At 71.1% G+C, this 114,593-nt stretch carries 98 protein-coding genes, 2 pseudogenes and 1 riboswitch (2 of these 101 cut by a window edge); of the genes and pseudogenes, 49 read left to right on the top strand and 51 right to left on the bottom strand.

What is annotated here, in order from left to right; all coding sequences use genetic code 11:
• Positions 1–1,557, top strand: partial view of a molybdopterin-containing oxidoreductase family protein gene (locus BXA11_RS26340; RefSeq protein WP_076438769.1) — the 3' portion only. The gene continues 495 nt to the left of window position 1, outside the view; 1,557 of the gene's 2,052 nt are visible here — the last part of the coding sequence; the start codon falls outside the window, past its left edge; the stop codon is at positions 1,555–1,557.
• Here the strand turns inward: BXA11_RS26340 and BXA11_RS26335 are convergent.
• Positions 1,525–1,974 carry a GNAT family N-acetyltransferase gene (locus tag BXA11_RS26335; RefSeq protein ID WP_030508834.1) on the bottom strand — a complete coding sequence of 150 codons (450 nt, stop codon included), beginning with the start codon at positions 1,972–1,974 and terminating at the stop codon, positions 1,525–1,527. The two genes, BXA11_RS26340 and BXA11_RS26335, sit on opposite strands and share 33 nt — an antisense overlap.
• A gap of 86 nt (positions 1,975–2,060) precedes the next feature.
• On the opposite strand from BXA11_RS26335, the gene BXA11_RS26330 reads away from it, so the two are divergent.
• Positions 2,061–2,510: a hypothetical protein gene (locus tag BXA11_RS26330; RefSeq protein ID WP_030508833.1), complete on the top strand. Its 450-nt coding sequence runs from the start codon at positions 2,061–2,063 to the stop codon at positions 2,508–2,510.
• Between the two features lie 3 nt (positions 2,511–2,513).
• Here the strand turns inward: BXA11_RS26330 and BXA11_RS26325 are convergent, their stop codons facing one another.
• Together BXA11_RS26325 and BXA11_RS26320 are read right to left on the bottom strand one after the other, a co-directional pair.
• Entirely contained in the window at positions 2,514–2,891 is a 378-nt protein-coding gene (locus tag BXA11_RS26325) for a VOC family protein (protein ID WP_076438767.1), read from the bottom strand.
• A gap of 41 nt (positions 2,892–2,932) precedes the next feature.
• Complete coding sequence (locus tag BXA11_RS26320) at positions 2,933–3,178, bottom strand: CBU_0592 family membrane protein (protein WP_076438766.1); 246 nt, start codon at positions 3,176–3,178, stop codon at positions 2,933–2,935.
• A 5-nt stretch (positions 3,179–3,183) separates the two neighbouring features.
• A riboswitch (guanidine-III (ykkC-III) riboswitch) is annotated at positions 3,184–3,255 on the bottom strand.
• 147 nt (positions 3,256–3,402) lie between these two features.
• On the opposite strand from BXA11_RS26320, the gene BXA11_RS26315 reads away from it, so the two are divergent.
• Positions 3,403–5,226, top strand: coding sequence for an acyl-CoA dehydrogenase (locus tag BXA11_RS26315; protein WP_076438764.1), 1,824 nt, complete (start codon positions 3,403–3,405; stop codon positions 5,224–5,226).
• 60 nt (positions 5,227–5,286) lie between these two features.
• On the opposite strand, the gene BXA11_RS26310 is transcribed toward BXA11_RS26315, so the two are convergent.
• Together BXA11_RS26310 and BXA11_RS26305 are read right to left on the bottom strand one after the other, a co-directional pair.
• Positions 5,287–6,792 carry a sodium:solute symporter family protein gene (locus BXA11_RS26310; protein WP_076438762.1) on the bottom strand — a complete coding sequence of 502 codons (1,506 nt, stop codon included), beginning with the start codon at positions 6,790–6,792 and terminating at the stop codon, positions 5,287–5,289.
• A gap of 412 nt (positions 6,793–7,204) precedes the next feature.
• Complete coding sequence (locus tag BXA11_RS26305; RefSeq protein ID WP_076438760.1) at positions 7,205–8,368, bottom strand: MFS transporter; 1,164 nt, start codon at positions 8,366–8,368, stop codon at positions 7,205–7,207.
• Between the two features lie 133 nt (positions 8,369–8,501).
• Between BXA11_RS26305 and BXA11_RS26300 the strand changes: the two genes are divergently transcribed.
• Complete coding sequence (locus BXA11_RS26300; RefSeq protein ID WP_076438759.1) at positions 8,502–8,960, top strand: MarR family winged helix-turn-helix transcriptional regulator; 459 nt, start codon at positions 8,502–8,504, stop codon at positions 8,958–8,960.
• A gap of 25 nt (positions 8,961–8,985) precedes the next feature.
• Here the strand turns inward: BXA11_RS26300 and BXA11_RS26295 are convergent, their stop codons facing one another.
• Positions 8,986–9,279 carry a Dabb family protein gene (locus BXA11_RS26295; RefSeq protein ID WP_076438757.1) on the bottom strand — a complete coding sequence of 98 codons (294 nt, stop codon included), beginning with the start codon at positions 9,277–9,279 and terminating at the stop codon, positions 8,986–8,988.
• Positions 9,280–9,429: 150 nt separating this feature from the next.
• Positions 9,430–10,161: a GbsR/MarR family transcriptional regulator gene (locus BXA11_RS26290; protein WP_076438755.1), complete on the bottom strand. Its 732-nt coding sequence runs from the start codon at positions 10,159–10,161 to the stop codon at positions 9,430–9,432.
• 309 nt (positions 10,162–10,470) lie between these two features.
• Between BXA11_RS26290 and BXA11_RS26285 the strand changes: the two genes are divergently transcribed.
• Complete coding sequence (locus BXA11_RS26285) at positions 10,471–11,700, top strand: serine hydrolase domain-containing protein (protein ID WP_076438753.1); 1,230 nt, start codon at positions 10,471–10,473, stop codon at positions 11,698–11,700.
• 135 nt (positions 11,701–11,835) lie between these two features.
• Positions 11,836–12,243 carry a hypothetical protein gene (locus tag BXA11_RS26280; RefSeq protein ID WP_076438751.1) on the top strand — a complete coding sequence of 136 codons (408 nt, stop codon included), beginning with the start codon at positions 11,836–11,838 and terminating at the stop codon, positions 12,241–12,243.
• A gap of 93 nt (positions 12,244–12,336) precedes the next feature.
• Here the strand turns inward: BXA11_RS26280 and BXA11_RS26275 are convergent, their stop codons facing one another.
• From BXA11_RS26275 to pdhA, 5 genes are all read right to left on the bottom strand, one after another.
• A complete protein-coding gene (locus BXA11_RS26275) occupies positions 12,337–13,056 on the bottom strand; it encodes a hypothetical protein (protein ID WP_076438749.1) in 720 nt (239 codons plus the stop codon).
• Positions 13,053–13,298 carry a hypothetical protein gene (locus BXA11_RS26270; protein ID WP_076438747.1) on the bottom strand — a complete coding sequence of 82 codons (246 nt, stop codon included), beginning with the start codon at positions 13,296–13,298 and terminating at the stop codon, positions 13,053–13,055. The genes BXA11_RS26275 and BXA11_RS26270 overlap by 4 nt, the downstream gene beginning before the upstream one ends.
• Positions 13,299–13,369: 71 nt before the next feature.
• Complete coding sequence (locus tag BXA11_RS26265) at positions 13,370–14,779, bottom strand: dihydrolipoamide acetyltransferase family protein (RefSeq protein ID WP_076438745.1); 1,410 nt, start codon at positions 14,777–14,779, stop codon at positions 13,370–13,372.
• Between the two features lie 15 nt (positions 14,780–14,794).
• Positions 14,795–15,769, bottom strand: coding sequence for an alpha-ketoacid dehydrogenase subunit beta (locus BXA11_RS26260; protein WP_030508819.1), 975 nt, complete (start codon positions 15,767–15,769; stop codon positions 14,795–14,797).
• Entirely contained in the window at positions 15,766–16,857 is a 1,092-nt protein-coding gene (gene pdhA, locus BXA11_RS26255) for a pyruvate dehydrogenase (acetyl-transferring) E1 component subunit alpha (RefSeq protein WP_076438743.1), read from the bottom strand. The genes BXA11_RS26260 and pdhA overlap by 4 nt, the downstream gene beginning before the upstream one ends.
• Positions 16,858–17,194: 337 nt before the next feature.
• On the opposite strand from pdhA, the gene purS reads away from it, so the two are divergent.
• The 4 genes from purS to purL all read left to right on the top strand — a co-directional run bounded on the left by purS (position 17,195) and on the right by purL (position 21,183).
• Positions 17,195–17,440, top strand: coding sequence for a phosphoribosylformylglycinamidine synthase subunit PurS (purS, locus tag BXA11_RS26250; RefSeq protein ID WP_030508817.1), 246 nt, complete (start codon positions 17,195–17,197; stop codon positions 17,438–17,440).
• 174 nt (positions 17,441–17,614) lie between these two features.
• A complete protein-coding gene (locus BXA11_RS26245) occupies positions 17,615–18,064 on the top strand; it encodes an ATP-binding protein (RefSeq protein ID WP_076438741.1) in 450 nt (149 codons plus the stop codon).
• 183 nt (positions 18,065–18,247) lie between these two features.
• A complete protein-coding gene (gene purQ, locus BXA11_RS26240) occupies positions 18,248–18,931 on the top strand; it encodes a phosphoribosylformylglycinamidine synthase subunit PurQ (protein WP_030508815.1) in 684 nt (227 codons plus the stop codon).
• The gene (gene purL / locus BXA11_RS26235; RefSeq protein ID WP_076438739.1) at positions 18,928–21,183 is read left to right on the top strand and encodes a phosphoribosylformylglycinamidine synthase subunit PurL; all 2,256 of its coding nucleotides are present in this window, start codon (positions 18,928–18,930) and stop codon (positions 21,181–21,183) included. Before purQ ends, purL begins: the two co-directional genes overlap by 4 nt.
• 313 nt (positions 21,184–21,496) lie before the next feature.
• Here purL and BXA11_RS26230 read toward each other — a convergent pair whose 3' ends face one another.
• Together BXA11_RS26230 and BXA11_RS43315 are read right to left on the bottom strand one after the other, a co-directional pair.
• Positions 21,497–21,943 carry an alpha/beta fold hydrolase gene (locus tag BXA11_RS26230; RefSeq protein ID WP_076438737.1) on the bottom strand — a complete coding sequence of 149 codons (447 nt, stop codon included), beginning with the start codon at positions 21,941–21,943 and terminating at the stop codon, positions 21,497–21,499.
• Positions 21,907–22,056, bottom strand: coding sequence for a hypothetical protein (locus BXA11_RS43315; RefSeq protein ID WP_159454844.1), 150 nt, complete (start codon positions 22,054–22,056; stop codon positions 21,907–21,909). Before BXA11_RS43315 ends, BXA11_RS26230 begins: the two co-directional genes overlap by 37 nt.
• 29 nt (positions 22,057–22,085) lie before the next feature.
• Between BXA11_RS43315 and BXA11_RS26225 the strand changes: the two genes are divergently transcribed.
• Positions 22,086–23,105 (top strand): aminotransferase class V-fold PLP-dependent enzyme, encoded by a 1,020-nt coding sequence (locus tag BXA11_RS26225; RefSeq protein ID WP_076438735.1) that lies wholly within the window; start codon positions 22,086–22,088, stop codon positions 23,103–23,105.
• Positions 23,106–23,260: 155 nt separating this feature from the next.
• Here the strand turns inward: BXA11_RS26225 and BXA11_RS26220 are convergent, their stop codons facing one another.
• A complete protein-coding gene (locus BXA11_RS26220; protein ID WP_083744589.1) occupies positions 23,261–25,369 on the bottom strand; it encodes a M6 family metalloprotease domain-containing protein in 2,109 nt (702 codons plus the stop codon).
• 108 nt (positions 25,370–25,477) lie between these two features.
• Between BXA11_RS26220 and BXA11_RS26215 the strand changes: the two genes are divergently transcribed.
• Positions 25,478–26,650 (top strand): PucR family transcriptional regulator, encoded by a 1,173-nt coding sequence (locus tag BXA11_RS26215; protein WP_143734523.1) that lies wholly within the window; start codon positions 25,478–25,480, stop codon positions 26,648–26,650.
• 55 nt (positions 26,651–26,705) lie between these two features.
• On the opposite strand, the gene BXA11_RS26210 is transcribed toward BXA11_RS26215, so the two are convergent.
• The 3 genes from BXA11_RS26210 to BXA11_RS26200 all read right to left on the bottom strand — a co-directional run bounded on the left by BXA11_RS26210 (position 26,706) and on the right by BXA11_RS26200 (position 29,435).
• Positions 26,706–27,365 carry a class I SAM-dependent methyltransferase gene (locus tag BXA11_RS26210; RefSeq protein ID WP_076438731.1) on the bottom strand — a complete coding sequence of 220 codons (660 nt, stop codon included), beginning with the start codon at positions 27,363–27,365 and terminating at the stop codon, positions 26,706–26,708.
• Between the two features lie 176 nt (positions 27,366–27,541).
• Positions 27,542–28,315: a collagen-like domain-containing protein gene (locus BXA11_RS26205; RefSeq protein WP_076438729.1), complete on the bottom strand. Its 774-nt coding sequence runs from the start codon at positions 28,313–28,315 to the stop codon at positions 27,542–27,544.
• Positions 28,316–28,739: 424 nt separating this feature from the next.
• Positions 28,740–29,435: a TetR family transcriptional regulator gene (locus tag BXA11_RS26200; protein WP_030508809.1), complete on the bottom strand. Its 696-nt coding sequence runs from the start codon at positions 29,433–29,435 to the stop codon at positions 28,740–28,742.
• Between the two features lie 109 nt (positions 29,436–29,544).
• Here BXA11_RS26200 and BXA11_RS26195 point away from each other — a divergent pair, with 109 nt between their 5' ends.
• Positions 29,545–30,966, top strand: a complete 1,422-nt coding sequence (locus BXA11_RS26195) for an MFS transporter (RefSeq protein ID WP_076438727.1) — start codon at positions 29,545–29,547, stop codon at positions 30,964–30,966.
• A 14-nt stretch (positions 30,967–30,980) separates the two neighbouring features.
• Here the strand turns inward: BXA11_RS26195 and BXA11_RS26190 are convergent, their stop codons facing one another.
• The gene (locus tag BXA11_RS26190) at positions 30,981–31,916 is read right to left on the bottom strand and encodes an Lrp/AsnC family transcriptional regulator (RefSeq protein WP_204053708.1); all 936 of its coding nucleotides are present in this window, start codon (positions 31,914–31,916) and stop codon (positions 30,981–30,983) included.
• A gap of 96 nt (positions 31,917–32,012) precedes the next feature.
• On the opposite strand from BXA11_RS26190, the gene BXA11_RS26185 reads away from it, so the two are divergent.
• From BXA11_RS26185 to BXA11_RS26175, 3 genes are all read left to right on the top strand, one after another.
• A complete protein-coding gene (locus BXA11_RS26185) occupies positions 32,013–32,540 on the top strand; it encodes an SDR family oxidoreductase (protein ID WP_076438723.1) in 528 nt (175 codons plus the stop codon).
• Positions 32,537–33,583, top strand: coding sequence for an FAD-dependent oxidoreductase (locus BXA11_RS26180; protein ID WP_204053709.1), 1,047 nt, complete (start codon positions 32,537–32,539; stop codon positions 33,581–33,583). The genes BXA11_RS26185 and BXA11_RS26180 overlap by 4 nt, the downstream gene beginning before the upstream one ends.
• 66 nt (positions 33,584–33,649) lie before the next feature.
• Positions 33,650–34,090, top strand: coding sequence for a sterol carrier family protein (locus tag BXA11_RS26175; RefSeq protein WP_143734522.1), 441 nt, complete (start codon positions 33,650–33,652; stop codon positions 34,088–34,090).
• Between the two features lie 12 nt (positions 34,091–34,102).
• Here the strand turns inward: BXA11_RS26175 and BXA11_RS43310 are convergent, their stop codons facing one another.
• The gene (locus BXA11_RS43310; protein ID WP_159454843.1) at positions 34,103–34,690 is read right to left on the bottom strand and encodes a DUF4190 domain-containing protein; all 588 of its coding nucleotides are present in this window, start codon (positions 34,688–34,690) and stop codon (positions 34,103–34,105) included.
• A gap of 181 nt (positions 34,691–34,871) precedes the next feature.
• On the opposite strand from BXA11_RS43310, the gene purF reads away from it, so the two are divergent.
• Positions 34,872–36,308, top strand: coding sequence for an amidophosphoribosyltransferase (purF, locus tag BXA11_RS26165; RefSeq protein ID WP_030508801.1), 1,437 nt, complete (start codon positions 34,872–34,874; stop codon positions 36,306–36,308).
• The gene (purM, locus tag BXA11_RS26160) at positions 36,305–37,333 is read left to right on the top strand and encodes a phosphoribosylformylglycinamidine cyclo-ligase (protein ID WP_076438715.1); all 1,029 of its coding nucleotides are present in this window, start codon (positions 36,305–36,307) and stop codon (positions 37,331–37,333) included. The genes purF and purM overlap by 4 nt, the downstream gene beginning before the upstream one ends.
• A 512-nt stretch (positions 37,334–37,845) precedes the next feature.
• On the opposite strand, the gene BXA11_RS26155 is transcribed toward purM, so the two are convergent.
• Both BXA11_RS26155 and BXA11_RS26150 read right to left on the bottom strand, forming a co-directional pair.
• Positions 37,846–38,076 (bottom strand): DUF3073 domain-containing protein, encoded by a 231-nt coding sequence (locus BXA11_RS26155; RefSeq protein ID WP_030508799.1) that lies wholly within the window; start codon positions 38,074–38,076, stop codon positions 37,846–37,848.
• A gap of 151 nt (positions 38,077–38,227) precedes the next feature.
• Positions 38,228–39,346 (bottom strand): Leu/Phe/Val dehydrogenase, encoded by a 1,119-nt coding sequence (locus BXA11_RS26150; RefSeq protein ID WP_275409711.1) that lies wholly within the window; start codon positions 39,344–39,346, stop codon positions 38,228–38,230.
• A gap of 134 nt (positions 39,347–39,480) precedes the next feature.
• Between BXA11_RS26150 and BXA11_RS26145 the strand changes: the two genes are divergently transcribed.
• Both BXA11_RS26145 and bldC read left to right on the top strand, forming a co-directional pair.
• The gene (locus BXA11_RS26145) at positions 39,481–40,347 is read left to right on the top strand and encodes a DUF8083 family protein (protein WP_030508797.1); all 867 of its coding nucleotides are present in this window, start codon (positions 39,481–39,483) and stop codon (positions 40,345–40,347) included.
• A gap of 420 nt (positions 40,348–40,767) precedes the next feature.
• The gene (bldC, locus tag BXA11_RS26140) at positions 40,768–40,971 is read left to right on the top strand and encodes a developmental transcriptional regulator BldC (protein WP_013133571.1); all 204 of its coding nucleotides are present in this window, start codon (positions 40,768–40,770) and stop codon (positions 40,969–40,971) included.
• A 244-nt stretch (positions 40,972–41,215) separates the two neighbouring features.
• On the opposite strand, the gene BXA11_RS26135 is transcribed toward bldC, so the two are convergent.
• Positions 41,216–41,938 carry a TetR/AcrR family transcriptional regulator gene (locus BXA11_RS26135; protein ID WP_239105031.1) on the bottom strand — a complete coding sequence of 241 codons (723 nt, stop codon included), beginning with the start codon at positions 41,936–41,938 and terminating at the stop codon, positions 41,216–41,218.
• Between the two features lie 221 nt (positions 41,939–42,159).
• Between BXA11_RS26135 and BXA11_RS26130 the strand changes: the two genes are divergently transcribed.
• From BXA11_RS26130 to BXA11_RS26115, 4 genes are all read left to right on the top strand, one after another.
• Positions 42,160–43,263, top strand: coding sequence for a LacI family DNA-binding transcriptional regulator (locus BXA11_RS26130; protein ID WP_036407037.1), 1,104 nt, complete (start codon positions 42,160–42,162; stop codon positions 43,261–43,263).
• A 114-nt stretch (positions 43,264–43,377) separates the two neighbouring features.
• Positions 43,378–43,644 carry a hypothetical protein gene (locus tag BXA11_RS26125; protein WP_076438711.1) on the top strand — a complete coding sequence of 89 codons (267 nt, stop codon included), beginning with the start codon at positions 43,378–43,380 and terminating at the stop codon, positions 43,642–43,644.
• 66 nt (positions 43,645–43,710) lie between these two features.
• A complete protein-coding gene (locus BXA11_RS26120; protein ID WP_076438709.1) occupies positions 43,711–44,598 on the top strand; it encodes an N-acetylmuramoyl-L-alanine amidase in 888 nt (295 codons plus the stop codon).
• 107 nt (positions 44,599–44,705) lie between these two features.
• Entirely contained in the window at positions 44,706–46,346 is a 1,641-nt protein-coding gene (locus BXA11_RS26115; protein WP_076438707.1) for a beta-N-acetylhexosaminidase, read from the top strand.
• Positions 46,347–46,468: 122 nt separating this feature from the next.
• On the opposite strand, the gene BXA11_RS26110 is transcribed toward BXA11_RS26115, so the two are convergent.
• Positions 46,469–47,308, bottom strand: a complete 840-nt coding sequence (locus BXA11_RS26110) for an IS5 family transposase (RefSeq protein ID WP_076438807.1) — start codon at positions 47,306–47,308, stop codon at positions 46,469–46,471.
• A 477-nt stretch (positions 47,309–47,785) separates the two neighbouring features.
• Between BXA11_RS26110 and BXA11_RS26105 the strand changes: the two genes are divergently transcribed.
• Positions 47,786–48,301: a GNAT family N-acetyltransferase gene (locus BXA11_RS26105; protein ID WP_076438704.1), complete on the top strand. Its 516-nt coding sequence runs from the start codon at positions 47,786–47,788 to the stop codon at positions 48,299–48,301.
• 24 nt (positions 48,302–48,325) lie between these two features.
• Here BXA11_RS26105 and BXA11_RS26100 read toward each other — a convergent pair whose 3' ends face one another.
• The 4 genes and pseudogenes from BXA11_RS26100 to BXA11_RS26090 all read right to left on the bottom strand — a co-directional run bounded on the left by BXA11_RS26100 (position 48,326) and on the right by BXA11_RS26090 (position 50,992).
• Positions 48,326–49,015: an IS5 family transposase gene (locus BXA11_RS26100; protein WP_204053710.1), complete on the bottom strand. Its 690-nt coding sequence runs from the start codon at positions 49,013–49,015 to the stop codon at positions 48,326–48,328.
• Between the two features lie 35 nt (positions 49,016–49,050).
• Positions 49,051–49,167: pseudogene (locus tag BXA11_RS45805) on the bottom strand (transposase); the annotation flags it as partial.
• A gap of 55 nt (positions 49,168–49,222) precedes the next feature.
• Positions 49,223–50,332: a DUF4037 domain-containing protein gene (locus tag BXA11_RS26095; RefSeq protein ID WP_076438702.1), complete on the bottom strand. Its 1,110-nt coding sequence runs from the start codon at positions 50,330–50,332 to the stop codon at positions 49,223–49,225.
• Positions 50,333–50,521: 189 nt separating this feature from the next.
• Positions 50,522–50,992, bottom strand: a complete 471-nt coding sequence (locus BXA11_RS26090; protein ID WP_030508790.1) for a hypothetical protein — start codon at positions 50,990–50,992, stop codon at positions 50,522–50,524.
• 126 nt (positions 50,993–51,118) lie between these two features.
• Here BXA11_RS26090 and BXA11_RS26085 point away from each other — a divergent pair, with 126 nt between their 5' ends.
• A complete protein-coding gene (locus BXA11_RS26085; protein WP_076438699.1) occupies positions 51,119–51,982 on the top strand; it encodes a pentapeptide repeat-containing protein in 864 nt (287 codons plus the stop codon).
• On the opposite strand, the gene BXA11_RS26080 is transcribed toward BXA11_RS26085, so the two are convergent.
• The 7 genes from BXA11_RS26080 to BXA11_RS26050 form a co-directional block, all read right to left on the bottom strand.
• Entirely contained in the window at positions 51,948–52,340 is a 393-nt protein-coding gene (locus tag BXA11_RS26080; RefSeq protein WP_030508788.1) for a hypothetical protein, read from the bottom strand. The two genes, BXA11_RS26085 and BXA11_RS26080, sit on opposite strands and share 35 nt — an antisense overlap.
• Positions 52,341–52,382: 42 nt before the next feature.
• A complete protein-coding gene (locus BXA11_RS26075) occupies positions 52,383–52,580 on the bottom strand; it encodes a heavy-metal-associated domain-containing protein (RefSeq protein WP_076438697.1) in 198 nt (65 codons plus the stop codon).
• A 29-nt stretch (positions 52,581–52,609) separates the two neighbouring features.
• Complete coding sequence (locus BXA11_RS26070; RefSeq protein ID WP_030508786.1) at positions 52,610–53,662, bottom strand: quinone-dependent dihydroorotate dehydrogenase; 1,053 nt, start codon at positions 53,660–53,662, stop codon at positions 52,610–52,612.
• Between the two features lie 65 nt (positions 53,663–53,727).
• Positions 53,728–54,093: an STAS domain-containing protein gene (locus tag BXA11_RS26065; RefSeq protein ID WP_076438695.1), complete on the bottom strand. Its 366-nt coding sequence runs from the start codon at positions 54,091–54,093 to the stop codon at positions 53,728–53,730.
• Positions 54,065–54,793 (bottom strand): GAF and ANTAR domain-containing protein, encoded by a 729-nt coding sequence (locus tag BXA11_RS26060; RefSeq protein WP_076438693.1) that lies wholly within the window; start codon positions 54,791–54,793, stop codon positions 54,065–54,067. The genes BXA11_RS26065 and BXA11_RS26060 overlap by 29 nt, the downstream gene beginning before the upstream one ends.
• 66 nt (positions 54,794–54,859) lie before the next feature.
• Positions 54,860–55,333 carry a GAF domain-containing protein gene (locus BXA11_RS26055; protein ID WP_076438691.1) on the bottom strand — a complete coding sequence of 158 codons (474 nt, stop codon included), beginning with the start codon at positions 55,331–55,333 and terminating at the stop codon, positions 54,860–54,862.
• A gap of 269 nt (positions 55,334–55,602) precedes the next feature.
• Positions 55,603–56,175, bottom strand: coding sequence for a COG4315 family predicted lipoprotein (locus BXA11_RS26050; protein WP_076438689.1), 573 nt, complete (start codon positions 56,173–56,175; stop codon positions 55,603–55,605).
• Between the two features lie 378 nt (positions 56,176–56,553).
• Between BXA11_RS26050 and BXA11_RS26045 the strand changes: the two genes are divergently transcribed.
• Both BXA11_RS26045 and BXA11_RS26040 read left to right on the top strand, forming a co-directional pair.
• Positions 56,554–57,477, top strand: a complete 924-nt coding sequence (locus BXA11_RS26045; RefSeq protein ID WP_076438686.1) for a TIGR03620 family F420-dependent LLM class oxidoreductase — start codon at positions 56,554–56,556, stop codon at positions 57,475–57,477.
• Positions 57,478–57,481: 4 nt separating this feature from the next.
• Positions 57,482–57,739, top strand: coding sequence for a hypothetical protein (locus tag BXA11_RS26040; protein ID WP_076438683.1), 258 nt, complete (start codon positions 57,482–57,484; stop codon positions 57,737–57,739).
• A gap of 26 nt (positions 57,740–57,765) precedes the next feature.
• Here the strand turns inward: BXA11_RS26040 and BXA11_RS26035 are convergent, their stop codons facing one another.
• Positions 57,766–58,164: an SRPBCC family protein gene (locus tag BXA11_RS26035; protein WP_030508779.1), complete on the bottom strand. Its 399-nt coding sequence runs from the start codon at positions 58,162–58,164 to the stop codon at positions 57,766–57,768.
• A 128-nt stretch (positions 58,165–58,292) separates the two neighbouring features.
• Here BXA11_RS26035 and lpdA point away from each other — a divergent pair, with 128 nt between their 5' ends.
• The 3 genes from lpdA (at position 58,293) to BXA11_RS26020 (ending at position 61,579) form a co-directional block, all read left to right on the top strand.
• Entirely contained in the window at positions 58,293–59,693 is a 1,401-nt protein-coding gene (gene lpdA / locus BXA11_RS26030; protein ID WP_030508778.1) for a dihydrolipoyl dehydrogenase, read from the top strand.
• A gap of 404 nt (positions 59,694–60,097) precedes the next feature.
• On the top strand, positions 60,098–60,655 hold the full coding sequence (locus BXA11_RS44020; RefSeq protein ID WP_204053711.1) for a Rossmann-fold NAD(P)-binding domain-containing protein: 558 nt from the start codon (positions 60,098–60,100) through the stop codon (positions 60,653–60,655).
• A gap of 78 nt (positions 60,656–60,733) precedes the next feature.
• Positions 60,734–61,579, top strand: a complete 846-nt coding sequence (locus BXA11_RS26020; RefSeq protein ID WP_076438678.1) for an HD domain-containing protein — start codon at positions 60,734–60,736, stop codon at positions 61,577–61,579.
• 896 nt (positions 61,580–62,475) lie between these two features.
• Here BXA11_RS26020 and BXA11_RS26015 read toward each other — a convergent pair.
• Positions 62,476–63,936: a hypothetical protein gene (locus BXA11_RS26015; RefSeq protein ID WP_076438676.1), complete on the bottom strand. Its 1,461-nt coding sequence runs from the start codon at positions 63,934–63,936 to the stop codon at positions 62,476–62,478.
• 199 nt (positions 63,937–64,135) lie between these two features.
• The gene (locus BXA11_RS26010) at positions 64,136–65,197 is read right to left on the bottom strand and encodes a helix-turn-helix transcriptional regulator (RefSeq protein WP_083744595.1); all 1,062 of its coding nucleotides are present in this window, start codon (positions 65,195–65,197) and stop codon (positions 64,136–64,138) included.
• Between the two features lie 64 nt (positions 65,198–65,261).
• Between BXA11_RS26010 and BXA11_RS26005 the strand changes: the two genes are divergently transcribed.
• Positions 65,262–65,741, top strand: coding sequence for a hypothetical protein (locus BXA11_RS26005; RefSeq protein ID WP_076438672.1), 480 nt, complete (start codon positions 65,262–65,264; stop codon positions 65,739–65,741).
• A 117-nt stretch (positions 65,742–65,858) separates the two neighbouring features.
• Positions 65,859–67,931, top strand: a complete 2,073-nt coding sequence (locus BXA11_RS26000) for a cellulose binding domain-containing protein (RefSeq protein WP_076438670.1) — start codon at positions 65,859–65,861, stop codon at positions 67,929–67,931.
• Between the two features lie 208 nt (positions 67,932–68,139).
• Here the strand turns inward: BXA11_RS26000 and BXA11_RS25995 are convergent, their stop codons facing one another.
• Positions 68,140–71,811 (bottom strand): hydantoinase B/oxoprolinase family protein, encoded by a 3,672-nt coding sequence (locus BXA11_RS25995; RefSeq protein WP_076438805.1) that lies wholly within the window; start codon positions 71,809–71,811, stop codon positions 68,140–68,142.
• 155 nt (positions 71,812–71,966) lie between these two features.
• Between BXA11_RS25995 and BXA11_RS25990 the strand changes: the two genes are divergently transcribed.
• Both BXA11_RS25990 and BXA11_RS25985 read left to right on the top strand, forming a co-directional pair.
• Positions 71,967–73,325, top strand: a complete 1,359-nt coding sequence (locus BXA11_RS25990; protein ID WP_076438803.1) for an MFS transporter — start codon at positions 71,967–71,969, stop codon at positions 73,323–73,325.
• A gap of 265 nt (positions 73,326–73,590) precedes the next feature.
• Entirely contained in the window at positions 73,591–75,006 is a 1,416-nt protein-coding gene (locus tag BXA11_RS25985) for a hypothetical protein (RefSeq protein WP_143734519.1), read from the top strand.
• A 94-nt stretch (positions 75,007–75,100) separates the two neighbouring features.
• Here the strand turns inward: BXA11_RS25985 and ltrA are convergent, their stop codons facing one another.
• Positions 75,101–76,375, bottom strand: a complete 1,275-nt coding sequence (gene ltrA, locus BXA11_RS25980; RefSeq protein ID WP_204053713.1) for a group II intron reverse transcriptase/maturase — start codon at positions 76,373–76,375, stop codon at positions 75,101–75,103.
• Positions 76,376–77,109: 734 nt separating this feature from the next.
• Between ltrA and BXA11_RS25975 the strand changes: the two genes are divergently transcribed.
• Positions 77,110–77,538 (top strand): SRPBCC family protein, encoded by a 429-nt coding sequence (locus tag BXA11_RS25975; RefSeq protein ID WP_076438666.1) that lies wholly within the window; start codon positions 77,110–77,112, stop codon positions 77,536–77,538.
• A gap of 64 nt (positions 77,539–77,602) precedes the next feature.
• On the opposite strand, the gene BXA11_RS25970 is transcribed toward BXA11_RS25975, so the two are convergent.
• The 6 genes and pseudogenes from BXA11_RS25970 to BXA11_RS25950 all read right to left on the bottom strand — a co-directional run bounded on the left by BXA11_RS25970 (position 77,603) and on the right by BXA11_RS25950 (position 86,519).
• Positions 77,603–79,528, bottom strand: a complete 1,926-nt coding sequence (locus tag BXA11_RS25970) for an adenylyl cyclase (RefSeq protein WP_076438664.1) — start codon at positions 79,526–79,528, stop codon at positions 77,603–77,605.
• 253 nt (positions 79,529–79,781) lie between these two features.
• Complete coding sequence (locus tag BXA11_RS25965; protein ID WP_030508768.1) at positions 79,782–80,723, bottom strand: pseudouridine-5'-phosphate glycosidase; 942 nt, start codon at positions 80,721–80,723, stop codon at positions 79,782–79,784.
• 9 nt (positions 80,724–80,732) lie between these two features.
• The gene (locus tag BXA11_RS45800; RefSeq protein WP_425293413.1) at positions 80,733–82,019 is read right to left on the bottom strand and encodes a thioesterase domain-containing protein; all 1,287 of its coding nucleotides are present in this window, start codon (positions 82,017–82,019) and stop codon (positions 80,733–80,735) included.
• 1,515 nt (positions 82,020–83,534) lie between these two features.
• Positions 83,535–84,866: pseudogene (locus tag BXA11_RS45795) on the bottom strand (non-ribosomal peptide synthetase); the annotation flags it as partial.
• A 268-nt stretch (positions 84,867–85,134) separates the two neighbouring features.
• A complete protein-coding gene (gene upp, locus BXA11_RS25955) occupies positions 85,135–85,830 on the bottom strand; it encodes a uracil phosphoribosyltransferase (protein WP_204053714.1) in 696 nt (231 codons plus the stop codon).
• Positions 85,827–86,519: a phosphoribosylanthranilate isomerase gene (locus BXA11_RS25950; RefSeq protein ID WP_030508765.1), complete on the bottom strand. Its 693-nt coding sequence runs from the start codon at positions 86,517–86,519 to the stop codon at positions 85,827–85,829. Before BXA11_RS25950 ends, upp begins: the two co-directional genes overlap by 4 nt.
• Positions 86,520–87,260: 741 nt before the next feature.
• Here BXA11_RS25950 and BXA11_RS25945 point away from each other — a divergent pair.
• Complete coding sequence (locus tag BXA11_RS25945) at positions 87,261–88,451, top strand: MFS transporter (RefSeq protein ID WP_030508764.1); 1,191 nt, start codon at positions 87,261–87,263, stop codon at positions 88,449–88,451.
• Here the strand turns inward: BXA11_RS25945 and BXA11_RS25940 are convergent.
• On the bottom strand, positions 88,448–88,939 hold the full coding sequence (locus BXA11_RS25940) for a MarR family winged helix-turn-helix transcriptional regulator (protein WP_076438661.1): 492 nt from the start codon (positions 88,937–88,939) through the stop codon (positions 88,448–88,450). The genes BXA11_RS25945 and BXA11_RS25940 overlap by 4 nt on opposite strands.
• Positions 88,940–88,990: 51 nt before the next feature.
• Between BXA11_RS25940 and BXA11_RS25935 the strand changes: the two genes are divergently transcribed.
• The 3 genes from BXA11_RS25935 to BXA11_RS25925 all read left to right on the top strand — a co-directional run bounded on the left by BXA11_RS25935 (position 88,991) and on the right by BXA11_RS25925 (position 91,906).
• On the top strand, positions 88,991–89,623 hold the full coding sequence (locus tag BXA11_RS25935; protein ID WP_076438659.1) for an NAD(P)-dependent oxidoreductase: 633 nt from the start codon (positions 88,991–88,993) through the stop codon (positions 89,621–89,623).
• Between the two features lie 95 nt (positions 89,624–89,718).
• Positions 89,719–91,188 carry a tetratricopeptide repeat protein gene (locus tag BXA11_RS25930; protein WP_076438657.1) on the top strand — a complete coding sequence of 490 codons (1,470 nt, stop codon included), beginning with the start codon at positions 89,719–89,721 and terminating at the stop codon, positions 91,186–91,188.
• A 91-nt stretch (positions 91,189–91,279) separates the two neighbouring features.
• A complete protein-coding gene (locus BXA11_RS25925) occupies positions 91,280–91,906 on the top strand; it encodes a class I SAM-dependent methyltransferase (protein ID WP_030508760.1) in 627 nt (208 codons plus the stop codon).
• 24 nt (positions 91,907–91,930) lie between these two features.
• Here the strand turns inward: BXA11_RS25925 and BXA11_RS25920 are convergent, their stop codons facing one another.
• Positions 91,931–92,602 carry a type 1 periplasmic-binding domain-containing protein gene (locus tag BXA11_RS25920; RefSeq protein WP_076438655.1) on the bottom strand — a complete coding sequence of 224 codons (672 nt, stop codon included), beginning with the start codon at positions 92,600–92,602 and terminating at the stop codon, positions 91,931–91,933.
• A 174-nt stretch (positions 92,603–92,776) separates the two neighbouring features.
• Between BXA11_RS25920 and BXA11_RS25915 the strand changes: the two genes are divergently transcribed.
• The 3 genes from BXA11_RS25915 (at position 92,777) to BXA11_RS25905 (ending at position 96,910) form a co-directional block, all read left to right on the top strand.
• Entirely contained in the window at positions 92,777–94,009 is a 1,233-nt protein-coding gene (locus tag BXA11_RS25915) for a HupE/UreJ family protein (protein WP_076438653.1), read from the top strand.
• Between the two features lie 133 nt (positions 94,010–94,142).
• Entirely contained in the window at positions 94,143–95,741 is a 1,599-nt protein-coding gene (locus BXA11_RS25910) for a purple acid phosphatase family protein (RefSeq protein WP_083744585.1), read from the top strand.
• A gap of 137 nt (positions 95,742–95,878) precedes the next feature.
• Positions 95,879–96,910 (top strand): COG1470 family protein, encoded by a 1,032-nt coding sequence (locus BXA11_RS25905; RefSeq protein ID WP_083744584.1) that lies wholly within the window; start codon positions 95,879–95,881, stop codon positions 96,908–96,910.
• 57 nt (positions 96,911–96,967) lie between these two features.
• Here BXA11_RS25905 and BXA11_RS25900 read toward each other — a convergent pair whose 3' ends face one another.
• Positions 96,968–99,085 (bottom strand): prolyl oligopeptidase family serine peptidase, encoded by a 2,118-nt coding sequence (locus BXA11_RS25900; protein WP_159454842.1) that lies wholly within the window; start codon positions 99,083–99,085, stop codon positions 96,968–96,970.
• 551 nt (positions 99,086–99,636) lie between these two features.
• On the opposite strand from BXA11_RS25900, the gene BXA11_RS25895 reads away from it, so the two are divergent.
• Positions 99,637–100,545 (top strand): RNA polymerase sigma-70 factor, encoded by a 909-nt coding sequence (locus BXA11_RS25895; RefSeq protein WP_076438649.1) that lies wholly within the window; start codon positions 99,637–99,639, stop codon positions 100,543–100,545.
• A gap of 43 nt (positions 100,546–100,588) precedes the next feature.
• On the opposite strand, the gene BXA11_RS25890 is transcribed toward BXA11_RS25895, so the two are convergent.
• Positions 100,589–101,518, bottom strand: a complete 930-nt coding sequence (locus tag BXA11_RS25890; RefSeq protein WP_308441057.1) for an SDR family oxidoreductase — start codon at positions 101,516–101,518, stop codon at positions 100,589–100,591.
• 215 nt (positions 101,519–101,733) lie between these two features.
• Here BXA11_RS25890 and BXA11_RS25885 point away from each other — a divergent pair, with 215 nt between their 5' ends.
• From BXA11_RS25885 to BXA11_RS25865, 5 genes are all read left to right on the top strand, one after another.
• Positions 101,734–109,554 carry a type I polyketide synthase gene (locus BXA11_RS25885; protein WP_208865578.1) on the top strand — a complete coding sequence of 2,607 codons (7,821 nt, stop codon included), beginning with the start codon at positions 101,734–101,736 and terminating at the stop codon, positions 109,552–109,554.
• A gap of 231 nt (positions 109,555–109,785) precedes the next feature.
• Positions 109,786–110,802 (top strand): 3-oxoacyl-ACP synthase III family protein, encoded by a 1,017-nt coding sequence (locus BXA11_RS25880; protein ID WP_076438647.1) that lies wholly within the window; start codon positions 109,786–109,788, stop codon positions 110,800–110,802.
• 4 nt (positions 110,803–110,806) lie between these two features.
• Positions 110,807–112,561, top strand: coding sequence for a fatty acid CoA ligase family protein (locus BXA11_RS25875; RefSeq protein ID WP_204053715.1), 1,755 nt, complete (start codon positions 110,807–110,809; stop codon positions 112,559–112,561).
• On the top strand, positions 112,558–113,550 hold the full coding sequence (locus BXA11_RS25870; protein ID WP_076438788.1) for an NAD-dependent epimerase/dehydratase family protein: 993 nt from the start codon (positions 112,558–112,560) through the stop codon (positions 113,548–113,550). The genes BXA11_RS25875 and BXA11_RS25870 overlap by 4 nt, the downstream gene beginning before the upstream one ends.
• On the top strand, positions 113,547–114,473 hold the full coding sequence (locus BXA11_RS25865) for an alpha/beta fold hydrolase (protein ID WP_076438645.1): 927 nt from the start codon (positions 113,547–113,549) through the stop codon (positions 114,471–114,473). Before BXA11_RS25870 ends, BXA11_RS25865 begins: the two co-directional genes overlap by 4 nt.
• 13 nt (positions 114,474–114,486) lie before the next feature.
• On the opposite strand, the gene BXA11_RS25860 is transcribed toward BXA11_RS25865, so the two are convergent.
• Positions 114,487–114,593, bottom strand: the 3' portion of a protein-coding gene (locus BXA11_RS25860) for an EF-hand domain-containing protein (protein WP_204053716.1). It continues 421 nt past the right edge of the window; the window shows 107 of its 528 coding nt (coding positions 422–528); the start codon falls outside the window, past its right edge — the gene reads right to left on this strand; it ends in the stop codon at positions 114,487–114,489.

The following is a 114,593-nucleotide window of genomic DNA, read 5'->3' as shown; positions in this document are numbered from 1 at the left end:
TTCGCCCTGTCGCGGCTCATCCTGTTGTGGGGCACCAACACGCTGACCAGCGGCCACCACCTGTGGAAGTTCGTCCAGGACGCCCGCGCCGCCGGGGCGTACGTCGTCGCGATCGACCCCATCCGCACGCGTACGGCCGACCAGGCGGACGAGCACCTGCCGATCCGGCCGGGCACCGACGCCGCGCTCGCCCTCGGCCTGCTGCACGTCGTGCTGGAGGAGGGCGCCGAGGACCGCGCGTACATCGAGGAGCACACGACCGGCTGGGACGAGTTCGAAGCCGAGATCCGCAGGCATCCGCCGGCGCTGGTGGCGGAGATCACCGGCCTGCCCGAGGAGCGGATCCGCGCCCTCGGCGTACGGCTCGCGCACACCCGCCCGACCGGCATCCGCGCCACGATGGGCATCCAGCGGCACGCGGGCGGCGGGGCCGCGATGCGGGTGATCGCCTGCATTCCCGGCGTCACCGGCGACTGGCGCCACCCGGGCGGCGGCGTGGCCTACTCCACCTCGGGATACGCGCCCACGGGCCCCGACCCGCGCGACGATCTGCTCCCCCATCCCGTACGTACGCTCACGATGACCCGGCTGGCCGACGGGCTCGACGAGTCGGTCAAGTGCCTGTGGGTCTACGCGGCCAACCCCCTCGGCTCCACCTCCGACCAGAACCGGATCAGGGCGGCGCTGGCGCGGGAGGACCTGTTCACGGTGGTGATGGAGCAGTTCCCGACCGACACCGTCGACTACGCCGACTACGTGCTGCCCGCCACCATGCAGATCGAGCACCTGGACGTGCACCACGGCTACGGTCACATGTACATGGTGTGGAACGAGCCCGCCGTCGAGCCGCCGGGCGAGTGCCTGTCGACGACCGAGACGTTCCGCCGGCTGGCCCGCAAGATGGGCCTGACCGAGCCGTCTCTGTACGACAGCGACCTCGACCTGGCCGAGCAGACGCTCGCCCAGGTGGGGATCTCCGTGGAGGAGTGCCGCAAGCAGGGGTGGGCGCGTCTGCGGGTGGCCGACCCGTTCGTGCCGTTCGCGGAGGGCTTCCCGACGCCGAGCGGACGGCTGGAGTTCGTCTCCGCGAAGGCCGAGGCCGCCGGGCTGCCGCGCGTGGCGGGCTACGTCCCCTCGTTCACCGCCCGTACGGCTCCCGCCGACCGGCCGCACCCGCTCGTCATGATCACCCCGGCCGCGCACACGTTCCTGAACACGCAGTTCGCCAACAACCCGGAGCTGCGCAAGCGCTCGAAGGGCCCGCGGGTGATGGTCAACCCGGCCGACGCCGCGTCCCGGGGCCTCGTGGACGGCCAGGCCGCCCGGGTCTTCAACGGCAACGGCGAGTTCAGGGCGTACGTGGAGGTCAGCGATCGGGTGGCGCAGGGGGTGGTGGCGGCGCCGAAGGGCCACTGGCCGAAGCTGTCGGCGGGCGCCAACCCCAACGCGCTGGTGGACGAGCGGGACGCCGACATGGGCCGGGGCCCGGTCTACCACGACAACTTCGTCGACGTCGCCCCGCTCTCAAGCGAGGAGCAGTTTGAACCCCTCGTGTGAGGCGGCGAAGCCGAGCGAGCCGTAGAAGCGGTGGGCCTCGGTGCGGGCCTTGTCGGAGGTGAGCTGCACCAGCGCGCAGCCGCGCTCCCGGGCCCGCTCGACCGCCCACCGCATCATCTCCCGGCCGATCCCCCGGTTGCGGTGGGGCACGGCGACCCTGACCGCCTCGATCAGCGCGCGCTCGCCGCCACGCCGCGACAGTCCGGGAATGTAGGTGATCTGCATGGTCCCGACCACCTCGCCGTCCGACTCGACGACGATCAGCTCGTTGCGCGGGTCGGTGTCCACCGCCTCGAAGGCGGCGTAGTAGTCCGGCTCCCCCGAAGACGGGCGGGCGGCGGTGATCGGGTCCTCGTTGATCAGGTTGACGATGACGGGGACGTCCTCACGCCGGGCCGTACGGAATCGCAGATCCATGCCGGGGAGCCTAACCGGGGGGTGTCAGGGGCGGCTCAGGGACTTCCCCGATGCCGATGAAACGCCCGAAAGGGCACGCTGTAGTCATGAACGAACTGACCCGCATGGACGAGATGTCCTTGGCCGGCGCGGCCCTGCGCGGCGCGCCCTGGCGAGCCGCGGCGACGTCCGGTGGGGCGGTCGCGGCCACGAGCTTCATCCTGGGCGTCATCCTGCCCGGCCCGGCCGACCTGACGTGGGCCCTGTGCGCGGGGATCACCGTGTTCGCCCTCGTCGCGGCGATCGGCGCGATCTCCAAGCCGGACACCGGCGACCGGGTGACCCGGCAGGCCCGTCTGTGGGCGCTGCGCCACCCCTGGCGCTTCTCGCTCTACCCGGGCCTCGGCGCGGCGGCCCTCATGTATCCCGTGCAGCTGGTGATCGACCGCGAGGGCCTCTTCGGCGCGGCCTTCGACGCGCTGTGGGGCGGCGCGCTCGTGCTGCTGATCACCGCCGTCCTCACGTTCTCGATGCGGGGCCGGGCCAAGGGCGCCTGACCCTCAGTCCTCTCGCTCCGCCGCGCTGCGGCAGACGCAGAACTCGTTGCCCTCGGGGTCGAGCAGAGTGACCCATCCGGCGCCGTCCGGCGTCCGATGGTCCTCGTACGGCTTGGCCCCGAGCGCGAGCAGCCGCTCCACCTCCTGGTCGCGGGTGCCGTCCCCGGTGGGCCTCATGTCGAGGTGCAGGCGGTTCTTGACCGTCTTGCCGTCGGGCACCCGGATGAAAAGCAGGTGCGGAGGGCCGCTCGGCCGGTCCAGCATGACCTCGTCGTCCTCCGGCTCGGAGTCGACGAGCGGCCAGCCCAGGGCCTCGCTCCACCACTGGGCCAGCTCGTACGGCCGGGCGCTGTCGATCGTCATCGTGTGGATCTCAATCATGCGCCCACCCAATCCCGACACCGGCAAAGGTGTCAAGCGGGTTACGTCGCCGCCCGTCGCGGTCGCAGCTCCCTGGCGAGGCTGACCGCGGACACCAGGGCCCAGACCCCCTCCAGCAGCAGGAATCCCCAGTCGTCGCCCGCGTACGCGAGCCACGCGAGCACCGCGGAGCCGACGAGATTGAGCACGAGGTAGATCTTCGAGCGGTTGTCGAGGACGTTCATCTGGGAGAGCAGGAACGCGCCGAGGATGAGAACGGCGCCGGCGATCTGCAGAACTTGGTCCATGTCCTTCCGCCCACCGTCTTCGCTGGGCCGGGTACGGCGGGCACCTCGTCCGGGGAGGCCGCGGATCGCGGCCTTCTCACAACGGGACCATACCTGTTGTGCGTCACCAAACCGTGCGATCTGTGGCGCAGACCATGGATACCACCGGTTACTCGCGGGTAGCATTCGTTTAGAGTTACCGACCAGTACGTTACCCCCGGGTTCGGTTCTAGGAGCGCACACAGATGGGTCACTACAAGAGCAACGTCCGCGACCTGGAGTTCAACCTCTTCGAGGTGTTCGGCCGCGGGGAGATCCTCGGCACCGGCCCGTTCGCCGAGGTCGACGAGGACACCGCGCGAAGCGTGCTGGACGAGGTCAACCGGCTGGCCACCGGCCCCCTCGCCGCCTCGTTCGAGGACGCCGACCGCCACCCGCCCGTCTTCGACCCCGCCACCCACAGCGTGACCATGCCGGAGAGCTTCAAGCGCTCCTACCAGGCGTGGGTGGACGCCGAGTGGTGGCGCCTGGAGCTGCAGCCGGAGCTCGGCGGCACGCCCGCCCCGCGCAGCCTGGTGTGGGCCATGGCCGAGATGGTGCTCGGCGCCAACCCCGCCGTGTGGATGTTCGCCTGCGGCCCGGCCTTCGCCCGCCTGCTTTTCGAGCTCGGCACCCCCGAGCAGAAGCGGTTCGCCGAGCTGGCCGTCGAGCGGCACTGGGGCGCGACCATGGTGCTGACCGAGCCCGACGCCGGCTCCGACGTGGGCGCGGGCCGTACGAAGGCGATCAGGCAGCCCGACGGCACCTGGCACATCGAGGGCGTCAAGCGCTTCATCACCAGCGCCGAGCACGACATGGCCGAGAACATCTTCCATCTCGTGCTGGCCCGGCCCGAGGGCGCCAGGCCCGGCACCAAGGGGCTGTCGATGTTCCTCGTGCCGAAGTATCTGGTGGACCTGGAGACCGGCGAGCTGGGCGAGCGCAACGGCGTCTACGTCACCAACGTCGAGAAGAAGATGGGCCTGAAGGTCTCCACGACCTGCGAGCTCACGCTCGGCGAGAAGCACCCCGCCATCGGGTACCTGGTCGGCGACGCGCACGACGGCATCCGGCAGATGTTCATGGTGATCGAGAACGCCCGCATGATGGTGGGCGCCAAGGCCATCGCCACGCTGTCCACCGGCTACCTCAACGCGCTGGACTTCGCGAAGAACCGCGTCCAGGGCGCCGACCTCACGCGCTCGGGCGACAAGACCGCCCCGCGCGTCACGATCACCCACCACCCCGACGTACGCCGCGAGCTCATGCTGCAGAAGTCGTACGCCGAGGCCATGCGGGCGCTGGTCATCTACACGGCGACGATCCAGGACCAGATCCAGATCGCCGAGTTCGAGGGCCGCCGCGACGAGGCCGCCGAGGCGCTCAACGACCTGCTGCTCCCGCTGGTCAAGGGCGTCGGCTCCGAGCGGTCGTACGAGCTGCTGGCCCGCTCGCTGCAGACGCTCGGCGGCTCGGGCTTCCTGCAGGACTACCCGATCGAGCAGTACATCCGCGACTCGAAGATCGACTCGCTGTACGAGGGCACGACCGCGATCCAGGGCCAGGACCTCTTCTTCCGCAAGGTGCTCAAGAACCAGGGCGCGGCGCTGGGTTCGCTGCTCGGCGAGATCAAGGCGTTCGCCGCCTCCCAGGCGGGCAACGGACGGCTGAAGGTCGAGCGCGGCCTGCTCGACGAGGCGGCCGACGAGGTGAAGGCGATGGCCGACACGATGGCCGGTTGGGCGATCGCCTCCATGGAGACGCCGCAGGAGGTCTACAAGGTCGGCCTCAACACCACCCGGTTCCTCATGGGGCTGGGCGACCTGGTGCTGGGCTGGCTGCTGCTGCGCCAGGCCGAGATCGCGCTGAACGCCCTGTCCGCCTCGGAGGAGGACAAGGCGTTCTACACGGGCAAGGTGGCCGCGGCCTCGTTCTTCGTGCAGACCGTGCTCCCCCGTCTGGCCGCCGAGCGCCGCGTGCTCGCCGCCACCGGCCAGGACCTCATGGAACTCCCCGAAGACTCCTTCTAACCCCGGCCGTGATCTTGGAGTTTGTCGCAGCGACAGGCTTATGTGCGACAAACTACAAGATCACGCGGGGAGGGGGTTGGGGGTGGTGTGGTCGTCGGTGTTGACGGTCTGGAGGAGTTCCTCGCGCTCGGGGGTGTTCTCGGGGCGAATGAAGCCGATGATCGTGAAAAGCACCAGCGAGGTGGCCACCGGCGCGGCCGTCGCCACGGCGGTCGAGACGTCGCTCATGCCGTAGTTGGTGAGCCAGAAGACGAACAGGCCTGCCGCCCATGAGATCAGCGCGGCCGTCGGGCCGGACCTGCGGAACAGCGGCAGCATCCCGAGCAGCAGCGGGATCGAGATCGGGCCGATGAGCCCGGCCACCCACTTGATGACGACCGTGATGATGTCCTTCAGCACCGGGCTGTTGACCTGGGTGGCCACGGCCATCGACAGCGCGATGAAGGCCACCGTGGTGACCCGGGCCGCGACCAGGGCGGCCCTGGTGTCCCAGGCCCGCGCCGCCCGGGACAGCACAGGGAGCACGTCGCGGGTGAAGACCGAGGCGATCGCGTTGGCGTCGGAGGAGGCCATCGCCATCGTGTGCGAGAAGAAGCCGGCGATCACCAGGCCGAGCAGCCCGTGCGGGATGAGCTGGGTGGTCAGCAGCGCGTACGAGTCGCTCGCGTCCGGCTTGGTCGCGTGGACCAGCAGCGGCGCGGCCCACATCGGGAAGAACAGCAGCAGCGGCCAGACCGCCCACAGCACGGCCGACAGCCGCGCGCCGCGGGCCGCCTGCGCCGCGGTCGGCGCGGCCATGTAGCGCTGCGCCTGGTTCCACATGCCGCCGTTGTACTCGAACGTCTTGATGAACAGGAACGCGAGCAGGAACGTCATCGTGTAGGGGCCGTTGAGCGGATTCGCGTGATCGGGCGGCAGCCGGTCCCACATGTCCCCCACGGCGCCGATGCCGCCGAGCTTGGCGAGGACGGCGAAGAGCATCACGACGCCGGCGAGGAGCTGGATGACGAACTGCCCGAAGTCGGTGAGCGCGTCGGCCCACAGGCCGCCGACCGTGCAGTAGACGGCGGTGACGACGCCGGTGATCAGGATGCCCTGGTTGAGCGACAGGCCGGTGAACGTCGACAGCAGCGTGGCGATCGCGGCCCACTTCGCGCCGACGTCCACGATCTTCAGCAGGCCGCCCGACCAGGCGAGCGCCTGCTGGGTCGGCACGTTGTAGCGCTTGGCGAGGAACTCCAGCGGCGAGCTGACCCTGAGCTTCGACCGGATCCGGTTCAGCCTCGGCGCGAACAGCACCGAGCCGATCGCGATGCCGATCGCGATCGGGAAGGCCCAGGTGACGTACGAGGTGGCGCCGTAGAGGTAGGCGATCCCGGCGTACCCGGTGAACATGACGGCGCTGTAGCCGGACATGTGGTGCGAGATGCCGGCCAGCCACCAGGGCATCTTGCCCCCGGCGGTGAAGAAGTCGCTGATGTTGCCGATACGCCGGTGCGAGTAGACGCCGATTGCCACCATGACGACGAAATAGGCGCCCAGAACGCACCAGTCCAATGGGTTCACGCGCGTCGTACCTCCGGGTGAACGGCGGCACCCGGACCGACAACCGCCTGGCCTCGTTACGATGCGCCCGCCCCCCGCCCGGCGTCAATGGCGGTGTCGCAGGTCACGGGCGTACGCGAGAGCGGGCCGGCCTCGTGACGCAGGTCACAGGCTGTTCATGTTCATGAACCAGCTTCGTGTATCTGAATCGTTATCAGGAATGGCCTTGATCTCGCACTGGGTGGAGGGTGAAAGTGTGCGGCGAAATGAGATTCCAGCAAGCGGCACAGAACGGACCCGTCACCGCCTGGCACCGGTGATCGTCCGGCAGGGGACGTGCGCGATTGGAGAGGAGGACGAGGGGCGCCGCCCGCCCCTCACATGAATACGCCCACCCCTCACATGAACACGCCCGGGCGCACGGGAGAGCGGGTCAGACGGCCGCGACCACAGCGGAGCGCCGTTCGAGTGCGGCCGAGAAGACGGCCAGTACGAGCGCGGAGGCGGCGAGCAGGGCGCCCACCCAGTTGGGCGCGGTGTAGCCCAGGCCCGCCGCGATGACGAGGCCGCCGAGCCAGGAGCTCAGGGCGTTGCCGAGGTTGAAGGCGCCGATGTTGACCGCCGAGGCCAGCGTCGGCGCACCGTGGGCGAGATCGAGCACGCGCTTCTGCAGCGGCGGCACGGTGGCGAAGCCGAGCGCCCCCACCAGGGCGACGGTCACCGGGGCGAGGATCTTGCTGTGCGCGGTCAGGGTGAAGGCGGCGAGGACGACCGCGAGGGCGCCCAGCGAGACGTACAGCATCGGCATCAGCGCGCGGTCGGCGAACTTTCCCCCGACGAGGTTGCCGGCCACCATGCCGAGACCGAAGAGGACCAGCAGCCAGGTCACCGCGCCTTCGGGGTAGCCCGCGACCCGGACCATCATCGGCGCGATGTACGTGATGGCCGCGAAGACGCCGCCGAACCCGAGCACGGTCATGCCCATCGCGAGCAACACCTGGACGTCGCGGAGTGCGGCCACTTCATGACGCAGGCGTACGCCCTCGGGCCGCGGCATCTCGGGCACGAGCACGGCGATGCCGATCAGGCCGACGACGCCGAGCCCGGCGACGATGGCGAAGGTCGTCCGCCATCCGGCGACCTGGCCGACCAGGGTGCCCAGGGGGACGCCGACGACGTTGGCCACGGTCAGACCGGTGAACATCAGGGCGATCGCACCGGCCCTCCGGTGCGGGGCGACCAGTTCCGCCGCGACCACGGAGCCGATGCCGAAGAACGCACCGTGCGCGAGCGAGGCGATCACCCGGCCGGCCAGCATCGCCCCGAAGCCCGGCGCGAGGGCCGAGAGCAGGTTGCCCGCGACGAACAGCGCCATCAGCAGCATCAGCACGCGCTTGCGGGACATGGCCGTCCCCAGCACGGTCATCGGCGGGGCGCCGACCACCACGCCCAGGGCGTAGCCGGTGACGAGCAGGCCGACGGTCGGAATGGAGACGCCGAGGTCGGACGCCACCTGCGGGAGCAACCCCGTGATCACGAACTCGGTGGTCCCGATCCCGAAGGCCCCGATGGCGAGGGCTACGAGTGCGAGCGGCATGAACGTCCCCCAACGATTGCACGAGCGATTAACACGCGCCGACAATAGTTGCAGGCGCTTGATACTTGCAAGCGCGGGCTATTGCAGGGGTGCAGTATCCTCGACGGAGTCGCACGCGAACGGAGGAGAGTCGATGACGGCCACGGACCCCGCCCTCACCGCTCTCGCGCAGGGCTGGTGCGCCCTCTCCCTGTTGCACGAGAAGATCGAGGCGCACATCGAGCGCGCCCTGCAGAGCGAGCACGGCCTGAGCGTGCGGGAGTACTCCTTGCTGGAGACGCTCAGCCGGCAGCACGACGGCCCCGGCGGCCACCTGCAGATGAAGCAGGTCGCCGACGCCGTGGTGCTCAGCCAGAGCGCGACGACGCGCCTGGTGACCCGGCTCGAAGAGCGGGGACTGCTCACCCGCTACCTGTGTCCCACCGACCGCCGCGGGATCTACACCGACGTCAGCCCCGCGGGCCTGGCGCTGCTCGCCGAGGCCCGGCCCACGAACGACGCCGCCCTGCGGGAAGCCCTCGACCAGGCGGCCCGGAACCCCCGGCTCGCCCCTCTGGTCGAAGCGGTCGAATCACTGCACGTGCAGGGCTGAGCCCCGACGCCCGCCGGAGGCGAGCCTAGAGGACGTACTGCACGGCCGCGCGGGCGGCGAGGATCGGCGCGATGCACTCGTCGACCACCGCCAGGTGGACCGGGTGGTCACGGTAGACGACGTAGTCCTCGGGGGAGTCGAAATCGGCGACCACGGCGAAGGAGTAGTTGTCCTCGTTGACGCCCGCGTCGTGACCGATCCGGTAGGAGCGCACCTCGGGGATGGCATCCGGCAGCCCGCTCAGCCGCCTTGCCACCTCGGCCCGCTGCTCCTCGGTGGCGTCCTCGGTCCACTGCAGCAGCACGACGTGGCGGAACATGCACTCCCCCTGGGATGAGACGCACGCGGCCGGACGGCCGCCTTCACGGCGCTCATCCTCTCATCATCGATGACGGAGGCGTAGGCGCGGTGGGTGTTCGGGGTGGCCGGCCGGGCGATCGGCCCGGCCGGCCGTCAGCCGGAGCCCGCGTCAATCGCCGGGCGGGGGGACCGATCGACGAGCGCTCCGGCCCTGCCATTGCTCCACGACCTGCCGGAACGCCGCGCTCACGAGAGACAGAAGTTCGGCGGAGGACTCGAAGCGGGCGCCCGCCGGGGTCGCCGCTCCGAGGACCTCGGCTCCGCGCTGCGATGCGGCCACCAGGGCGTCGTTCATCTGCATGGACGCGAGCATGGACCGGATCCAGATCTCGTCGTCGATGACATAGCGTTCGCGCCGCGCACCGGGGACCCGTTCCCGCCTGAGCATGCCCTGCTGTTCGAGGAAGGCGATGGCGTGCGAGATCGAGGCAGGGCTGACGTGGAGCCGCTGGACCAGGTCGGCGGCGGTGAGTGCCCCGGAGTCCGTGACGTACAGGCAGACCAGCACCCTGGCCTCCATCCGGGGCAGCCCCTGCTGCACGAGGATGGCGATGAAGGACTCGGTGAAGTCCTGCACCGCCTGGGGGTCACGCCCATGGCCGCCGTCGGACACCGGCGGCGCCGGAGGCCGAGCCTGCTTGTGCCGCCGCGCCCGGTGCCGGGTGGCCTCGTGCGCCCGGTCGGCTCCGTAGTCGTCGGGTCCGCCGTTGCGGGTGACCTCCCGCATGATCGTCGAGGCGGGCCGTCCCAGGCGCCGGCCGATCTCGGCGTATCCGAGCCCCTCGGCCAGCCCCTCAGCGATCTGCTGACGGTCCTCGTTGGTGAGTCTGCCTCCGGGCATCGGCGCTCGTCCCCTGTCTCCCGACACGCGTGGAGCTCGGCGCTCGCACGCTGCACAGTATGCATTCACTCGCAGTCCATTGCAATGCGCATCTGATCACCCATTGCATTCAGCTTCATTTTAATTGCAAAGAACTCCCGTACTCCTCCGTCTACAAGGGATGAAAGGTCGTCTTTGCTTGTTGACCGTTTTATGAATGCAATGTAGTGTCGCAGACGTTCAGAGATTCCCGAACACACGTGAGTGCCGATGGCACCGCGGAGGGAGTCCCGGCGAAAGCCGATCGATCACTGTGTGAGGAGATTGACGATGAGAACCGGAGACAGCGGCTTCTCCGCGACCGGGCTGCGCAGGGTGCGCGAGGTGCTGACGCGATATGTCGACTCGGGGCGGATTCCCGGTCTTGTCGCCCTGGTCAGCCGGAGCGGCCGGACACATGTGGAAGCGATCGGGACGATGCGTCATGACGGCGGCGCGCCGATGCGCCGGGACACGATCTTCCGGATGGCCTCGACGTCCAAGCCGGTCTCGGTGGCGGCGGCAATGGTCCTGCTGGACGAGTGCAGGCTGCGACTGGACGACCTGGTGGACCCGTGGATGCCGGAACTGGCCGGCCGCCGGGTGTTGAAGCGGATCGACGGTCCGCTGGACGACACCGTGCCGGCGCGGCGGCCGATCACCGTGCGGGACGTGCTGACCTCCACCTTCGGACTCGGCATGGACATGACCTCGCTGGGCACCCCGATCATGAACGCGGTCTTCGAGCAGGGGCTCACGCCCAACCTGCCGGTGCCGATGCCCGAGCAGGACGAGTGGATGCGCCGCCTCGGCGAGCTCCCGCTGATGTACCAGCCCGGAGAGCGCTGGCAGTACCACATCAGCAGCGACCTGCTCGGCGTGCTGGTGTCCAGGGTCACCGGCCAGTCGTTCGAGGAGTTCCTGCGCGAGCGCATCTTCGATCCGCTGGGGATGACCGACACCGGTTTCCACGTGCCCGCCGACAAGATCGACAGGCTGCCGACCCTCTACGCCCCCGACCCGCAGACCGGCGAGTTCCTCGTGTGGGACGAGGCCAAGGGCGGACGGTGGAGCGAGCCTCCGGCGTTCCAGGGCGGGGGCGGCGGGCTGGTCTCCACCGTCGACGACTACCACGCCTACTTCCGCATGCTGCTCAACGGCGGGACGCACCAGGGGAAGCGCATCTTGTCCCGGCCCGCCGTCGAACTGATGACCACCAACCGCCTCACGCCCGAGCAGAACGCCGCCCGCACCGCCATGGCCGTCGACAACGTCCACATCTCGCACGGCCAAGGACAGCACGGCGGCTGGGGCTTCGGGATGGCGGTGCGCACCTACCGCGGCGACTACGCCCCCGTCGGCCAGTTCGGCTGGGACGGCGGAAGCGGCGCCGCGGCCTACGCCGACCCGGCCAACCAGCTCACCGGACTCCTGCTCACCCAGGTCGGCGCGTCCACCCCGGACTCGATGCAGCTCATCCACGACTTCTGGACCACGCTCTACCAGGCGATCGACGACTGACACCGGGCCCGCGTCGCGGCAGACCCGCCCTCAGCCCAGCCCCCTCAGCCCCCTCGGCCCCGCCCCGAGCCCTCTCCCGGGCACCGGCGGGACCCCTTCCCCATCCGTGCACCAGATGTAAAGGACCACACGACCATGTCCGTCACCCTCACCGACCAGGACAAGATCACCCTGCGGACCGCCGCCTACGGCGCCGTCTCGCTGCTGGCCGCCGCCGGCGCCACCGGCTCGCCCCACAAGGTCGCCACCCAGGGCTCCATCGCCCTTGCCTCGGCGACCGGCCTCGTCGGGCACGTGCTCGCCGACAAGTCGACGGGCATGGACCTGAGCGGCAAGTCCGTCGCCGAACTCGCCGACCGTGTGCTGCCGGCCCTGACGGCATCCGTGCACCTGCTCAAGCGGCAGGCGCCGGCCGAGGCCGACAACTTCCGCAGCACCGTCCTCGTCGCCGTCGAAGCGGCCGCCCGGGCCCAGAAGGGCGAGCCCGGCCCCACCATGGCCGACATGGCCCGCAAGATCACCAAAGCTCTCGACGCCGCCTGACGGGAGGTCCCGGGGTCTCCCCGGACCCGGGACGCGGCGACGGCCGGCCCGCCGATGCCCGGCGCCTGGCCGTCGCCCGCCTCCGTCAGGTCCTCACAGCCAGTGCCACTCGATGGAGGCCCGCCTGCGCCGGTCGGCGAGCCACTCGCCGAAGGCGGTCTCCCCCGCCGCGGCCAGCGTCTCCGGGTCGTCCCGCCCCGCCCGGCGCTCCAGCACGATCCCGGTCAGATAGCCGTCGCCGTACGTCACCGGGCCGACCAGCGTGTCGTGCGCGGCGCGGCGCAGGGGCGCGGGCAGGTCCCTGGCCCACCGCTCGCCGACGGTCACCACGGCCTCCCCGCAGGCCACCAGGCCGCCCCCGCGCAGCGACTCCCCGTTCACCGGCTGCGAGCCGATCACCCACAGCGCGCGTACGCGGTCGAAGTCGCCGCGGCGGGCCGCGAGGTGACCCGGCGCGAGCTCGGCCTCCTTGCGCCGCCGGAAGCGCCGCCGCCGCGCGATCCCGGCCATGAACGCCTCGAACTGCTCGCCCGACAGCGACATCTCCGCCAGCCAGGCCAGCGTGGAGGCGCGGTCACGCAGGCCGTGGCCCGCACGGAACTCCTCGGTGGCGGCCCGGATGTCGGCGTCGCCGAGGGGCTCGCCGTCCTCCAGCGTCTCGTTCATCAGCAGGCACTGCTCGACGATCTCGTCGTGGACGTCGCGATCGCCGTACGGCCGCCTGGGCAGCAGCATGAGCGCCTCGGCGAGGCGCAGGCGCACGCGGTCGACCGTGAGGACCGCGGCGGACGCCGTCACCGGCACGGCGGTCATGCCGCCGGCCAGGCGGCGACGGCTTCTCTGACCGGCGGCCCGGCGCGCTTCTCCACCGGCGTCGGCGCGCCGTCCGGATCGATCTCCAGGGGGAGGTGCTCGCCTCCGGAGGCCGCGGTCACCCGTGACCTGGCGGCGGACTCACCACTGCCGCACCAGGTCACGGGCACGCCCCAGTGCTCGATCTCCGGGAGGACACGGCACACGGTGGTGTCCTCCCGGTCGCTCAGTATGAGGATCACAGGCGAACGGTAGGAATCCGAGCTTGCGCCTCACTGGTTCGGATCTTGCATCCGACTTGAGCGGTCCCCGCTCAGCTCCAGGCCAGCATGCGAAGGGGGTCCTCCAGCATGGCGCCGACGTCACGCAGGACGTACGAACCGAGCTCGCCGTCGACCACGCGGTGGTCGAACGACAGCGCCAGCGTGGTGACCTTGCGGACCGCCAGCTGCCCGTCGACCACCCAGGGCATGTCCCTGATCTGGCCCACGGCGAGGATCGCCACCTCTCCCGGGTTGAGGATCGGCGTGCCGGCGTCGACGCCGAAGACGCCGACGTTCGTGATCGTGATCGTGCCGCCGCTCAGCTCGGCGGGCTGGCACTTGCCGGCCCGCGCCCGCTCGGTGAGCTCGCCCAGGGCCAGGGCGAGCTCGGGCAGCGACATCGCGTCGGCGTCCTTGACGTTCGGCACGATCAGCCCGCGATCGGTGGCTGCGGCGATGCCGAGGTTCACGTAGTGCTTGACCACGATCTCCTCACCGGTCCACGTGGCGTTGGCCAACGGGTGCCGCTTCACCGCGGTGATCAGGGCCTTCGCCACGAGGAGCAGCGGCGAGACCTTGACCTCGGCGAACTCGGGCAGCGTACGCAGCCGCCGGACCGCCTCCATCGTCTCGGTGACGTCGATTTGCAGCCACTCGGTCACGTGCGGGGCCGAGAACGCGCTGGCCACCATCGCCTGGGCGGTCGCCTTCCTGACCCCCCTGACCGGGATGTGCTCCTCCCGCACCCCGGCCTCCCACCGCGAGGCGGCGGCAACGGGGGCGGGCGCCGCCAGGGCGGCCTCCACGTCAGCCCGGGTGATCGACCCCTGGGGGCCGGTCCCCGTGAGGGTGGTCAGGTCGACGCCGAGGTCCTTGGCGAGCTTGCGGACCGGCGGCTTGGCCAGGACTCGCGCCCGTACGGGCGCCGCGGAGCCGTTGCCCTGCACTGGACCGGCGGCACCTCGCGCCGGAGCGGGGGGAACCGGCGCGACCGGCGGGGCGGACACGACCGGCGCCGCGGCCGGAGCGGACGTGGCCGGAGCGGGAGCGGCGGGCTTGCGGGGGCGGCGGCGGGTGGCGCTCGTCTTGACGCCGTACCCGACCAGCACCGGCTGGCGCTCCTCCTTCGCCGGAGCGGCGTTCCGCACGTCCGGCACCATGTCGTCCGCCAGCGCCTTGCGGCCCGCGTCCGCACCGTCACCGCCTGCGCCGTGACCGCCCTCGCCGTCCTCGACCGAGATGATCGGCGCGCCGACGTCCACGGTCTGGCCCTCGCTGACCATCAGGGCGGAGACCGTGCCCTCGTACGGACAGGGCAGCTCGACGACGGCCTTGGCCGTCTCGATCTCCACGATCGTCTGGTTGATCTTCACCGAGTCGCCCGGGGCGACGTGCCACTTGACGATCTCGGCCTCGGTCAGCCCCTCGCCCACGTCGGGGAGCCTGAACTCACGGAGCATCAGAAGTCCCTCCCCTCAGTACGCGAACGAGCGGTCAACGGCGTCGAGCACGCGGTCGAGGTCGGGCAGATAGTGGTCCTCCAGGCGCGACGGCGGGTAGGGCGTGGAGAACCCGCCGACCCGCAGCACCGGCGCCTCCAGGCTGTAGAAGCAGCGCTCGGTGATGCGCGCCGCCAGCTCGGCCCCGAAGCCGGTGAAGACGGGGGCCTCGTGGGCGACGACGCACCGTCCGGTCCGCGTCACGGACTCGGTCAGGACGTCCACGTCGAGGGGGTTGAGCGAGCGGAGGTCGATGACCTCGATGCTTCGCCCGTCCTCCTCCGCCGCCGCGGCGGCCTCCAAGCAGGTCTTCACCATCGGCCCGTACGCGACCAGCGTGATGTCGCGGCCCTGCCGTACGGTGCGGGCGCGGTCGAGAGACAGGCCGGGGGCGGCGAGGTCGACGTCGGCCTTGTCCCAGTAACGGCGCTTGGGCTCGAAGAAGATGATCGGGTCGTCGCAGCGGACGGCGTCCTGGATCATCGTGTACGCGTCCGCCGGGTTCGAGCACGCGACCACCCGCAGGCCCGCGGTGTGGGTGAAGTACGCCTCGGGCGACTCCGAGTGGTGCTCGACCGCCCCGATGCCGCCGCCGCAGGGGATGCGCACGACGACCGGCAGCTTCAGCGTGCCGAGCGACCGCAGCGGCATCTTGGCGAGCTGCGTGATGATCTGGTCGGCGGCCGGGAACACGAACCCGTCGAACTGGATCTCGCAGACCGGCCGGTAGCCGCGCAGGGCCAGGCCGATCGCCGTCCCGATGATGCCCGACTCGGCGAGCGGCGTGTCGATCACGCGGTCCTCGCCGAAGTCCTTCTGCAGGCCGTCGGTGACGCGGAAGACGCCGCCGAGCTTGCCGACGTCCTCTCCCATCACGAGCACCTTGGGGTCGTCCTCCATCGAACGGCGGAGGCCCTCGTTCAACGCCTTGGCGAGTGTCAGTGTGGTCATCGTTCGAACCCCGCCAGGTAGGTCAGGTACTGCTCGCGTTCCTCGTCGAGGAGTGGGTGGGCGCCGGCGTACACGTGATCAAAGATAGCCCCAGGTGGCGGGTCGGGCAGCGCCAGGCACCGGCTTCGCACGTCCTTGCCGAGCGCGTCGGCCTCGGCGTCGATCTTCTCGAAGAACTCCTGGTCGGCGAGCTGGTTCTTGAACAGGTAGGCCTTGACCCGCTCGATGGGGTCCTTCAGCTTCCACGCCTCCAGCTCGTCGGCGAGGCGGTAGCGGGTGGGGTCGTCGGAGGTGGTGTGCGCGCCCATCCGGTAGGTGAAGGCCTCGATCATCGTCGGCCCCTGCCCCTCGCGGGCGTTCTGGAGCGCCCGGCGGGTCACGGCGAGGCAGGCGAACACGTCGTTGCCGTCGACCCGGATGCCGGGGAAGCCGAAGCCGGACGCCCTCTTGTAGAGCGGGATCTTCGACTGCTTCTCCAGCGGCTCGGAGATGGCCCACTGGTTGTTCTGGCAGAAGAACACGACGGGGGCGTTGAACACCGAGGCCCAGATGAAGGACTCGTTCACGTCGCCCTGGGAGGTCGCGCCGTCGCCGAAGTAGACGATCGTGGCCGCCTCGGCGCCGTCGCGCTGGATGCCCATGGCATAGCCGACCGCGTGCAGGGCCTGGGAGCCGATGACGATCGTGTAGAGGTGGAAGTTGTGCTCGGCCGGGTCCCACCCGCCGTTGCTCACGCCGCGGAAGAGGCCGAGCAGCTTGACCGGGTCGACGTCGCGGCACCAGGCCACGCCGTGCTCCCGGTAGGTGGGAAAGGCCATGTCGGCGTCCGTGAGCGCCCGGCCCGAGCCGATCTGCGCCGCCTCCTGACCGAGCAGGGACGCCCAGATGCCGAGCTCGCCCTGCCGCTGGAGCGCGACGGCCTCCAGATCGATGCGGCGGACGAGGACCAGGTCACGGTAGAGGGAGCGGACCTCCTCCGCGGTCAGCTCGATGTCGTAGTCGGGATGCTCGACCCGCTCCCCTTCGGGGGTGAGCAGTTGGACGAGCTCCGGGGGTGCGTCTACACCACGAGGGGCGTCGGCTGTCACGTGCCACTCCTGTGCGTGTCGGGCCCCCGCGGGTGGGGTCACCCCCGCAGGAAGGCCGGGTCGTCTGGCGTACGGTCGTTGGGGTGGACGACCGGGCGCATATGTGGACATCGTGGCAGAACTCACACCCCTTAGCGCAAGCCCCGGCCCGCCCGTCCACACTTCTCCGATTCCCGGACTGCGGAACGCCACACCCGCGCCGGACCGCCGGGCGACGTCAACGGGAGACGCGTCGGGGGCGAGCCGGCAGGGCGGCACTAGGCTTGACCCCAAACGGACCCCCGAACGGGCCGACCTTCCCGAATCGGCGGGCCCTCACTCGAATTGGAGGAACATCGTGGCGCGCGTCATCGTCGACGTCATGCTCAAGCCGGAGATCCTCGACCCGCAGGGCCAGGCGATCGCGCGGGCGCTGCCGCGACTCGGCTTCTCCGGCGTCTCCGAGGTGCGGCAGGGCAAGCGGTTCGAGGTGGAGCTGGACGGCCCGGCCGACGAGGCCGCGCTTTCGGATGTCCGGAAGATGGCCGAAACCCTGCTCGCGAACACCGTCATCGAGGACTTCTCGATCCGGGTCGAAGGGTGAAGTGACACATTTCACATACCTATTTCCGCGGCGTGTCCACCCCTAATCAGGCATCGGTCCGTCTCGAACCCACCTATCCAGTGCGTGCTGAATAACGGGAACGTGATTTTGCGGTTAGCCCTGATTCATCGGGGAAGCCTACCTTGGTGACCTTCGACGCCGGGGAGGGGTCCGGTGGACATTGAGTTCTCATTGGCGATGCCACGGGACGCGATCGGCATCCCGATGGTTCGCCGAGTGGTGGGAGACGCGCTGCGGTCTCTCGGGGTGACCGAGGAGTGCGTGTCCGACATACTCCTGGCCACGTCCGAGGCGTGCGCCAACGCGGTACGGCACGGTGGTCCCGCCAACCGCTACGAGGTCATGGCCACCATAGGCAACGGCCGCTGCGAGTTGCGCGTCGCCGACGGAGGCGAGGGGCTGCACATGATCCCCCGCCAGTACCCGCCGGCCGAGACCGAGAACGGCCGGGGCATCCTGATCATGCGCGCCGTCGTGGACGACCTCTCGTTCGACATCACGCCCGGGCGCGGCACGACCGTGCGCCTGTGCAAGGAACTCGACTGGGACGAAGACGCCATCGCCCACCACCTCACTCTCGACCGTCACCTCGCCGGGGTCTGAGGACCCCGGCTCCGCCCCACCCCGGGCCCGGGAAAGCCCGGCGTGACGCGTGATCCGAAGTGACCTCCGCGGGGGGAGCCGATTTGGCGGCTCCGATACCCTGAGGTGTACCGCCACAGACCGCCGTCCGGCCAGATGACGGTGGCGTACGGCTTGGTGGGGACCCTTGGAGGGAAAACTGTCATGAGCGCTGCCCGGGTGGGCGTCGTCACCTTCCCCGGAACACTCGACGACCAGGACGCCGCGCGAGCCGTACGGCTGGCCGGAGCGGAGGCGGTGCCCCTGTGGCACGCCGATCACGACCTCAAGGGAGTCGACGCCGTCTTCCTGCCCGGCGGGTTCTCCTACGGCGACTATCTTCGCTGCGGGGCGATCTCCCGGTTCTCCCCTCTCATGACCGAGCTCATCCCGGCCGCCCAGGCCGGGCTGCCCGTGCTCGGCACCTGCAACGGCTTCCAGATCCTCTGCGAGGCGCACCTGCTGCCGGGCGCGCTGACCCGCAACGAGGGTCTCCACTACATCTGCCGTGACCAGCGCATCCGCGTGGAGAGCACGCGTACGGCGTGGACGGCGGACTTCACCGACGGCCAGGAGATCGTGCTGCCGATCAAGCACGGCGAGGGCCGTTACGTGGCCGACGCGGACACGCTGGCGGCGCTGGAGGGCGAGGGCCGGGTGGTCTTCCGCTATGCGGGCGGCAACCCGAACGGCTCGCTCAACGACATCGCCGGGATCACCAACGAGGCCGGGAACATCGTCGGCCTGATGCCCCACCCCGAGCACGCGGTCGAGGAGCTGACCGGCGCGCCGAGCGTGGACGGCCGCCACTTCTTCACCTCGATCCTCAAGAGGCTGGTGAACGCATGAGCACCGATTCGGTCAGGCGGGCGCTGGAGACTCCGGCCGAGCGCCAGCCGTACGCCGAGCTGGGCATGAAGGACGACGAGTACCAGCGCGTACGCGACATCCTCGGCCGCCGGCCGACCAGCTCCGAGCTGGCGATCTACTCGGTCATGTGGAGCGAGCACTGCTCCTACAAGTCGTCCAAGGTGCACCTGCGGCAGTTCGGGACCAAGGCGCCCAAGTCGGAGGCCCTGCTCGTCGGCATGGGCGAGAACGCCGGCGTGGTCGACATCGGCGACGGCTGGGCCGCCACCTTCAAGATCGAGTCGCACAACCACCCGTCGTACGTCGAGCCGCACCAGGGCGCCGCGACCGGTGTCGGCGGCATCGTGCGCGACATCATGTCGATGGGCGCCCGGCCTGTCGCGGTCATGGACTCGCTGCGCTTCGGCGGGGCCGACCAGCCCGACACGCGCCGTGTGCTGCCCGGGGTCGTCGAGGGCATCAGCCACTACGGCAACTGCCTCGGCCTGCCGAACATCGGCGGCGAGGTCGCGTTCGACCCCTGCTACATCGGCAACCCGCTGGTCAACGCCCTGTGCGTCGGCCTGCTGCGCAAGGACCAGATCAAGCTGGCCACCGCGCCCGGCCCCGGCAACAAGGTCGTGCTGTTCGGCGCCAGGACCGGCGCGGACGGCATCGGCGGCGCGTCCGTGCTGGCGTCGGCCACCTTCGAGGACGAGTCGCAGGCCAAGCGGCCCGCCGTGCAGGTCGGCGACCCGTTCATGGAGAAGCTGCTGATCGAGTGCTGCCTTGAGCTGTACCAGGCGGACGTGGTCGTCGGCATCCAGGACCTCGGCGCGGCCGGGGTGTCCTGCGCCACGACCGAGCTGGCCGCCAAGGGCACCGGCGGCATGGAGGTGAACCTCAACCTCGTCCCGCTGCGCGACCCCACGCTGCTGCCTGAGGAGATCCTCATGAGCGAGTCGCAGGAGCGCATGATGGCGGTCGTCACGCCCGACGACATCCCGGCCTTCATGGCGATCTGCGACAAGTGGGACGTGCCGGCGACCGTGATCGGCGAGGTCACCGACACCGGCAGGCTCGTCATGACGTGGGACGGCGACGTCATCGTCGACATCCCGCCCGGCACGGCCGCCGACGAGGGCCCGGTCTACGAGCGCCCGTTCCACGAGCCCGCCGGGCAGGCGGCCCTCAACGCCGACGGCCCCGAGCGCCTGCCGAGGCCCGAGGACCTGCGGGAGACCCTGCTCACGCTGCTCGGCTCGCCCAACGTCGGGTCGAAGGAGTGGGTGACCTCCCAGTACGACCGGTACGTCCGGGGCAACACGGTCCTGGCCCAGCCCGCCGACTCCGGCATGCTGCGCATCTCCGAGGTCATGCCGGGCGCGCAGGAGACCACGCGAGGCATCGCGCTCGCGACCGACGGCAACGGCCGCTACGCGAAGCTCGATCCGTACACGGGGGCCCAGCTCGCGCTGGCGGAGGCGTACCGCAACGTGGCGGTGACCGGCGCCAAGCCGCTCGCCGTCACCAACTGCCTCAACTTCGGCTCGCCCGAGGACCCCGAGGTCATGTGGCAGTTCTCCGAGGCCGTACGCGGGCTCGCCGACGCCTGCCGGACCCTGGGTGTGCCGGTGACCGGCGGCAACGTGTCGTTCTACAACCAGACGGGCTCGACCGCGATCAACCCGACGCCGGTCGTCGGGGTGCTCGGCGTGATCGACGACGTGGCCCAGCGGGTCAGGTCCGGCTTCACGGCTCCGGGCCTGCGGGTCCTCCTGCTGGGCGAGACCCGCGAGGAGTTCGGCGGCTCGGAGTGGGCGCACGTCGCCCACGGGCACCTGGGCGGGCTGCCGCCGCAGGCGGACCTGGAGGCCGAGCGCTCCCTTGCCGCGGTGCTGACCGAGGCGGCGGCCCGCGGGCTGCTTGAGGGCTCGCACGACCTGTCCGACGGCGGTCTCGCCGTCGCCCTGGCGGAGTCGTGCCTGGCCCAGGGCGTCGGCTGCGCGGTGACCCTGCCGGGCGAGGACGCCTTCGTCGAGCTGTTCAGCGAGTCGGCCGCGCGGGCGCTGGTGTGCGTGCGGCCCGAGGCGTTCGACGCCTTCGCCGACCTGTGCGTGCGCCACGACGTTCCCTGCTCCGGGCTGGGCCTCACCGGTGGTTCCGCGCTCACGGTCGAGGGCGTCCTCGACGTCCCGGTGGAGGAGCTTCGCGAGGTCCACTCGTCCGCGCTCCCGCGCGTCTTCGGCTGATTCTGATCAAGTGAAGGCCCTTCCGGAACGGATCGTCCGTCGTCCGGAAGGGCCTTTGCCTGTCACGGTCGCGTGAGCACGGCCAACGCCTACTTCCGCAGCGTCCGTCGCTCCGCCTGACCGGCCCGGCCTTCGGGTTCGGCGGCGTGCCCGGGCCCGGTGGCGAGGCTCGCCAGCAGGCGCAGGGAAGTGGCGGCTTGTTGGCTCGCGCCTGGCTCTGTCAGACCCAGGCAGGAGCAGCCCCGGTCGAACAGAGCTCTGGCCGCCCTCCGCCCCGGCCCGCACGATGGACCGGTAGCCCAGGCGCGGACGATCACACGAGCAGGAATCCCGCGGCTGCGCGGTAAAGTGCGCGACGGCCGGACTCCAGATGCATGAGGTGACCTCCCTCACTGATCTTGACGTCCTGCCGCAGCGGCGATGACGTGATCGCGGCGAACAGGCCGCGGGCATCCTCGTCCGTGCACATCGAGTCCCACTCACCCCGGACGATGCAGGTCGGCGCCTCGATCAGACCCGGCTCGTAGGGCGGATCGCCCGACCACGCGGCGAGCATGTCGGCCCGTGGCCCGCTGGGAGTACGCACACTCGGCGTGCTGCCCCCGCCGGAGACCGGGTCGGTCGCCAGCCATTCCGACGCCCACTGGTCGAACTGCGGGGTCAGCACGGGCGGGTGCCCGTCCGGGACGTCGCTGACGAAGCGGGAGTGCTGCTCGGCGACGGTCAGGGGAAACCAGCGATCGTGGTGTCGTGCCCGCACGAGCGGCGGGATCGCGCCGAGTCGCCGACGCGTGCCGAGCGGTGCGGGCGGGCGGGCGGGTACGGCAGGTTCTCCAGTTCGCCGTCGGCCATCACCGGCGGCGAGCCCTGCACGAGCCAAGATCAGAGCTAGCCTTACCAGGATGAAACTTGACGAGGCGGTACGTCTGTGGGACCCGGAGCCGGGATGGCTGAACACCGCGAGCTACGGCATACCGCCCGAGCCGGCCTTCGAGGCGCTACAGAGCGCGCTGGCCGAGTGGCGTCGCGGGGCCAACGGCTGGGACAAGTGGGACCGGTCCACCAATCGCGCGCGCGCCGCGTTCGCCCGGCTGGTCGGCGTCGAGGCCGCCGACGTGGCTGTGGGCGCCTCCGCGTCGCAGGTGCTGGCCCCGGTCGCGGCCTCGCTGCCGCCAGGTTCGCGTGTCGTCGTCCCCGACATCGAGCAGACGTCGAACCTGTTCCCCTGGCTCGCGCACGATCTCGACGTACGTACGGTGCCGCCCGCGGACCTGCCCGGAGCGATCGACGAACGCACGGACGCGGTCGCCTTCAGCCTGGTCCAGTCGGCGACGGGTGAGGTCGCGGCCGCAGACGAGGTCGTCGCGGCGGCGCGGACGCACGGCGCGCTCATCGTCGCCGACGCCACCCAGGCGGTCGGCTGGATGCCGGTCGAGGCGACGCCCTTCGACGTCCTCGCCGTCTCGGCGTACAAGTGGCTGATGTGCCCGCGCGGCACCGCCTTCTGCTACGTGAGCCCGGCCGTGCGCGACCGCATCCGGCCGATCGCCGCCAACTGGTACGCCGGCGACGGCGACGCGTCGTACGGCCCGCCCCTGCGGCTGGCGAAGGACGCCCGGCGATTCGACATCGCCGCCCCCTGGTTCTCCTACGTCGCGGCCGCCCCCACGCTGGAGCTGCTCCTGGAGATCGGCATCGGTCCGATCAACGACCACGACGTACGGCTGGCCAACCGGTTCCGGACCGGCCTCGGCATGCCGCCCGGCGACAGCGCGATCGTCACCGTCACCCGCCCGGGCGCGGCCCAGCGGCTCGCGGAGGCCGGCATCCGCGCATCCGTCCGCAACGGCGCGGCACGCCTCGCCTTCCACCTCTACACGACGGAGGCCGACGTGGACACCGCCGTCGCGGCGCTGATCTGAGCCTGACGATCCAATGCACCCCGGCCATCGGAGTGACCGGCCGGTGCACGGCGGCGCCGAACCCTCCGGCGCACCCCGGACCGGTGGTCGCGGCGCCGGCACAGGGCGCCGCCGACACGGCGGGAGGGGTGGCCGGGAGGGCGGGCGCGGTCACCCTAGAGACCGTTGACGCGGCAGGTGGCGGTCATCGTCGTGGACGGGTCGCTCTCGGAGGTGGCCGTGAGCTTCACCGTGGCGTGACGGCTGCCGCCCGCGGTCTGCTGAGCGAAGACGGTGACGGTCTCCTTGTCACCGAAGTCGACGGTCGCGAGGGCGTTGGGCGTGATCGTCGTCCAGCCGCTCCCCTCGACCTCGGCCTTCAGCCGGTAGACGTCGCTGTTCAGGTACGCGCTGACGTCCTCGGGGTGCTGTCCCTGCGCGGGCGCCGCCTTACCCGTGTTGAACAGCGGGAAGCTGCACATCGACACGCCCTTCTCGGCGCCGGGGACGCCGGCGCCCGGCAGCAGTTTCACGCCCCGCTTCTGCGGGCCCGCGCCGTCGAGGGACTTGATCGCCACCGTGTACGACAGGATGCCCTTGGCGTCGCGCTGCACGTCCGTGACGTAGAAGTGCAGGCGGTTGGCCTGGTCCACGTACTCGTACTGGCTGCCCGAGTCGGTGCCGGCGTGGAAGAGGGCGTCGGCGAGCTGCCGGTAGTCGCCGACCGTGATCGGGACCTCGGTGCCGTCGGGCAGCACGTAGTCGGTCATGTTGATGTCCTGCGGGTTGGCGTCGATCACCCACTCGAACGGCGCCCGGTCCTGGTTCTTGGTCTTGGCCAGGAGCACTCCGGAGTCGGGGGTGAAGGAGTCGCTGCCGATCCGGTCGACGACCTCCACGGTGTAGTTGTCGTAGCCGCCGCCGTCGCAGAGCGGGTCGGTGCGCTGGCTGCACGCCCCGGTGGACTTGTCGCCGGTGTCGAAGGAGACGTTGACGCCCGTCAGGCCGTTCTTGCCCGGCTGGATCTCGCGCGCGGTCACCTTGGCGACGACCATGCCGGAGTCGCGGAGCGCCTCACGCGACAGGCGCAGGACGTTCTGCTCGTCCACCATGTTCAGCTTGATCTTGTTGCGCAGCATGTGCTGGGCGCCCATCGACGCGCCCGCCGTCGGCGGGATCAGCCAGCGGCTGTGCGGGCCGCCGGGGCCGTTGAAGCTGCCGCGGCTGAGCATCTCCCAGATGCCGGTGTACGCCCGGACCGGCGGGTTGCCGTACGGGTTGTTGTAGTTGTCCAGGACGCCCAGGATGTGGCTGAACTCGTGGGCGAAGACCCCCTGGCCGGAGCTCTCGGCCTGGACGGAGTCGACGCCGATGTTCGCGTTGGGCCAGAACGTCGAGCCGGCGGCCCAGGACGTCCAGTCCACGTAGCGGGTCTTGGACCAGTTGGGCAGGTTCGGGTCCGGCGGCCCGAAGTCGTCGGTGACGTCCTCCTTGGTGGGGAACTTCATCATGCCGAACTCCTGCCAGGTCGACGACTCGTCCTGGCCGGCGCTCAGGTAGAAGACGAAGTCGAACTGGGAGGCGACGTCCTGGCCGACGTCGGCGACCCAGGCGGCCTTGCCGTCCGTGCGCAGGTTCCTGTTGCAGTTGTCCCCCGCCGGGCAGGCGTCACGCTGGTACTCCATCGCGTACTCGTGCGACTTGCCCGGCATGGTGTAGGGGCCGAACGCGGTGAGGTCGACGCCGTACCGGCCGCCGGAGTCCTCCATCCAGTACTCGTGCAGGGTGTGGCCCTGGTTGAGCTGGCCGGGGGTGTTGAGGAAGTCCTGGTAGAACTTGGCGACCTTGTCACGGGGGATGTCGTGGGCCTGGGAGCTGGGGTTGCCGAACACGGTCGAGTTCTGCGGCTGGGTGACCACGAACGGCTGGTTGGGGTAGTCCAGCAGCACGAGCGCGCCCTTGAAGGTGCGCGCCGAGCCCTTCACGGCGGGGTTCGCCCAGTCGGTGCCCGGGATCTTCTTGTAGTCCGTCCACGTCATGTGGTCGGGGTTCTTCCAGTTCTGCGGGTCGATCGGCGCGACGACCCGCGACGCGCGGCCGCGCAGGGCCTGCGCCTCGTCCGGCTGGTCGCGCTGCCAGGGCTGGGTCTGGGGCCAATGGTCACGACGCCAGGGAAGATCGGGGTCTCCGCCGGGGGCCGCGGAGGCGGGCGCCGCCGTCAGCGCGAGCGGGGCGAGCGCGAGGGCCGCCACTATGCCCGGGAACAGTGTTTTTGAGAGTTTCACGAATTATGACGCTATAGAGACTATTGACGTAGATCATCGGTCACTTGTAGGGAAGACCAGCGGGGCCTTCTCCTACAGATGCCGAAGCGCCCAGGTGGAGGCCGAGTGGTGGATCTGCAGCGAGTCGTGGACGACCTCGCCCTTCGCCTGGAAAGACCGCTGCTGCTGGAAGACGGCCGCCAGCGCGTCGTCGCCTACAGCGAGCAGGACGGGCAGATGGACGACGTCCGCCGCCACTCGATCCTCCGCCGACACACCACCCCCGACGTACGCGCCTTCCTGCGCGCCACGGGCATCCATGAGGCGACCACGCCCTTGCGCACGCCCGGCGCCCCGGAGCTGGGGCTGCTGCCCCGGGTCTGCGTTCCCGTGCGGCACGACGGCCTGCCGCTCGGCTTCCTCTGGTTCATCGACGCGGCCCCGGCCATGACCGAGCCGGAGATCGCGGTCGCGGCGGAGGTCGCGCCCACCCTCGCCATGACCCTGTTCCACGAGAGCATGGCCTCCGAGCTCGCCTCGCGCCGCGAGCTGGAGGCCGTGACCGGCCTGCTGCTTCGCGAGCCCGACGCAGACAGGACCCTGATCGAGGCGGGCGCGTTCCCGCACAATCAGCCCGTGACCGTGGCGGTCGCCCGACCCGTCCACGGCGGTGCCGACGAGACCCTGCGGCTGACGCTGGAGCGCGGGCTGCTGGCCCTGCGGCGGCGCCTGGCCCGGCATCATCCCCTGCACCTGGTGCGCTACGGCCACGCCGTGCTGCTCACCGCGGGCACCCGCGCCTTTCCCGAGGAGATGCACGCGGCCCTCGGGACGCCGGTCCTGGTCGGGATCGGCTCGCCACGGCCCTCGCTCTCCCTCGCGGCCGAGTCGTACGAGGAGGCGTTGCACGCCGCCGAGGTCGTCGCGAACGTGCCGGAGTTCGGGCCCTCGGCGGAGTGGGACCGCCTCGGCGTCTACCGAATGCTGTCCGGAGTGCCGCACGGCAACCTCCATCCGGGGCTGGCACGGCTGCTGGACGAGGCCCAGCACCGGCCGCTGCTGGAGACCCTGGAGATCTACCTCGACCTCGCCGGCAACGCCCAGGCCGTCTCCCGCCGCCTGCGCCTGCACCGTACGTCGCTCTACTACCGCCTTCGCCGCGTCGAGGAACTCGCGGAGACCGATCTCAGGGACGGCGAGGAGCGGCTGAGCCTGCATCTCAGCCTCAAGCTCGCCCGTCTCTCCGGCCGCTACCGCCCGTCCCCTCTCCCCGTCGAGATCGAGACAACCGGTCAGTGCTAACCCGGTGAAGGTCCCATGCGGTCTCCCGGTGGCCACCCCGCATCTTCCGGTCCTGTCACCGCGGAGGCGCTGGTTTTCGGGCGACGAGGTACGCCTGAGGGGTTCGCTCGAACTCGCGGCGCTCGGTCTTCAGCCGCGCGACCACCGGCAGTCCCGCCTCGGCCAGCATCGTCGCCGCGTGGTCCGGCGACAGGCGGTGGAAGTCGAGCGCGACCTGATGACCGAACACCTCGGCCGCGTGGAAGGGCTCGTCGCCGACCTGGAAGGCGAGCAGCAGATGCCCGCCCGGCGCCAGCACCCGGTGGAACTCGGCCAGCGCCGCCGGCTGCCGCTCCGGTGGGGTGTGGATGATCGAATACCACGCGACCACGCCGCCGAGGGCCTCGTCGGCGATGTCCAGAGCCGCCATCGCCCCCTCCTCGAACCGCAGGTCCGGATGCTCGCGCCGAGCCACCGCGATCATGCCAGGCGACAGGTCGACGCCGAAGACGTCCAGGCCGAGCGCGTGCAGGTGCGCCGTGATCCGGCCGGGCCCGCAGCCGATGTCGGCCACCGGCCCGGGAACGCCCGACGCCCGCACGATCTCGGCGTACGCGGCGAGCATCGCGCGCTCGAACGGTTCCTCGTCCAGCCGGCGGCGAAGGCGATCGGCGTAGTCCGCGGCGACGGCGTCGTAGGCCGTCCGGGCGACCCGCAGGTAGGAGGGCTCGGTCATGACCGAGCACCCTAGCGCCGAAGACCGACAGCACCGAAGACCGACGAAGGCCCTTCCGGTAACCCCTCCGGAAGGGCCTTCGCAGTGCCGTACGCCAACGCCTCGTCGCGTACGGCAAGCAGGGGCGGTGCGTCCGGTGGAGCCCCCACGGACTCCGCCGGAACGCTCCGGCGGACTTACGAGATCTTCGTGCAGACGGCGTAGACGAGGCCGTTGCTGCCGCTCCCACCGCCGGCGCCCGCCAGCTCGACGGTCCAGCCGTTGCCGCTCATGTAGCTGCCCGTGACGGTCCTGCTCGAGCTGGTCTTGAAGCCGCCGCCGGTGACCCTCTCGTCGCTCGCGCAGGACGCGGTCGCGCTGTTCCCGGAGATGGTCTGGCTCGACATCCGGGAGCTCAGAACGGGCGCGTCCCCTCCGCTGCCGCCCTGACCCTTGAGCCACTTGAGGAAGTCGGCCTCGTCCTTGGAGGTGCAGGCGCGCCCCTTCCAGATGTCGCAGGCGCTCTTGCCGTTGTCGCCGGCCTCGCCCTTGAGGCCCCGGTCGCCCTGCTCGCCGGGCAGGCCGCGCGGACCGGTGTCACCCTTGGCGCCCGCGGGGCCGGCCGGACCGCGCTCCCCCTGCGGACCGGTGAGACCGCGGTCGCCCTTGTCCCCCTTCAGTCCCTGCGGACCGGCGGGGCCGCGCTCTCCGTCCTTGCCGGGAGCGCCGTCCTTGCCGTCCTTGCCCGGGGCGCCGGTCTCGCCCTTCAGGCCCTGCGGGCCGGCGGGACCGCGCTCCCCCTGCGGACCACGCAGACCCTGCGGGCCACGGAAACCGCGCGGGCCCTGGGCTCCGGTGTCGCCCTTCGGGCCGGTGCCGCCGATCCCCACCGGACCCTGCGGACCGGTCCTGTTCCACGACACCTTCGTCTCGGTCGCCTTACACGTCGCCGTGGCATTCACCAGACGCATATACCGCGTGCTCTTGTTCACACACGCGTACAGCGGCGCGTCACTCGCCGACGAAGCGGTGGCCGCACCACCCAAAACCAGGACCGATCCAGCCAGAGCACCAGCCGTCATCAGGCCGATGGTGCGTCCGCCCGGCAACTTGATAGCCACGGGAGTTCCCTCTCTGAAGCTCACGAAGGGCGCGTAATACAGAAGTTACGCACGTTATTCACGCGTCGAGGGATATGGAGGTTGTCATGCCAAACATCACGTATACGCATCTCCGCTATCCGTAAGCCCCAGCGGTCAAGAACGTTCCAAACCGGCTCGGCACCACGCCGGCGAGCGGTCTGCTCCGTCACCGCGCTCGGCCCTCATCGGGCTGCAATCTCCCGCCGGGGATGGTCGCGCTCGTCTGGGGCGCGACCGTCGGGTTCCGCGCCACCTACTCCGCGTCGGTCTGTGTCGCGCCGCTCGGCGTCCTCTTCGCGGCCACCGCCTCCACCCCGGACATCAGGAGATCCAGGCCGAAGGCGTAGTAGGCGTCGAGGTCCGGCTCCTCCTCCATCGCCTTGGCGTATTCGACGATCCGGGGGAACTCGTCGGCGGGGAGCCGTTCCAGGGTCAGCCGCCTCTGCCGGCGCAACTCGGCCGCCTCCGCCGGACTGGACGCGCCGGGGCAGCCGGGCTCGTTGTCGACCAGGGCCATGGCGCCGTGCAGCAGGTAGGTGGAGACGGCGTACCCCTCGCGCAGCGTGAAACCCCCCTGGGAGAGCAGGTCGAGCGCGGTGTCGGTCGCGCGGTTGAAGCTCGACAGCTCCTGCTTCTCGACCATCGCGAACAGCCCCGGCATGTACCGGTGCCGCCGCATCACCCCGATCAGCGCCTCGACCATCACCCGCAGCCGCGCGTTCCACGGCGCGGCCGGGTCGAACTCGGGAGTGACCGTGGCGAGCAGGTGGTCGGCGAGGCAGACGAACAACTGGTCCTTGTTCTTGACGTGCCAGTAGAGAGCCATCGGCGTCACCCCGAGCTCATGGGCGAGCCGCCGCACCGTGACCGACTCCAGGCTCTCGGCGTCGGCCAGCTCAAGGGCCTTCTCGATCAGACTCAGACGGCTCAGCCGCTCCGCGTTCGCCATGGCCCGCAGCCTCCCTACCTCCTCGGCACTTGACAACTATACGCCGTACAAGGTCTCCTATGCACCGTACATGTACGCCGTACATGTACTGCGTACAAGAGGAGGACACATGTCCGGACGATGGTGGGCGCTGGTCGCGGTGTCGCTCGCGACCTTCATGACCTACCTGGACAACAACGTGGTCAACGTGGCGCTGCCGACGATCCAGCGGGACCTGGCGCTGACGATCTCCGGGCTGGAGTGGATCGTGAGCGCGTACATCCTGGTGTTCGCGGGCCTGCTGCTCGCCGGCGGACGCCTGGCGGACGTCTTCGGCCCCCGGACGGCGTTCTTCGGCGGCCTGGCGGTCTTCACGCTCGCGTCGGTGGCGGCGGGCCTCGCGGGAAGCCAGGAGACGCTGATCGCGGCGCGGGCGGTGCAGGGGCTCGGCGCGGCGATGGTGACGCCGTCGACGCTGGCCTTGCTGCCGCGGATCTTCCCCGATCCGCGCGAGCGGGCGACGGCCGTCGGCATCTGGAGCGCGGTCGGCGCTCTGGCCCTCGCGATCGGTCCGCTCACGGGCGGATTCCTCAGCGAGAACGCCGACTGGGGCTGGATCTTCCTGATCAACCTGCCGATCGGCGTGGTCGCGGCCGCGATCGGCCTGCGTTCGATCAGGGTCGAGCGGGCCGCGTCCGGGCGGAGGTCCCTCGACCTGCCCGGCCTGGTCACCTCCGCCGTGGCGCTGTTCGCCCTCACCTACGCGCTCATCGAGGGCGAGTCGCGTGGGTGGACCTCGGCGCCGATCCTCGGGGCGTTCGCGGCCTTCGCGGTGGCCGCCGTCGCGTTCCTGGTCGTCGAGTCCCGTACGGCGCAGCCGATGATCGACCTCAGCCTGTTCCGCGAGCGGGTCTTCAGCGGCGGCCTGCTGTCGATGGGCCTGTGGTCGTTCGGCGTCTTCGGCATCTACTTCTTCACCGCGCTCTACCTCCAGAGCGCCCTCGGGTTCTCCCCGACGGAGGCGGGCGCGGGCTTCGTGCCCATGGCGCTGCTCATGGCGGTGATCGCGAGCGTCTCGCCGCGGATCGCCGAGCGCTTCGGCAGCGCGGGCACGGTTGCCGTCGGCCTCGGTCTGATGGCGGTGGCCATCGGCGGGCTGTCGAGCGCGGGCGAGGGCTCCCACTACGGCGACCTGTTCCCCTGGTTCCTGCTGTACGGCGCGGGCGCCGGTCTGCTCGTCCCGCTGACCAATGTCGTGCTGAACGCGATGCCCCCCGCGCGGGCGGGCGTGGCCTCGGGCGTGCTCAACGTCTCCCGCGAGGTCTTCGGCCTGCTCGGCATCACGATCCTGGGAGCGATCCTGGGCGCACGGCAGAGCGCGGTCGGCGGCGCTCCGCTGCACGCCTTCCTGGAGGCCTACCGGTTCACGCTGCTGATCGCGGCCGCGATCGTGCTGGTCGGCGTTCCGGTCAGCGTCTACTCCCTGCGCCGCACCCGGGCCGCCGCCTCCGCCGAGCCCAGCGAACCGGCCGTGGCCGAGCCGGTCGCCTGACTCCCGGAGTTCGTTCAGGACAGTAGGGTGCCCACCCGCTTGACGGTGCGGATCACCGGGGCGGTCTCCACCTCGCGCACCCCGTCCAGCGTCGCCACCCGCTCCGTCAGGTAGTGGTAGAGGGCCTGGGTGTCCCGGCAGGTCACCCCTGCCATGAGGTTGGTCGGGCCGGTGGTGGCGGCCACCACGTCGGCCTCGGTGTGCCCGGCCATGGCCGCGCCGACCGCGGTCAGCGCCCGGGGCTCGACCTTCATCCACAACCACGCCTCCGCGTGGTAGCCGAGCGCCCGGGCGGGGATCTCGACGTCGAAGCGCAGCGCGCCGTTCGCGCGCAGCTGCTCCAGCCTGCGGCGGGCCGTGGTCTGCGAGCACCCGGCCGCCGCCGCCAGTTCTCCGAAGCCGGCCCGGCCGTCCCGGGCCAGCACCGGCAGCAGGGCACGGTCCTCGCCGCCGAGGGTGATCTCGTACTCGTCCACGCGATCCGGGCGCAGACGCGCGGCCTGCTCGTCCGAGAGCACAGCTGCCCGGCTGCGCCATCCGGCGAACATGTGCAGCGTGGCGTGTGCCGACATCGACACGACGCGCGGGGTCCTGGGGAGCTTCTTCAGCAGCAGGTCGTCCCCGTCCCCACCGGACTGGACCCCGCAGGCGATCTCGGTGCCGCCGGACAGCAGGCGCACCCAGACGGTGTCCTCGCGCCGGGCCAGCGCCTCGGCCACCGGCCCGGCGGCGTCCGGCGTGCACACCAGACGGACCGCCCAGGAGGTCTGCCCGAAGCGGGTGCCGTCGAGCATGCCGACCACCCGCAGGAGCCCCTGAGAGCGCAGCCTGCGATAGCGGCGGGCGATGGTGTGCTCGGAGGTGCCGACGACCTCGGCGATCTGCCGGAAGGAAGCCCGGCCGTCGATCTGGAGCGCGTGCACGAGAGCACGATCGAGGTCATCCAACACGCCGCTTTCCGCCATATCTCATAATCTCATGCGATTTTCCGCCGCCATGATGCCTCTGGCCTGCCCGTGCTGCCGGTCACCAGTGATCGTGGGCGCATGAGCACTTACCTGCTTTTCGGCGGCACGGGAAACGTCGGCCGGCGAGTCGTGGCGCGGCTCACCTGGGCGGGCGCCGCCGTACGGGCGACCAGCCGCCACCCGCGGACCGCCGGCCTCCCCGCGGGCGTCGAGGTCGTCACTCCGGACCTGGACGCGCCCGGCGCTCTGGACGGTGTCGGGGCGGCGTTCCTGATGTGGCCGTTCCACTCGGCCGAACCCGCCCGGCCTCTCGTCGGCGCGCTCAAGCGCCACGCCCGCCGGGTCGTCTTCATGACGGGCGGCGACGCACGTCCCGGGGTGGCACCCGAGCGACAGCCCACCGCGGTCGCCCGTTGGCACGCCGCCCTGGAACACCTGATCGAGCGGTCCGGCATCGAGTGGACGATCCTCAGCCCCAGCACCTTCATGGCCAACCCGCCACCCGCCGTCAGCACTGCCGTGCTCGGCATCACGGGTGCTCCCGCCACGCCGCTGTCGGCGTGGGCCGCCGAGCACGCGGCCGACTTCGGTGGTGAACCGCGATGAGAGTGATCGTCATCGGAGCCGGCCTCGGCGGCCTGGCCCTGGCCAACGGACTGCGCGGGACCGGCGTCGACGTGGCCGTCTACGAACGCGACGCCTCGCCCGTGATCCGTGGGCAGGGATATCGTCTTCATCTCGGCGACGTGGGCATCGACGCGCTGGCATCCGTGCTCGCTCCTGAGCGCCGGGCCGCGTTCGTGGCCGCCGCCCACGTTCCCAAGCCGCGGTTCGTCCGTCTCGATCCGGCACTGCGGGTGCTGGAGGAGCACGATTTCGGCGGCCGGCACCTGTCGGTCGACCGGCAGGAGTTGCGTGACACCCTGCTGGCCGATGTGAAGGGCCTGATCACCTATGGCAAGCGCCTCACCGCCTTCCAAGCGGAGGCCGGGCAGGTGACCGCGTGTTTCGCCGACGGCACCACGGCCGCCGGCGATGTGCTGGTGGGCGCCGACGGCGCCGGCTCCGCCGTCCGCCGCCAGTACCTGCCGCACGCCCGCGTCGTCGGCACCGGCCTCACCCAGCTCTACGGCAAGATCCCGCGAGAGTCGGCCGAGGACCTGGACCACGTGTTCAGCGCCGTCACCGGGCCCCGCCACCGTGTGGTGGGCATCGCCCTCACCCGCGACTACGCCACCCTCTCCTTCAGCGCCCGAAGCGAAGAGCTGCCTTCGGAGCCGCACCTGCTGAGATCCCTCGTCATGGAGATGACGTCCGGCTGGCATCCCCGCATCCGCCGGATGCTCGCCGACTGGCGGGAGATCTTCCCGCTGGTGCTGCGCACCAGCGTCCCGGTCGCCCCCTGGAACACCACCCGCGTCACGCTGCTCGGCGACGCGGCCCACGCTCTGAGCCCAGCGGGGGGAGCCGGGGCCAACCTCGCCCTCCGGGATGCCGCGAGCCTCGCCGCCGCTCTCACCGCCGGCCATCCCCTGATCCCAGAACTGCGATCGTACGAGCGGGAAATGATCGATTCCGGCTTCGCCGCCGTCCGCGCCTCCGCCGCCAACGGTGCTCGGATCCTCGGCCAGGACCCGCTCCCAAGCTGAGTCCCCCGTACGGCATCGCGCGACAGGCCAAGCGCCGCGGCGACCGGGATCCGGGACAATGGGCCGGTGCCGGCACGCAGACTCGACCCAGGGAAGATCAGAGAGGCGCTCGACGCCCAGCTCGCCGATCTCGGACGGCCGCCGTTCGACGGTCCCGAGAGCGCCGCGGGGAACGCGTGCGTGCTGGCCGTGCTCGACGCCTACGAGGCCGGGCTCACGCCGCTGAGGGCCGCCGCCCGCGCGGCCGTACGGCACCTGCTGGAGGACCTGGCCGAGCGGGCGCCGGGACGGTCGGTGGAGGTGCGGGTCCCCCCGCACGCGGCGGTGCAGTGCGTGGAGGGGCCCCGGCACACCCGGGGCACCCCGCCCAACGTCATCGAGACCGACCCCCGCACCTGGCTCGAACTGGCCACGGGCCGGCTGTCCTGGGCCGACGCCACCGCCGCGGGGAAGATCGCGGCCAGCGGCGCCAGGGCCGACCTGTCCGCGCTGCTCCCTCTCTGGTGACTCCCGTTCGGGTCACTGGAACCCGGAGAGCTTGTCCTGCACGCAGCGCTGCGCGTCCTCCTGGGTGGGGTAGATCCGGCGGTCGAAGCACTCGCCCACATGCCTGGTCGTGAACCAGTTGTAGAGCGCCACGCTCGCGATCACGGCGAGCAGCAGGGTCAGTGTGCTCAGCACCACTCCTCCGACCGCCCTGCCCCGGTTGGAGTTCCTGGCGATCGCCACGATGCCGATGATGAGCCCGACGATGGCCACGAGCGTGCCGATTCCGCAGACCAGCAGCAGGACGATCGAGCAGATCCCGAGCACCAGCGCGGCCGTCCCGAGCCCGCCGCCCGGTTGGGGCCCCCAAGGCCTGCCGGGAGGTCCGCCGGGTCCCGGGGGCGGCGGCAGCGGCCCCCCATACGGCGGCTGCTCATGCGGGGGCTGACCGTACGGCGGCTGCCCATACGGGGGTTGCCCGTACGGCGGCTGGCCATAGGGCGGTCCCCCGTACGGCGGGCCCGCGGGTCCTTCGGGCACCCCGGCCGACGGCTCCCGCTCCTCCGGAACCCCCGGGCCGTACGGCTCCCGCGGGCGCCCGGGATCGTCGGGTGTCGTCACGATCATCCCTCCCCTACCGATTTCGGGCAGGATCCGATTCTCAGGGCCTTCCCGAAGGCCCAGGCTGCCCCGAAATCCGCGTGTGAGCAGGGGTGACACGGCAAAGGGCGGGTGATGCTTCCGGCGCCTGACGGGCATGCCCGGGTTTGAGCAGCGCCAATGCCCAAATAGACTCAAGTACGTGTTGAAGGGCGACGGCCGGCTGGGCCATGACCTCGACCCCCAGGACCGCGCTCCGAAGGACGCCTGTGGCGTCTTCGGAGTATGGGCACCCGGGGAGGACGTCTCCAAACTCACCTACTACGGCCTCTACGCACTGCAGCATCGCGGGCAGGAGTCCGCGGGCATCGCGGTCAGCGAGGGCAACCGCATCCTCGTCTACAAGGACATGGGCCTGGTGGCCCAGGTCTTCGACGAGTCGATCCTCGGCACCCTCCGGGGGCACCTGTCCATCGGGCACTGCCGTTACTCCACCACCGGATCGAGCGTCTGGGAGAACGCGCAGCCCACGCTGAACTCCAGTGACGGCAAGGGGCTGGCGCTCGCCCACAACGGCAATCTGATCAACACCGCCTACCTCGCCGAACGGCTCCCGCCCGGCTCCACCCGGGCGACGACCGACACCGAGGTGCTCACCGCTCTCCTGGCGCAGGACTCCTCGCGCCCGGTCGAGGACGTGGCGGCCGAGCTGCTCCCGGAGGTCAAGGGCGCCTACTCGCTCGTCTGGATGAACGAGACGACGCTGTTCGCCGCCCGCGACCCGCAGGGCATCCGCCCCCTCGTGCTGGGCCGGCTGGAGCGCGGCTGGGTGGTCGCGTCCGAGACCGCCGCCCTCGACATCGTCGGCGCGTCGTTCATCCGGGAGATCGAGCCCGGCGAACTGCTGACCATCGACGAGCGCGGGGTCCGCTCGCAGCGCTTCGCGCCGGCCGAGCCCAAGGGCTGCCTGTTCGAGTACGTCTACCTCGCCCGTCCCGACACCACGATCGCCGGGCGCGGCGTGCAGTCCACCCGCGTCGAGGTCGGCCGCGTGCTGGCCCGCGAACACCCGGTGGACGCCGACCTCGTGATTCCGACGCCCGAGTCCGGGACGCCCGCCGCGATCGGCTACGCCGAGCAGAGCGGCATCCCGTACGGCCAGGGTCTGGTGAAGAACTCCTACGTGGGCCGGACGTTCATCCAGCCGTCGCAGACCATCCGCCAGCTCGGCATCCGCCTCAAGCTCAACCCGCTGCGCGAGGTCATCGAGGGCAAGCGCCTGGTGGTCGTGGACGACTCGATTGTCCGCGGCAACACCCAGCGGGCCATCGTGAAGATGCTGCGCGAGGCCGGGGCCAGCGAGGTCCACGTGCGGATCTCCTCGCCCCCGGTCGCCTGGCCGTGCTTCTACGGCATCGACTTCGCCACCCGGGCGGAGCTGATCGCCGGGTCGCTGTCGGTCGAGGAGATCCGTTCCTCGCTCGGCGCCGACTCCCTTGGGTACATCTCCCTGGAGGGGCTCACCCGGGCGACGACGCTGCCGGCGGACCGGCTCTGCCGCGCCTGCTTCACCGGTGAGTATCCCATTCCTATCGAGGACGACAGGGTGGGCAAGTTCGTGCTGGAGGCTCAGCGATGACCAGCTACGCCGACGCCGGCGTCGACATCGAGGCCGGCGACCGCGCGGTCGAGCTGATGAAGTCGCGGGTGGCGCGCTCCCGGCGCCCGGAGGTCGTGGACGACGCCAGCGGCTTCGCCGGGCTCTTCGACGCCTCGGCGTTCCTGCGCTACCGCAGGCCGCTGCTTGCGACGTCCACCGACGGCGTGGGCACCAAGGTCATGCTCGCCCAGCAGCTCGGCAAGCACGACACGATCGGTATCGACCTCGTCGGCATGGTCGTGGACGACCTCGTGGTCTGCGGGGCCGAGCCGCTGTTCATGACCGACTACATCGCGTGCGGCAAGGTCGTGCCCGAGCGGGTCGCCGACATCGTGGGCGGCGTGGCCGAGGGGTGCCGGCTCGCGGGCTGCGCGCTGGTCGGCGGGGAGACCGCCGAGCACCCCGGCGCGATGGGCCCGGACGAGTACGACATCGCGGGCGCCGGCACCGGGGTCGTCGAGGCGGACGAGATGCTCGGCCCCGACCGGGTCGTGCCGGGCGACGTGGTGCTCGGGCTGGCCTCCAGCGGCGTCCACTCCAACGGCTACTCGCTGGTCAGGCACGTGATCAAGACCGCCGGGCTGGGCCTGGAGCAGGAGCTGCCCGAGCTGGGCCGTACGCTCGGCGAGGAACTGCTGGAGCCCACCCGCATCTATTCGCTCGACTGCCTGGCGCTCATCCGGGAGACCGAGGTGCACGCCCTGGCCCACATCACCGGCGGCGGGCTGGCGGCCAACCTGGCCAGGTCACTGCCCGGCACGGTGGACGCCCTGCTCGACCGGAGCTCGTGGACACCGCCCGCGATCTTCGAGGTGCTGGGCGGGCGCGGCGGCGTGCCCCAGGCGGAGATGGACAAGACGTTCAACCTCGGTGTGGGCATGTGCGCGATCGTCCCGGCGGCGGAGGCCGACAAGGCACTCGCGCTCCTGACCGGTCGCGGCCTGCCCGCCTGGGTGCTGGGCGAGGTCGTCGCGGGCGAGGGACAGGCCCGTTTCCGCCAGTGAGGTCCCGGCCGCCCGGCCCGGCGATGAACGGTCACCGGACGATGAACGGTCACCGGGCGGAGGCCGTGGCCTGACGGCCCCCGACGGCCATGGCCGGCCTCTCCCGGGTTCGTCGCGAGCACTCTCGAGGACGCGCCGCCGCGAGCAGCCGTGCACGCGTCCGGGTACGGCAACGTGGCGGCGACCACGACGGTCCCGCCACATAACGATCATCCGGCTCGCGGAGTCCGCGGCTGATGGTCCCGGCCCGGCCGACTCGACGATCTCGACGTTTTCGATGACGAGGAGACCCGCCTGACGACGCCGACCGCCCGTGACCGTGTCCGGCCACATATACGGCCGACCACAATGGTGCGGTTATACGGCCGGCCGCAATGGTGTGACGAACCCGGCTCTCCCCCGTCCGTCCCCGTGCCGGAGGCGAGGGGCTCGCGGAAGAGCGACTCGCGGACAGTGAGAGAACCCGGCGGGAACGTCCCCGCCGGGTCGCTCACTTGGCGATCAGAACTGGGTCAACGCCGCCCACGGCGGTCGTCATCGCCGTCGTCGTCGTCGACGGTCGCGTAATCGGCGTAGCGATCAGCCAACTCGTCGTAAGGGTCATGCTCGTCACTGTGGCCGGAATCGTCGGCGTCCACGACTCCGAGCTCCGCGCGCAGGCGCTCAAGATCCGTACCGCCGCTGTTGTACTTCAGCTGACGGGCGACCTTGACCTGCTTGGCCTTGGCTCGGCCGCGCCCCATTGGCTCGACCCCCTCATGCGGGGCCGTGCCCGACCCCTCGTCACTAACGCACCGCGCACCGACGCCACCTGACTTCAGGCGTCAGTCTCTCGTTCGCCTATTACCGTACCTGGTTTGTGCGCCGCTCGGTACGTCGTACGAGCGGTGGCGGTCAGCGCCGGAGCCAAATACCCCTTAGCCGACCGATTTCTGACATTCTCCGCTCTGCCAGCCTATCCGCTGCGACCGCGGGAGGGACGCCTTCCTCTTCGGCCGAGCGGAAGATCTTCAAGGTCGTGTCGAAGATCTTCGCCGCCCGGGCGCGGGCCCGGTCCATGTCGAAGCCCTCGATCTCGTCGGCCACCTGGATGACCCCGCCGGAGTTCACGACGTAGTCCGGGGCGTACAGGATGCCCCGCTCGGCGAGCTGCTTCTCGACACCGGGATGGGCGAGCTGGTTGTTGGCCCCACCACAGACGATCTTCGCCTTCAGCCGGGGGACGGTCTCGTCGTCCAGCGCGCCGCCGAGGGCGCAGGGCGCGTACACGTCGATGTCGGAGGACACGAGGGTGGCGGCGTCGGGCACGACCTCGACCGCGGGGTGGCGCTGCCGCACGCGTTCGACGGCCTGCTCGTTCACGTCGCAGATCACGACCTCGGCGCCGTCCTCGAGCAGGTGCTCGACCAGGCGGTGGCCGACCTTGCCGACCCCCTCGACGCCGACCCGCCTGCCGCTCAGGGAGGAGGTGCCGTACATGTGGTCGGCGGCGGCCCGCATCCCCTGGAACACGCCGAAGGCGGTGAGGATGGAGGAGTCCCCGGCGCCGCCGTGCGCCTGGGTGCGGCCGGTGACGTAGGAGCACTCGCGCGCCACGACGTCCATGTCCTCGCTGTAGGTGCCCACATCGCAGGCCGTGTAGTAGCGCCCGCCGAGCGACTGGACGAACCTGCCGTAGGCCCGCAGGAGGGCCTCGCTCTTGTCGGTCGTGGGGTCGCCGATGACGACGGCCTTGGCGCCGCCGAGGTCGAGGCCGGCCAGCGCGTTCTTGTACGCCATGGCCCGGGAGAGGTTGAGCACGTCGGCGAGCGCGGCCTGCTCGCTCGGGTAGGGATAGAACCGGGTGCCGCCGAGCCCCGGTCCGAGGGCGGTGCTGTAGATCGCGATGATGGCGTACAGGCCGCTACGCTCGTCTGAGCAGAAGACGACCTGTTCGTGTCGCACCGGCTGGGCGGGGTTCGTGTCGCCGCCGGAGCTGGAATCCTTGTGGGACAGCCCGAAAACGTCGGTCACGGTAGTGACTCCTGATCGTGTACGCCGCCTCGTTGCGGCGATCGGCCTCCAGCTTATCGGATGTGCCCACAAGATGATCATGAAAAGCCGGGACGGTGCTGCACAGGCGTCCCGCGACGTGGCACGATTCTGGTGTGCTCCCCTACGCCGCCTATCTCCGTGTGTACGAGCCGCTGACCGCTTTCGCCCCGCAAGATCAGGCTCGGTGGGCCCGGTACGCCGAATCGCGCGACCGGCCGCGCCGGGCGGGCGCGCTCGAGGTCGAACACGGCGAGGCGGTCCGCCGCCTGCTGCCGGTCCCGCCGCTGCCGGCGCCCGAGCGGGAGAGCCCCAACGCGTACCTGCGCCGGGTGGAGGAGACGCTGTACGTCTGCCCCTGGCAGAGCAGGCTGCGGTCATGGCTGGCGTTCGCGTCGTTCCGCGGGAGCGTCCCGGTCAAACTCGCCTCCCGGTTCGTGCCGCAGGCCATCGCGGAGCAGACCGCCGACGACTTCGATCGGTTCAAGCGGGGCGAGCCGTCCCTGCGCACCCACATCCGCACGAGCACCTGGCATGTGCCGATCGCGTGGTTCGTGCCGTTCGACTCGGCCGAGCGCTGGCTCGTGCTGGGCTCGGAACAGCCGGCCGAGACGGGCGCGCAGACCACCGCCGCGCCGCCCAGGAACATGCTTTACGTCACCTCGATGGCGCAGGCCCGGCGCCGGGTGGCGCGGGCGCTGGTGGTGATCCGCAGGCACGTCGGGCAGGTGGCCGCCCTCACCGAGGTCGAGGAGGTGGGCCGCTGGCTGGAGGAGTTCCATCCCCACTCGCTGGTGGAACTCGACTACGGCGGCCTCGTCCACCTGATGGACGACCGGACCCTCCAGGGCGACCAGTCCGTCGCGGAGGTGGCGACCGCCCTCGCGGGTTTGGACAACGGTCAGGAAGAACTTGCCTTCGCGATGTATCAGCGCGTGATTCTCCGCTGGAGGTCGATCCGCGCTCTGGAGTCGGCAAACTGACGGTCATGAACGTGCTCTGACCTGCCGATTCTGGTCATGGCATCGTCGATCTCACATCTACGAACTGAGTAGTTTGCCGTTTTCACTGCGATACCACGAAACGTGTCGCTAGAATCACCGAGCGTGACATCAACCCGTGGTCGAGACGTTGTGCCCAGAGGGCTCGCCAATCGCGCTACGTGGCTGTATGGTCACATCGGGTGATTCCGTAAATGATCCCAGAAACCGCACGTTTTTGGATCATTGAAGGACATCCGTGACAGTGCCGCGACCGACAAGATTTGCCCGAACGCAGCGGCGTCGAGGCGGACAACGCCGCTCTGGCCGACGCGACGAGGCAGGGATTGGCGGAAGGGGCACTTGCGCCAGACAAGTCGCAGGATCGCTGCTGGCGGTCCACACGGAGGAGAGGCCGCACAAATGTCAGCTCGTACACCCGAGGCCGAGCCACTGCTCACCCCGGCGGAGGTCGCCACGATGTTTCGCGTCGACCCCAAGACCGTCACCCGGTGGGCGAAGGCGGGCAAGTTGACGTCCATCCGCACCCTCGGCGGTCACCGGCGGTACCGGGAGACCGAGGTCCGGGCACTGCTCGCGGGGATTCCGCAGCAGCGGTCCGAGTAGGACGTGGCCGTCACGCCACGGGGGGAACGACGGCGCGCTCGCGTCGGGGATGTGAGCGCGTCCACCACGCTCCCGTGACCGCTACGGGTCATGGGAGGGGATCTGGGGTCGGCGCCGCCCGCCCGGCGCCTCCCCGCGTACGCGATTCGTCCGCCCCCGGTGGTTCCCCTGTCTCACGCTGCCGTCTCCCGCTGCGTCGCCCCGGTTGCCGCGCCTCGGGACGTCTCGTGAACGCGGCGAGGGCTCAGGGAACGGCCTCACGGTTCGCAGATGCCGGGCTCCCAGGTGCCCGGCTCTCAGAAGCCGCGTGCCCGGACAGCAGGGTCTCCAACAGCACCCGCACCCCCGGATCGTGCTCGCTCGCCGCCCGCAGGAGCGCGACCATCTGGTCTACCAAGAGGCGCTCCAGCTCGGCCCGCTCCATGTCGCGGTGCTCCAGCCAGTCGAGGCCTGCCGTCTCCACCGAGGCGACCCACGACCTCAGCGTGACGCGCAACGCCGGACCGGGCGCGTCGACTCCCATCTGATGAACGATCATGCGCAGCATGCGCTGCCGCACCCCGTCGACGATCTCCCCGATCTCCCCGGTGCGATTGGCCGGGCCTCCCCTGAGCAACGCGGCGAAACCGGCCGCGTGCTCCTCGACGAAGTCGAAGTAACGCGTCAGGCCCGCGCTGAGCTGTACCAGCGGCCCGCCCTCGCCCTGCGCCTGTAACCGCGCCTGCAGTTCGGCCGCCGCGCTCCGCAGGGCCGCCACGTAGAGCTCCTGCTTGCCGCCGAAGTAGTGGTAGACGAGCGCCCTCGACGCGCCCGCGGAAGCCGCCACATCGTCGATCGAGACATCCTCGGCGTCGTGCCTGCTGAACAGCTCGAGCGCGGCGGCGATGAGCTCCTCACGCCGCCGGTCCACGCTGAGCCTGCGTCGCGCCGGCCGTGCCCCGTCTTCCGCTTGGCGTGTGGCACTCACACCTCGCACCTTAGCGAATCGCCTCCCTGGGAGGAGGAGCGGCCGAATCAAGGGTTGCCCTCGAACCCCCTCCCGGCTCCGCCCTCCTACCCGTGCTACGGCTAACCTTCCCAACGCCCGATTAGAGGAAGGTTCCTGTCTAACCGCGATCAACCCGTACCCTCAGGGCAACTCGATCGTTTGGTGTGTCAGGTGCACGTCCACGCATCGTGGGGAGAACCATGTCAGGACCGTCCATGCAGACCACTGCCCGGAAAGACGTCGGGGTCGCGATCCCCACCGGGGGACTGTCCGATGGGTTCAGCCCGCGGCCACGCCCGACGATCCGCAACGTGGCCGAGCGGGCAGGAGTCTCCAAGTCGCTGGTGTCTCTCGTGCTGCGGGGTTCCCCGCACGTGAGCGAGCACCGCAGGGAGGCGGTCCTCCAGGCCGCCCGGGAGCTCGGCTACCGGCCGAACGCGGTCGCCCGTAGCCTGGTCGAGGGGCGCACCCACCTGGTGGGCGCGCTCGTGGCCGACCTGCACAACCCCTTCTACGCGGAGTTCCTCGACGGCCTGCAGGAGAGCCTGCACGGCGACGGGCTGCGGCTGCTGATCGGCAGCGGTCGCTGGGACCCGGCGTTCGAGGACGAGGCCGTCGAGGCGTTCCTCGAGCTGCGGGTGGACGGCCTGGTCCTGCTCGGGGTCGCGCCGTCCAGCGACACGCTGGCCGAGGCCTCGGCCTACACGCCCACCGTGGTGGTCGGCGAGCGCGACGTCGAACTCGAGGGCGTGGACATCGTCGTCGACGACGACCAGCTCGGCGCCCGCTTCGCCGTGGACCACCTCGTGGAGCTGGGCCACCGGCGCATCGCCCACATCGAGGGCGCCCCCTCGTCGGCTGCCCGCTGCCGCTGCGAGGGCTACCTGGTGGCCATGCGCCGCCACGCGCTGGCGCCGTACATCATGGTCGAGCACGGGGACTTCAGCGAGGAGGGCGGCCGGCGCGCGGCGCTGGCGCTGCTCAAGCGCGAGCCCCGGCCGACGGCGATCTTCGCGGCGAACGACATCGTGGCCATGGGCGTGCTCACCGCGGCGAGCGAGCTGGGGCTACGGGTGCCCGAGGACGTGTCGGTCGTCGGATATGACAACACGCATCTCGCGGCCGTCACCCACATCTCGCTGACCAGCGTGGACCAGCCCCGGCGGGCCATGGGCCGCTCGGCGGCGGCGCTGCTGAGCGACCGCATCACCGAGCCCGGCAAGACCGCCCGGCTGCGGCAGGTCAGCCCGCAACTCGTCGTACGGCGCAGCACCGGGCCCGCTCCAAGCGACGGCCAAAGCTAGGTCAATCACCGACGTGTCCCCTCGCGGCCGGTGTTGACTGCAGCCGTGGCGCCGGGCCCCGGCGGGTCGCGGAAGGGCTGCCCGCAGGCCGGCGACCGGAAATCGGGGGGATTCATGCGTGATCCTGAATTGGTCTCCTGCGCTCAGCGGGCCGCCGGCGAACTGGAGCGGGCCTGGGCGCACTGGAGGGAGAGCCGGGGGCTCGGCAGCGAGGACATCGCCGAGTCGGTGGCGAGCTATGTCGCCCACTCGATCGACCACCCCTGGGGACGGCCGCGCGTGGTGCTGGGCCTCGACGCCGAGGACGCCCGTGAGCTGGCCGCTCTCCTGCATCGGCAGGAGGTCCCCGAGCCGGCGTGGGCGGCCAGGTTTCCGGCATAACGGTCTGATCACGACTCCGCCCCGGTTAGGTTGGGGAGACCACACCTCCGGGAAGGGACTTCGACCGTGATCAGACGACCACTCGCCGCCGCAGCCCTGGCCCTGTGCGGGGTCGGAGCCGTCGCCTGCGGCGGCGCTGAGGTCTCCGGCACGGGGGCCTCGGCTCCCGCCGCCTCGTCCCGGCACGGCCGGCCGGCCGCGACCCAGGACCAGGCGGCGGACACGGCCTCCGCCGGGACGGCCGCCCCGACCACGCGTACGGCGGCCGCCTCCGAGACGGAGGCGCGGCCGCTGGCCGGGAAGGTCGTGGTGATCGACCCGGGCCACAACGGCGGCAACTTCCGCCACACCAGGGAGATCAACCAGCTGGTCGACATCTCCAACCAGAAGAAGGCCTGCGACACGACCGGCACGTCGACGAACGACGGCTATACCGAGGCGGCCTTCACCTGGGACGTGTCCAACAGGCTCGCCAAGCTGCTGCGGGCCCAGGGGGCCACGGTCAAGCTCACCCGGACGATGAGTACCGCGTGGGGGCCCTGCATCAACCAGCGGGCCGCCGTCGGGAACAAGGCCAAGGCGGACGCGGCGATCTCCATCCACGGCGACGGCGCGGGAGCGAACCTCCGCGGGTTCCACGTCATCATGCCGAAGAAGATCGGCGGTCCGGTCGACCGGGTGGTCAAGGACTCGGCGCGGCTCGGCACGGACGTGCGGGACGCCTTCCACGACGGCACCGGCCTGCCGTACTCGAACTACATCGGCAAGCAGGCGCTGAACTACCGCAGCGACCTCGGCGGGCTCAACCTGTCGACGGTGCCGAAGATCTTCATCGAGTGCGGCAACATGCGCAACGCGAAGGACGCCGCCAGGTTCAAGGACTCCGCGTTCCGGGCGAAGATGGCGCGGTCGCTGGCGAAGGGCCTGGAGAACTACCTCACCTCCGCCCGCTGACCGCGCCTCCGCGGCTCTCAGCGGCTTTCAGACGGCTCTCATACGGCTCTCAGCGGGCTGTGGACCGAGTGGCGGAACCGTCGGAGGGGTTTGGCATCATCGGCGGAATGAAGCATCTCCTCCCCCTGCCGAGGCTCGCCGAGACGGGCCCGGGGTCGGCTGAGATCGCGTCCGGCTCCGCCATGTCGGGCCCGGCCCCGCTCACCGACGCCGTACGTCTCGCGCTCGCCGTGCTCGACCTCAGGCCCGGCGACGCCGCGACAGCGGCCGTGCGGGTGGAGGAGGACCCCCGGCTCGGGCCGGAGGCGTACGCGCTGACGATCGCGGGCGACGGTGTGCGCATCGCCGCGGGAGACCGGGCGGGCGCCTTCTACGCCGCGCAGACGCTGCGGCAACTCCTGCCGTCCGAGGCGTTCCGGTCGGCCCTCGTGCCCGGGACGTCCTGGACGGTTCCCTGCGGACGGGTGGAGGACGCGCCGGAGTTCTCCTGGCGCGGCGCGCACCTCGACGTGGCCCGCAGCTTCCTGCCGAAGCGGGAGGTGCTGCGGATGATCGACCTCATGGCGCTGCACAAGCTGAACCGGCTGCATCTCCACCTGGCGGACGACCAGGGCTGGCGGGTGGAGAGCAGAGCGTTCCCGCTGCTGCACGAGGTGGGCTCGCACCGCCCGCGGACGATCACCAGCCACAGGGGTGAGGCACTCGCCTTCGACGGCGTCCCGCACGGCGGCCACTACACGCTCGCCGACCTGACGGAGATCGCCGCGTACGCCCGGGCGCGGGCGGTGACCGTCGTGCCGGAGATCGACGTGCCGGGGCACGCCTCCGCCGTGCTGGCCGCCTATCCCGCGCTGGCGTCCCGGCCGGGGCAGCGCTACGAGGTGCTGGACCGGTGGGGCATCTCGCCGGCGATCCTGTCGCCGCTTCCGGCGACCGTCGACTTCCTGACCGCCGTGTTCGCCGAGATCGCCGACGCCTTGGGCGACGTGCCCTACTTCCACATCGGCGGCGACGAGTGCGTGCTCGACGACTGGGCGGCGTCGGCCGAGATCTCGGCGTACCAGGCCTCGCTGGGCCTGGAGAGCACGGGTGACCTGCACGCGTGGTTCCTGCGGCGGCTCGCGGACGCGCTGGCGGAACGCGGCAGCCGCACGGTGGTGTGGGACGAGGCGTTCGTCAGCGGCAGGCTGAGGCCGGACACGGTCGTGATGCCCTGGCGCGGCGAGCACGTGGCCCGCCGGGCCGCGGCGGCGGGCCACGACGTGGTGGCGACGCCGGTCTTCCCGATGTACTTCGACTATGCCGAGGCCGCCTCGCCCGAGGAGCCGGCCGGGCTGGGAGACGCGATCACCGTGGCCGACGTGGCGGCCTTCGCGCCCGCGCCGTCCGAGTGGCCGGAGGAGGAGCGCGCCCGGGTAATCGGCGTCCAGTTCCAGCTCTGGAGCGAGCGCATCCCGGACGGCCGGACGCTCGACTATCGCGCCTGGCCCCGGGGCTGCGCGGCGGCCGAGGTGGCGTGGACCGGCGGCCCGGCCGGGCCCGAGGACTTCTTCCGCCGCGTCGAGGCCCATCTGGCGCGGCTGGACGCGTTCGGCGTGGAGTATCGCCCGCTGTCCGGCCCCCGGCCCTGGCAGCGGGGCGGCACCGGATGGCGTCGCCACCGCCCCGGCGCCGTCGCCGTGCACGACGTGATGCGCCACCTGCACGAGCTCAGCCTGTCGGCCGACTCCACCCGGCCCAGTCTCTGACCCCGGCCCGGTCTCCAGGGCGCCGGCACGGTCTCTGAGGACCCGGTCTCTGAGTCCCGGCCTCTGAGGTCCCGGTGCGGTCTCTGAGGGTGTTTGTTCCCATAGGTTCCGTTTGCTTCGGATTATGCGCCCCGCCAGGTGGGGGTGGATTCGCCGGTGAGTCGGCGGGCCATGAGGTCGATCATGGCGAGGTGGATCATGGCTTCGGAACGGGCGGGCAGGGCTTCGTAGTCGCGGGCCAGGCGGCGGTGGAGCATCAGCCAGCCGAGGGTGCGTTCCACGGTCCAGCGGCGGGGTAGCGGGGTGAATCCCCTGGTGGCGGGGTCTTTGCGGACGACTTCAACATCGATTCCCAGGGTGGCGCTGTGTTCGATGACGGTGGTTCTGTAGGCGCTGTCGGCCCAGGTCTTGGTGATCGTGGGGTGGTTTGCGGCGACCTGGGTGAGCAGTTGGCGGCCGGCGGCGCCGTCGGACACGCTGGCGGCGGTGACCAGTACTGCGAGCAGCAGGCCGAGGGTGTCGGTGACGATGCTGCGCTTGCGGCCGACGATCTTCTTGCCCGCGTCGATGCCCTGGGTGGTGGCGGGGACGTTGGCCGAGGTCTTGACGCTCTGGGAGTCGATCACGCAGGCCGTTGGCTCGGGATCTCGGCCTTCGGCCGTGCGGAGTAATCGTCGCAGCAGGCCGCTGAGCTGCTCGAATACGCCATCCTTCTGCCAATGCGCGAAGTAGCCGTACACGGTGGCCCACGGCGGGTAGTCGTGAGGCAGGTAGCGCCAGGGGATGCCGGTGCGGTCGACGTAGAGGATGGCGTTGAGGATGGCCCGCAGGTCGTGCTCGGGAGGGCGCCCGATGTCCAGGGCCCTGCCTTTGCGTTCGGTGCGCCAGGCGGTCAGCACGGGCTCGACGAGCTTCCAGCGAGCGTCGGACAGGTCGCTGGGGTACGGTCGCTGTTCGGTCATGACCGTGGCGTAGCGCTGCACGGGGGCTGTGCCCAGATACGCGGAGGCCAGGCCAGGCAATTGGGCCGCGGCGGTCACGTGCCGCAATGCGCATACGTGGGCATCTCGGAATCAAACAGAAGAACGTGCCTATAAGGGCACTCGAGTGCGCCTCATCTGGACCACAGGACGCACGTCTGTTCTGAGGCCTCAACGCTGGCCGCGTAGAGACCTCGGAGAAATGACATCTTTCGCCATCTTTCGGAGCAAAACGCCCTCTAAGAGCATGTTTGAGAAGGGCTGACAACGGCGTGTGCATCTCGCCGCCGTCGCCGCCGTTGTGTCGCGATCATGGTTGGGTGCCCCGCGAACGCCGCTACCCCTCCGATCCGATGCGTTTCCGCCACCGAGCGCGCGGCGGGCCTTACGTCGTGACGAAGGGCTTGTGGCGTCCTGCGCTCCCCACCCGGGCCGCCGAGCGGGATATATCCTTGTCCGATGCCCGAGCTCCAGTGTCTCCGCCTCGACCACGTTCCTGCTCTGCTCGTGTTCGAGAAGGAGAACCGGGCCTATTTCGCTGCGTCGGTTCCCGACCGCGGCGACGACTATTTCGCCCGATTCGATGATCGGCTCGCCGCCCTGCTCGCAGAACAGGCGGCCGGGGTGTGCTACTTCCATGTGCTCGTGGACGATCGCGGCAGGGTGGTGGGGCGCGTAAACCTGATCGATGTGGCGGACGGCTCGGCCGAGCTGGGGTACCGGATCGCGGAGTCTGCCGCCGGACGTGGCCTGGCCACACGCGCGGTTCATCAGGTCTGCGCCCTGTCCGCGACCGAGTACGGCCTGACCACCCTGCGGGCGGCGACGACATTGGACAACGCCGGTTCGCGAGCCGTGCTCGCCCGCACGGGGTTCGTCCCCGTCGGCGAGACGGTGTTGGACGGCCGCCCAGGGCTTCGGTACGAACGGCACCTGGAGCCGAGTTCACGCGCAGGGCACGATCGCGGCGTTTGACGCCGCGCATGGCCCTGCCCGGACTCACTGCTCAGGTCGACCGATGAGCGCCCGAGCCTGCTGACGTGTGGCGGCGTGCCCACGAGTGAGACGCCGGGCCATTCCAGAGATCGCCGCCCATCGGATCATGGCCTCCGAGGTAGCGGGGTGGCGTTCGTAGTCGCGGGCCAGACGGCGGTGGCTGGTCAGCCAGGCCAGCGAGCGTTCCACGACCCAGCGGCGGGCGATTACGGCGAACCCGACCTGACCAGGGGCCTTGCGCACGATGTGCAGCGTGGTGCGCAGGATCCGCTGACTCCACTCGACCAGGGCTCCAGCGAAGCCGGCGTCGGCGAACACCAACCGGATCGGGGTGACCAGGTACGCGCTCAGCAGGATGGTCTTGGCTCCGTCGCGGTCTTGGACCGAGGCGGCCATCACGCACACGACCAGCAGCAGGCCGAGGGTGTCGGTGACGATGAACCGCTTGCGCCCGTTGATCTTCTTACCCGCGTCGTATCCCCGCGACTCGCGGCCGACCGTGTCGGCGCCCTGGACGCTCTGGGAGTCAATAATCCCCGCCGACGGCTCCTCCTCCCGCCCCTGGGCCATGCGGACGCGTCGCCGCAGGATCGCGAGGATCCCCTCGGTGACCTTGGCTTTCTCCCAGCGGACGAAGTACCAGTAGACCGTCTGCCAGGGCGGGAAGTCGAAGGGCAACTGCCGCAGGCGCACCCGGTGCGGACCACGTACAAGATGGCGTCCACGATGTCGCGGCGCGAGTGCTTCTCCGGCCGCCCGCCAGCGTTCGGGGCAGGGAGAAGCGGCTCGATCAGCGCCCATTGGGCGTCGGTCAGATCGGAGGTGTAGCGGCGTTCGCGGGGCACCCAACCATGATCACGACACAACGGCGGTCACGGCGGCGAGACGCGCACGCCGTTGTCAACCCTTCTCAAACACGCTCCAAGGCCGCGCCGCGCCGGCGACGCGCCGCACCCGGGAGCGGTCGCCCAGCATGTCGGTGCTGTCGACGTACTGGTCCACGGCGCCGGTGAGAGGCAGCCGCCGCACCTCCGGATCGGCGATGGTCTCCAACAGCGCCTCGGTGAAGCGCTCGGCGTGCAGCACCCGGAAGGGGCGGCTGTGGTAGGGCCGGGTGCGCGGATCGACGGGCGCGGTGAGGCCGAGGTCGTTGTGCAGGGCCGCGAGGGCCTCGTAGGCGGTGGCGAGGTGGCTCTCGCGCTCCCGCCATCCGGTGGCCGACACGGCCGCCCTGAGCACCGGCGCCAGAGCCGGGCCGCACGGCAGGGCGGCGAAGGCGCTGCCCAGCCACTTTCCGTACGGCGGGTAGCGGCGGTGCATGAGCAGGGCGAGCCGGATGAGGTCCCGCACCAGACGGGCGCAGGTGACGGCCGAGCCCAGTTCGTCACCGACCTCGCCGGCGCGGCCCACGAACGCCTCCTCCTGGCATATCCGCCGCCACTGGCAGGCCAGGACGTAGCGCCAGACGTCGCCGGGATACCAGGCGAGGCGCCGCCGGACCGGCAGGAGCAGCCCCAGGCCGTCGTGGAAGACCTCTCCCGCCGTGATCTCCGCGAGCGTCTGGGTGGGCGTCGCCAGCCAGTCGGACAGGCCGACGCCCGCGATCGGGTCGAACCCGAGGTGCCCGGTGAGCCATGCGGTCAGATCGGCCACCACGACTCCGTGGCGGAGCGGCCCGTCCGTCGTCTCCATGTGCCGGGTGCCGCCGGCCCCCGTCGCACCGAAGTTCGTGGGATAGCCGAGAAATCGCGGCGGCAGACTCCCGGCGAGCACGGCGTCCACGGCCTCGCCGTGCTCGCCGGCGTTCTCGGGGCTCAGGAACAGCTGCAGCCGGGGGCCCCAGTCGTGGTCGGTGGATCGCTCGGTGTCGTACCCGAGCACCTCCGAGCCCGCACCGAGGAGCGCCGCCGTGTGCGTGAGGCCGCCGAAGCGCCGCGCCAGCAGCGGTGCCACCGCCTCCAGGTAGAACCGCCGCGACAGCTCCAGCCCGCGCACGTGCCCGTCTTCCATGACCGGCATCCTCCGCGGGCTCCGTCGCGCGGGGCAACGGCTTTTCCCCGCGTCATCGGGCGCCTGTGCGGGCCGCAGGTGCCCGTGGAGACGCGGCGGACGGCGGCGGGCGCGGCACGATCAGGCGGGCGCGCGGGGATTCAGGGGGTGCGGCACGATCAGGCGCACCGGGAGGCGGCGGACGGGGTGTCAGGCTCCGTCGAGGACCTCGGCGACGATGGCGGCCGCGATCTTCTCCGGGTCGAGGCCCTGGTAGGTGTCGATCACGTCGCGGATCCTCGCGGTCAGGCTCAGGTCTGCCTGTTCCGCGTCGCCGATGTGGCGCCCGGCCACCGCGACGGCGGCGGCGAGCTCGTAGGCCTCGGCCGGCCCGAGACCCTGCGGATCGACCTCGACGAGGACGCGAGCGCCGTTCTTCGGTGAGACGCGGACCTTCCACCGCCCGGACGGGCCGGAGACCGACAGCGTGTCCTTCCGCAGGGCCGGCGGGAACAGGACGACGGCCATCCGGCCCGCCGCGGCGAGGACCCGCTCGGCGAGCCTGCGCACGTCCTTCTTCGCGACGACGATCCTCCCGGAGCGGTTGATGATGCTCACGGAATCACCGCTGTCGGCCACGGCGATCCGCTCGCCGTCGGCCTGGTCGTAGATGGCGCTCATGAGGGGTCGCTCGCTTAGCTTTGTCGGGGCGGGCTGCGAGACTCCGCTCATGCATGATCTCGTACTTTCGGAGCGCATGATCGTGATTCCCCTCTCCCCGGGCCATGGCCTGAGCGGGCGGGCCGCGTGAGCAGGTCCGAGCGGTTCAGCCTGCGGCCGAGCCGGGAGGAGTGGCGGCGAGACTGGGTCGCCCGCGGCGAGCTGCGCGACCAGCGGTTCGAGCTGCCGCCCGGAGTGCGGAGCGTGATCTTCGACCGGGCGCGGCTGGTCAACGTGGACTTCTCCGGAACGGGGTTCGCCGACTTCAGCTCTCATGCGGGCGAGTTCGAGGGATGCGACTTCTCCGGCGCGGCCTTCGAGCATCTGTCGATGGGCGCCACCGCCGCCGGAGGGGTGTGGAACCGCATCAGCTGGCCGCAGTCGGTCTTCCGCGACTGCGTGTTCCGGCGTACGCGCTTCGCGCCGCTCACCTCGTTCGGCAACGTGCGGTTCGAGAGGTGCGTGTTCGACCGGTCCCGGCTGCGGCGGCAGACGTTCACGACGGAGGCCGAGTTCGTCGGCTGCGTCTTCTCCGGGCGGCTCCGCGAGATCAACTTCTGGGGGCGCCCCACCGATGAGCAGGCCGCGCTGGGCAGGGAGCGCAACGCGTTCAGCGGCAACGACTTCACCGCCGCCGAGCTGGAGGACGTCGCCTTCAGGCACATCGACCTGCACGCGCAGCGCTGGCCCGGCCCGCCCGGCTACGCGCTCCTCGACCGCGTGAGCGCGCGGGTGCGGGCGGTGCTGCCGCTCGTGGAGGCGTGGCCGGACCCGAAACACCGGAAGGAGGCCCGCTTCAGCCTGGAGTTCCTCGCCGGCAACGCCATGGAGCACAACGACGACCACGCGGTGGTGAGCTCTCTGGACATGGGCCGCAGACTGCCGCCCGCCCTCCGTCAGGAGCTGTTCGAGGCGCTCACAGGCTCATCCACAGATACATCTCCTGGTTGAGCCGTACGGCGGTGCGGGCCAGATCGCGCAGCTCCGTGACGCGCTCGACCTCGAACTCGTCGAGCAGTTCCTCCTCGGCGTACTCGCGCAGCCGAGCGTCGTCCACGGCGGCGAGCGCCTCGACGGTGTCGGACGCCATGCGCTCCAGGGCAGGCCCCTCGTCGTCCCCCGCGATCGTCCGGGTGTCGCCGAACTCGCTGAGGTCGCGCCCGCTGAGCTCGGCGACCAGCGTGTCGAGCTCGTCGAGCCATCCCTTGCAGTCCACGTACGGCAGGCCGGCCGCCCCCGGTCCGGCGGACAGGGCACGCCGGGCGGATCGCTCGGAGTCGGCGGTGAAGTAGTCGACCAGAACGCCCATGCCGGTCACCTTATCGATCACGGCATGGGCGCGGCAGAGCGCTCACACGAGGGTGTAGCCGGCCTCCTCGACCGCCTTGCGCACGGCGTCGTCGGCGACGTCGCCGGAGACGTCGAGCCGGCCGCTGTCCAGGTCGACGTCGACGCCGGTGACACCGGGGATCTCGCCGACCTCCTCCTTGACCGAGCTCACGCAGTGGCCGCAGGTCATGCCCTGCACGGTGTAGGTCTTGACGCTCATGGCGCTCTCCGTTTCCGGGGAAAGGGGATTCATGCGGTGCGGCCGACGATCTCGCGGACCGAGCCGTAGCCGTGCCGGCGCAGCCGGCGGGCGAGCTGGCGGTTGATCCGGGACGGCCAGAAGGGGCCTTCGTAGATCAGGCCGGTGTATCCCTGCACGAGGGTCGCGCCGGCGAGCAGCCGCTCCCAGACGTCGTCGACGTCCTCCACGCCGCCGACCGAGACGAGCGTGAGCCGGTCGCCGGCCTTCTGGCGCAGGCGGCGCAGCACCTCCAGCGAGCGGGCCTTGAGCGGCTGTCCGGACAGCCCGCCCGCCTCGGTGCTCGCGACGCCCTCGCGGCTGATCGTGGTGTTGGTCGCGATGACCCCCGCCAGCCCGAGCTCCGCGGCGAGCTCGGCCACGGCGTCCACGTCCTCGTCCGCCAGGTCCGGCGCGATCTTCACGAGCAGCGGGGTGCGCCCGGCCGCCTCCTTCACGGCCGACAGCAGCGGGCGCAGGCGGTCCACGGCCTGCAGGTCGCGCAGGCCCGGGGTGTTGGGCGAGCTCACGTTGACCACGAGGTAGTCGGCGAGCGGCGCGAGCCTGCGGGCGCTGTCCACGTAGTCGCGCACGGCCTCGGACTCGGGCACGACCTTGGTCTTGCCGATGTTGACCCCGACCACGGCCGGGATGTGGCGCACCCTGCGCAGCCGCTTGGCGGCGGCCGCCGCACCGGCGTTGTTGAAGCCCATCCGGTTGATGATCGCCCGGCTCTCCAGCAGGCGGAACAGCCGCGGCCGGGGGTTGCCCGGCTGGGCGTGCGCGGTGATCGTGCCGACCTCGACGTATCCGAATCCGAGCGCCGACAGCGGCTCGGCACATCCGGCGTCCTTGTCGAACCCGGCGGCGAGCCCGAACGGCGAGGCGAAGTGGACGCCGAACGCCTGGACGCGCAGCGACTCCGCCCTCGGCGCGAGCAGCCGGTGCAGCAGCCGCACGAGGGGCGGAAACATCCCGAGCAGGCGGAGCAGCCTGATCGTGAGGTGGTGGACGGCCTCCGCGTCGAGGCGGCTCAGGACCTGCGTGAACACGAGTCGATACATCACGGCAAGACTATCGCCCGGTCACGGCGCACCTCGGCCCGCAGGGCCCACGACCGTACGTCCGGTCAGTCGGGCAGGGGATGGGCCTGGGCCGTGGGCTGAGGCAGCGGCACGTGCGACGCCGTCCGGATGGTCAGCGTGGAGTCGAAGCCCAGCAGCCGCAGCAGCCGCAGCACCGGCGGGGTGGGGCGGACGAAGGTCGCGCGGCCGCCCTGCTCCCGCACGCGCGCGTCGGCCCACAGGAGGCTCCGCGCGCCCGCGCAGTCGAGGAAGCCGACCCCGGCCAGGTCGACCTCGACGTGCCCGGGGCGGCGGGTCCCCAGCACCTGCCGCAGGTAGGCACGGAGCTCCGGCACCGCGGACACGTCGAGGTCGCCGTGCACGGCCATGCGGATGCCGGCCTCAGACGACGTGGTCTGGATTCGCAACATTCCTCTGGCCCTGCTCGCCCAACAGCTCCGCCGCGAGCTCGGACACCTTCCGTCTGCTGTCCCTGGCCTGCTTGCGCAGCCCGGTGAACGCCTGCGAGGCCGTCAGGTCGTGCTTGCCCATGAGATAACCGATGGCCCGCTCGATCACGACGCGGTAGTCGAGGGCGTACTGGAGCTGGTCGGCGAGCACCGCCTTCTCGTCCGCCTCCATCGACGCCACGAGGACCTGCTCGATCACGTGCGCGTACGCGTGGAGGGCCTGGGTGTCGCTCTCCTGCCACTCGTGCGGCGCGTCCTGGTAGACGTTGAGGGTGCCCACGGGCACGCCGCCGAGCCGGATCGGCACTCCCGCCACTCCGCGCACCTCGGGATGCAGCAGTTCGCGCAGGGCCGGCCACCGCCGGTCGGACCGCACGTCGGCCGTCGTCACCGCGGTGTCGCCCGCGTACGCCGCCACGCACGGGCCCTGGCCCGTCACCGCCTGAGCGCGCTCCAGGCTGCGGCCACGCTCGTCGGTGGCGAAGAGGTAGCGAAGTGTGCGGTCCTCCTCGGCGAACATCAGGCCGGCGCCGGAGTATCCGAAAAGCCGGTCCACCACTTGGACGATGCGCTCAAGGTGGTGCACGATCCCGGTCGCCGCCCTGTCCTTCTGCAGACGTCGCAGGCTGGCGACAAGAGCCTCAGGATCGATATGGGTCATTCCGTATCCTCTCGTGAACCTCACCTCGCACCGCCGTGGCCTGGGGAAGAGGCGCCGATTCAGCCATCACAACTGCCCGGAGGGGGCTCGATCAGTCCTGATCTCTGCCAGGACCTGAAGAACGATGACCAGCAGCTCGCCGAGGCGTGATCCGGCCTCCGCCTCCGTGCGGTCCCACACGCGCCCGTCGCGGGTGTAGAAATCCAGGACGCCGATGAGTTCGCGATCCTCGATGAGCGGCACGGAGAGGACGGCCCGGACCGGCGGGGCGTGGACGGCCACGTGCGGGAACCCCATGGGCCTCGCGGCGTGCAGGTCGGGGATCGCGACGAGGCCGCCGCTGGCGGCGCTCTCGATGGCGGGACCGTCGCCCACGGACTCCTGGGCGGACTCCAGCAGCAGGCCGTCGTCGTCGGTCGCCCCGACGGCACGGAGGCGGTCCTGGCCGTCGAGCAGCATCAACGCGGCGCCGTCGACCCCGAAGAGGCCGGCCATGCCGGTGAGGACGTTCTCGAGAACAGACGGCGCGTCCGATGCCATCGCGAGCCCACTTTCAAATGATGAAGCGGCCGCGGACACAGGGCGGAGTGCCCCTAAGCCTAGTGGGCTCCACGCAGTGGTAGCCAGGTGAACCCGAGGGTTGCCGGAAGGGTGGGCCGCCCGTACTGCGACGGGCATGAGAAATCCGCCCTCCCGCAGGGGAAGGCGGATCGGAAAACGGGCCGGGAAGGCGGCTGTTCGCCGGACGAGCGCGGGCAGTCGTCGGCCCTGCTCGCCCGGCTTCCGCACAGCATGGCCAGGCCAAGGAATTAGCGCTTGGCCTTCTTGCCCTGGGGGGTGACGGCGTACCACTCGCCGCCGAAGTCCTTCACGTCCTGGCCGAGCACGTCGCCGGCCTTCTGGTCCTTCGCGTAGTAGTAGAGCGGGTGCTTGTTGTAGGTCACCTGCGTGGTGCCGTCCTCCCGGTGGAGCGTCCCGAGCAGGTTCGCGTGCACGCCCGTGCCGGCCTGCGGCGCGCCGGCGGTGAGCACGGGCGGCCACGCGGCGGCGCAGGCCTGGGTGCAGGCGGAGGCGCCGCCCTTGTCCTTCGTGAACAGGTACACCGTGCGGCCGTCCACGCCGACCAGCACGCTGCCGAGCGAGGTGGGCGCCGCGTCGATGCGCGCGGGCCCTGTGGGGGACGCCTGGACGGGAGATGTCGGAGACGCCGAGTGTCCGGTGGCGGACGGCGTCGTCTCCGAGGTGTTCTCGGAGGGCTCGGGCGTCTGCGACTCGTTGAGCTGGTCGTTGGCGACGCGGCTGGCGCCCTCGTCGCCGGCACCGCCGCATCCGGCGGCCAGCAGGCTGATCGCGACCGCGCCGGCATACAGCAGTTTCCTCATGTTCGGCCTCCTGAGAAGTGAGCGAGTCGGCTCCAAGGACACACGCGGCGACGGCGGCCCCGCCGCCCGGACGCGAAGATCCAGGACAGGCCTTTGCCGTTTCGTGGGTTGCGGCTCACAGGCCTCACGCCACCCTCGGGGCGAATCCACCACCAACGCGGATGAACCGCAGGATTCGGGGAAATCGGAATAAGCCGTACGGGCGCGGCGGTGCGCCCCGACACGTGAACCGATCGCGGGGAGGTGCCGAGGTCACCGGCGCGCGCGATGCCATGCTGAGGCTGCGACGCCCGCCGGCGCGGCCGTCCGGCCCGCGGGGGCGACGTCCCCGCACCGCCCCCTTCGCCCGATCTCGCGTGACAGACAAGGAGCGTCCGGATGGCCGAGCGCACGCAACCGCCCACCGTGGAACCGTCCCAGCTGAGGCGTCGCCTCGGCCGTACGGGAGTGTGGCTGTCCTCTCTGGCGGCGATCCCCGCGGCGGAGGCCAGGAGTGCCGCGGCGGAGATCGAGGAACTCGGATACCCGGCGCTGTGGATCGGCGAGACCCCGTTCGGGCGAGAGGCCTTCACGCACGCCGCGCTGTTGCTGTCGGCCACCGCGCGGCTGCACGTGGCCACGGGCATCGCCAACATCTACGGCCGCGACCCCGTCGCCGCCGCCAACGCCGCCGCGACCCTCGCGGAGGCGTGGGACCAGCGGTTCGTGCTCGGCCTCGGTGTCAGCCACAAGCCGCTGGTCACCCCTCGCGGCCACGACTACTCGGCGCCGCTCGCGTACATGTGGGACTACCTCGACGGGATGGACCGGGCTTCGATCGAGCTCCCGCAGACGGAGACGCCGCCCCGGATGCTCGCGGCGCTCCGGCATCGGATGCTCAAACTGGCGGCGCGGCGCACCCAGGGCGCCCACACCTATTTCGTGCCGCCCGAGCACAGCGCGAAGGCCCGCGAGATCCTCGGTCCGGACCCGGTCCTCGCCCCGGAGCAGGCCGTGGTGGTCGAGACGGACCCGGACCGCGCACGGGAGATCGCCCGCGAGTACGCCGCCATGTATCTCTCCCTGCCCAACTACACCAACAACCTGCGCGAACTGGGCTTCTCCGACGACGACTTCGCGGGCGGGGGCAGCGACCGGCTCATCGACGCGATCGTGGTCTGGGGCGAGCCGGAGACGATCGCCGAGCGGGTACGCGCCCACCACGACGCGGGGGCCGACCACGTGTGCGTGCAACCACTGGCCGGCTCGGTCGGCACGCAGATCGAGCACCTGCGGCTGCTGGCCCCCGCTCTCCTGGGATGACGTCGTGACCACGGCGGCTTCCGGGCGGGGGCGCGGCGAGCAGAGCGGGCAGAACAGGCAGAGCGGCCAGAACGAGCAGGGCCCGGTGATCCCGCCGGACCCGACGAGCCTGGAGGCGTGGATCCGCCAGGTTCTCGGCCTGGCCGGCGCCCGGGCCTCCGCGTTCACCCCGCCGCTGCCGCCCTCCCCGCCCGCCGGCCCGGGCCACCCGGGTCGTTCCGCGGACGCGGACGGCCCGGACCACGGCGGGAACGCGGAGTAGCCCGAGCGGGCCGGGCGGGAGGCCGGTCAGGCCGCCTGACGCACCTGCTCGGCCAGCCGTTCGAGGCTGTCGTCCAGCGCCTGCTCCACCGCCTCGGCGGGGGGCGCGTGCCGCTCGTCGAAGAAGGACAGGTGGACCGTCACGTCGCTGCTGTCGTCGTCGATTCCGGCGACCTGCAGCCATCCGGCGTACCGGTCCACGTCGCGGGTGCCCCACTCCATCCGCAACTGGTCCTGCTCGGCCCGCAGCAGCGCGCGTTCGTCCTGACCCGTCTCGTCCTCGTGGACGGTGACCGCGGGCGGCTCCTCGGCGTGTACGTGCAGCTCACGGGGCATCCAGAGATCGAGTTTGCCGACGTCGCACGCCTGCCGGAACACCTGGTCGGCCGGGGCGGGCATCCTGCGGGACCGCTCGAACTCGGTCATGATCCGTCACTCCTCCCTCTGTCGACGTAGGGGCCCCTACCCGCCGCGGTCCGGTCCATCCTCCGGCTCGGCGCCTGGTGGGCACCCCCTTCCCCGCCGGGGGCGCGCGGCGGCGTAGGGTCCGGTGCATGACCGATCATTACGATGTCGTGGTCCTCGGCGCGGGGCCCGGCGGCTACACCGCCGCGGTCCGCTCGGCCCAGCTCGGGCTCAGCACAGCGGTCGTCGAGGAGCGCTACTGGGGTGGTGTCTGCCTCAACGTCGGATGCATCCCTTCCAAGGCGCTGCTGCGCAACGCCGAGCTCGCCCACATCCTCACGAACGAGACCAAGACGTTCGGCATCCAGGTGGACGGCCCGATCACGCTCGACTACGGCGCGGCCTTCCGCCGCAGCCGCCAGGTCGCGGACGGGCGGGTCAAGGGCGTCCACTACCTGATGAAGAAGAACGGCATCACCGAGTACGACGGCCGGGGCACCTTCACCGGGCCGGACTCCATGGAGGTGCGCGGCGCGGACGGCTCGGTGCGGACGGTGACATTCGACCACTGCATCATCGCGGCGGGGGCGACGACCCGCCTGCTGCCGGGGACGTCCCTGTCGGAGCGCGTGGTGACGTACGAGGAGCAGATCCTCAGCGAGGCGCTGCCGGAGAGCGTGGTCATCGCGGGCGCCGGCGCGATCGGCGTCGAGTTCGCGTACGTGCTGCACAACTACGGCGTGAAGGTCACGATCGTCGAGTTCCTCGACCGGATGGTGCCGCTGGAGGACCAGGAGGTGTCGGCGGAGCTCGCGCGGCGCTACCGGCGGCTCGGCATCGAGGTGCTGACCTCCACCCGGGTCGAGTCGATCGACGACAGCGGCGACAAGGTGCGGGTCACGGTCTCCAGGAACGGCGAGACGTCCGTGCTGGAGGCCGACAAGGTGCTGCAGGCCATCGGCTTCCAGCCGCGTGTCGAGGGATACGGCCTGGAGCACACCGGCGTACGGCTGACCGAGCGGGGCGCGATCGCCGTGGACGGCCGCTGCCGCACGAACGTGCCGCACATCTTCGCCATCGGGGACGTCACCGCGAAGCTCATGCTGGCGCACGCCGCCGAGTCGATGGGCATCATCGCCGCCGAGACGATCGCGGGCGCCGAGACGATGGAGCTCGACTACGTGATGATCCCCAGGGCGACCTACTGCCAGCCGCAGATCGCGAGCTTCGGCTACACCGAGGCCCAGGCGCGCGAGCAGGGCTTCGACGTGAAGGTGGTCAAGTTCCCGTTCACGGCCAACGGGAAGGCGCACGGCCTGGGCGACCCGACCGGGTTCGTCAAGGTCCTCAGCGACGCGAAGTACGGCGAGATCCTCGGCGCCCACCTCATCGGGCCCGAGGTGACCGAGCTGCTGCCCGAGCTGACCCTGGCCCAGCAGTGGGACCTCACCGTGCACGAGGTGGCGCGCAACGTCCACGCCCACCCGACCCTGGGCGAGGCGGTGAAGGAGGCGATCCACGGCCTGGCCGGGCACATGATCAACATGTGATCCGGTCAGGGGCCGTTAAGGTCCGGTCAGCCGCCGGTGGGCGGCCCATCAGCGCCGGGGGTGACGCTCCTCCCATGGCCGCGACACCAGCGCGGCCTCGGATCAGAGGAGCGCGACATGACGACCCGATCGGTTCTGATCTCCGGCGCGAGCATCGCCGGCCCCGCCCTCGCCTACTGGCTGCGCCGGCATGGCTTCGCCCCCACCGTGGCCCCACCCGCGAAAACTCCTCGCAAGCTCGGACTTTTCGCGGGGCCCGGGGTTCGAGCGGGCCCCGCCCCGCGCGAGGGCGGCCAGGCGGTCGACTTCCGGGGGGCGGTGCACATGAGCGAGCGGAGCGAGCGAATCAATAAGCACAGTGCGATTCGCTCATGCGACCCCGAGCCGCCAGGCGAGGAGGTGGCATGAGCGTGCTGCGGCGGATGGGCGTCCTCGACGAGATCCGCCGCCTGCGCACCGACCCCGGCCCGTGGCGGCTGGTCGACGCGCGCGGCGACCAGGTGGTCGGGCTGCCCGTGGAGTTCGCCGGCGGCGAGGTGGAGATCCTGCGCGGCGACCTCGCCCGTGTGCTGTACGACCTGACCGGGGACGACGTGAAGTACGTCTTCGGCGACTCCATCGCGTCCATGACCGAGACCCCGGACGGCGTGGAGGTGACCTTCCGCGTTCCCCGAGTACGAGCGGACGATCAGGGGGTTCGCCAAGGCGTGCCAGCGGGTCGCGGGCAACGCGGGCTCGTTCCTCGCCCCGGTGACGCGGGGCGCGATCCTGCGGCGCAATCTGGCCTACCGGGTGCTCACCGCCGGGCCGCTGATAGGGATGCTCGACAAGCTGAGCACCAAGGCGGCCACCTCGATAACTCTCAAGGACTATGCGGCCTGAAATGCGGAAATGCCGATTACCGAACAGGCATTCGGCTCGCGCGGCCATTCCCTGGGAAACACTTCCCACGGCGTCGATGAATGGTCGGCTACGCTGGGAATCAGGCCGTGCGCGAAACGCCGCGGCCGCGTGCGGGCGAACAATGCGAGGGCGGCCCGATGGCGAGGGACGACGCGGAAAACACCGGCTCCCCGGTCGGCGCGAACACTCTGATGGCCCTCATGCGCGAACTGGTATTCCCTCCGTACGCGATCGAACGGTCCTCGGTGGCGCCGCAGGACGTCACCCGGCAGGAGAACGACGCGGAGCACTCCTTCGCCCTGGGCCTGGCCGCGGTCTGTCTCGCCCCGCTGATCGACCCCGCCCTGGACCCGGGCAGGGTCGCCAGGTACGCGCTGGTCCACGACCTGCCCGAGGTCCACGCGGGGGACGTCTCGGTCTACGCCGGCCCGGCCGAACGCGAGAAGAAGGCCGTACGCGAGGAGGAGGCGCGGGAGATCATCAGCCGTGACTTCGGCGGGACGTTCCCCTGGCTGGTGGAGGACCTGTACGGCTACACGGCGCAGCACGACCCGGAGAGCAGGTTCGTCTACGCCCTCGACAAGCTGCTCCCCCACGTCAACGTGCTGCTGGCCGACCACCATCCGCTGCGGCCGACCTGGGCGGCGTACAAGCGCACGGAGATCACGGCCAGGCGGAAGATACGTATGAGCTGCCCGGCACTGCTGCCGTTGTTCGACGAGCTGTGCCGGGAGTTCGCACGGCGTCCGCACCTGTTCTCGGGTGGGGTGTCACCTGGCGTGGGAGATGACGATGTTCGCGACGGCGAGCAGGGCCGCTCCGCAGACGGCGCACAGCACCCTCAGCGGCAACTGGACGCCCGGCCCGAGCACGGCGGGCAGGGCGACGAGGAAGGCCCCGGCCGCGCTGGCCGACACCCACGCGAGGAGACGCGACCGCGAGCGGCGCACGACCACGGGAAATCCGGCGCTCGTCGTCAGTGAGTCGCCGCCCGGCGCCGGGCCCGCCCGGGTGTCCGCGGCCAGGGTGATCCCGACCCGCGCGAGCGCGTCGAAGCCCAGCGTCTCGGGCCGCAGCCAGAACTCCACCGTGTCGTATCGCGACGCCACGTCGTAGGAGTCGTCGGACGCGATCTTCAGGAAGGTGCCGTCGGTCGCGCACACGAGCCGTTTCGCGGCCGGCGTGTAGCCGTCGGAGTAGAAGCTGACCCGCATCTTCACCGAGTCGCCGTCACTCAGGTGCAGCCGCCCCTCGGCGTCGAGCGTGCCCGTCCTGTCCCTGCCCAGCAGCGGTTCCTCGGTGCGCACGAAGTAGGAGGACCTGTAGGTGGGGTGCCGGGCCAGCCGCCGGGCCACCCCGAGCCACGCGTCGGGGTCGTCGCCCGGCCGCTCGTGCAGGTGGAGGTCGGGGAAGCGCGTGGTGGCGGGATACCAGCGCCCGCCGTTGGCCTCCGCGAGCCGGTCCACGAACCAGCCGCCCTTGGCCCTGATGTCCGCTTCGCTCAGCGGGAACTCCTCCAGGTTCGCGTAGTCGTCCACCCGGAGCCGGAACACGGCCATGTCCGCCACGCACGCGGTCGCCACCACCGTGGCGAAGCGCACGGGCACGACGAACGGCTCCGTCTCGGGCGACTCCCGGTCGGCCAGGAACGTCACGAGGCACCGCCGGCCGACGGCGGAGCCGTTCGCGATCGCCTGTTGCAGGGCGCCCGCCACGTAGTCGGTCTCGTACCGGAACTGGATGATCGCCCCTCTGGGCAGGGCCAGCGCCCTCAGGACGTCCTCCGCGTACCGCCGCCTGCTGTCGGACGACAGCAGCAGCACCGAGGGCCGGACTCCGGCCGTGCGCGGCACGGTCGCGCCCGGGGCCATGTGGGGGGTCATGTCCGCCTCCGGAGCTCGTCCCGATCGCGCAGGCGGTCGTCGAGCGCGAGGAAGCGCGGCCACACCCGGTCCCTCGGCAGTTCGTCGAGGCGCAGGCTCGCCGCGGCCTCGTACCGCAGCCCCCGGTCCGCCAGCGCCCGGTGCTCGCCCAGGATGATCGGCTCGCGTACGCCGTCCGACTGGTCGCCGGTCAGGTCGATGACGAACCGCCGGGGGTCGTGGGCCGGGCCGATCTCGACCCAGCAGTGGTGGCTCACGTCCTCGGCGTCGTCACGGCCGTCGTCGCGGCCGACCCGCAGCCGGCCGTAGCAGTAGACGGGTTCGAGCAGCAGGTCGGTGCGGAGCCTGCGGGCGAGCCAGACGGAGGTGACCCCGCACTGGCCCCGGGGGTCGCCCGCGGCGACCGGCGACTCCTGATAGCGCGGATGGACCGTGCGGTCCGACCAGGTGGGCTCCAGCATCCGGCGGTAGCCGAGCAGGCGGTCCCTCCACTCCGGCGAGGCGAAGTCCGCCTTGAGGGGTCTCACGTGGTCACCGCCCGAGTGGGCCCGGATCGACACCCTGATCAGGCCCCCGATCCCTCCGGCGTTCCGCTTCGCGGCCGAAGTGACGCCGAGGACCATGAGCACGTTGTCCGGGGTGTCCAGGAGCTGCGGCACCGACTCTCCGGACATGCGGCGGGTCTGGAAAAGGCCTTTGTCGTCGTAGCGATATGCCACGGGCGACAGGGCGATCGGTTTGAAGCCCGATGCGAGGAATGAGGCGCCGTCGAAACCGAGCATCGGATTGTATGCCGTGATGACATAATCCCCGGCGTTTTCCGCCCTGATCTCCCGGACCGCGCGGGCGATCGTCAGGCTCATGAGGTTCGCCGGAATTCCCGCCAGCCCGTGCATTCTTGTCAGGACCATTATCCGGTCCGGATTCACGTCCAGCCCGTGCCCGGTGAGCGCGTCCAGGACGTACTGGCGGTCGCATCGTGAGAAGGCGGCGTACGTGATCGGCATCGTCGCGCCCGGCAGGAAGAGCCCGAACTGGGCGACGGTGTCGGCCCTCTCGCTGTGGAGGTAGTGCAGTCTCGACTGCACCAGATGGCCGGCGCTCGGCCTGACCTCGGCGAAGCGCAGGCGGGTGCGGTAGCCGTCGCCGAACGACAGGCTCAGGTCCCGGTGCGCCTTGTGCACATTGAGGAGGACGGAGGCGTGCGCCTGGTGGGCGGCGTCCTCCGCCGACTGGCGCACCTGGGCCGCCCGGACGACGGCCTGCAGCCGTATCTCCTCGTACACCTTGTCCGGAGACCAGCCGGCGATGGCCGGCCTGCTCAACCGGGGCAGGTGCAGTCTTACCTGGATCTCCAGAGTCCGGAGGCCGACTCCGACCGTCTCGGCGTCCGCGCGGATGCGCGTCCCCACCGCGCCGACGAAGGTCTCGACATCCGGATCACGAAGCCCGTCCACTCGCGCGCCCTCGCTTCGCGCTTTCTCCCTTCGCGGCGTACGCGTGGTCTTGGGCACTTTTTCTCCCGCAATCGCGAGAATCTTGTCAGTGACGCCGTCAAGGATAGAACTCGGGCCGCACGCTGTCAGGGCACTCGCCGAGTTGGTATCACCTTTTATCGGACCCGCCGGAATTACGGCCGCTTTTTCCTCGGCGCCGCTACGGCAGCCGCGAAGGCGACCCCGCAGCCGACCCCTGCGCAGGCCCCGAAGCAGGCCCCTGCGCAGGGGGCGAAGCAGGCCGCGAAGCAGGCGGATAGAGGGCCGCGAGAGCGTGCGCGGTCGCCGCCATCTCGCGCCGCAGCTCGGCCGGTTCCAGTACCTCCACCTCGGCCCCGAGCTTGAGGAACTCCGTCCGCGCGTGCGTCACCGACTCGATGGGCACCGTCGCCGCGACCCAGCCCCGCTCGTCCGGCGGGCCCGCCGTCTCGTCCACCGCCCCGGCGACGGCCGAGCTCATGACCTCTCCAAGCCGCTCCCGGCCCCGCGGCGACAGCCGGACCACCGCGTGCCCCCGCAGCAGCCGTGAGCGGAAGCCGGCCAGATGCTCGCGCCAGTGTCGCTCCAGGTCGAAGCCCTCGGGGCGCTCGAACGTCTCATCGGTCACCGTGAGGGCGAGGATCTGGCCGACCCGGTAGGTGCGCAGCGCTCCGTCGCACCGCGCCACGAGATACCACTTCCCCGCCTTCAGGACCAGCCCGTACGGCTCCAGCCTCCGCTCGACCTCGCAGGGCTCCGCCCAGCGGCGGTAGCGGACGTGGACGACCCGGGTGGTCCAGACGGCCTCTGCGATCTCCGGCAGGTACGGCGACCGGTCGCCGTCGTAGTACCAGCCGGGCGCGTCGAGGAGGAAGTGCGCCCGCACCCGCCGCGCCTCCTCCCGCAGACCGGCCGGGAGCGCGGCCTCGATCTTCAGCTCCGCCGCGGCCAGCAGCGCGCCGAGGCCGAGATCGGCGGCCGGTCCCGGCAGCCCGGCCAGGGACAGCGCCGCGGCCTCCCGCTCGGTCAGGCCGGTGAGCCGGGTGCGGAAACCGTCCATCAGCCGGTAGCCGCCCTCGTGCCCGGCCTCGCCGTACAACGGGATGCCGGCGGCGTGCAGGGACTCGACGTCCCGGTAAATCGTGCGGACGCTGACCTCCAGCTCGCCGGCGAGCTGCCGGGCCGTCAACCGGCCGCGCGACTGCAGCAGCAGGAGGATCGACAGGAGCCGGGACGCGCGCACGATGTCACCATCGCACGATTCCACTGCCGGAAGGTGTCAGTGAAGCGGCCCTACCGTTCCCGGCATGGCTTTCGCGGAGAAACTGCTCTTCGTGCCGCCCCCGATCAAGGTGAGCGGCTACCACGTCAAGCGCTACCACGTCACGGCAGACCCGGCCGGCATCGACCCGGAGGTCGAGAAGGCGGCGTACGCCGTCCTGCCCGAGCTGTTGCCGGATCCGGACGGCACGCCCCCGGCCGCCTTCGTCGTCCTTCACAGGGGCGGGGACGACGGGGCCTACATCAACGCCTACACCTGGGCCTGGGACAACGCCCTGCACAACGGCAACGCGGTGGCCGGTCAGCCGGTGCTCGGGTGCCCCGACCGGGATCCCACCCACTTCGTCCGGCTGGAACGCCCGCTCATCGGCTGCGTCTGGGAGCTGCCGCCGATCCTGCACGAACGCGACGCGTGGGTGCGGCACATGCTCGCCCCCGACCGGCCCGACCTCGGCGCGTACCTCGCCGACACGCTGCCCGAGGGCACGACGGGCGACCGCCGATGAAAGAACCACGCGTACCGATCAGGGGCGATGTCCCGGGCGCTTGACCGGGACATCGCCGCGGGTGATCGTCGGGGCCTGACTCCACGAACCGGTCCCCCTTCGCCCCCGGAGCGATCGATGCGCAGAGCCCTGGCCCTCCCGCTCGCCGCGGTCCTGGCCGCCTCCCTGCTCGCGGCGGCGGACCCCGCCCAGAGTCCGGCGCCCTCGCAGGGCGGCGCCGTCGAGATCTCGGTCGATGCGCACGCCGGGCTCGGCACCGTCCACGAGGCGGCGTACGGCGCCAACGCCGCCGTCTGGGACCCGCACATGAACGACCCGGAGGTGGCGCGGCTGTACAAGCGGGCGCACATCGCCGCAGTGCGCTATCCCGGCGGGTCGTACGGCGACCTCTACCACTGGGAGACCCACACGGCGCCGGGCGGGACCGTGGCCCCGGGCACGGGGTTCGACCGGTTCATGGGCACGGTCAGGGCGGCAGGCGCGCAGGCCGTGGTGATCGCAAACTACGGCACGGGGACGCCCGAGGAGGCCGCCGGGTGGGTCCGGTACGCCAACGTGACCAAGAAGTACGGCGTGAAGTACTGGGAGATCGGCAACGAGCTCTACGGCAACGGCTACTACGGGGCCACCTGGGAGGCCGACGACCACCCGGACAAGAGCCCCGCGGCGTACGCCCGCACCACGCTGGAGTTCGTCCGCGCGATGAAGGCCGTCGATCCCACGATCAAGATCGGGGCGGTGCTCACGATCCCCGGGAGCTGGCCGGACGGCGTGGTCGCCGCAGGCGACGCGGCGAACTGGAACCACACGGTCATCCCGGTGGTGGCGTCCGAGATCGATTTCTTCACCGTGCACTGGTATCCGGGCACGAGCATCCCGGACACCAGCGGCGACGTCGCCGCGCTGCTGGCCTCTCCGCCCGGCCTCGCCGAGATGCTGGCCCAGGTGCGGGCCGACGTCGCCGCCCTGGGCGGGCGCGAGGTCCCGCTCGCGCTGACCGAGGTCGCCTCCAACATCGGGCGCGACACCCACGCGGCCGGGCTGTTCGCCGCCGACACCTACCTGACCGCGCTGGAGAACGGCGTCTTCACCGTGGACTGGTTCGACACCCACAACGCGCTGGAGAGGGTCTCCACGATCGACGGCGAGACCGACTTCCAGGACATCGGCTTCCTGTCGCTCGGCCAGTGCGCCGACGGCGTCTGCGAGCCGCCGCTCAACACGCCGTTTCCCGCCTACCACGGCATCGAGATCCTGCAGACGGCCGCCGGGCCGGGAGACAGCCTGGTCAGGGCCGGCTCCAGCCGGCCGGAGGTGGCCGTGCACGCCGTACGGCAGGTCGGCGGCGACCTGGCCGTCGTGATGATCAACAAGGATCCGGCCACCGCCTATCCCGTACGGCTCCGCTACACCGGGTTCACGCCCTCCGGCCGGAGCCCGGTGACGTACACCTTCACGAGGGGGGCCACCGGGATCGTCCGGGCCGAGCAGGGCGACCCGTACATCCGGACGCTCCCGCCGTACTCGATCACGACGATGACCGTGCGGGCGGCGAAGGGCCCGAAGCCCGCGCCGGCCCCGGGCACGCCGACGGCACGCGGCGACGCGGGCGGCGTCCCCGGCGCTGTCACCGTGAGCTGGCCGTCCGCCGGGCCACGGGCGGACGGCTATGAGGTGTACCGGCAGACGGGCACGGACACCGTCCTGCTGGGCACCACCCGGGGCACCTCGCTGACGCTGCGCGGCCTGGAGCCCGGCGCCTCCTACACCGTCAACGTGCTGGCCAGGGATCGGGCCGGGCGGCTGTCGCGGCCGTCGGCGCCGGTGACCTTCACCGCCCCCACGCCGCCGGACAGCACCTGCGCGGTCCGCTACCGGGTGACGCAGGGCTGGGGGCGGGGCTTCACCGCCGAGGTGACCGTCACCAACCGGAGCACCGCGGACCTCACCGGCTGGGCACTGACGTTCCGGTTCCCGGTCGCCGGGGAGCGGGTCTCCGGCGGGTGGGGCGGCACGTGGACGTCCGAGGGTCAGGACGTGCGGGTCGTCCCCGGTGAGCAGGCAGGGCAGCAGGCACCGACGATCCCGGCGGGTGGTTCGATCACCGTCGGGTTCGTCGGCGCCAACGAGGGGGCCTACCCCTCTCCCACCGTGTTCCGCCTGGACGGCACGGTCTGCTCGACGCTGTGACCGGCGCTTTCTTGGCTCGATCATGGAGTCGGCTTGCACCCGGACGTGAGGGCCGGGTGAGAGACTCCTGAGCAAGCGCCTGCCGTGTCAGGTGCGGAACCCCGCGGCTCATCGCCAGAAAAAGCCGCCCGGTGTGGTAACGGCGAAACCGCTGGAAGCCCGCCCTCCTCGCCGCGAAGGCCGAGGAGGGCGGAGCCCAACGGGAGGCTCAACCAGAGCCCCGACCAGAGCCCGTCGGGGGCCCGTATCCCCCGCCGCCCGGTGTCTCGATCTCCAGCACGTCACCCGGCTCGACGCGCACCGAGTCGCATCCCGCCAGGTGGACGACGACTCCGTCCGCGCGCCGCACCCGGTTGAGGCCCAGTGCGCCGGGGGCGCCGCCGGCCATGCCGTACGGCGGCACGCGCCGGTGGCCGGACAGCACGCTGACCGTCATCGGCTCGCGGAACCGGATGCGGCGCACGGCCCCGTCCCCGCCGCGCCACCGTCCGGCGCCGCCGCTGCCGCGCCGGACGGCGAACTCCTCCAGCAACACGGGGAACCGCCATTCCAGCACCTCGGGATCGGTCAGCCGGGAGTTCGTCATGTGGGTCTGCACCACCGCCGTCCCGTCGAACCCGTCTCCCGCCCCGGACCCCGAGGCGACGGTCTCGTAGTACTGGCGCCGTTCGTCGCCGAAGCTGACGTTGTTCATCGTCCCCGACCCCTCGGCCTGGACGCCCAGCGCGGCGTAGATCGCCCCGGTGATCGCCTGCGAGGTCTCGACGTTGCCGGCGACCACGGCCGCGGGGTACGCAGGGGCCAGCATCGACCCCTCGGGCACGACGATCCGCAGGGGCCGCAGGCAGCCGTCGTTGAGCGGGATCTCGTCGGCCACCAGGGTGCGGAAGACGTACAGCACGGCGGCGGTGACCACGGCGGACGGCGCGTTGAGGTTGGTGTCGAGCTGGGGCGAGGTGCCGGTGAAGTCGATCGTCGCGGCGCGGCGGGCGCGGTCCACCGAGACCCGCACCGAGATCACGGCGCCGGAGTCCGTCTCGTAGCGGCAGCTCCCCTCGCCGAGGGCGTCGACGACCGCGCGGACCGCGCTCTCGGCGTTGTCCTGCACGTGCCCCATGTAGGCCCGCACGACGTCGAGGCCGAAGTGGCCGATCATCGCGCCGACCTCCTCGACGCCCTTGGCGTTCGCGGCGATCTGCGCGCGCAGGTCGGCCAGGTTGGTCGCGGGGTCCCTGGACGGGTACGGCCCCTCGGTGAGCAGCCGCCGCGTCTCCTTCTCGCGCAGGCCGTCGCGGTCCGCCAGCAGCCGGCAGTCGAACAGCACGCCCTCCTCGTGCACGCTCCTGCTCCCGGCGGGCATCGAGCCGGGCGTCAGCCCGCCGATCTCCGCGTGGTGGCCGCGGGAGGCCACGAAGAACAGGATCTCCCGGCCCGCGTCGTCGAAGACGGGGGTGACGACCGTGATGTCCGGCAGGTGGGTGCCGCCGTGGTAGGGATCGTTGATCGCGTACACGTCGCCGGGCCGCATCCCGCCGCCCCGGCGGCGGATCACCTCCTTGACGCTCGCGCCCATCGACCCGAGGTGCACCGGGATGTGTGGCGCGTTGGCGATGAGATCGCCGCCCGGGTCGAACAGGGCGCAGGAGAAGTCGAGCCGCTCCCGGATGTTCACCGACTGCGCGGTGGCCTCCAGCCGGGCGCCCATCTGCTCGGCGACGGACATGAAGAGGTTGTTGAAGACCTCCAGCATCACGGGGTCGGCCGCGGTGCCCACGCCCGTGGCGCGGGGGCGTGCCCGGTCCCGTTCCAGGAGCAGGTGCCCGTACGGCGTCACCCGGGCCCGCCAGCCGTCGTCGACGACGGTGGTCGCGTCCGCCTCGGCCACGATCGCCGGGCCGCCGAACGTGTCGCCGGGGCGCAGCAGTTCCCGCCGGTGGAGCGGCACCTCGCGCCACGCGCCACGGGTGTACATCCGCACGGTGGTCGCCGTCCGCGTCCCTGCGCCGGGTCCGGAAGCGCGTCCGGCGGCGGGCCCGGAAGCGGGTCCGGCGGCGAGGTCCGGGAGGCCGGGCCGCTCGGTCAGGCCCACCGCCTCGACGGAGACCGCCTCCGCGACCAGCGGCCGGTCCATGAGGAAGGAGTAGGTCCGCAGGTGGGCGGCCTCGAACGCCGTCACCATCGCGTCCGTCGCGGCCAGGTCCACCTGCAGCGGCGTGTCGGTGCCGTCGTAGCGCAGCCGCACCCGCCTGCTCACCCGGATCCGCGCGTCCGCCACCCCCTCGTCCGACACCCCCTCATCCAGCAGGGTGCGGCGCGCCGCCGCCTCCAGTCCGTCTGCGAGGCCGGTCAGGCGCCGCGTCGTGGCGGGCTCCAGCCGGGCCTCGACCGACTGCTCCCGCAGCACGGTCGTGTCGGCCAGCCCGATGCCCAGGGCGGACAGCACGCCCGCCATCGGGGGCACCAGCACGGTGCGGATGCCGAGCGCGTCGGCCACCGCGCAGGCGTGCTGCCCTCCGGCCCCGCCGAACGTGGTGAGGGCGTACTCGGTGACGTCGCGGCCCTTCCGCACGGAGATCTGCTTGATCGCGTTGGCGATGTTCTCGACCGCGACCCGCAGGTAGCCCTCGGCGACCTGCTCGGGGTCGCGCTCGTCGCCGGTCCGCCCGCGGATGCCCGCGGCCGTCTCCGCGAACCGCCGCCGCACCTCGTCCGCGTCCAGCGGCAGGTCGCCGTCCGGGCCGAAGACCGCGGGGAAGTGACCGGGCTGGATGCGACCGAGCATCACGTTGGCGTCGGTGAGGCACAGCGGCCCGCCGTTGCGGTAGCAGGCCGGGCCGGGGTCGGCTCCCGCGGAGTCCGGGCCGACCCGGTAGCGCCCGCCGTCGAAACGCAGGACGGACCCGCCGCCCGCCGCCACCGTGTGGACGGCGATCATCGGCGCGGACAGCCGTACGCCGGCCACCTGGGTCCGGACGACCCGCTCGTACGCACCCGCGTAATGGGACACGTCGGTCGAGGTGCCGCCCATGTCGAAGCCGATCACCTTGTCGAATCCGGCCAGCCGGGACATGCTCGCCATGCCCACGACGCCCCCGGCCGGGCCGGACAGGATCGCGTCCTTGCCGCGGAAGTGCCCGGCCTCCGCCAGCCCGCCGTTCGACTGCAGGAACATCAGCCGTACGCCGGGCAGTTGCCGGGCCACCGCCTCGACGTACCGGCGCAGGACGGGAGAAAGGTAGGCGTCGGCCACGGTGGTGTCCCCGCGCGGCACCAGCTTCATCAGCGGGCTGACCTCGCTGGAGCAGGACACCTGGGCGAAGCCCGCGCTCCTGGCCAGGCTCCCGATCGCGCGTTCGTGCGCCGGGTGCAGGTGGCTGTGCAGGCAGACCACCGCGACCGCCCGGACGCCCTCCTCGCGCAGCCGCCGCAACCGCGGCGCGAGCCCTTCGAGGTCGGGCGGCCGGATCACGGTGCCGTCGGCGGTGATCCGCTCGTCCACCTCGGCCACACGCTCGTACAGCATCTCCGGCAGCACGATCCGCCGCTCGAAGATACGCGGGCGGTCCTGGTATCCGATGCGCAGCGCGTCGCCGAACCCCTTGGTGATGACCAGCGCCGTCCGCTCGCCGCGGCGTTCCAGCAGGGCGTTGGTGGCGACCGTGGTGCCCATCCGCACCGACTCGATCCGCTCGACCGGGATCGGCTCGCCCGCGGGGACGTCCAGCAGGGCGCGGATGCCCGCCACCGCCGCGTCGGAGTAGCGCGCCGGGTTCTCCGACAGGAGTTTGCGCGTCATCAGCCGCCCGTCCGGGCGCCGGGCGACGACGTCGGTGAACGTCCCGCCGCGGTCCACCCAGAACTGCCACCGATCTCCAGGCATCGGATCCCCCTCCGCACGCCCGTACATCCCTTGTATCAGGGCCGCACGCCCCAGCTTTAAATAGGGAGACACATCACCTGATGCCGGACATATGATCGAGTGCCGTTTCCCGGATCACACCGGACCGGCGCGAGGGGAAGGTGGTCCCGGCGGTGATGTCCGTGCCGAACGTGGAGCGCAGCAGGGGCATCGGTGCCCTCGTCACCGGCAACCTGCTCGGCGGCGTCGCGATCGCCTCCGGCATCGCGGTCGGCGGGCTGCTCCTGGAGCGGCTCGGCGGCACGTCCGTCGCCGGGCTCGGCCAGGCCGCGAGCGTGCTCGGCGCGGCGGTCGCCGCGGTGCCGCTGGCCGGCGTCGCGGCGCGGCACGGACGGCGCCGTTCGCTCGCCCTGGGCTACGCCATCGCCGTGCTCGGCGGCGTGCTGATCGTCACGGCCGCCGTCGTCGCGCAGCTCGTCGTGCTGCTCGCCGGGCTGGCCTTGTTCGGCGTCGGGCAGGCGGTGAACCTGCAGTCCCGGTACGCCGCCGCGGACGGCGCGGCTCCCGGCGCCAGGGCCAAGACGATGTCGATCGTCATCTGGGCGACCACGATCGGGTCCGTGGCCGGCCCCAACCTCAGCGACGTGGCCGACCGGTTCGGCCGGTGGCTCGGGCTGCCCGGCCTCACCGGTCCCTACCTGTTCTCGGTCGTGTCCTTCGCCTTGGCGGGCGCGGTGGTGGCGGTGTTCCTCCGGCCCGCCGCGCGGTCGTCCGCCCCGGCCACGAACGACGCGGCCACCAACGGCGCGGGCACCGGCGACGCGGGCACCGGCGACGCGGGCACGAGCGCCCGGGCGGTGGGAGCGGTGGCCGCGCTGCGCTGGGCGGCGGCCGACCCGGCGGCGCGGTTCGCGGTCGTGCTCATCTCGGTGGCGCACGCGATGATGGTCATGGTCATGGTGATGACGCCGCTGCACATGCAGCACCACGGCATGTCACTGCGGCTCGTGGGCGTGGTGATCAGCCTGCACGTGCTCGGCATGTACGCCCTGAGCCCGGTCTTCGGCTGGCTGGCCGACCGGATCGGCGCGGTCCGCACGGCGTGCGGCGGGATGCTGCTGCTCGCGGCGGCCGTCGTGCTCGGCTTCGTGGCCGCCTCCGCCGCGGAGGGCAGCGCCCTCACCGCGCTCGCGCTGACCGTGCTCGGGCTGGGCTGGTCGGTGTCGTTGATCTCCGCCTCCGCGCTGCTCGCCGGCACCGCCGCGGACCACGTGCGGGTGCCGTTGCAGGGCGCCACGGACGCCGGGATGAACTACGCGGGCGCCGCCGCGGCCGCGCTGGCCGGGCCGATCCTCGCCGCGGGCGGATTCCGCGCGGTCAACATCGCGGCGGCGGTCATCCTGGTGCCCGCCGTCGCGGCGGCGACCGCCGCCGTGCGCGGGGGCCGGGCGGCCGCGAAGGAGGCCGACGGACGGCACGATCAGACCGTGCAGCACGCCGCCCACCCCGCCGAAACCGGCTCCGGCTCCGACTGAAAAGACAAGTCCGGCCACATCACGACGAACGAGCGGCACCAAACACCTTCGCCTCGTTTGTTTGCGGTTTCATTAAGGCGAGCGCACTTCACCTGGCACGCATGCCCTGACCTGCCATTGCTATGTTTCGACGCATGGCCGCCAGGGCAATCGGCGCGGCCGGACGCGCATGAAAGACGATTCGCCGTCGCGCGCATTCCAACTGCATCAGCACCGTCCTGCGGACAAGCGCGCCCGAAATCATCCGGGCCAGTCAGGAGAACACGTGAGATCCCGTCCCTTTCGCGCGCTGATGGCGGCGTCGGTCGCCGCCGTGCTCACGGCGGCGTTGGCGACGAGCCAGGGCGCGGCGGCCGGTGTGCCGCAGGCCCACGATCCGTCGAACCATCCGACGCCGATGACGAAGCTCGGCACGAACACCAACACGCTCTACTCGCTGCGCTGGGATGAGATCGGCCCCGACAAGAGGTCGTACCGGCAGCTCATCACCCAGTTGCGCGGTGCCCTCGCCCTGCCGAAGTCGTACCGGTACACGAACATTTCCCAGTTGCTGGGCCAGCCCGGCCACACCGCCTTGAGCGGTCCCGTCGGCTGTCCGGATGCGAAGCGTTCTTACGGCGCGCTGGGCGGCCCGTATCCGGTCCGCAGCGATTACTGGATCTGCCTCAACACCGTGGATTCCACCACGAAGAGGTGGTATCCCCAGGGAGTCAGCGGCACCTGGGACGCGACCGCGAGCGGAGTCGTCGACGGGGAGCAGGCCTTCGCGTTCGGCTGGTATCGCCGGGCGAGCACGACCAACAGGACGCCCATCGCCTCCAGGGTGACGTTCCTCGACGAGCAGGCGCCGATGGGGTCCTTCGCGCACCGCTATCAGCATGTGCTGCTGGCGCTGCCGCGATATGGGAAGAACGGGGTCACGTTCGACTCGGTGCCGACCCACGCCGGCGGTTTGGTCTGGTATCACCAGTACCTTCTGGTCGCGGACGACGGCCCGAGGCATGAGTTCAACGGGATACTCGTCTTCGACCTGCACAATTTGATCGACCTGGCGCTCAGCCCGCGCGCCGACCTGACGTCGCCGCAGGCCGCCACCCGTCCCTACGGCCTGTACAAGGGCCGGTTCTATTCCAAGGGTTACCGCTTCATCCTGCCGCTGCGCGGCATCTGGCGGCCGTCGGTCGGCCCCCTGACCACACCGCAGAAGTGCCGGGCGGGCGACCTCCACTACCCACCGTGCTACACGTACGCGGGTCTCGACAGGAGCACCTCCCCGCCGAGCTTCCTCACGGGTGAGTGGTGCACGAGCTCGGCCTGCGGCAAGGGACGCGTGGCGCGCTTCCCGCTGATGCCGGACAACATCCCCTGCACCAGGGGATGTCTGCGGACCTCCGGCGGCAGGGCGAGGCCGACAGAGGTGTTCAGCCAGCCGGTCCGCTACGCGCAGGGCGGTGTGTCCTGGAAGGGGACCTACCAGTTCACGACGAGCCACGGAGGCGCCGCCGGGCGTTTCGTGACCCGGCCGGGCACGACGGTAGCCCGTCATTACGCCGGCACCGGCGTCCAGGACCTCTACTGGAACCGGGCCACGAGCACGCCGATGCTCTGGTCCGTCACCGAGTTCCCGGGAACGGCGGCCCATCCGCTGGGCAGGCGTCTCCTGTACGGCGTCCGTCCCTGATCCGGCAACCCTGATCACCGATCGAGTAGGAGGGTCGGGTCGCCCGACCCTCCTCTCACACCACCGGACATGCGGGCCCGCATCCGGCGGTTCGTCAAGCCGTTGATCTGAGACGGTGCCAGCTGCGTTGCAGCCCAAGCAGGCCGAGATCATCCCAGTGAGTGTTGGGCAGAGCACGCTGGAGAACGACCGAGCCCGCGATCCGCCAGTACCCCTTGCTCGTCGCCGCCCACTGCCGGGCGGTCTGCTCGGGGATACCGAGACGGCGCAGGTTGCGGTAGCGGGCCGTGTAGCGTTTCCATTCCTTCCAGCGGATCTGCCGCATTCGGCGGTGTAGCCACTTGTCCAGCTCCTTGAACACCTTCGGGGTGTCCGCGAGATGGAAGTAGGCCATCCAGCCGGTGATGAACGCATTGAGCTTGCCGATCCTGCAGGGCATCGACACGCTCCACCTCCGGCTGGTCAACACCCGGATACGGTCCTTCAGGCGAGTGACCGCCCTGGGATCGGTCCGGATCTTGACCCCGGAGCGGGTGAAGTAGAACCCGAAGCCCAGCAGCGTCACCTCGCGCGCGTGCCGGACCGAGGACTTGTCCCGGTTCACCTTGAGCTTCAACCGCTGCTCGACCACGCCGGTGACGCTGTCGAGCACTCTGTGGGCGGCTCGCTTACTCCGCACGAAGACACGGATGTCGTCGGCGTAGCGCACGAACCGGTGACCGCGCTTCCACAACTCCCGGTCCAGATCGTCCAGCATGATGTTCGACAAGATCGGCGACAGCGGCGACCCTTGCGGGGTCCCCTCCACCGTCGCCTGTTTGACCCCCTCGACCATCACCCCGGCCTCCAGATACGCCCGGATGAGCTTAAGTAGCTTGCGGTCGGTGACCTTGCGCGCCACCCGCGCCATCAGCATGTCGAAGTTGACCCGGTCGAAGAACCGGTCCAGATCGACATCCACAACCCACCCCAGGCCATCGTCGATGCACCGCCGCGCGGCCCGAACCGCCTGATGGGCGGACTTGCCGGGACGGAACCCGAACGACGCGCCCGCAAAGTGCGGGTCGAAGATCGGCGTCAGGATCTGCGCGATCGCCTGCTGGACCAACCGGTCCAGCACCGTGGGCACCCCCAACAGCCGCTCCCCGCCACCCGGCTTGGGGATCACCACCCGGCGAACCGGAAGCGGCCGATAGGTGCCCGCGTCCAATGCCTCCCGGACCTGCTGCCAGTGCTCACGCAGCCACGGCCGAAGCTCGGCCGTGGTCATGCCGTCTGCACCCGGCGCGCCCCGGTTGGCCTCCACACGCCTCAACGCCCTGCCCAGATTCGCCGGCGAGAGCATCTGCTCCCACAACAAGCTCTTCATGCCAGGGATCACCAACTCCAGTAAGGGCGCCGACCTGCCGCTACGCTCCACCATGGCTCCCGCCGGAACTCACCGGCTCCCCACCACAATGGGCCCGCACACGCGGGATGGCTGCGATCACCACGACCGGCACGAGCACCTCACCCTCATCGGCAACACTCGACGTTCGGCCCTTCCCGGCTGATGTCCGTTCCCCCGCCGGTACTACGACCTCTGCTGACTTCTGTCTGGTCAGCCCCCACCTCACAGCAGCGACCGTCGGCGCGGCGACACACTCAGCACAACCGACACCCAGACAGATCTCCCCGGGTAAGAACGATCACTTTCCCCCTACGCCCGCCGCGTCTACGTGACGATCCTGTCGATGGTGACGGGCTTCACCCTCCGCTGCGGGCTCACCCAGATCGCCCCGCCTCATACGCGGTTCGTGTCCCTCGGTGCAGGGTTTCGCCTCGGGCTTCCTCCAGACCCCACCTCACGATGACGCCCTTGCCTCCGGCTCGGAGTCAGCACCACCTCTTCCTCCAGGGGACTTTCACCCCCAAGCAATCGCCCATGCCGGGCGCACAGCGGGAAGGCCCCTCTCGTCGTGCGACGAGAGGGGCCTTCGGCGGCCGGGGGCTCTCCCGTTGATCGATTGCGGGAGACGGAGGCATTATCGTGAGGGTGTCCGCGGCGCTCGCGTGAGCCGCAGGGCCGATCGGGTGGGAGACGAAGAGGGAGTGAAGGCGGGTATGCGGTTCGAGACCGGCGTCGACATCGACGCCGCCGCGGAGCGGGTCTGGCGAGTCATGACGGACGTCGCCAGGTGGCCCGAGTTCACCCCCACCATGACCACGGTCGAGCCCCTCGGCGACGGCCCGCTCGGCCTCGACGGCCGGTTCAGGATCAAGCAGCCGGGGCTTCCCCCGATGGTCTGGCAGGTCACCGAGTTCACCGACGGCGTCTCCTTCGCCTGGCAGGCGACCGGCGGTGGCGTGGCCACGGTCGGGACGCACGTGCTCACGCCTCGCGAGAGCGGGGTGTCGGTCCTGCTCGGGATCGACCAGTCCGGGCCGCTGGCTCCGCTGATGAGTCTGCTGGCCGGCGGCCGCACCCGCAGGTACGTACGCACGGAGGCGGAGAGCCTCAAACGGCGCTGCGAGTCCGGCGACGCCGTGTGAGCGGTTCCGCCGGCGTGGGCCGGAGTCCGGAGACGTGACCCCGGACTCCGGCCCACGCGGGTGACTACTGGGCCGGGTAGTCCGCGATGTACTGCGGCGCGCCGACCTTGGTCGTGTCGGCCGCGTCGCCGACGCCGTTGACGACGTGGTCGATCGTCCCGGCGTTGAGGTTGACCGTCATGATGTGGTGCAGCCGCACGCCCGGGGTCTGCGGCACCTCGAAGCCGTTCTCGGTGTGGATCTGCGGGTTGTTCTGGTTGAAGACGTAGACGCCCGCGCCGTAGAGGTTGTGCCTCTTCACGCGGTCGCCGACCTTGTAGCCGGCGTAGCCCTCCACGGAGCCGTTCATCCAGTCGGCCTGCGTCGGCGGGTCGTACGGCAGCTCGTTCTGGTAGAGGATCGTCGTGCCGTCCTCGCCGTTCCAGACCGTGTTGTAGCGCTGGAAGTGCTCGACGAACAGGCCGGTCGCCGTCACGTGGTCGCCGTTGACGACGACGCCGTAGCGGCCGATGTTGGTGTTCCAGCGCTGCGTGTCGGTGAAGCCCTCGACGCCGTGGTCGGCGCGCCACACCCAGGTGTGGTCGATGAGCACGTTGTCGCTGTTGACCTCGAGAGCGGTCTCGGTCTTGCCGACGTGCGGGCCGCCGACCCGGAAGTACACGTCGGACAGGGTCGTCGGGTTGTCCACCGGGGTCCGGTGACCGTGCTCGCCGTGCTCCTTGCCCACCCGCAGCAGCACGGGGGACTTCTGGAGACCCGCGTCGACGGTGACGCCCGCGACGACCACGCCGGGAACGTCGGCGACGTCGAGTGGGGTCGCGCCGCGTGAGGCGGTGAGGGTGGCGTGCCCGAGGCCGAGGACCACGGTGTCGGGACGCTTGACCTCGATGCTCCGCGCGATGTCGTACACGCCGGGCGTGAGCAGCAGGTTCCTGCCGCGCGCGAGCTGGCTGTTGATGACCTGCACCGAGTCGGACGGCTTCGCGACGTAGAAGTCCGACAGCGGCACCGTGCGGCCCGGCGTCATGCCGTCCGCCCACGAGACGCCGCGTGTGTTCTTCCTGGCGGCGGGCACGCGGACGTTGAGCCTGCCCTGCGCGTCGGTGAACAGGTAGGGCTTCTCCCGGCTGACGGGGGTGTTCTCCACGGTGGTGTAGGGCGGGTCAGGGAAGCCGGACTCGTCCGGCGCGCCGACGACGCCCGAGAAGACCTGGTTCCACACCGCGTTGGACCACCCGGCGACCTCGGTGTTGCGGGTCAGCCACTGCTGCTGGGAGCCGTTGGTGACGGACGGCAGGCGGGAGTCGGCGATGAAGCCCCCGCTCGCGTACTGCGGGCCGGCGGTGCAGTAGTCCATCAGCGACAGGGTGCCGCCGGTGACGTTGAGGCGGCGCATGGAGACCGCCTGGGAGACGGCCCAGAAGTTCGCCGTCTGGCGGCACCCGTCCTGGCCCGCGGCGTTGACGTTGATCGACAGGTTCGACAGCGTGCGCCAGAAGTTGACGAGCGCGAGGCAGTTGCCGGTGCCGTTGTTCTCCAGGCAGCGGTTGTAGACCTCGACCTTGCCGTTGATGACGACGTCAGTCGGCGAGGCGCCGAGACCGGCGATCTCGGTGTAGTAGCCGACCTTGATCTGCAGCGGATGCTCCGCGGTGCCGTACGTGCCGGGCTTGAAGAGGTAGGCGTGCCGCTCGGCGCCCATCTCGTTGTCGACCTGCGCCGTGTGCGCCGCGTCGAGGGTCGCCTGGATCTGGTCGACCGGCATGCTCGGGTCGAAGACGGTGACGCCGGGCCCGAGATCGGCGACTCCTCCGGGGCTTCCCGGAGTTCCGGGGATCGCGTGGGCCGGCGCGGCGGCGGTGGCGGCCGTCGTTCCCGCTGTCACGACGGCGGTCGTCAGCACGAGACCGAACGTGAACGCCCGGCCGATCAACCGGCGGCCGGAACGCCGCCTCAGGGGACTCCCAGTTCCAGGAGTCTGGGTCGTCATACGGTTCGTCCTTTCCGCTGCAGTACGCAGCCGAGAGAGCGCTCTCTCTTGAGCCGACCTTGTATCAAGCCCCGAAAAAATATGTGGGTTGTTTGTACCGCGCGGACCGGCCCCTGCGCTATCCCTTGACTTTCCGCCGGCGGCTCCTCCGTGGACGCAGAACCGCCCCGGAGCGGACGGGCTCCGGGGCGGTTCTGCGCTCGAATCAGGGCTCGAATCAGGGCTCGGATCAGGGCTCGGACCAGGGCTCGGATCAGGCGGTCTCCTCCCGATACCGCGCGTGGGCCGCGGCCAGACGGCCGCCGACCTCGGCCGTGCTGACGAGCACCGACATGTTCGCCCTCGACGACCGCCCCTCGGTGGCCGCGTCCACGGCGCGCATCAGATACTTGGTGATCGCGTTGCCGCGCACGCCGTCCCGCTCGGCCGCGGCCATCGCACCGGCGATGGCGGCGTCCACCTCGGACGCGTCGATCGCGTCCTCCTCCCGCACCGGCGTGGTGATGAGGAACGAGCTGTCGTTGCCCAGCGCCCAGTGGTTCTCCACCGCACGTGCGATCACCCGCTCGTCGTCCAGCCGCTGCGGGCTGCGGATGCCGCTGGAGACGCAGTAGAACGCGGGGAAGTCGTCCGACCGATACGACACCACCGGCACGCAGTGGGTCTCCAGATACTCCATCGTCAGGTTCAGGTCGAGGATGCTCTTGGCCCCGGCGCAGACGACGGCCACCTTCGACCGGGTGAACTGGATCAGGTCGGAGGAGACGTCCATCGTCTTCTCCGCTCCCCGGTGCACCCCGCCGATGCCGGCCGACGAGAAGAACGGGATGCCGGCCAGTTCGGCCGCCACCACCGAGCTGGCCACGGTCAGCGCGCCGAGCCCGCCCTGGGCCAGGATCACCGGCAGGTCCCGGCTGCTGACCTTGGGGATGCCGGGCGTCGAGGCGAACCGCTCGACGTCCTCGTCGGTCATGCCGACCTTGATCTGCCCGCCTTCGACGCAGATCGTGGCCGGGACCGCGCCGCCCGCGCGGACGGCGTCCTCGACCTTGCGCGCGGTCGCCGCGTTGTCCGGATAGGGCAGGCCGTGGGTGATGACGTTCGACTCCAGCGCCACCACCGGCCGCCTCTCGGCGAGTGCGTCCGCGACCTCCTCGCTGAACACCAGCGGGACGCGCCCATGCTCCCGGGTCATCGTCGCTCCTCAGTTCGCGGCCGGGCCGTAGTTCGGCAGCTTGTTCAGCTTGTGCTTCTGGTTGAGGATCTCCGGGATGTAGACCTTCTCGTCCCACAGCTCCTTCGCGACCGGCTCCAGGATGATCGACACCGAGCCCTCCTCACAGCCGAAGGCGCTCGTCATCGCCTTGGTCACCGCGGCGACCAGGTCGGAGTGCTGTTGCTCGGTGAGGGGGACGGGGAAGTGCTTGATGCTGACGTGCGGCATGATGATCTCCTTACCGTGGGTCCCGAGACGATCCCTGATGGCTGCGACCAGCTCGTCGATCTCCGGTTCCTTGAGCAGGCCGTAGTGATCGGCTTCCAGGTCGACGACGACCGGGGCCGTCGCCGAGTAGCCGCTGCTGTTCTCCAGGAACGAGTAGTCGTCGCCCCTGGCCTTGAAGATGGTGATCGGCGCGTCGATCCGCCGCCGGGCCAGCTCGCGGAAGGTGTAGCTGAACTCGAAGGTCTCGCCCACCACCCGCATGATCCGGCGTACGAGGTCGGCGTCCAGGTCGGGGAAGTTGCGATGGATGAAGGCGGCGAAGCTCTCCTCGTCCACGGCCTCGGCCAGGCACCGTTCCAGCAGCGGCCCGGTGATCGTGCCGGCGAAGACCGAGAAGAGGATCGTCACGTACGCCTTGTTGCCGAAGCCGGCCTCGCGCTCGTGCTCGGACGTGCCCGCCGTGTGGACCTTCGGCGAGCCCGGCGCGATCAGGAACAGGTGCTCCACCCGCTCACCGGCCTGTTCCAGCTGGTAGGCGGCCTCGAACGCGACACGCGCGCCGAACGAGTATCCCCACAGGGTGTAGGGACCGGACGGCTGCAGCCGGCGGATCGCCTTGACGTCCTCGGCCGCCATCTCGCCGATGGTCGCGTACGGCACCTCCTCGGGGTTGATCCCGTACGCCTGGATCCCGTAGAAGGGCTGGGTGGCGCCCATCCTGGCGGCCAGCGTGCGCAGGTTCATGGTGTAGCCGCCGAGGCCGGGCCAGCAGTAGACGGGCCGTTCGGAGCCCTCCCGCTGCAGCGGCACGAGCCGGGAGCACGCCTCGGACTCGGTCCCGTCGAGCCGCCGGGCGAGCTTCTCGATGGTGGGGCACTCGAACAGCACCTGGAGGGGCAGCGAGCCGCAGAACTCCCGGTTGATCTTGTTGATCAGCCCGACGGCGATGAGCGAGTTGCCGCCCGAGGCGAAGAAGTCGTCCTCCACCGAGACCGTCTCCCGCTTCATCGCCTTCTTCCACAGCTCGGCGATCCGGCGCTCGGTCATGGTCCGCGGCGCGACGTACGGCCGGTCGGCGTTGTCCGCGTCCGTCGCGGAGGACTCGGCCAGCGCCCTCACGTCGATCTTCCCGTTCGCCGTGAACGGGAGCCGGTCCAGCACGACGACCTTGTTCGGGATCATGTAGTCCGGCAGGAAGTTGATGAGGTCGTCCCTGATCATCTCCGCCGGTCCCTTCATGTGGACCGAGTCCTCCTTCATCCCCTCGCTCAGCCGCTGCTCGTCGCTCACGCGGCCGCCGATGAAGAAGTAGGACGGGCCGGTGGGCCGGCCGTTGGCGTGGAGGATGTCGTCGATCCTGCGCGCCGAGGGCAGGGCGTCGCCGGACTTGGAGCTGTATCCGGACGACATGAACCCGATGTTCACGTCGTTCATCGACAGGCGCTGCAGCGTGCGCCCCAGGTCGATGTAGTGCAGCCACTCCTCGTCGTTCCTGCTGATCACCGAGATGCCGAGGCTCGACCGGTCGTAGACCGCCTGGTTGATCGCGATGACCTGCTTCTTCAGGATGAGCTCGTCGGAGATCAGCCGCAGCCGCCCGTTCTCGTAGGCGTACTGGCCCGCCCGCATGTCGGCGATCTTCCCGGGATGCGCCTGGACGTAGAGGTCGATCTCGTCCTGGCGCGGCCCGGCGTACGGGACCAGCTCGAACGTGCCGAGGTAGTAGTCCTCGGCGGCGCAGTCCAGGTGGTCCATCGTGGCCGGCGCGTACTCCAGGGGCCTGATGTCCAGGCCGTACTCCGGCAGCACCTCCTCGAACAGGCCGACCATGTGTCCGGTCTCGATCTCCAGGACCTCGCGGATGTTGTTCTTGTAGACCGGTTCGATCGCCCGCCTCTTGCCGACGAAGTGCAGCCTCACCCTCGGCCGCGCTCCCCCGGCGGCCGGCCCGACCAGCACGAGCCTGTGGTCCACCGGATGGTGGTAGTAGAAGCCCGGCTGGAGGTCGCCGATCCCGTCGATCTCCAGGTAGAGCTGGGCCGCGTACAACGCCCCCGGCGAGGCGTACGCGTACTTCGGCAGCAGGCGTTCCTCGCTGTGGTGCTGGCCGAGGTAGCGCAGGATCTCGCCGAGCGTGTCCATGCCGACGGTGTCGAGGCCGCGGGAGTGCGCGCCCTCGGCCTTCCTGGCCAGCAGCTTCAGGATGTCGCCCCGGCCGAGCTCCCCGCCCTCGTAGAACCGGTAGGTCTTGCGCGCGAACGCCAGCCCGCGTTGCCGCGCGGTCGCCTGCCTGCCCGGCAGGTCGATCACCGGCCTGCCGTCGAGCTCCGCGGCCTCCCTGAGCCCGGGGTTGGACAGCTGCGCCCTGACCTGGAGCCGGCTCGCCTTGGACTGATGGTGGGCGCCGTGGTTGCCCTGGTCCATCAGCGCCGCTTCCTTGGGGTTCAGCTCCACGCAGGCGATCAGGTTCTGGAAGCCGGTGCGCGGGTCGTTCTTGACGATGACCGCGGCGTGCTTGACCCAGTCGTGGGTCTCGATGGCCAGCTTGATCTCGTCCAGCTCGACCCGGAACCCGCGCAGCTTGACCTGGTTGTCGGCGCGGCCGACGAACTGGACGGTGCCGTCGGCGTTCCAGTACGCGAGGTCGCCGGTCTTGAACAGCCTGCCCTCGCCGAGCGGGTTGTCCACGAACCGCTCGGCGGTCAGCTCGGGCCGGTGCAGGTAGCCGCGGGCGACCTGGACGCCTCCGATGAACAGCTCGCCGATCTCGCCGACGGCCACCGGCCCCCCGGCCGGATCGAGGATGTGATAGTCGGTGTGGTCGACCGGCGCGCCGATCGAGATCGCGTTCGGGCCCTCGTCGACGGTCGCCGGGTCCACGGTGTAGGCCGACGAGTTGATCGTGCACTCCGTGGGGCCGTACAGGTTGACCAGCGCGCACCCGGGCATGGCGTCGAGGAAGCTCGTCGCCAGCCCCTTGGACAGCACCTCGCCTCCGGTGAAGACCTGCGTGAGCGAGGTACAGCTCTGCAGTTCCTCGGTGTCCAGCAGCGCCGTCAGCAGCGTGGGAACGCACTGCAAGGTGGTGACGTCGTGCGTCCTGATGACGTCGATCAGCCGCTCGGCGTCCCGATAGACCCCGGGCGGGCCCACGACGACCAGGGAGCCGCAGATCGGCGCGAGGATCTCCCACTGTGCCGCGTCGAAGCTCATCGGCGTCTTCTGCACGATGACCTTGTCCTGGTCGATCCCGTAGCCGGCGCGCAGCCACCGCATCTGGCTGACGATGCTGCGGTGCTCGATCATCACGCCCTTCGGCTTGCCGGTGCTGCCGGAGGTGTAGATGACGTACGCGAGGTTGCCCGGACGCAGGCCCGGGTGCCGGTCGAGGTGGCGGCCGGAGTGACGGCCGGGGTCGCGGCCGGGGCGCCGGTCGCCTCCGGGCGAACCCGCGAATCCCTCCACGTCCTTCAGGGTGACGATCCTCGTCTCCGCGGGCGCCAGCTCGGTCAGCCTGTCCACGAGCTCGTCCTGGGTGACGACGACCCGCACGCCGGCGTCCTCGATCATGTAGCGGAGGCGCTCTTCGGGATATTCGGGGGACAGCGGCAGGTAGGCGCCGCCGGCCCGCAGGATTCCCCAAACGCCGACCATCAGGTCGATCGACGGCTCGACGAACAGCCCCACGCACTCGTCGAGGTCCACGCCGAGCTCCCGCAGGTGCCCGCCGAGGGCCGCGCCGCCCTCCGCGAGCTCGCGGAAGGTCAGCCGCCGCTCTCCGCAGACGACCGCGATGGCGCCCGGGCGCAACCGGGCCTGGGCATCGAGCAGATCGGGAAGACAGGCGTCCTCCGGTGGTTCCCGTCTCGCTTCAACGGCTGGAGTGGTGATCATTTCCTCCCCCTGCGATGGGCGGACAAGGATTGCTGGGAAACCGCGGCCCTCGGCGCCGTCACCCGTGTCCCGCGCTCCGCCGCGGGGTGACCGGCCCGGGCCGCGCCGCGGGCCGGTCGGGCCTGCCGCCGGACCGGCGGGATGTGCGGACTGTGGAAGAGGCCACGCGAGACCCCGGGGCGGGTCGGTCCCGGGGGCCGTCGCCGGTGCTGCGGAAAGATCCGACCGGCGACGGCGGGGATCCCCTCCCCCTCGGGGAGGGGGGGTGTCAGCGTGGGACGTCCGTGCCGAAGTACCGGTCGCCGAAGTCGCCGATGCCGGGGATCATGTAGGCGTTCTCGTTCAGCCGTTCCTCGATGGCCGAGGTCACGATCCGCAGGTTCGGGTGGCGCGCGTGGACGGCGGCGATGCCCTCCGGCGCCGACAGCAGGGCGACGAAGACGATGTCGTCCTCCGCGACCCCGTGGTCGAGCAGCACCTCGACGGCGGCCAGCGCGGTCCCGCCGGTGGCGAGCATCGGGTCCAGCAGCAGCACGCTGTGCCGGTCGATGTCCGCGGGCAGCGCCGAGTAGTACAGCCGCGGCAGCTTCGTCACTTTGTCCCGCTGAATCAGGATCTTGCCGATCCGCACTCCCGGCGACACCGCACGCAGCTCGTGCTCCATGCTCTCTCCGGCGCGCACGACGGGCACCCCGCAGATCGGCTTGGCCGGCCGCAGGCCGTGGTAGGTCTCCCCCACCGGGGTCTGCACGTCCACCGGCTCGTACGGCAGGAGGTCCAGGGCCGTCTCGATGAGCTGGCGGATGATCCGGCCCGAGGTGGTGACGAAACGCCCCAGGTCGGCGTGCCGGTCGCGGATGACGGTGTGCAGCGCCCGCAGCTGCCTGGTCTGCGGCAGCAGGTGCACCATCTCGTTGACGGTCACATTCAGGGGGCCGGCCGCCTGCGTCGCCGTGATGGTCATGCCTGCTCACCCGCCGCCAGCTGCGCGAAGGCCCGGCGGGCCTCCTGGACGAACTTGCGCACCTTGAGCCGGTCCTTGCGGCGGGTCACCGGGTCCTCCAGGCCGGTGTGCGCGTCGACCGCGGCCGGGCGGACCTCGGTGATCGCGGCGGCGACGTTGTCCGGGTTCAGCCCGCCGGCGAGCATCAGCGGCTTGGGCGAGATCCGGACCAGCTCCGCGCTGATCGACCAGTCGTGCAGCAGCCCGGTGGCGCCCTTGGCACCGGTGGCCGGGTTGAAGGTGTCGGTGATGAACATGTCGACCCACTCGGCCGCCTCGTCCACGATCGCGGCCAGCTCGTCGAGGTTGTCCTGCTTGACCACGAGGCTCTTGAGCACGTACAGGTCGGGGGCGATGCGCCGCAGCTTCCGCAGTTCCTCGCCCGTCACGTCGCCGTGCAGCTGGATCGCGGTGACGCCCAGCTCCTCGCAGAAGGTCTTGATCTCCTCGGCGTCGGTCAGGTATGTGATCACGACGCCTCTGTGCTCCGGCTGGATCTCCTTGACGATCGCCGCGGCCTCCTCCTCGGACAGGTCCTCGTTCTTCGCCGGCAGCCGCAAGGCGAAGCCGAGCCAGTCCGCGCCTTCCTCGCGGATCAGGTCCGCCTCGGCCTGGTCGATGACACCGGCCACCTGAATCAGTCCCTGCATGTTGCCCGCCTTTCGAACCGGCCTGAGCGGCCTTGGTCGGAAACGAATTGCAAACGGCCACGAACAATGGCATTGAGCAGCCCGCGACAGTGCGGCCTTTCGAGATGGAATTCGCTACGGCGCGAATATTCCGGCCTGCGAGGCCTACTCAGAATTCGCGCTGGCGGGCTTTCCTCACAACCCCTAGCGGCCCCACAGCATGTCAGGACGATCCGGGACACCTCTGGACTTTTCGGGAGCCCCCAGGAGGGGGGCGCAAGAGACGGTCCACAACCCCTCACACCCCCTACAGAGAAACGGCCCGTCCCGAGTCGCGCGCGACTCTCGTTGACCCGGCGGGAAACGCGAAACTAGCCTCCGTTTCGGAGTGCCCCGACGAGCACGCGTGAGAAACGGCGGTGGTGAGAATGCACCACGAGCAACCGATCTCCCCAGGCGATTCGCCGGCACGGTTCCCCGCTTCCGGGCACCGCCACCGCCGGATCTCGCGCCCGTCCACGCCGCCCCGACACGGGGGCCATGCGGGGGCCACGTGCCGCCAGTGGCCCGCGCACCTCGAACCCGGCCGGCCCACGTCTGGCCAATCGCTTAGCGCTAAGGTAATGTCTCTTAGTGCTAAGCGATGTACCCGCCACTGATCCACGGCCGCCGGGGCCGATCGGCGCCACCGTTCGACCCAACCGACGCACGACGTTCGCTCTCGCCAGCCCGGACCGGGCCCACGCGCACAGGAGGAACCAGATGACAGTCATCGAGTCCGTCTCCGCCGGGACCGGCACACCGGATCGCGTCCCCATCAAGAACTGGCTCGCAGTGATCGCCGTCGCGCTGGGGACCTTCCTGGTGGTGACCGTCGAGAACCTCCCCATGGGTCTGCTCACGGCCATCGGCGGCGGTCTGCACGTCTCCGACGGCGAAGTCGGCCTGATGGTGACCGTGTCCGGCCTGGTCGCCGCCGTCACCGCGCCGCTGCTCCCCGTGGCGATCCGCGGGCTGGACCGGCGGGTGGTCCTGCTCGGCCTGATCCTGCTGGCGCTGGTGGCCAACGTCGTGTCCGCGGTGACTCCCACCTACGCCGTGCTGATGGTGGCCCGGCTGTTCGTGGGCGTCAGCATCGGCGGGTTCTGGGCGCTCGCCGCGGGCCTCGGCGTCCGGCTGGTCCCCGAGGCGCACGTCGCCAGGGCCACCTCACTGATCTTCTTCGGCGCCATGGCCGCCAACGTCCTCGGCGTCCCCGCCGGCACGCTCGTCGGCGAGCTCACCGGCTGGCGCATCGCGTTCGGCGCGGTCGCCGCGGTCGCGCTCCTGCTGGTGATCGCGCTGAGCGTGCTGCTGCCGCGGATGCCGGCGACCGAGCCCGTCCGGCTGCGCACGCTGGGCGAGCAGCTGCGCGTGCCCGCCGTCCGGGTCGGTGTCGTCGCCACCTTCCTGCTGGTGTCCGGGCACTACGGCGCCTTCACGTTCGTCAGCCCGATCCTGCAGGACGTCTCCGGGGTCGGCGCGGCGTTCGTCGGCCCACTGCTGCTGGCGTACGGCGTGGCCGGGATGGCGGGCAACCTCATCGCCGGCTCGTGGGCGGGCCGCAACGTCCGCGGCACGATCGTCGTGGTCAGCGTCGCGCTCGCGGTCATCCTGGCGGCGTTCCCCTTCCTCGGCGGCAACGCGGTCACCGGCTCGATCCTGTTGATCGCATGGGGCTTCGCGTTCGGCGGCCTGCCGGTGAGCGTGCAGACCTGGATCATCAAGGCGGCCCCGCAGGGCGTCGAGGCCGCCACCGGGCTCAACACCTGCATGTTCAACCTGGCGATCGCGCTGGGAGCGCTGTTCGCCAGCCTCATCGTCGGGGCGGTCGCCGTGACCGGCGTGCTATGGGTCGCGGCGGGGCTCGTGGTCCTGACGTCGCTGGTGGTGTCCGGCACCAGGCGGGTCTAGGAACGCCGCTCGTCGCCCAGCGCCGTCAGCAGTTGCCTGAGGATCTCGGCCAGGTTCTCCCGCTGGGCGGGGGTGAGCCCGGCGAGCAGGCGCCGTTCGGTGTCCACGTGGTCGGGCAGCGCCCGGTCGATCAGTTCGCGGCCGGCGTCGGTCAGATCCACGTGGACACCACGGCCGTCGACGTCGCTGGGCGTCCGCGTCACAAGGCCCCGCGCCTCCAGCCGGTCGAGGCGCTGGGTGACCGCCCCCGAGGTGACCATGGCCGAGCGCATCAGCTCCGCCGGGGCCTGCCGGCCGCCGCGGCGCAGGGTGGCCAGGACGTCGAACGACGAGGGGTCCAGGTCGTGTGCGGCGAACGTGCGGCGCAGCTCGTTGTTGACGAGCTGCGTCAGCCTCGACAACCGGCCGAAGACCGCCATGGGAGACACGTCCAGGTCAGGGCGGGCGTCGGCCCACTGCTGCAGGACGTGGTCCACATGATCCGGCACACCGCAAGGGTACCGCCCGTGGCACCCCCGAGATCGAGAGGAAGTAGCGGCATGCGCATCACAGTGTTCGGGGCGACCGGGAACGTGGGCAGGCGCGTCGTGGCCGAGGCCGTGTCCCGTGGGCACGAGGTGACCGGCGTGGCCCGCAATCCGGTGCGGCTCGCCGGACTGCCGGGCGAGGCGCGCGCCCGGGTCGGCGACGCGACCGACGTGGACGACGCCGTGGCGCTGACCACCGGGCAGGACGTCGTGATCACCGCGACCTGTCCGGCACCCGGCGACGAGCGTCAGCTGGTCACGGTCGCCGCCACCCTGCTCTCGGCGTGCGCCAAGACCGGCGCGCGCCTGCTGCTCGTCGGCGGCGCGGGCAGCCTGACCGTCGAGGGCGGCGGTCGCCTGATGGACCGGGAGGGCTATCCGTCCTTCCTGCTGCCGATCGCGTCGGCGTGCGTCGAGCAGCTGGCGGCCTGCCGGGCCGACACCATTGCGGACTGGGCCTATCTGAGCCCGGCCGACCTGCTCGTCCCGGGCGAGCGGACCGGCCTCTATCGGCTGGGCGCCGACGAGCTGGTGGTCGACGCCGACGGCGAGTCACGGATCTCGATGGAGGACCTCGCGGTGGCGCTGCTGGACGAGGCCGAACGCCCGCGCCACCACCGGACCCGTTTCACCGTCGCGTACTGACCTCGTCGAGCCCGGCGACGCTCCCGGGAACGGCCGGACAGACCGTGCTTCCCGGCCGTTCCCCTTCTGTCGGATCCGGTCCCTATACTCCCCGCATGTCAAGATCGCCGTCCTCACTCGACATCGCGTACGGCCTTCTGGAAGAGGGCCGGCTGATCGACGCGGAACAGCTCCTGCTGAAGGAGCTGCGGAAGGCCGAGCGTAAGCACGGACCCGGGAGCCCGCAATGGGCGTCGGCCCAGTGCGATCTCGGCAACCTCCTGTTCAGCTCCGGCCGGCTCGACCGGGCGGTGGACTGCTATCGCAGCGCCTGCTCCCGTCCGCCGGCGGGCGACCCGGAGGCGTACAAGGACCACCTCACCTACCGGCTCAACCTCGGCATGGTGCTGACGACGGCCGGGCGGCTCGACGAGGCCGAGGACGAGTTGCGCCGCAATCTCCAGGAGCGGCGCGATTTCTACGGCCGTGAGCATCCGGGTTACGCCTACGCCCTGGAGCCCCTGGCCGACGTCCTGCTCAGACGTGGTGACATTGGCCAGGCCCGTCAGCTCGTGGAAGAGGCGGTCGGCAACTTCTGGCGCAACGGGCACGAACGGGTCGCCACCGCACTCGCGCTGCGGGCGGAGATCGTCGTCGCCGCGGCCGCCGGCGAATCCGCCTTCACGGGACTGGAGCAGTTGCCGGACGACGTCGTCGAGCAGATCGCGCACACCGTGATGAGCCGGACCGGCCAGGACCCGGCGACCGGCAGGGCGGTGCTCACCAGCCTGATCGCCGCCCTGGAGGAACGGCTCGGCCCCGATCACCAGACGACGCTCAACGCACTGTCCCAGCTGGCGAACACCGGCCACGACATCGGCGACGAAACGGGGCGGGTGCGGGCGATCGAGAAGGTGCTCGCCTCCTACGACCGGCAGGGCCGGGCGGAGGACGCGCTCATGGCGGCGCTCGGCCTCGCCATGGCACAGGACGACACCGGCGACACCGCCGCGGCGCTGCGGACGTTCGAGGACGCGTGGGCTCGGGCGGACCGCATCGGCCGTCATGAGTTGCGTGCCCAGGTGCTGCGTAACTGGGGGCTGGCTCTGTCGGCCGCGGGCCGTACGGCCGAGGCGGAGCGGCGTCTGCGCGACGCCGTGGCCGCGGCCGATCTCGGGCACGACCACGAGATGCTCGGCCGCTCGCGGATCGCGCTCGGCCTGTTCCTGCAGCACGAGGAGCGGCTGGGCGAGGCACGGCAGGTGGTGGAGGCCGGGCTGTCGACGCTGGACGTCGCGCACCCCGACGCGATCGTGGGGCGCAGTCACCTCGGCGCCATCGTCCAGGGACGCGCCTGCGGCTGCGGAGACGTCCAGGGCACGATCGCCGAGGCGTTCCGCGAGTTCGTCATGTCCAGGTTGCCGGGAGACCTCCTGGAGGACCTCGACGTGGGCGTCGATGACGGCGAGTTCGCGATCCAGGTGCGGCTCCGCCGGAAACCGAGTGCGGCCGAGATAGAGCACATGAACCGGCTGATCGAGAGCGCGAACGCCGAGTTCCGCAGCCGGTTGACCTCCCCGAGGTAGTTCCGCGCCGCACACGCATGGCCGCGGACATGGCCTGCCGTCACGTCACGTGACAGCATGTGCGGAGTCTCCCGTTCCGAAGGGGCGTTCGATGCGGACCATCACGAATGCCGACGTACGCCGGGTGTTCGACCGGCTGGCGGATCGGTACGACAGTCAGATGCAGGCCTGGGAGCGCCGCCTGTTCCCGGGCAGCCGGGAGTGGGCCGTCGGACAGGCGCGCGGTCACGTCGTGGAGATGGCGGTGGGCACCGGGCTCAACCTCCCGCTGTACGACGCCGGCACCACGGTCGTGGGGATCGAGCTGTCCGAGCGCATGCTGGAACTGGCCCGGCGGCGGGTGGCGCAGGCCGGTCTCGGCGAGCGGGTGGAGCTGAGGCAGGGCGACGTGCAGCGCCTGGACCTGCCCGACGGCGTCGCCGACACGGTCGTGTCCACGTTCACGATGTGCACCATCCCGGATCCGCGGGCCGCGGCACGCGAGGCCTATCGCGTGCTCAAGCCGGGCGGGCGGTTCGTGCTGGCCGAGCACGGGCCGTCGAGCAACCCGGTCGTCCGGGCCGGGATGCGGCTGCTGGAGCCGCTGTCGGTGCGGTTCGAGGCCGACTACCTCACGCGCGATCCGCGGCCCTACCTTGAGCAGGCCGGTTTCGCGATCGAGTCGGTGGCGCGCGCGACCAGCGGGATCAGTTTCCGGGTGCTGGCCGTCCGGCCCTGACCCGGACGGCGCCGCACAGCGCCGTCAGTCGAGCCAGAGCACGACGCCGGTCATGCCGTTGAGCACGGCCGCGGCCCCCGCCCGGACCGCACGCGCGGCGCGCTCGGGGGTGAAGGTGGCGGAATCGTACGTCGAGGACATGCCGAGCCCCTCGCCGCGGAACGACGCGCCGGCCCAGTCGGCGGCGGTGACGTTCTCCGTGGGCTCGGCCAGCTCCGCGCCGACCACGAGGAACTGCTGGTCGAGGTGGTTGGGGGTGACCAGGGCCAGGGGGTCGACGAGGGCGTCGCCGGCGCTGACGATGAGGTCGGGCTTCATGCCCATCGCCCTGGTGATGGCCGGAACGAACCCGTCCGGCCCCGTGGCCGTGACGGTCCTGAGGCTGACGCCCTCCTCCTCGGCCCACGCCGTCACCGCGCTCGCCAGCGTCGTGGTCTGGCGGTCCTCCCCCGCGGTGAGCAGCACCACCCGGTAGCCCTCCGGCGGACGCACCCCGTTCCACGAGCCGGGCCGGGGCGTGACCGTCGCCTCCGGGGCGGGGGACACAGCCGGGAAGAAGCCCGGGCCGGGGGTGCCGACGGAGGTGGGCTTCGCGTGCGGCCCGGACCAGTCGTCGCCGGAGCCGCATCCGCCGGCCAGCAGGGCGGTCGCGACCGCCGCAACCAGCGTGCAGGCAGGCAGAAGCCGAGAGCGCATGGGGATCGTCCTTCGGAGCGCCGGGAAGTGCGCCTATTTCCTACCGCATGATTCGCGGCCTTCGGCGGCGAGGCGGTCTCCGCCGGGCGTGGTTCCTCGACGGTTCTTGTACGAGATACCGCTCGTTCATCTCTATCGAGCAGATTTCGTGCACCAAAGCCGAAAAGGAGTCATATGTCCCCCGCCGCTCGGCGACGTGTCGGTGCTGTCATCGCCGCCGCAGCCGTGGCCGTCCTGTTCAGCGCCCTCTCCACTCTGCTGGGCGCCCTGCCCGCCCTCGCTCACGGGTTCACCTCGACGGTGTACGTCAACCTCGTCTCGCCCCAGGCCGGGCACGTCCGCACCGAGCTCCAGCTGGAGTACGACCTGCTCGTCGTCTCCGCCGCCGACTACGAGAAGGACGACCCGCTCTTCAAGGCGGGCACCGCGGCGTTCGAGGGCGGTGACGCGGCACAGCAGGCCGCCGCGCTCGACGCCCACGCCGGTTCGGTCGTCGCGTACGTCACCCAGCGCTTCGGCGTCACCGCCGGGGGCACGGCGTGCGTCCCGGCCAGGGACGGCGGCTTCACGATCGGGCAACGCGAAGGCGTCCCGTACGCACGGCTGGCCCTCGACTACCGGTGCCCGAAGCCCGCCGATGCGCACGAGGTGCGCAGCGCGCTGTTCGCCGGCTCGGAGGGGTACGTGCGCGACAGCAAGACGATCGTCACCTACGACCTCGACCTGACGTCCGGCAGCACCGCCCTCGACGCCCAGCATCGGTCGTTCTCCACGCAGCAGTCCTGGTTCGAGCGGTTCTGGGAGTTCTTCCGGCTCGGAGCCGAGCACCTGCTCGGCGGACTCGACCACATCCTGTTCCTGCTCGCGCTCATCGCGGGGTCACGCCGCCTGCGCGAGATCGTGCTGGCGGCGACGACCTTCACGCTGGCCCATTCGGTGACCTTCGTCTTCGCCGCCCTCGGCCTCGTCGAGGTGCCGGCATCGTTCGTCGAGCCCGTCATCGCCCTCTCGATCGCGGTCGTCGCCGGCTGGCATCTGTGGCGCCTCTGGCGACGCCGGTCGCACGCCACGGACCTGGAGACGGCCGGTCACGGCCACTTCGGCCTCGACCGCGCGGGCTGGACGCGGCTCGCGGTGGTCTTCTGCTTCGGCCTCGTGCACGGTCTCGGCTTCGCCGCTGCACTGGGCATCGACCAGGCCTGGTCGTGGACGCTCCTGTGGTCGCTGCTCGTCTTCAACGTGGGCATCGAGGCCGTCCAGCTGACCATCATCGTTGCCGTCTTCCCGCTGCTCGCCGTGCTGCGTCACCGCCGGCCCGCGGCGGGGCTGTGGACGACCGGGGCGATCGCGGCGGGTGTGTCCGCGATGGGCCTGGTGTGGTTCGTGCAGAGAGTTCTCGGGCTGTGAGAGCACCTCACTCGTGAGATCGCATCACAACTTCCGGTAAGCGCAAGTGCCCGCCCGCCCCATGTTCATCTCCGCGACACCGGACCTCGAAATCGTGCAAATCGCTCCAATTCCCCCACATGGATGGAAAAGCATGAAGCTCGATAAGGGGACACACAACCCCGGGCTCGTCCTGCGCCGGGTGGCCGTCAGCGCCGCCGCGGCGGCCCTGAGCGCCTCCGCCGTGCTCGGCGGCGGCCTCGCGACCGCGGCCCACGCCGACTCCGCCACGGCGGTCAGCGGCATCGTCCTCGGCGTGGGCGCCAACGAGGCGCAGCGGGTCGTGTCGTGGTACGCCTCGGAAGGCGCCGCTCAGGTGGTCCAGGTCGCGCCGACCAAGAACCTCGTGGGCGGTGAGTTCCCGAAGAACTCGGTCACCTTCCCGGCCACCGTGACGGCGAACAGCGTCAACGGCGGCTACAACGGGCACGCCACGATCGACGGCCTGAAGCAGAACACGGAGTACTCCTACCGCGTCGGCACCCCCGGCGCCTGGTCCCCGACGTACTCCTTCACGACCCAGAACTTCAAGGGCAACGACTTCGACTTCCTGTTCTTCGGCGACCCGCAGATCGGCTCGTCGGGCGACGTGGCGAAGGACGGCGCCGGGTGGGCGGACACCCTGAACGTCGCCCTCACGGCCAACCCGAAGGCCGAGCTGCTGGTGTCGGGCGGCGACCAGATCGAGAGCGCCAACAACGAGACGCAGTGGAACGCGTTCCTCGCCTCCGACAAGCTGCGCCAGCACCCGTGGGTCGCCACCATCGGCAACCACGACGTCGGCGGCAAGGCGTACGAGCAGCACTTCTGGACGCCCAACACCGACCGTTCCACGCCGTACTACAACGGCGACGCGGCCACCCGGTCGGGCGGCGACTACTGGTTCACGTACAAGAGCATCCTGTTCGTCGACCTGAACAGCAACGCGTACGCCAACGGGTCCGACGCCGCGCACATCAACTACGTCACCGACGTCGTCAACAAGCACGGCCGCGGCGCCAAGCACATCGTGCTGATCTACCACCACTCGATCTACTCGCCGGCCAGCCACGCCAACGACGGCGACAACAAGGTGCGCCGTCAGGACTTCCCGACGGCCTTCTCGAACCTCGGCGTCGACCTGGTCCTGCAGGGTCACGACCACAGCTACTCCCGTAGCTACGTGATCAAGAACGGGCAGAAGGCGAACCCGAACGAGCAGCCCGGCGACACCGAGGTGGTCAAGGGCCCGGGCGGCGTCATCTACGTGACGGCGAACTCGGCTTCGGGGTCGAAGTACTACAACCTCACCGCTCCCGACGCGACCAAGGACCCGAACTACGGTCCCGACCCGCTGAACCCCAAGAACCACTGGGCCAACTCGGTCGAGAACCAGGAGCACGTCCGTACGTACGTGCGGGTCCAGGTGCGCGGCGACAAGCTCGTCGTCGAGAACCTCCGCAGCGGCACCTGCGCCGCCCCCAACGCCGCAGTCGAGCTGGGCCAGGAGTCGTGGTGCGGCCCGGACAACGGCGCGAGCGCCGCTCCGCCGGTCGGCTCCACCGTCGACAAGGTCGTGATCCACACGAACGACAAGCCCGAGCCCGGCAAGCCCGGTGGCCCTGGCAAGCCCGGTGAGCCCGGTGAGCCCGGTGGCCCTGGCAAGCCCGGCAAGCCCGGCCCGGCCGCGGCCGAGTCCGACTGGCTCCAGTAGACGACCGGGGGCGACGCGGGGGGCCGTCAAATGAGTCCTGACGGCCCCGTTCCCGGGTGGGGTGGGCACCTGCCGGTGCCCACCCCACGACACATCGCCCTCCCGCCGCTTCCCAACCCCATCCAAGGATCGATCAGATGCAGCCGTCACGACCGCGTACGACGACCACGGCAGGCTCGCTGACCCGGGCCGCCTTCGCGGTGTTCCTCACCGTGCTCCTCACCGCGGGCGGCGTCCTCGGAACGGGCGCGAGGCCCGCCTCTGCGGCGGACGGCGAGGCGTCCTGGACGGTGGCGACGGCGTCCAACGACTTCGGGTCAGACCGGCCCAACTACAGCTACACGCTGGACCCGGGCGGGCGGGTCGAGGACGGTCTCGTGGTCGCCAACCACGGCGCGACGCCACTCCGCCTGAGCGTGTACGCCGCGGACGCGTTCACCACCGAGCAGGGCTGGCTCGACCTGCGCGGCGTGAACGCGAAGCAGACCGGCGTGGGCGCGTGGGTCCGCGCCGACCGCTCCGGCGTCACCATCCCCGCGGGCGAGACGGCCGAGGTGCCGTTCACGGTCGCGCTTCCCGACGACGCCGCGCCCGGCGAGTACATGGGCGGCATCGTCACCGCGGCGGACGGGCAGCGTCTCGGCATCCGGATCCGCCTGCGTGTGGGCGGAGAGCTGAAGCCGGCCCTGTCGGTGGAGAACCTGCAGGTCCGCTATTCCGGCACGCCCAATCCTCTCGGGACGGGCGACGCCACCGTCACCTACACGATCCGCAACGACGGCAACGGCATTCTCGCCGCTCGTCAGGCGGTGTCCCTGTCCGGCCCCTTCGGGCACTGGGACGTCCGCGCGGAACACATCGACGATTCACCCCAGTTGCTCCCGGGCGAGACCTGGAAGGTCTCCGTGCCGGTGCACGGCGTGACTCCCGCACTGAGACTGACCGGGACGGTCACCCTCGTCCCGCTGCTCACCGACGCGGCGGGTTCGGTCGCCCCGCTGGCCGCCGTGGGGAGCAGCGCGCACGCGTGGACCCTCCCCTGGGCGCTGCCGCTTGTCCTCGTCGTCGTCTGCGGGCTCTTCGTCGCGGCTCTGGCCGCCCGGCGCCGCCGGAGGACCGCGCTCCCCCAAGGGCCGGCGCGCTCCGGCACACCTCTCACGCAGGAGTGACCCGGCGAGGTGCGACACCCTGCCGTCGTGGAACGGGCGCGGTCGCACGCCGGTTTTTCAGAGCGGTTCCGCCGCGGTCTCGCGAAGGGACATCGCCGTCCTCCCCGGTGACAGGCCGGTGTGCTCGGCGGCGAAGGCCAGGATGTCCGCGTTCAGGTCGCGTTCCTTGCTCGCGGGCGAGGCGGCGTGGGCCGTGTCGGGTTCCCGGCGCATGAGGATCGGCCTGTCTCCGCCGGTGGCATGCTGGAGGGCCGCGCACATCTTGGTGACGTGGGCCTCCCCGGTCTGCAGATCGGTCACCGCGCCGGCGAAGAGGAAGGCGGGATAGGGGGTCCCGGGCGTGACGTGGTGATAGGGCGAGTACGCCAGGAGCCATCGGAGTTCCTCGGGCCGTGAGGCGCTGCCGAACTCGTCGGTCCACGTGCATCCCAGGCCGAAACGTTCGTAGCGCACCATGTCGCAGAGCGGGCCTTCGGCGACGACCGCGGCGAACAGGTCCGGTCGCCGCATGGCGGCGGCGGTGACCAGGAGACCGCCGGCCGACTGGCCGTATATCGCCAGTTGGTCGGGCGTGGTCCTGCCGGTCTCGATCAGCCAGGCCGCGGCGTCGGTGAAGTCGCTGATCGCGCGGTGTTTGCGGGGTCCTCGGCCGGCGTCGTGCCAGCGCCGGCCCTCCTCGCCGCCTCCGCGTACGCAGGCGACCGCGTAGGTGCCGCCGGCGCCGACCCATGCGGCCGCCAGAGGGAAGAACCACGGGCGCATCGGCATGCCGAAGCTGCCGTAGCCGTACAGGAGGGTGGGGCGCGGCCCCTGGTGTTCCTCCTCAGGAGTGAACAGGAACAGCGTGATCTCGGTGCCGTCTTCGGCGCGGCAGCGCACGTCCAGGCTGCGGATCCCGGGAGTGCGCCCCGCTGTGGCGGCGCCCGCCTCCGGCTCCGTCTCACCGCGTACGGCGTCGTAGCGATAGACGGTGGGAGGTGTGGTCGCGTCGCAGTAGCTGAACCACGCCCGGTGACCGTGGGGCACGCCCGTGCGCAAAGAGGACACCACGCCCGCGCCCGGCACGGGCAGCCGGGTGAGCGGCCGGCCGTCGGCGAGGTCGTGCAGCGTCAGGGCGGAGGTGCCGTGGCGGGCGCGCGCCACCAGCAGGAGGGGCCGCACGAGCGCCGGGCCGTCCAGGACCACGCACTCGTCGAGGGGAGCCTCGGGATCTTCGGCCACCAGTGTGCGCCAGGCGTCCGGGCCGGGGTCGTGCCGGTCCGCCACGCACACGCGGCCGCACGGAGCCTGATAGTCGGTGACGAGCAGCAGGGTGCCGTCCGCGAGGAAGCGCGGGAGGACGCGGGCGCCGATGGCCTGTCCGTCCACGACCTTGACGAGACGCGGGGCCGCCGGATCGGCGAGTTCCGCCACGTACACGTCGTTCTGCACGGCGGGCCCGGCCATCGCGGTGACGGCCAGATGCCGGCCGTCCGCGCTGACCGTGAGCCCGTAATAGTGGTCGGGGGCGTCCTCGCCGCCGAAAACCACCGTGTCGGTCTGCCAGGGCGAGCCGATCCGGTGCAGCCGGACCCGCCGATGCAGCCGCATGTCGCCGGAGGCCAGCTCCTCGCCGGGGACACGGCTGACGTAGTAGAAGGCGTCCCCTCCCGGGAGCCAGGCCAGCGAGGTGTTGCGGGCGCGCGGCAACGGCCCGTCCACCACCTCGCCGGTACGCACGTCCAGCACGATGATGTCGCTGCCGGGCTGCTCGGCGACCTCCGTCTGGACGGCCACGCGCTCGCCCTCGCGGGACGGCCACCAGGCGTACAGCCCGGTGTGGCCGGACGGATCGATGTCCGCCGGATCGACCAGCACCCGTCTTTCGCCCTCGCCGTCGACGACGAGCAGGCGCCGCTGTTCGTCCCCGCGGAGTTGCTCGGCGAGGAACATCAGCGAGCCCCGCACCATCGGGGGCTCCGACACCCCGAAGGAGGACATCTCATCCACCAGAGACGCCCACGAGTCCTTGTCGCGCCATTGCTCGCGGCACGCGAGGAAAAGGCGATCCTGGGCCGCCGCCCAGTCCCGCACGCGCGCGTCGTCGCCGTCTTCCAGCCACCGATAGGGATCGGACAGCGGGATTCCGAACAGTTCCTCCACCAGATCGCTGCGCCGAGCGACAGGGTAGAACAATCGCGCCATGAAATCCCCCCGCCTTCAACAGATCCCCGTGACGGGTCGAGGCACTGCGGCCCGCTTGTGCCGCAGTACCTCGATTCACTCGGTTACGACTCGCCGCGGAGAATGTCCGCCTGCCAGCCGCGTACGCCGCCGATGCGAGCAGCGGGAGTGGAATCGCGATACGGCAGGTATCCAGTCATGTCAACCCCCTGGATCCGGTGATTCGCCCGATTTGAGCGATTACGACGGCAACCGTCCCCGCGCCCGGGATCGATAAACACCCGCGCCGGCTCCCGGCCCTCGGCATCGGGAGGCGAAGAGCCGTCAATCATCCCGCCGTTAAATTCGCCGAAAGAAACGAAGGCGCACGGAAATGCCGGTGGAGATCAATCTCATGCGACGGCAATTCACATCCTTCCGAGATAGATCCCCGGGCCGGCGGCGGCAGGGGTGCGGCTTCACCGGCACCACCCGGATCGCGTACCGCGGTCCCCTGTCAAAGCCTCTGGACGGCGGGTGAAAAGCTGTAGAGGTCCATCCGCCGGCGGAACGGGGCCATCACCATGAGGGATATCGGTGCGGAGAGCCGCCGCAGCGGGACCGAAGACCTCGACCAGGCGGCGGCCACCTTCGAGAGCGTGCGGCCACGCCTGTTCGGAATCGCGTACCGCATCCTGAGCAGTGCGACCGAAGCGGAGGACCTGCTGCAGGACGTCTGGCTGCGCTGGCAGGCGTACGACCGCGGCACCGTGACCGACCCGGGGGCGTTCCTGGCGACGGTGACCACGCGCCTCGCCATCAACACCCTGCAGTCCGCCCGGGTCCGCCGCGAGACGTACGTCGGCCCGTGGCTCCCCGAACCCGTCGACACCAGTAACGACCCCCACCTCGGCGCCGAGCGAGGCGAGGCCCTCGGCTTCGCGGTCCTGCTCCTGCTGGAGAAGCTCTCGCCCACCGAACGCGCGGCCTACGTGTTGCGAGAGGCGTTCGACTATCCCTATCGGCGGATCGCCGAGATCATCGAGGCGAGCGAGGCCGCGGTGCGGCAACTCGTCAGCAGGGCGCGCAAGCGCATCGGCTCCGAGCGCCGGGCACCGGTGACGCGGGCAGAGCAGCGCCGGCTGCTCACCGCCTTCGTCGCCGCCGCCCGCGCCGGCGACCTCGCCGCGCTGGAAGAGCTCCTCGCCTCGGACGTGATCAGCTACTCCGACGGCGGTGGCGCCGTCCGAGCCTCGCGCATCCCCGTGGTCGGCGCGTTCCGGGTCGCGAAGTACATCAGAGCGTTCGCGGACCGGTTCTGGGCCGGGGTCGAGGTGGAATGGGCCGACGTGAACGGGCAGGCGGCCGCTCTGCTGCGCCACGACGGCGAACTGTTGGCGGTCGTCACCGTCGACGCCTCCGACGAGGGCATCGACCAGGTGCTCTGGCTGATGAACCCCGCCAAGATCGGCGCACTGTCGGCCGCGAGCTGACCGCGTTCGTATCGTCGCGGTCCGGGCGGGTTCCGGTCCGCCCTCAGGTGGGGAACTCGACCCTGGCGAGCTGCTCGGAGACGGTCCACAGCCGGGCCGCGTCGCGCTCGACCTGGACCGACTTGTAGAGGGACAGCTCCGCCGGCCCACCGGTGAACTGGCCGAGGCCGTCGGGACCGTAGAAACGGCCGCCTCGCGCCTGTGGGCTGGTGGCCGCGTGCAGGGCCGGTTGCAGCCCGGCCTCGACCGTCTGCACGAACAGGCCCAACCGGAGCAGCCCCTTCATGATCCTCTCGTACGGCGCGGGGCGGGTGCGGCCCAGGTTCGGGCCGGACGCGTAGAGGTTGGTCAGGGTCGTGCCGGGATGCGCGACGTTGCTGACGACGCCCCACCCGCCGGCCGTGCTGCGCCGGTCCAGTTCGAGCCCGAAGAGCAGGTTGGCCAGCTTCGACTGCCCGTACGAGCGGACCGGCGAGTATTTCCGCTCGCTCTGCAGGTCGGCCCAGTCGATGGCGGCGGAGCGGGCGGCGCTGCTGGACATCGTGGTGACGCGTGCCCCTCGGAGGCGCAGCAGCGGCAGGAGTCCCGCCACCAGCGCCATGTGGCCGATGTGGTTGGTGCCGAACTGCAACTCCAGGCCGTCCGCGGTGGTCTGGCGGGTGGCGGGAGCCATGACACCCGCGTTGTTGATCAGAATGTCGATCGCGCGGGCCTCGCGCCGAAGAGTGGCGGCGAGTGCCGCGATCGATTCCAGCGACGCCAGGTCGAGCTCGCGCGTGGAGACGGCGGCCTCCGGCACCGCCTCGTGAATCTTCTGGACGGCGGCGGCGCCCTTGGCGGGATTGCGGACCGGCAGCACGACCTCGGCCCCGGCCCGGGCCAAATGCATGGCCAAGCCGAGACCGAGCCCGTCGCTACCGCCCGTCACCACGGCCACCTTGCCGGTCAAATCGGGCACCTTCACGGCATCCACTGCACACCTCCTGGTCAACAGAGAGTTTCGGTCTGCCGACAAGACAGGACGGAACCCCCGTCTGTGACACGCGTGAGCCGCCGACCAGCGACGTTCGCCTACAGCCGCGCGCCGAGCTGCCGCCACACCAGGCACAGGTCTCCCAGACTTCGCAAACATCATCCTCTTGGGCAAATACACACAGTATCTAGGCATATACCGAGAGTTGTGATGACATGGGGGCCGACCGCCCGGCCCCGCGCCGGGCGCGCCAGGTGGACCCCGGCCGGGACACCAAGCCGACGGCGAAGTGCCGAGACGTAGTGGACCTGAGCAGGAAGGGCGACATGAGCGCGGACGACCCGACAGCGGAACAGGCATGGCCGGAGCACGCGGCGGCGGTGGTGGGCGTGGGATGCCGGCTGCCTGGGGGGATCGAGAGTCTGGACGGGCTGTGGCAGGAGTTGTGGCAGGGCGCCGACCTGGTCGGCCAGATCCCGCCGAGCAGGTTCGAGGCCGATCGGTTCGTCGACGACACCATGCCGAGGCCGGACAGGAGTTACACCCGTGCGGGGGGCTTCCTCGACGAGGACATCACCGCCTTCGACGCCGCCTACTTCGGCATCTCCCCCAAAGAGGCCGCCACGATGGACCCGCAGCAGCGGTTGCTCCTGGAAATGGCGGTCGAGGCCATGGACGACGCGGGCATCGATCCGGCGGTGCTGGCGGGCACGGACACCGGGGTGTTCATCGGCATCTCGGATCCCGCCTACGGCACCATGCAGGCGTTGGAGCCGGGGGCCATGGGCCCGTACTCGATGTCGGGGGCGACCCTGTCCATCGCGGCCAACCGGCTGTCGCACTTCTTCGACCTGCGCGGGCCGAGCATGAGCATCGACACCGCGTGCTCCTCGTCGTTGACGGCCGTGGAGCGGGCCTGGCGGTCCCTCGCGGAGGGGTCCAGCCGGGCGGCGCTGGCCGGCGGGGTGAACGTGCTGCTCAGCCCGGGCCCCTTCATCGGTTTCAGCCAGGCCTCGATGTTGTCGCCGACCGGCCGGTGCCGGGCGTTCTCCGCCGACGCCGACGGGTTCGTACGGGCGGAGGGCGGCGGTGTGGTGGTGCTCAAGCGCCTGGCCGACGCGATCGCCGACGGAGACCGCATCCACGGCGTCATCGTCGGCGCCGCCACCAACAACGACGGCCACACCATGGGGCTGGCGTTGCCGAACGCCGAAGCCCAGGAAGCCCTCTTACGGCAGGTCTACACTACGGCGGGCATCAGCCCCGACGAGATCGTGTACGTGGAGGCGCACGGCACCGGCACCCAGGCCGGGGATCCGGCCGAGTGCGAGGCGCTCGGCCGGGCGCTGGGCAGCAGGCGCACGCGCGGAGCCCTGCCCATCGGCTCGGTGAAGTCCAACCTGGGGCACCTGGAGCCCGCCTCCGGCATGCCGGGGCTGTTCAAGGCCCTGCTGGTGCTCCGGCACCGGATGATCCCGCCCTCGTTGCACACCGCCACGCTCAACCCTCGCATCGACTTCGACGCCCTGGGGCTGAGCGTCACCGTCGAGCCGCGACCGCTGGACGAGGCAGGCGAGCGGCCCGTGGCCGGAGTCAACTCCTTCGGATTCGGGGGCGCCAACGCTCATGTGGCGCTGGCCGCACCGCCCGCGCCGCCGCCATCCGTCCCGAGGGCCGCCGGGGTCGGACCGGCGACGCCCCCCGCGGGAGCGCTGCCCGTGGTCGTGTCCGCGCGCAGCCGGGCCGCGCTGCGGGAAGCCGTGGGACGGACCGCCGCGCACCTGACGTCACTCGATGAACGGGATTTCTACGACGTGGCCTACACCGCGGCGCGGCGGCGCGGCGGCCACCGGCATCGCGCCGTCGTGCTGGCCGACACCGCCGCGGCGGCGGCGCGGGCGCTGGCGACCCTGGCGGAGGCCCCGGAGCCGACCGGCGCCGAAGGCGAGTCCGGTGCGAGCACGCGGCTCGAAGCCGGGGACGCGGCGATGGCGGGAACGGTGGCGGCGGCGGAGGCGGTGGAGCGCGGACGGGTGGCGTTCGTGTTCTCCGGCAACGGTTCGCAGTGGCCCGGGATGGGCGCCGACCTGCTGTCCGACGCGACCTTCCGCTCGGCCGTGGAAGCGGTCGACGCCGAACTGTCCGGTCGGCTCGGCTGGTCGGTGCTCGACGAGCTGTCCCTGCCCGCCGATCAGTCACGGCTGTCGGCGACCGAAGTGGCGCAGCCGTTGCTGTTCGCCGTCCAGGTCGGCCTGGTGGAAATGCTCAAGGCGGCGGGCGTACGGCCGGGAGTGGTGATCGGCCACAGCGTGGGCGAAGTCGCCGCCGCCTACACCTCCGGCGCCCTGTCACTGGCCCAGGCGGCGCAGGTGATCTCCGAGCGGGGCATGGCGCAGTCGGTCACCCGGGGGCAGGGCCGGATGGCCGCGCTCGGATTGCCCGAGGCCGCGGCCAGGCAGATCCTGGCCGGCTATCCGCAACTGGAGATCGCGGCGGTCAACTCCGACCGCGACGTCACGATCGCCGGACCGGACGGATCGCTGAAGTCATTGTGCGAGGACCTCTCCTCGCGCGAGACCTTCTTCCGGGAGCTGGACCTGGACTACGCCTTCCACAGCGGCGCGATGGATCCGGTGCGGCAGCCCCTGGCCGAGGGACTCGCCGGGCTGCGGCCCTGCCCGGCGCACATCCCTCTGGTGTCCACCGTGACAGGCGAGCTGATCCGGGGTTCGGAGCTGAACGCGGCGTACTGGTGGCGGAACGTCCGGGAACCGGTCCGGTTCGCGGCGGCGGCCGAGCGGGTGCTCGGCGACGGCTTCGACGTGCTGCTGGAGATCGGCCCGCACCCGGTGCTCCGCTCGTACCTGCGTCGCATAAGCGGCACGGCGCGGGTACGCGCTGCCGTCGTCACCACCTTGCGGCGCGACGAGCCAGGCCCGGCGCGTGTCCGCCGCGCGGTCGCCGAACTCGTCGCGGCCGGTGCACGGCTCGACTGGGACCGGTACTTTCCCCGCCCCGGCGCGGTGCGATCGCTGCCGGCCTATCCCTGGCAGCGCGAGCGGCACTGGATCGGGGGCCCCCAGACCTGGGTGCGGACCAACGTGGACACGACAATCCAGCATCCGCTGCTGGGACAGCGGATGCCGGTGCTGGACCCCACGTGGCAGGGGGAAGTCGACCGGGTGCGGGTGCCCTGGGTCGCCGACCACCGGGCCGGCGGCGCCGCCGTGATGCCGGCCACCGGATACGTGGAGATGGCCGTCGCCGCCGCCCGGCTCACCATGCCGGACGCCGAAAAGGCGGTGGAGGTCGACAGGGTCGACATCAGCCGGGCCATGGTGGTGCCCTCGCAGGGCGCCGCCGCTCCGGTGTACGCGCAGACGTCGCTCCACGCCGAGACCGGAGTGGTCACCGTGGCCAGCGCCGACCGGCAGGCGGAGCAGCCCCGCGAGCACTTCCGGGCCCGGGTGCGGCCCCTGCTGCGCCGGGTCCCGCCGCCGCTGGACGTGGCCGCGCTGCGCGCTCGCATCCGCACCCCTGTGGACGTGCCCGGCTACTACGCACGGGCCGCCGAAGGGCACATGGTCTGGGGGCCGGAGTTCCAGGTCCTGACCGAGCTGTGGACGGGCGAGGGAGAGGTGCTGGGCGCCTACTCGTGCCCGGAGCAGGGGCAGGGGCGCTACCACATCCACCCGGTGGTGCTGGACAGCGCGCTGCAGGCCGGCGTGCTGTGGCTGGTGGAGTCGCTGCGATCGGGCCGCGGCTACATGCCCGCCGCCATCGGCTCCGTCCGCCTGTGGGGAACGCCGCAGGCACAGGGACTCGTGCACGTGCGGGAACGCCCCAGCAGTGCCGAGGAGGTCTGCTGGGACATCGTGGTCGCCGACGAGGACGGCCGGATCGCCGCCGAAGTGGAGGGCTGCCGGTTACGCCGGATGCCCGGCGTCCACATCACCCCGGCCACCCGCTACGAGGTGGCGCTGCGGGCCGCACCCCGGGCCGGCGTCCCGGCCGAGCCGTGGCCGGCCCCCCGCCCCGGGCAGATCCTGTCCGGGGCGGCCGAGCAGATCGACCGGCTGCGTTCGGCGTGGCACGAGCTGGACTACCCGCGGTACGCGGCACGGCTCGAAGAGGTCTTCGCCCACACGCTGGCCGGCGCACTCGGCGAGCTGACCGCCGAGCGTCCGAGCGGCGTCGAGGAACTGATCGAATCGTGCCCGGGGGCGCACCACCGGCGGATGCTCCGCGCGGCCCTGCCGCTGCTGGAACAGCACGGACTGCTGGAGCGGCCGGCCGATGGCGGCCCTCGCCTGCTGCCGACGGGTGCGGACCCGCGCGAGCCGCACCCCCACCTCCACGGTGACCTCCACCGGGACCTCCACCGGGACCTCCACCGGGACCTCCTCGCCCGGGGTGCCGCCTTCGCCGCTCAGACCGCCCTGTCCGTACGGGTCGGCCGGTGCCTGCCCGACCTGCTCGCGGGCCGGCGTGCCGGCCCGGACGTCCTGGATTCCGGCGGCGGTCAGGAGCTGATGGAGCAGTTCCACGACGTCGGGCCGGTCAACCTGTTCACCAACCGGATCGCCCGGGCGCTCGTCGGGCAAATCGTCAGAAGATGGCCGGCCGACCGGCCGCTGCGCATCCTGGAAGTCGGTGCGGGGACGGGCGGCACCACCACCATGCTGCTGCCCGTCCTGCCCGCCGACCGCACCCGCTACCTGGTCACCGATCGCGCCGAAGCGGCGTTGACCCGGCTGCGGCAGCGATTCGCCGGCTTCGACTTCGTCGATTACGCCGTCCTCGATCTGGACGCGGATCCGGTCGGGCAGGGACTGACCGCGGGCGGGTTCGATCTCGTGATCGGGGCGAACAGCCTGCACCTGGCCCGTGACCTGCCCGCCGCGCTGCACCACCTGTCCACCCTTCTGGTGCCCGGCGGCCACCTGCTCATCGCCGAACCTCACCGGACGGGGACCCTGCTGCCGTTCCTCGGCGTGCAGGAGGAGTTCTGGGACTTCACCGACCGGCACCTGCGCCCGGCCTCGCCGCTGCTGTCCCGGGAGAGATGGCCGGAGGTGCTGGCGGAGGCCGGCTACACGGAGGTCGTCCAGGTCGGCGACGACGACGCCCTCGCATCCGGCGACTTCTCGGTGATGCTGGCCGCCGCTCCCGCCACCAGTGGGGCCACCAGCGCGGCCGGCAGTACGGCCACCAGCGGGGCCGGCAGTACGGCCACCGCTGCGGCCACCGCCGGGGGCGCACCGGCCACCGCGCACCCCTCGCCGGACGCCGCCGGCACGTGGATCCTCGCCGGTGAGGACGGCACCGGCGCCCTGACCACCGAGCTGCGGGCTCTGCTGCGAGCCCGTGGCGGAGATGTGCTCCACTCGCCGCTCAGCGACGATCCCGACCATTGGATCGACCACGTCCCACCCACCGCCCAGACGGTCACCATCGCGATCGTCCTGGGCGGAGCGGACGACCCGGATCCGGAGGCGGCCGTCGAGCGGATCACCCGGCGGGCCGCGGCGCTGCGGGCCGTCGCGCTGGCGTGCGAGCAACTGCCCGAGCACGTCGCGACCACGTTGTGGCTGGTGGCCCGCCCCTGCGCCGCGCTGCCGGAACCCCGCGTCGCCGACGTCCGGCTCCACCCCGAGGACGCGGCGACCTGGGGCACGACGCGTTCGCTGAGCAACGAGCAGCCACGGCCGGTGATACGCAGGCTCTGCCTGCACCCCACCGGGGACGCCGCGCGGGACGCCGGCCGCCTGGCGGCGGAACTGCTCGACCCGGGCGAGGAGGACGAGATCCTGCTCACCCGCCGGGGACGTTTCGTGCCGCGGCTGATCGAGCCGGGCGAGCACACCCGCGACCTGCCCGTCGGCTCGGGCGAGGCCTATCGGCTCAGGGTGTGCGATCCCGGGCTGTCGTACACGCTGGCCTGGGAGGAGATGCCGATGCCGCAGCCCGATCCCGACGAGATCGTGGTCGAGGTGCGGGCGATCGGGCTGAACTACCGCGACGTCATGCGCGCGGTGAACCTGCTGCCCACCGAGGCCGTCGAAGCGGTCTTCGGCGGGCACGAGCTGGGCCTGGAATGCGCCGGGATCGTCACCGCCGTCGGCGCCGGAGTCACCGGGACGCGGCCCGGTGACCGGGTCATGGCCGCGGGCCCCGTCGGCTTCGCCAGCCACACGAGGGTCAAGGCGTGGGCGGCCGTCGCCGTCCCCGAGGGGATGACCTTCGCCGAGGCCGCCACCATGCCGATGGCGTTCTCCACCGTGCACCATTCGCTGGGCTACTGCGCACGGGTCAGGGCGGGCGAGACGATCCTGGTCCACGGTGGCGCCGGTGGGGTCGGACTGGCCGCGTTGCAGTACGCCCGGTTCCACGGAGCCCACGTGATCGCGACCGCCGGCACCGCCGCCAAACGCGACCTGCTGCTCGCCATGGGCGCCGACCACGCCCTGGACTCGCGCAGCCTGCACTTCGCCGATCAGGTCAAGGAACTGACCGGAGGCCGGGGAGTGGACATCGTGCTCAACTCGCTGGCCGGGGAGGCCATCACCCGGGGCATGGAATGTCTGCGGCACGGCGGCCGGTTCATCGAGCTCGGCAAACGGGACATCTACCAGAACAGCTCCCTGCTGCTGCGCCCGTTCTCCGACAACATCGCGTTCTACGGCGTGGACGTGGGCACCCTCATGTGGAAGGCGCCCGAGCTGATGGCGGAAAGCACGGAGCAGGCGGCGCCCCTCTACCGGTCCGGGGACTTCCGGCCGCTGCCCCACACGGTGTATCCGGCCGCACGTGTCGCGGACGCCTTCGCCATGATGCGCTATTCCCGACACATCGGAAAGGTCGTGGTGTCCTTCGACCCACGCGACGAACCCGTCGCCGTCCGGCCCCAGCCGGCGGAGCCGCGCCTGGATTCTGAGGGGACCTACCTGGTCACGGGCGGCCTGGGCGGGTTCGGGGCGGCGACGGCTCGCCGCCTCGCCCTGCGGGGTGCCCGCCACCTGGCCCTGGTCGGCCGCCGGGGGGCCGAGTCGCCCGAAGCCCCCGCCCTGATCGCGGAACTGGAGAGGTCGGGGGTCCAGGTCCGCGCGTACGCGGCCGACGTGGCCGACCGCGACGCCATGCGGCGGATCCTGCACGACCTGGACGCGGGCGGCCGGCCGCTGCGTGGCGTCGTGCACGCGGCCATGCACCTCGACGACGGCCCGCTCACCGACCTCGGCGACGACCGGATCCGAGCCGTGCTCCACCCCAAGGTCGCCGGCGCGATGGTGCTGGACGAGCTGACCCGGGATCGGCCCCTCGACCTGTTCGTCATGTACTCCTCCCTCACCACCGTCGGCAACATCGGTCAGACGTCGTACGTCGCCGCGAACCTGTTCCTGGAGGCGCTGGCCCGGCGACGGAGCCGGCAGGACCTGCCCGGATTGACGGCCTGCCTGGGCGCGCTCGCGGACACCGGGGTGCTGACCCGGAGCAGGCAGGGCGAGGCACTGACCAAGGCCGGGATCCCTCCGATGTCTTCGGGGCAGGCGCTGGACGCCGTGGAGCGCATGCTCGGCGAGCGCGCCGACGTGGCCGTGGTGGGCCGCTGCGACTGGGGCCGGTTGCGGCAGGTCCTGCCCAGCCTGCAGCGTCCGTGGCTGTCCCTGGTGCTGCCGCCCGGTGCGGAACAGCAGGCGCCCGACCTGCAGGCGCTGCTGGCCGGGATGACCTACGAGCAGGCGTACGCGTGCATCACCGAGCAGATCACCGGCTTGTTGTCCGCGGTCCTGCTCGTCCCCGCCGACCAGATCGCCGACGACCGGCGGCTGGACGAGTACGGACTGGACTCCCTCATGGCCACCGAACTGCTGACCTCGATCCGGAACCGGTTCGGCATCGACATCCCGCCCATGGAGCTGATGCGCAGCGGCGGGACCGTCGCCGACATCGCCGGGAGCCTGCTCATCCGTCTCGGGCTGCGCGGCGACCAGCAGCCGGCCGGTGTGCTCGCCCGCGCGGGGGCGGCGGCCTGAACCGGTGACGGCGGGACCCGTGCCCGCGGCGCCGTCCGCGGGCACGGGCCCCGTCCTCCATCTCGTCCTCCGTCCCCACGCCGTCCGTCCAGGTACGGCGCGCACGACCGGCCCAGAAGATCGGCCCAGAAGATCGGCACAGAAGATCGGCCCAGAAGATCGGCACAGAAGGTCGGCCCAGTTCGGCACAGAAGACCGGCCCAGAAGACCCGCCCAGAAGAGAGGCCTTCGTTGACCCTGCACACCCGGCTGACCGGGGTGGCCGCCCACCTGCCCGAGACCACGCTGAGCACGGCCGAGCTGGAAGAGCGGCTCGCCGAGCGCAATCCGGCACTGGACCTCCCCCGAGGGCTGATCCACGACCACAGCGGAGTCCGGCGTCGGCACATCGCCCCTCCCCACGAGAAGCCGTCCGACCTGGCGGCGCACGCCGCCCGCCGGGTCCTGGAGGAGGGCGGCCTTGAGGCCGCCGACCTCGACCTGCTCATCTACGCGGGGGTGTCGTCCGACGCCGTCGAGCCGGCCACCGGGCACATCGTCGCCGCCAAGATCGGTGCCGACTGTCCGGTCTTCGACATACGCAACGCCTGCAACAGCGTGCTGAACGCCATCCAGGTGGCCGACGCGCTGATCTCCGGCGGCCGTCATCGGCGGGTCCTCATCTGCTGCGGGGAGCTGCCCACCGCCGGCACCCCGTGGACCCTGTCCAGCGCCGAGGAGTACGTCACCGTCGCCGCGTCCTACACCGTCTCCGACGCCGGCGCCGCGGTGCTGCTGGAGGCCGGCACAGAACCGGGGGTGCTCGCCCACCGCTTCTCCGCGTACTCCGCCGGGTGGCCGGCGGCGGTCTCCGCCGTGGACAACCTCACCAGCGACCCGTGGGCGGACCGGCCCACCATCGGGCCTCTCACCGTCGACTCCGCCCAGCTGGTGCGGGGCTTCGAGAACATCGATTACGCCGTCTTCCACAAACCTCTCGCCGATCTCGGGCTGACCTGGGACGACTTCGCGGCCATCTGCGTGCACCAGGCGTCGCTGGCGACGTTGTGGTGGTTCTGCGACCAGGTGCGCATCCCGCAGGGCAAGGTCGTCGTCACCATCGCCCAGCACGGCAACCTCGTGGCCTCGACCCTGCTCGTGCAACTGGCGCGAGCGGTCTCCTCGGGGCGGGTGCGGCGCGGCGACCTGGTCGCCCTGGTCGGCCTGGCCAGCGGGGCCAGTGCCGGAATCGTCGTCGTGCGGTGGTGATCCCGTGAGTGCACAGGCGACCCCTCCGAGCGGCTCAGGCCCCGCCGGCCCCGCCGGCCCCGCCGGCCCCGCCGAGCCGCCCACGCCTGTCGAGCCGACCGAGCCGACCGAGCCGACCGAGCCGACCGAGCCGATCAGCGATCTGATCGTCCGCGCCGAGCGCTGGTTCCGCGAGCAGCCCGACGTCATCGCCTGCCAGGTCGGTGGCCGCACCCCGGCGGCCACCACCTACGGGCAGTTGTCGCGATCGGTGGACCATGCCGTCGCGGCCCTCGCCGAGGCCGGGATCCGCCCGGGCATGCGTACCGGCCTGCTGGTGCCGCCGGGCCCGGAACTGGGCGCGCTGGCCGTCGCCCTGGTGCGGCTCCGCGCGGTGCCGGTGCTGGTCGATCCCGGGCTGCCGCTCGACGCGATCAAGCGCTGTCTGCGTCAGGCGGCGCCGGAGGCGTTCATCGCGATTCCCGCCGTGCAGCTGGCCAGGAGGCTGCTGGGCTGGGCCCCTGACGTCCGCGTTTCCGTCACCGTCCCCGCGCGGCGGCCCCGCGGCCCGGCAGGGACGTCACGCGGGCCTGTACGCGGCAGCCGTCCCGGCGAGCCGGGACGGTGGCCCCCCGCCGGCCCCGACGACCTGGCGCTGATCGCCTACACCTCCGGATCCACCGGCCCGCCCAAGGGCGTACCGCTGCGTCACCGGCACCTGACCGCCCAGCTCGACCTGCTGGGCACGCTGGGGACGGTGCGACCGGGCACGCCGGTGTTGTCGACGTTCGCGCCGTTCGCGTCGGGAGCGGCGGCGTTCGGGGCGACCGTGGTGATCCCGGACATGGACCCGCGGCATCCGGTGCGGGCCGACCCGGCCGCTCTGGTCGCCGACATCCAGCGGTATCGCGTGGCCGGGATGTTCGCCCCTCCCGCGCTGCTCGACCGGCTCGCGCGGCACTGCGCCGCCCGGGGCCTGGTGCTGGACACGCTCGGCGACGTGGTGTCCGCCGGGGCGCCGATGCCGATGCCGGTGATGGAGCGCCTGCGCGGCTGCCTGCGTGACGAGGCGCGCGTGCTGTCGGTGTACGGCGCCACCGAGTGCATGCCGGTGGCCGCGATCGAGAGCCGGCTGCTCGCCGAGCACGCCGCGGCCACCGCCGCCGGGGCGGGCACCTGCCTGGGTGCTCCGCTTCCGGGTGCCGAGGTGCGCGTCATCGCCCTCACCGACGACCCCATCGAGCGGTGGAGTGAGGATCTGGTCGTGCCGTCCGGCACCGTCGGGGAGATCACCGTGGCCGCCCCCACCGTCAGCGATCCCTACCTGGACGATCCGGGGGCCACCGCGCTGGCCCGGATCCGCGACGGAGACCGCGTCTGGCACCGGATGGGTGACGTCGGCCGGTTGGACGAGCACGGAAGGCTCTGGTTCGCCGGACGCAAGTCAGAGCGGGTCCGCACCGCCGGCGGCGACCTGCACACCGACCAGGTCGAACCCGTCTTCGCCGCCGTGCCGGGGGTCCGCCGCACCGCACTGGTCGGCGTCGGTCCCGCCGGCGCTCAGCGTGCGGTCCTGATCGTGGAGTGCGAATCGGGGCACCGGGACGACGCCCGCGTGAAGGCGGACATCCTGGATATGGCGGCCCGGCATCCGCACACCGCCGAGCTTCGGGAGGTGCTGTTCCATCCCGGGTTCCCCGTCGACGTCCGGCACAACAGCAAGATCCGCCGGCACCGGCTCGCCCGGTGGGCCTCGCGACGTGTCCGGGCCGGCCGATGACGAGGGTCCTGGTGACCGGGGGCGGCGGCTTTCTGGGAGAGGCCGTCTGCCGGCGGCTGGCCGCCCGCGGTGCCACCGTCCACGCTCTTCAGCGTCACCGCAGCCCCGCGCTGGCGGCTCTCGGGGTCACCCAGCACCTGGCCGACATCCGTGACCGCGCGGCGGTGCTGGCCGCCGTCGAGTCATGCGAGGCGGTCGTGCACTGCGCCGCGAAGGCCGGCGTACACGGACGGGAGCGGGACTACGAGGAGGTCAACGTGTCGGGGACGCGAAACGTGCTGGACGCCTGCGCGCGCTACGGGGCGCGCCTGGTCCACACGTCCTCACCGAGTGTCGTCCACGACGGGCGGGACCTGGCGGGAGTGGACGAGTCCGCGCCCTATCCCCGCCGTTTTCCCGCCGCCTATCCGCGGACCAAGGCCGAGGCCGAACGGCTCGTCCTCGCCGGTGCCGCCGCCGGACGGGTGACGGCGGTCGTGTTGCGTCCGCATCTCATCTGGGGGCCGGGAGATCCGCACTTCCTGCCCAGGCTGGTGGCGCACCACCGCCTGCTGTGGCTGCCGGGCAGGACCGACAAGACCATCGACACCGTCTACATCGACAACGCCGCCGACGCCCACCTGCTCGCCCTCGAACGGCTACGCCCCGGATCACCGCAGGCGGGCCGGGCCTACTTCATCACGCAGGGCGAGCCCTGCGGTTTCGGGGAATGGCTCAACCTGCTGCTGCGTGCCGCCGGGTTGCCCCCGGTGACACGCCGGGCACCGCTCGGACCGGTCCTGCGGGCGGCCCGGCTGCTGGAGCGGGTTCGACGACTACCGTGGACGCCGCACCTGCCGCCACTGTTGTTCCTGGTGGAGCAGGCATCGACGGCGCACTGGTTCGACATCTCCGCGGCCCGCCGCGATCTCGGCTACCGGCCCCGGGTGAGCATGGCGGAAGGACTGGCCCGGCTCACCGCCCACCTGTCCGGGGGGAACACCCGGTGACCGGATTCCCGGGCTACCCGTTCACCTCCCGGTGGTTCGCCCAGCCGCACCGTGACGGCCTGCGCCAGCACTACCTGGACGAAGGGGCGGGACAGCCGGTGCTGTTCCTGCACGGAAACCCTTCCTGGAGCTACCTGTGGCGGCGGCCGATCCTCACCCTGCGCGAGGAGTACCGCTGCATCGCCCCCGACCACATCGGCATGGGCCTGTCGGACAAGCCGGGAGCCGACCGTTATCCGTACGACCTGGACGCCCGCGTGGACGACCTGGACGCCTTGATCGAACACCTCGTCACCAGCGGAGGCGCCCCCGAACGCGGGTGGACCCTCGTCCTGCACGACTGGGGCGGGCCGATCGGCATGACCTGGGCCTGCCGCCACCCCGACCGGGTCGCCCGCCTGGTCCTGCTCAACACCGCGGCCTTCCCCAACCCGCACGGCGAACGCGTACGTCCTCTGCTGCGGCTGCCGTTCCGGGTGTTGCGCCACACCCGGCTGGGCACCCGTCTGTTCCTGCGCCACAACCTCTTCGCCCGCGGCGCCACCTGGCGGCCGCTGGGCGTCCGGCGCCGGATGCCCGCGCCGGTGCGCTCGGCTTTCCTGGCCCCCTACGACCGGCCCGAGCACCGCGTGGCCATCCAGCGCTTCGTCCAGGACATCCCGTTGCGCCCCGGCGACCCTTCATGGCCTGTTCTGCACGGCACCGGCATGTCGCTGGCGCAGTTCGCCGACCGGCCCACGCTGATCGCCTGGGGACTGGGCGACCCGGTCTTCGACCGCGCGATGCTGGCCGAATGGCAGCGGCGCTTTCCCGCCGCCCGGACGCGCGTTTATCACGGCGCAGGCCACTACCTGCTGGAAGACGCCCACGCCGATCTCGTCCCGGCCATCCGCTCGTTCCTGCGCACCGCGGCTCGCCCGTGAGGCCGCCTCCGGGTCACTCCACCAGCACGCCGAAGACGTAGGTCCCGGGAGCGTTCGGGTTGTCGCCCGCCCAGAACTCCGTCCAGTGGGTGCGGAACTCGTCGCGGGTGAGGTGGCCGT

The organism is Microbispora rosea, assembly GCF_900156315.1.
Taxonomy (GTDB): Bacteria; Actinomycetota; Actinomycetes; order Streptosporangiales; family Streptosporangiaceae; genus Microbispora; species Microbispora rosea.
Note: the sequence above shows the minus strand (reverse complement) of the source record. Positions and strands in the feature narration are given on the sequence as shown.

Bases quoted from the DNA above. Each gene is read 5' to 3' on its own strand.
- BXA11_RS26335 (WP_030508834.1), bottom strand. From the start codon at position 1,974: ATGGATCTGCGATTCCGTACGGCCCGGCGTGAGGACGTCCCCGTCATC.
- BXA11_RS26330 (WP_030508833.1), top strand. From the start codon at position 2,061: ATGAACGAACTGACCCGCATGGACGAGATGTCCTTGGCCGGCGCGGCC.
- BXA11_RS26325 (WP_076438767.1), bottom strand. From the start codon at position 2,891: ATGATTGAGATCCACACGATGACGATCGACAGCGCCCGGCCGTACGAG.
- BXA11_RS26320 (WP_076438766.1), bottom strand. From the start codon at position 3,178: ATGGACCAAGTTCTGCAGATCGCCGGCGCCGTTCTCATCCTCGGCGCG.
- BXA11_RS26315 (WP_076438764.1), top strand. From the start codon at position 3,403: ATGGGTCACTACAAGAGCAACGTCCGCGACCTGGAGTTCAACCTCTTC.
- BXA11_RS26305 (WP_076438760.1), bottom strand. From the start codon at position 8,368: ATGCCGCTCGCACTCGTAGCCCTCGCCATCGGGGCCTTCGGGATCGGG.
- BXA11_RS26300 (WP_076438759.1), top strand. From the start codon at position 8,502: ATGACGGCCACGGACCCCGCCCTCACCGCTCTCGCGCAGGGCTGGTGC.
- BXA11_RS26295 (WP_076438757.1), bottom strand. From the start codon at position 9,279: ATGTTCCGCCACGTCGTGCTGCTGCAGTGGACCGAGGACGCCACCGAG.
- BXA11_RS26290 (WP_076438755.1), bottom strand. From the start codon at position 10,161: ATGCCCGGAGGCAGACTCACCAACGAGGACCGTCAGCAGATCGCTGAG.
- BXA11_RS26285 (WP_076438753.1), top strand. From the start codon at position 10,471: ATGAGAACCGGAGACAGCGGCTTCTCCGCGACCGGGCTGCGCAGGGTG.
- BXA11_RS26280 (WP_076438751.1), top strand. From the start codon at position 11,836: ATGTCCGTCACCCTCACCGACCAGGACAAGATCACCCTGCGGACCGCC.
- BXA11_RS26275 (WP_076438749.1), bottom strand. From the start codon at position 13,056: ATGACCGCCGTGCCGGTGACGGCGTCCGCCGCGGTCCTCACGGTCGAC.
- BXA11_RS26265 (WP_076438745.1), bottom strand. From the start codon at position 14,779: ATGCTCCGTGAGTTCAGGCTCCCCGACGTGGGCGAGGGGCTGACCGAG.
- BXA11_RS26260 (WP_030508819.1), bottom strand. From the start codon at position 15,769: ATGACCACACTGACACTCGCCAAGGCGTTGAACGAGGGCCTCCGCCGT.
- purQ (WP_030508815.1), top strand. From the start codon at position 18,248: ATGAGCGCTGCCCGGGTGGGCGTCGTCACCTTCCCCGGAACACTCGAC.
- purL (WP_076438739.1), top strand. From the start codon at position 18,928: ATGAGCACCGATTCGGTCAGGCGGGCGCTGGAGACTCCGGCCGAGCGC.
- BXA11_RS26225 (WP_076438735.1), top strand. From the start codon at position 22,086: ATGAAACTTGACGAGGCGGTACGTCTGTGGGACCCGGAGCCGGGATGG.
- BXA11_RS26210 (WP_076438731.1), bottom strand. From the start codon at position 27,365: ATGACCGAGCCCTCCTACCTGCGGGTCGCCCGGACGGCCTACGACGCC.
- BXA11_RS26205 (WP_076438729.1), bottom strand. From the start codon at position 28,315: ATGCGTCTGGTGAATGCCACGGCGACGTGTAAGGCGACCGAGACGAAG.
- BXA11_RS26200 (WP_030508809.1), bottom strand. From the start codon at position 29,435: ATGGCGAACGCGGAGCGGCTGAGCCGTCTGAGTCTGATCGAGAAGGCC.
- BXA11_RS26195 (WP_076438727.1), top strand. From the start codon at position 29,545: ATGTCCGGACGATGGTGGGCGCTGGTCGCGGTGTCGCTCGCGACCTTC.
- BXA11_RS26185 (WP_076438723.1), top strand. From the start codon at position 32,013: ATGAGCACTTACCTGCTTTTCGGCGGCACGGGAAACGTCGGCCGGCGA.
- BXA11_RS26180 (WP_204053709.1), top strand. From the start codon at position 32,537: ATGAGAGTGATCGTCATCGGAGCCGGCCTCGGCGGCCTGGCCCTGGCC.
- purM (WP_076438715.1), top strand. From the start codon at position 36,305: ATGACCAGCTACGCCGACGCCGGCGTCGACATCGAGGCCGGCGACCGC.
- BXA11_RS26155 (WP_030508799.1), bottom strand. From the start codon at position 38,076: ATGGGGCGCGGCCGAGCCAAGGCCAAGCAGGTCAAGGTCGCCCGTCAG.
- bldC (WP_013133571.1), top strand. From the start codon at position 40,768: ATGTCAGCTCGTACACCCGAGGCCGAGCCACTGCTCACCCCGGCGGAG.
- BXA11_RS26130 (WP_036407037.1), top strand. From the start codon at position 42,160: ATGTCAGGACCGTCCATGCAGACCACTGCCCGGAAAGACGTCGGGGTC.
- BXA11_RS26125 (WP_076438711.1), top strand. From the start codon at position 43,378: ATGCGTGATCCTGAATTGGTCTCCTGCGCTCAGCGGGCCGCCGGCGAA.
- BXA11_RS26115 (WP_076438707.1), top strand. From the start codon at position 44,706: ATGAAGCATCTCCTCCCCCTGCCGAGGCTCGCCGAGACGGGCCCGGGG.
- BXA11_RS26110 (WP_076438807.1), bottom strand. From the start codon at position 47,308: ATGACCGAACAGCGACCGTACCCCAGCGACCTGTCCGACGCTCGCTGG.
- BXA11_RS26105 (WP_076438704.1), top strand. From the start codon at position 47,786: ATGCCCGAGCTCCAGTGTCTCCGCCTCGACCACGTTCCTGCTCTGCTC.
- BXA11_RS26095 (WP_076438702.1), bottom strand. From the start codon at position 50,332: ATGGAAGACGGGCACGTGCGCGGGCTGGAGCTGTCGCGGCGGTTCTAC.
- BXA11_RS26090 (WP_030508790.1), bottom strand. From the start codon at position 50,992: ATGAGCGCCATCTACGACCAGGCCGACGGCGAGCGGATCGCCGTGGCC.
- BXA11_RS26080 (WP_030508788.1), bottom strand. From the start codon at position 52,340: ATGGGCGTTCTGGTCGACTACTTCACCGCCGACTCCGAGCGATCCGCC.
- BXA11_RS26075 (WP_076438697.1), bottom strand. From the start codon at position 52,580: ATGAGCGTCAAGACCTACACCGTGCAGGGCATGACCTGCGGCCACTGC.
- BXA11_RS26070 (WP_030508786.1), bottom strand. From the start codon at position 53,662: ATGTATCGACTCGTGTTCACGCAGGTCCTGAGCCGCCTCGACGCGGAG.
- BXA11_RS26065 (WP_076438695.1), bottom strand. From the start codon at position 54,093: ATGTTGCGAATCCAGACCACGTCGTCTGAGGCCGGCATCCGCATGGCC.
- BXA11_RS26060 (WP_076438693.1), bottom strand. From the start codon at position 54,793: ATGACCCATATCGATCCTGAGGCTCTTGTCGCCAGCCTGCGACGTCTG.
- BXA11_RS26055 (WP_076438691.1), bottom strand. From the start codon at position 55,333: ATGGCATCGGACGCGCCGTCTGTTCTCGAGAACGTCCTCACCGGCATG.
- BXA11_RS26050 (WP_076438689.1), bottom strand. From the start codon at position 56,175: ATGAGGAAACTGCTGTATGCCGGCGCGGTCGCGATCAGCCTGCTGGCC.
- BXA11_RS26045 (WP_076438686.1), top strand. From the start codon at position 56,554: ATGGCCGAGCGCACGCAACCGCCCACCGTGGAACCGTCCCAGCTGAGG.
- BXA11_RS26035 (WP_030508779.1), bottom strand. From the start codon at position 58,164: ATGACCGAGTTCGAGCGGTCCCGCAGGATGCCCGCCCCGGCCGACCAG.
- lpdA (WP_030508778.1), top strand. From the start codon at position 58,293: ATGACCGATCATTACGATGTCGTGGTCCTCGGCGCGGGGCCCGGCGGC.
- BXA11_RS44020 (WP_204053711.1), top strand. From the start codon at position 60,098: ATGAGCGTGCTGCGGCGGATGGGCGTCCTCGACGAGATCCGCCGCCTG.
- BXA11_RS26020 (WP_076438678.1), top strand. From the start codon at position 60,734: ATGGCGAGGGACGACGCGGAAAACACCGGCTCCCCGGTCGGCGCGAAC.
- BXA11_RS26005 (WP_076438672.1), top strand. From the start codon at position 65,262: ATGGCTTTCGCGGAGAAACTGCTCTTCGTGCCGCCCCCGATCAAGGTG.
- BXA11_RS26000 (WP_076438670.1), top strand. From the start codon at position 65,859: ATGCGCAGAGCCCTGGCCCTCCCGCTCGCCGCGGTCCTGGCCGCCTCC.
- BXA11_RS25995 (WP_076438805.1), bottom strand. From the start codon at position 71,811: ATGCCTGGAGATCGGTGGCAGTTCTGGGTGGACCGCGGCGGGACGTTC.
- BXA11_RS25990 (WP_076438803.1), top strand. From the start codon at position 71,967: ATGTCCGTGCCGAACGTGGAGCGCAGCAGGGGCATCGGTGCCCTCGTC.
- ltrA (WP_204053713.1), bottom strand. From the start codon at position 76,375: ATGAAGAGCTTGTTGTGGGAGCAGATGCTCTCGCCGGCGAATCTGGGC.
- BXA11_RS25975 (WP_076438666.1), top strand. From the start codon at position 77,110: ATGCGGTTCGAGACCGGCGTCGACATCGACGCCGCCGCGGAGCGGGTC.
- BXA11_RS25970 (WP_076438664.1), bottom strand. From the start codon at position 79,528: ATGACGACCCAGACTCCTGGAACTGGGAGTCCCCTGAGGCGGCGTTCC.
- BXA11_RS25965 (WP_030508768.1), bottom strand. From the start codon at position 80,723: ATGACCCGGGAGCATGGGCGCGTCCCGCTGGTGTTCAGCGAGGAGGTC.
- BXA11_RS45800 (WP_425293413.1), bottom strand. From the start codon at position 82,019: ATGACCGAGCGCCGGATCGCCGAGCTGTGGAAGAAGGCGATGAAGCGG.
- upp (WP_204053714.1), bottom strand. From the start codon at position 85,830: ATGACCATCACGGCGACGCAGGCGGCCGGCCCCCTGAATGTGACCGTC.
- BXA11_RS25950 (WP_030508765.1), bottom strand. From the start codon at position 86,519: ATGCAGGGACTGATTCAGGTGGCCGGTGTCATCGACCAGGCCGAGGCG.
- BXA11_RS25945 (WP_030508764.1), top strand. From the start codon at position 87,261: ATGACAGTCATCGAGTCCGTCTCCGCCGGGACCGGCACACCGGATCGC.
- BXA11_RS25935 (WP_076438659.1), top strand. From the start codon at position 88,991: ATGCGCATCACAGTGTTCGGGGCGACCGGGAACGTGGGCAGGCGCGTC.
- BXA11_RS25930 (WP_076438657.1), top strand. From the start codon at position 89,719: ATGTCAAGATCGCCGTCCTCACTCGACATCGCGTACGGCCTTCTGGAA.
- BXA11_RS25925 (WP_030508760.1), top strand. From the start codon at position 91,280: ATGCGGACCATCACGAATGCCGACGTACGCCGGGTGTTCGACCGGCTG.
- BXA11_RS25920 (WP_076438655.1), bottom strand. From the start codon at position 92,602: ATGCGCTCTCGGCTTCTGCCTGCCTGCACGCTGGTTGCGGCGGTCGCG.
- BXA11_RS25915 (WP_076438653.1), top strand. From the start codon at position 92,777: ATGTCCCCCGCCGCTCGGCGACGTGTCGGTGCTGTCATCGCCGCCGCA.
- BXA11_RS25910 (WP_083744585.1), top strand. From the start codon at position 94,143: ATGAAGCTCGATAAGGGGACACACAACCCCGGGCTCGTCCTGCGCCGG.
- BXA11_RS25905 (WP_083744584.1), top strand. From the start codon at position 95,879: ATGCAGCCGTCACGACCGCGTACGACGACCACGGCAGGCTCGCTGACC.
- BXA11_RS25895 (WP_076438649.1), top strand. From the start codon at position 99,637: ATGAGGGATATCGGTGCGGAGAGCCGCCGCAGCGGGACCGAAGACCTC.
- BXA11_RS25885 (WP_208865578.1), top strand. From the start codon at position 101,734: ATGGGGGCCGACCGCCCGGCCCCGCGCCGGGCGCGCCAGGTGGACCCC.
- BXA11_RS25870 (WP_076438788.1), top strand. From the start codon at position 112,558: ATGACGAGGGTCCTGGTGACCGGGGGCGGCGGCTTTCTGGGAGAGGCC.